Raw genomic sequence first — 115343 nt, 5'->3', positions numbered from 1 at the left:
AGCGCGCGCCGCGCCGCCGCGACCCGGGGATCGTCGGGCCCGATCACCTCGAAGAGTTCGAGCAGCCGCACGCGTACGGCGTCCCGGTCGTCACCGAACGTACGCCGCACCGTCTCGATCAACCGCCCGAACGCGTCCTCGACATGACCGCCCACCAGATCCAGGTCGGCGGCGGCGAGTTGCGCGCCGGCGTCGGCGGGCTTCTCCGCCGCGTCCCGGCGTACGGCCTGCGGGTCGAGGCCCTGGATCCGCTGGAGCAACTCGGCCTGCGCGAGCCCGAGTTTGGCCTCCTCGTTGCCCGGGTCGTCGGCCAGGACGTTCTGGTACGCCTGCACCGCGCCGCCCAGGTCACCCGCGTCCAGCGCGTCGACGGCGGCGGCGAGCAGCGCGTCGTAGGGCCCCGCCGGGGCCTCAGCCGGCGGCGGGGCGGCGCCGGGCTCCGCGTCCGGGTCGACCGTCAGGCCGGTGATGCCGAAGCGCTCCTCGGCGACCTGGACGAGCTGGTCCAGGGTCTGGCGGATCTGGGTCTCGGGGGCGGCGCCCTGGAAGAGCGGGAGCGCCTGGCCCGCGACCACGGCGAAGACGGCCGGGATGCCCTGGATGCCGAACTGCTGCATCAGCATCTGGTTGGCGTCCACGTCGATCTTGGCGAGCAGGATGCGGCCGTCGTACTCGACCGCGAGGCGCTCCAGGACCGGGCTGAGCTGCTTGCAGGGCTGACACCACTCGGCCCAGAAGTCGATGACGACCGCGACCTCGGCGGACCGCTGGATGACCTGACTCTCGAACCCGGCCTCGTCGACGTCGATCACGAGGTCGGCCGGGGAGATCGCCCCCGCGCCGCCCTGGCGGGCGGTTTCGGCGCGCGCCTGCTCCGCCTTGACCTTGGCCTCCTGGGCCGCCTTCACCGCGGCGAGGTCGACGACTCCGCTCATGGACATGTTCCGTGGCTGCATGCGTCTATCCTCCCCCGATCCCGCGCGTGTGCGAAAAGCGGTCCGTGAGCCTCGTCGCACCGAGGCCCGGGGCGGTTTGCCCCGGCGGTGGCGCGGGCAGCCGTCCACCGGTCCCGAAAACCCGAACGGTCCGCCGTACGACGCCGGGTCCCCACCCCGCGTACCGGCCGGCCTCCGGTCCCGGACCGCTCGCGTACGTCTGTCGCGGGCCGTGCCGGTTCCCTGCCGAGCTTTCGCTACGACCCGTAGCGTAATGCGCGGCGTGCGCCTCGCGGGAGTCCTTCCCGGTGATCTCCCTCACGACTCCACCATCTTCACCGCACCCGCTCACCGGGCTCCACCGAATAACGGGCGGGGCCGGATGCCCGGGTACGGCCGCTATGGTCGTCCGATGCAGAGCCGCAGCCCCGCCCCCCGTCCGGGCCGTCCGCGCAGCGCCGCCGCGGATGCCGCGATCCTGGCCGCGACGCGGGAGGCGCTGGTGGAGCTGGGCTGGTCGAAACTCACGCTCGGGGACGTGGCGAGCCGCGCCGGCGTCGCGAAGACCACCCTCTACCGCCGCTGGGCCGGCAAGAACGAACTCGTCGTCGACGCGGTGGCCGAACTCTTCGACGAACTCCGCCTCCCCGACCGGGGCAGCCTCACCGCGGACATCGAGGGGGTGGTCCTCCAGTTCGCGGCGATCCTGGCCCGGCCGGAGGCCCGCAGCGGGCTCATGGCCGTCGTCGCCGAGTCCACCCGCGACGACGCGCTGCGCGAACGCATCCGCTCGTCCATCGTGGAGCGGCAGAAGCGGCTCGTCCTCGAAGGGCGGTCCCGGGCGCAGACGCGGGGTGAGCTGCCGCCGGAGAACGACTCCGCGGAGTCCGCGCGGACCGTCGACCTCATCTTCGACGTCGTCGCGGGGGCGGTCGTCCACCGCACGCTGGTGAGCGCGGAACCGGCGGACGAGCAGTGGGTGCGGACGTTCACGCGGCTGCTGCTGGGCGGGCTGCCTGCGGCTACGGCGTGAGGTAAAGAGATCGCCAAGTGAAGGGGGTCCCGGCGCGCGGGCGGGTGAGGGCCACCGGCTACCCTCGACGGCATGAAAAAGAGCGTCTTGACCCGTTACCGCGTGATGGCCTACGTCACCGCCGTACTCCTCGTCCTGCTGACGATCGGCGTGATCGGCAAGCGGGTCCTGGACCTGGACGGGTTCGGCAGCTTCGTGACGGTGGTCGGCGTCGCTCACGGCTGGCTGTACATCGTCTACCTGGTCTTCGCGTTCGACCTCGGCACGAAGGCCAAGTTCCCCCTCCCCCGCCTCGCCTGGGTCCTCCTCGCCGGCACCATCCCCACCGCGGCCTTCTTCGTCGAACGCCGCATCACCCGCGAGATCACCCCGCTGGTCATCGACGACCAGGCGACCAAGCCGGCCGCGGTCTGACCCTCACGGCCCCCGCGCTCAGGGGGCGGTGATCCCCTCCACGCACCGCACGTCACTCCTCCTCGAAGTCGCCCGACGCCACCCGCAGGGGGCGCAGCATCGCGAAGATCTCCGCGCACTCCTCCTCGTCGTACACGCCGAGGCCGAAGTCCATCGCCATGAGGTCCCGGGTGGCCGTGTCGACGACCTCGCGGCCCTTGTCGGTGATGGACGCGAGGGTGCCGCGGCCGTCGTTGGGGTTGGGACGTTTGGCGACGAGGCCGGAGCGGACGAGGCGGTCGACCGTGTTGGTGACCGAGGTGGGGTGGACCATGAGGCGTTCGCCGATTTTCGACATGGGGAGTTCGCCGGCGCGGGAGAAGTTGAGGAGGACGAGGGCCTCGTAGCGCGCGAAGGTGAGCCCGTACGGCTTGACGACCGCGTCGACCTCGGCGAGCAGGATCTGCTGGGCCCGCATGATCGAGGTGATCGCGGCCATGGACGGCACGTTCCCCCACCGCCGCGTCCAGAGCTCGTCCGCGCGGGCGATGGGGTCGAAGGGGAGACTGAGGGGCTTCGGCACGGCATCAGACCCTACCCGCCGGTCACATTCTGGTCAGCCACGTCTCACACATCGGTCCGGAAACAGGACCGGGAACGGCTTCCTGAGCGATGTTCCCCGAACGGGCGGCGATTTGACTTTGTGCGTCCCCCTTTACGCGTTATGCAACGAGGGTCCCCCACCTCCGTTCGCAGGGAGCGGCATGTCCCGTCCAGCCCACGCACTCCTCGCTCTCGTCCTCCTCTCCCTCACCGCCGCCTGCTCCTCCTCCCCGGCGCCCGAGGAGGCATCGGTCGCCGCGCCCCCGAAGAAGCGGGCCCCCACCCGGACTTTCTGGGTCGACCCCGACAGCAACGCCGCCCGCCAGGTCCAGCTGTGGAAGCGCGAGGGCCGCAACTCCGACGCGGAGCTGCTGCGCAGGATCGCCGACCAGCCCGTGGCCCTGTGGCCGGCGGGCGAGATCGACCCCGGCCCTGCTGTGTCGGCGGCGACGTCCGCGGCGGCCCGCGAGGACCGTACGGCACTGTTCGTCGCGTACGACATCCCGCACCGCGACTGCGGCCAGCACTCGGCGGGCGGCGCGGCGGACGGCGCCGCCTACCTCGCGTGGATCGGGAGGTTCGCGTCGGCGATCGGGGACGCGAAGGCGCTGGTGGTGCTGGAGCCGGACGCGGTCGCGCACATCGTGGACGGATGTACGCCGGGTGAATATCACGGCGAGCGGGAGGAGTTGCTGGCGTCGGCGATCACCCGGCTGAAGCGGCAGCCGCACACGAAGGTGTACTTGGACGCCGGCAACCCGTCCTGGATCCGCGAGCCGTGGAAGCTGGTCGAGCCGCTGAAGCGGTCCGGCGTCGACGCGGCGGACGGCTTCGCCCTGAACGTCTCCAACTTCCAGCCGGACGACGCGGTCAAGCGCTACGGACTCGACCTCTCCGCCCAGTTGGGCGGAAAGCACTTCGTCGTCGACACCAGCCGCAACGGCAACGGCCCGCTCCCGGGGGTGTGGTGCAACCCTCCGGGGCGGGCCCTGGGCACCCGGCCGACCACCGAAACCGGGGAACCCGCTCTGGATGCCTACCTGTGGATCAAACGGCCGGGCGAGTCGGACGGCACGTGCGGGGGCGGGCCGGACGCGGGGCAGTGGTGGCCGGCGTACGCGCTGGAGCTGGCCCGCAACTCGAAGTGACCGACGCTCACTTGACCTGGATCCACTTCGCCTCCGACGGTGTGCCGGCCGCGTCCGTCGCGAACACCATGTACCAGCCGGGCGGCACCAGCGCCGGGTCGTCCGGCACGGTGAACGTGACGGCCCCCCTCCCCTTCGTCAACTCCAGCGCGATGGACCGCTGTTCGACGTCGGTGGTGTGGGTGACGGCGCTGGGCCGCATCAGCCGGGCGGAGACGATCCGCTCGGGACGGTCGGTGCGGTAGGTGATTCTGCGGTCGTCGGGCAGAACGCCGGGCCCTTCGTCGAGGACGGGCCGGTCCTGGCCGTTCTTGTGCAGCGCGGGCGGCGTGAAGACCTCCATGCGCTGCTCGAAGTGCCCGAGCTTCGTGTTCTGCTGGTCGTCGTAGAGGGGGTCGGAGCCGAAGGTGGCGACCCGCCCGTCGGGCAGCAGCAGGGCCTCGGAGTGGTAGTTGCGGCCGACGACGGGTTCGGCGGCCTCCCGGAAGACGTTGCCCTTGGGGTCGTAGAACTGCGCCTTGAGGATGTTGCTGGCGCTGCGCCCCCGGTAGTCGGAGGAGCCGTTGGAGGTGAAGACGGTGTCGTCCGGCATGATGACGCTGTTCAAGTACCGAGTGCCCTGGGGCAGGTCGGGCCCGTCCTTGAAGGAGGGGTTGTCCTCCTTCAGGTCGATCACGGCCGTCCGGGACGTCGCCTTCTTCGACTCCCCCACTCCCCCGCCGCCGAGGATCATCACCTTCTGCTCCTGCGCCGGCGGCAGCAGCACGGACGCCGAAGTCTCCGTCGCGTCCGCGTCCTTGAGCCCCGGCACCTTCTGGAACGTGTTGGTCTTCAGGTCCCAGATCCCCGGCTCACGCCCCTGGTCGGCGGGCCCGTACCCGGCGTTGGAGGCGGGGTAGAACAACTTCCCGCCCTTGGTGAGGAACAGCGCCGGATACGTCGGGAAGTACCGCTTGGGCCCCGGCGTCCACTTCTTGGTGCGCGGGTCGTAGATCTCGTTGTCCCCGGGGTCGACCACGCCGACGTCGTCGAGCCCGGAGACCGCGAGGACGCGCCCGTCGTCGAGCCCGACGAGGGTCGGGTACCAGCGGGCCTTGGCCATCGGGTCGACGGGGACGTACCGCTCGGCGACGGGGTCGAACTCGTAGGCGGCGCGGATGCCCTGGAAGTCCTGCTTGTCGAGGGTGATCTTCTCGCTGAGCCCGTACGTGTTGTCGGCGTCCTTGCCGGTGAGCCCGACGATCTCGTACTGGGCCTGCTTGTCGGTGGCGGACATCGGCCCGCTCTCGGCGGCCTCGACGAAGACGCGGACCTCGCTGGCGGTGACCCGGGTCTGCCAGGGCTGCATGACGCCGCGCCTGTTGTACGTCACCTTGAAGCCGCGCTTGGCCTTCGGGACGGTGACGTCGAACTTGCTGACGTACTCGACGCCGGCGGGTGAGCGGAAGCGGGTGCCCTTCTTGAGGACCATGGGTTTGTCGGGGTTCTCGTTCTTGACGCGCATCCCGCCGGCGGCCCGGTCGACCTCCCCGTCGAGGAGTTCGTAGCGGGCCGTGCCGCCCGCCACCAGGAGCCGCCCGTCGGGGAGTTGGGCGTGTCCGGAGCAGAAGAAGTCCTCGGGGGTGGGGATCTTCTTGAAGGTGTTCGCCTTCGGGTCCCACAGCACCGTGTCGAAGGACCCGGCGTCGAATTTCTTCTGCTCGTTGCCGGAGCCGGCGACGATGAGGACCTTCCCGGTGTGCAGCAGCGCCGCGTGGATGGCGTTGGTGCGGTACTGCTCGGGGATGTCGACCTGGGCCCAACTGCCGTACTTGGCGCGGTACTCGGGCTGGGCGATCTTGTAGGCGTGGTAGCGCTCGCCGACGAAGTCCAGCGCGGCGGGCGCGTTGAGGCTCGCGAGGATGGCGATCCCGCCGACGCCCAGGACGGTCTTCTTGGTCTTCTGGTGGACGGGCATGGCTAGTTGCCTCCTGTCGGGGTGCCGGAGACGGGGGCGAGGGCGGGTTCGACGGCGGGCGCCTCTGCTACCCGGGCGGTACGGGTACGGGGCCGGGCGAGCCGCTCCTTGACCCCCGTGCCGATCCACACCGCGACCGGCGCGAGGGAGATCGCCGTGGCGAGGACCGCCCAGGTGCGCATGGCGACGTGGGTGTGGCCGAGGACCGCGGAGGCGGCCAGCGACGCGATGAGGACGGCCGCCCAGAACAGGTGGACGCGGAAGGTCGTCAGGCGGTCGGCACTGACGCCGGCGCCCTTCGGCGTGACGACGAACCGGCTGGGGCGGCGCAGCAGGGCCGCGCCGAAGGACTTGAGGTAGATCGGCGCGGAGAGGGCCGACATGCCCATCCCGGCGAGCCCCCCGGAGCCCTCGGGCTCGTGCGGGGAGACGTTGTGGCGGCGGTTCCACAGGTACAGGCCGATCTGGAGGGCGGCGGCGTCGCTGTAGAGCATCAGCCACACGGAGGCGGCGACCTGCGTGCCGGACGCGCCGAACCACAGGAACAGCACGCAACTCACCATGCCGAGCAGCCAGTTGACGGCCGTCATCGGGTAGTAGACGAGCATCATCGTGTACGAGAACAGCCGCCCGGGAGGCATCGTGAACGGCGCCTTCCAGTACTGCTTGAACAGCGTCTCGTAGGTCCCGCGCGACCACCGCAACTGCTGCGTGAAGAAGTCCGTCCAGGAGGCGGGCCCCTCCCCGACCGCGAGCACGTCCGGCGTGTACACCGACCGCCACTTGCGCCCGGTCACCGGATTGCGCCGCCGGTGCAGTTCGAACCCGGTCGCCATGTCCTCGGTGATCGAGTCGTACAGCCCGCCGATCTGCTTCACGGCCGCGATCCGTACGACGTTGTTGGTGCCGACGAACATCGGCGCCCGGTAGCGGTTGCCCGCGCGCTGGATCAGCGCGTGGAAGAGGAACTGCTGCGACTCGGCGGCCTTCGTCACCGGATGGTGGTAGTTCCCGTACACCTGGGGTCCTACGACGAACGCGACGTCCGGGTCCCGGAAGTACCCCATCATCCGTTCGAGGTAGTCCGGGTGGGGTACGTGGTCGGTGTCGACGGAGGCGAGGAACTCGTACGCGTCGCCGTGCGCGGCGATCCAGGCGTTGTAGTTCCCGTGCTTGGTCCGCGCCTTGTGCACCCCCTTGGCCCGGTTCCACTCCGGAACACCCTTGCGCGTGAAGTGCCGCACCCCCAGCTCCGCGCAGAGCGCCTTGGCCTGCTCGTCGTCCCCCTCGTCGAGAAGCCACACGTCCAGGGGCCCCCGGTGGTGGATCCGTACGGCCCCCTCAAGGGTCGCCCGCACCATCGCGAGGGGCTCACGCCCGGGGACGTACGTCGTGAGGAACGCGACGCGCGTATCACTCTCGGGTATGACGGGTACGGGGTCCCGGGCGACCAGCGTCGCATGCGCCACCGACGCCACGTTGACGACCATGAACAGCTCGATCAGCCCGATGGCTATGAGCATCGCGATGTCGAGGTGGACCATCCACGCGTCGCCGCCCTCGCGCTCCACCCAGTGACTGGGCCACACGAGGTACACGAGCAGCAGCGCGGTCAGCACCGGCGCGAGGCTCATCAGCAGGACGGCGCGTATTCGGTGGGGCTCGCGGGAGAGCAGCGATATGTACTGCACCCGGTACGGCGCTCCGGCCGGCTCCGTGAGCGGCCCGGCCAACCTGCTGTGGGTGTCGTAGTCGTAGCCCTCAGGCCGCACAACGCCCTCCAAGAAGTGGGAGTGGTCGAGGCCCGGGGTCCGCTCTGAGCGTTTGCCGTCCGGGGTGAACCTGACGGGCCGATACCCACACGAAAATGGACATATCGGACAGTGTCGAACGGGGTGGGGCCAGGCGGGTGGGACTTTCGTCCAACGGTGGGACTTTCGCCGGACGGGGGGTTATCTGCGCGTCGCAGGCGCACACGGAAAAGCCCCGTCCGTACGCCGTGAAGAGACGTACGGACGGGGCCGCGGCCGGGGTGCGTCGATCAGGACGAGACGGTTTGCGAGTCGTCGTGGGATCGCAGCTCGGCCAGCCTCCGTTGGTACAGCGGGCCGGCGGCGTGCGCGCCGCGAGCTTCACTCGGCGTGTACTGCTCGATCAGGTGGTGCGCCACGGCCTTGAGATGCGCCGACCACGCCAGTACGTGTTGCTGAGCGGTTCGGCCGCATTCCTTCGGTTCCCCAGGGAGACACACCGGAAGACTCGGGCCGACCTTGTTCGCCGCGTGCCGGATATAGCGAGCGATCATCGCCCATTCTTCTTCGGTCCGCTGCACGGCAGTGCTCTTGCTCTCCCAGCCCCACGGCCCGAAGTCGTCTCCGTGGTCGTCCATGTACGCGCTCCTGATCATCGCGGCGAACTGAACCGGCGTGCCGAGCGTAGCCGGGTTGTCGGCCTACTGAGGGGGTGTGCAGGACTGTGCTACCTCGCCCAGGACAGCGCGAATCTCCGCCAGCACCTCTCCCATGCGAAGGCCGCCCCAGACTTCGGACAGGGGTTCTTCCCGTACATTCCCGATGGTCTGGCCGTCGACGAGGGGTCTCATGGAAGTGCCCAGCAGTACTACGTGAAGGGCCTAGAACTCGCCGGCGCAAGCGACGACCACTTGACTTACTGCCACATCCTCCGGGGGATGTCCGTCCAGTCTGTCGACTTGGGACACGGCCCAACAGCGGTGACTTGGGCCAATGCGGCCAGTGAAGCATCCCCTACAGCCGGGCCAAGGATGAAAGCTTTCATGGCCGGACAGCAGGCTCATTCCTACGCTGTCGCAGGCGATCGGCACAACGCGCTCCAAAGCATCCGGGAAACCGAAGCCGCCATGAGCAAGGCGGAAAGCAGGCATCAAACGTTCGGTGGATACAGTGCCGCCACATTGGCATATCACACCGCGCAGGTCAGGTATGCGCTAGGGGATGTGGCCGGAAGCGTTGACCATCTCCAGCTTCACTTCCGCTTGCGAGAGCCGGAGAACGAATCCACTCGAAGCGGCATGCGATTCAGTGGGATGCTGGCCGAACGTCAACTGGAGATGGGATATCTGGATGAAGCCTGTGCCGCATGGAACAAAGTGCTGAATGGCTATCCTGCGATTCGATCCGGGCAGGTCGACAAGCACGTCAAAGAAATGTTCCGGCTAATCCGACCACACCTCAAGAACAGCACCGCGCGGGAGCTTTACGAGCGGGCTCGACTGGTCGCACCTAACGCGCTGACGGCCTGGAAAACGAACCCGCACCCGCCACCTCACCGCTCCTGCCGCGAACTCCGCCGCAAATACTGCCGCACAGCCCGCTGTGAGATCGGCCCCAGCTCCTCCAACGCCCCCACCAGCAACCCCAGTTGCTCCAGCGCGGCCAACGCCGACCCAGCCCCCTCCGCATCCACTCCCTCGTACAGCTCGATCCCCACGAACGAAGCGGCGACCGCCCGCGCCAGCCCCGCGGGGTCCGTGAACTCCCCGAACGGCGTCCCCCCGAGCACCCTCCGCAGCACCTTCTCGATCTCGACGATCCACAGGTCGAGGCCGGCGGCCGTGGCCGGCCCGAGCGCGGGATGCGTCTGCGCGCCGGCGAGCAGCTGCCCCAGCCGGGCCACATGCCCGAAACCCTGCTCGGCGGCGTGGATCTCCCGTCCCAGCGCGAGGAGTTCGGACAGCGACCCCACCTCCTCGAACCGCTCCCGGTACCGGGAGACGGACTGCTCGGCCCCGTACCGGCAGGCCGCCGCGAGGAGTTCGTCGACGGAGCCGAAGTGGTAGAAGACCAGCGCCTGGTTGACCCCGGCGGCCGCGGCGACGGACCGCGCGGACGTCTTGGCGATGCCCTGCTCGGTGAGCGTCCGCAAGGCCCCTTCCAGCAACTTGACCCGGGTCTCCTGCGAAGGACTCATGCGCGCGCTTCCTCTCTCACCGGCCGCAGCCCGGCCCGTACCCCGCAGTCTCGTACGTCGCTGTACGAAGCCCGGAACCACCCCTCGTACCCGAAGAGCGGCCCGAACCACCGGTTGACGACACGGACCTGGATCCGGAAGACCCCGGCGGCGTCGTCGTACGACTCCCGCACCTCCGCGTCGGCGCCGATGAGTTCGGGCACCCGCACGTCCAACGGCCCTTCCCGGAACCGGTGTTCGCCGGAGCGGATGAGGAGGGAGCCGTCGGGTTCGGCCTGGAGGCGGAGGTCGGTGGCGAGGTGCTGGTGGGTGCCGAGGTAGTCGAGGATCGTGCCAGGGGAGCCCAGCACCATCTGTGCGTCGAACCGGAGTTGGCGGGACGGGAAGCGGAACGTCCGTACGAACGTGACCGTTTCACGGCCGTAGGAGTCGAGGTAGGGGACGTTCTCGATCACGAACGGGATGTCGCGGCCCGCGCGGGGGACGAGGATGTTGCGGGTCGTGCCGAGCGCGAGGAACGGCTTCACGAACGCGGGCCCGTGCCAGATACGGGACATGACGCCCCGCCCCGTGCACGCCTCGCCGCTCGCGAGGCCCACGGAGAAGCGGCGGCGCAGCTCGGGGTGGAGGCGGTCGAACTCCGCGTCGCCCATCGCCGTACGGAAGATGGAGGTCATCGCGGGGTCTCCAGGGCGCGCATCAGGCGGGGCGCACGCGCGCGGGCGGGGGCGCGGCGGACGCAGCGGCGGGCGGACGGGACGCAGGACAGGTGCGCCTTGAAGACGGCCATGCAGGCGGCGACCAGGAGGAGTTGGGGGAAGAGGTAGTACAGCGGCGGGGTGTAGCGGGCGAGGGGGCCGAGGCCCAGACCGGTCACGGCGGTCACCAGGACGGCCACCCTGAAGGCGAGTTCGGCGATCCAGTTCCACAGCGCCCGTTCCGGTGTGATGCCCCGCTCCAGCCAGAGCCGTAGCCGGTCGAAGGACCACGCCGTCGCCCACACCATCAGCGGGCGGAAGAGGAGCCGGTCCGCGACCCGGCCGAACCGTCCCCAGCGCGGCTGGTAGTCGTACCCCGTGATGAACCGGACGCCGTCGCCCTCCGGGACGTAACGCCAGTACCCGCTGCCCTCCTTGAGCAACGACAGGGGGTGCGGGGAGGCGAAGCGCAGCGCCGATGTCCGGGTGCCGTCCGGGCGTTCGCGTTCGCCGGCGGCGACTCCCGTGCCGGAGACCGTCACGAACGGCAGGACGCGGGTGGCGTACCGGAAGCGCTGCGGCTCGTCCTGCGCGCGCGGGAGGTAGTCGATTTCGGTGAACCGGAGGTCCCAGCGCTGATGCTCGGACGGGGTCTGCGTACGGGTCCACAGGTCGTCCATGTCGGCGCGGATGTGCGCCTCTATGTAGAGCCCCATCGGTAATCCCCCTGGTGGAGACGGTCTTTGAGCAGTCGCTCAAACTCTCTGCGCGTGACGCTACACCTGTTTGAGCAATCGCTCAACGCCGATTCGGGGGTGAACGGGCCCGCGCGCGGGCGCGGTTAGGCTCTGCCGCGTTCGACACGAGGCCGGATCAGGGGAGGGCGTCGCCGTGCTGGGGCTGCTGGGCAGGGTGGGGGCGGTGGTCGTGCTGCTGGGGTCGCTGGTGGCGAGCCGTCCGGCGGAGGGGGCCGTGGGGTACGAGAGAGAGGCGACGGAGGCAGCGGCGGAACCGGCGGCCGGCTCCGCGCGGGCCGCCTGCGCGGACACCGCGTACTCGACCGCCGGGCACAAGGAGTACGGGACGTACCTCTGGCACGTCGGGGACGGGGCCATGCCGGGCGGGCTGTCCCGGGACGCCGCGCGCAAGGTGTTCGACGAGGCGATCGGGGCCATCACCGGGGAGCGCAACGACTGCGGGCTCAGCGGTGGGGCCGGGCCCCGGGCACGGTACCTGTCCGCGACCGACCGGGAGGCCGGGATCGACCGGGCGGGGCGGTGCTCCGCGCGGGACGGGGTGAGCGTGTGGGACGCGGGGGAGCTGCCCGAGGACGTCGTCGCCGTCACGTGCTCGTGGGCCGTGACGATGCCGGACGGCGGGCCGAACGACCTGATCGAGGCGGACGTCCGCTTCAACACCCGGCACCACCGGTTCACGGACGCTCCGGGGGCGCGGTGCGCCGACGCGTACGACGTACGGGCCGTGGGGACGCACGAGGCGGGGCACGTGTTCGGGCTCGGGCATGTGGGGGCCGGGCACGAGAACCTGACGATGTACACGAACTCGTTCGCCTGCTCGACGCGGGCGCGGAGCCTGGGCAAGGGGGATGTGCTGGGGCTGCGGGCCTTGTACCGGTGAGGTGCGCACCGGATCTATAAGGTGCCCGCATGAGTCAAGACGTGCTGTCCGTCATCCCGGCCGACCCCCGCTGGCAGCCCGACAAGAAGGCCGCCGAACGCACCCACGCGCTCGTCGCCTCCTGGTTCCCCGAAGGCTCCGCGACGTACGTCGAGACGACGCGGTCCGACACCGTCACCGCCTTCAGCAGCGGGCAGAACCTCGATCGCATCGGGTGCCCGGCATGCGGCGAGGAGATCGACCTCGACTGGTGGTTCGAGCTGGAGGAGGAGCACAGCGAGACCGGGTTCACCAGCCTCGACGTCGCCGTACCCTGCTGCGGAGCCGTACTCCCCCTCGACAGCCTCGACTACGACTACCCGTGCGGGTTCGCGCGGTTCCGGATCGCCGTGTGGGATGCCGAGCGGTGGTTCGAGGACGGTGAGCTGGCCGCTCTCGCCGAGGCGCTCGGGCATCCCGTACGGCAGATCCGGGCGTACATCTAGCCGGCGAGGTGGCGTTCGACCGTTTCCACCTTGGACGTGAGGCCGTCCGTGATGCCGGGGCGGATGTCGGCCTTGAGGACCAGGGAGACGCGGGGGGCGCGTTCCTCGACGGCGGCGACGGCTCGCTTGACGACGTCCATGACCTCGTCCCACTCGCCCTCGATGGACGTGAACATGGCGTCGGTGCGATTCGGGAGGCCGGACTCGCGGACGACGCGGACCGCGTCGGCGACGTACTCGCCCACTTCCTCGCCGACGCCGAGGGGGGTGACGGAGAAGGCGACGATCATGCGCTCACGACACCTTCCTGGCGCGCGCGGGAGGCGATGACCGCGTCCTCGGCCTCGCGGCGCAGCTTGCGCTCGGCGAAGAAGCCGCCGAGGGGCAGGACGGAGAGGACGAAGTAGAGGAGGCCCGTCTTGAGGGGCCACTTCGTGCGGTTCCAGGCGTCGGCCCAGAAGATCACGTACAGGATGAACAGCACGCCGTGGACCATGCCCATGACCGGTACCGCGTTGAAGTCGGTGGTCCGCTTGAGGACGGAGCACACGAGCAGGAGCAGGAACGAGATGGCCTCGGGGGCGGAGACCAGGCGCAGGCGGCGGAGGGCGGAGGCTGTCTTCAGGTCCACGGGGTCACCTTAAAGAAGGGGGTCATCACGGTGCTGAGCTGGCGGTTTGCGTCGCACACCTGGCGCGCGCCTTGTGAACGCACGCACAAGCGTTCGTCCATTGTGGCAAACCCCCCACCTCGGGGTTCTTTCAGGGTGGGGATCCACCCGATATCCACCCGTGGGACCTGTTCTCTCCACCCCCCGAGCGGATACCTTCGGCGTCGTGGCGATGTTCCGACTGCAAGGCAGCAAGGTGCTGGCCGTAGAGATGACCGGCGACGGCGTGAAGGCCAAGAACGGCTCGATGGTCGCGTACGACGGCCAGATGGCGTTCAAGAAGCTCTCGGGGGGCGGTGAGGGTCTGCGCGGGATGGTGACCCGGCGGCTGACCGGCGAGCAGATGACGGTGATGGAGGTGAAGGGGCACGGCGTCTGCTGGTTCGCGGACCGCGCCTCGGAGATCAACCTCGTAGCTCTCCAGGGGGACAAGCTGTACGTCGAGTCGAGCAACCTGCTCGCGACGGACGCCGGGCTCAGAACGGGTACGACGTTCACGGGCCTGCGCGGCGCCTCGCAGGGCAACGGCCTGTTCACGACGACCGTCGAGGGCCACGGCCAGGCGGCGATCACGTCGGACGGCCCGGCGGTGGTCCTCCGGGTCACTCCCCAGTACCCCCTGACCGTCGACCCCGGGGCGTACGTCGCGCATCAGGGCAACCTCCGCCAGTCCTTCCAGGCGGGTGTGACGTTCCGCACGTTCATGGGCGAGGGCGGCGGCGAGGCATTCCAGATCCGCTTCGAGGGGGACGGCCTGGTGTACATCCAGCCCTCCGAGCGGAACACGATCGCGGGGGACGTGTGAGATGACCTTCCGAGAGATCAACTCCAAGATGGTCGAGGCGACGGTCGCCCCCGGCCAGCGCCTGTTCAGCCAGCGCGGCGCGATGCTCGCGTACAAGGGCGAGGTGTCGTTCACGCCGAACATGCAGGGCGGCCAGGGCGGGGTGATGTCGATGCTGGGCCGCCGCCTGGCGAACGAGGACACCCCTTTGATGACGGTCGAGGGCAGCGGCACGATCCTGTTCGGGCACGGCGGCCACCACGTCCAGGTGATCAACCTCGCCGGGGACACGCTGTACGTGGAGGCGGACCGCCTGCTCGCCTTCGAGGGGACGCTCCAGCAGGGCACGATGTTCATGGGGTCGCAGGGCGGCGTCATGGGCATGGTCCGGGGCCAGGTCAGCGGGCAGGGCCTGTTCACGACCACCCTGAAGGGCCACGGCGCGGTGGCGGTGATGGCGCACGGCGGGGTCTTCGAGGTGCCGATCACCCCGCAGCGCCCGGTCCACGTCGACCCGCAGGCGTACGTCGCGCACCACGGCGACGTACGCAACAAGCTCTCGACGGCCCTCGGCTGGCGGGACATGGTGGGCCGGGGTTCCGGTGAGGGGTTCCAGCTCGAACTGAGCGGGAACGGCGCGGTGTACGTCCAGGCATCGGAGGAGAAGCTGTGAGCCACTACGCGGGCGCGGGCCCGGTGGTCTACGACCCGATGACGTTGCCGGTGGACGACAACGTCAACTCGTACACCTTCTGCGTGGAGCTGAAGGGGAGCCAGTGGTTCCTGCAGAAGGGGAAGATGGTCGCCTACTACGGGTCGATCGACTTCAACGGCATCGGGCACGGCCGTCTGGACCGTCTGGTGCGGACGTCGTTCCATTCGCCTCTGCACGCGAGTGACTGGGTGGTGGCGGAGGGCTCGGGCAAGATGCTCCTCGCGGACCGGGCGTTCGACGTGAACTCGTTCGACCTGGAGGACGGCAATCTGACCATTCGCTCCGGCAACCTCCTCGCCTTTCAGCCAAGTTTGGCCCTCAAGCAGTCGATCGTGCCGGGGTTCCTGACGCTGATCGGGACGGGCAAGTTCGTCGCCGCGTCCAACGGGCCGGTGGTGTTCATGGAGCCGCCGATCCGGGTGGACCCGCAGGCGCTGGTGGGCTGGGCGGACTGCCCCTCGCCGTGCCACCACTACGACCACGGCTACATGACGGGCCTCATGGGCGGTCTACGTGCGATGACGGGCCTGGGCGGCGCCTCGGGCGAGGAGCACCAGTTCGAGTTCGTCGGCGCGGGGACGGTGCTGCTCCAGTCGTCGGAGGCGCTGATGGCGGAGCAGGCGACGGGGATGGTGCCGAGCGAACCGGGCGTACCGGGCGGCGGGGCACACCCCGGCCAAGGGCACGGCGGGCAGCAGCGCCTTCCCGGACAGCTCGGCGATCTCCAGCGTCGCTTCGGGCTGTGAGCGGTAACCTGCGGAGTGTGACGTCGAACGGGTGCGCGCCGTCACACTCTTCTCATTAACATTTCAACTTTTTAGGTAGACTTCTTTTATGGAGACCGAGACGGCCACGCGCTGGCTGACCGAAGCGGAGCAGTGCGCCTGGCGCACCCAGCTGGAGGTCAACAGGCTGTTGATGCACCAGCTGGAGAAGGATCTCCAGCCGTTCGGGCTGACGATGAACGACTACGAGATCCTGGTCAACCTTTCCGAGTCCCCCGACGTCCGTATGCGGATGAGCGACCTCGCCGCCGCCACCCTCCAGTCCAAGAGCCGCCTCTCCCACCAGATCACCCGCATGGAGAACTCGGACCTGGTCCGCCGGGAGAACTGCGAGTCCGACCGGCGCGGGCTGTACGCGGTCCTCACCGACCACGGCCTCGGAGTGATGCGCCAGGTCGCCCCGCACCATGTCGCCTCCGTCCGCCGCCACTTCATCGACCTCCTCGACACCGAGTCGATGCAGCAGCTCAGCAAGGCCCTCGGCCCGGTCTCGAACCACCTCCGCGAGAACCGCGGCCGGCCCTGACCCCACGCGGCCCTAGCCCCTTACGGGCAGCCTGAGTTCGAACACCGAGCCCTCCAGGACCCCGAGGGTCCCGCCATGGCGTACGGCGATGTCCCGGGCGATCGCCAGCCCCAGCCCGGCGCCTCCGTCGTCGCGGCTGCGGGCGTCGTCGAGGCGGACGAACCGTTCGAAGATCCGCTCCCGGTCCGCGTCCGGCACTCCCGGGCCGTCGTCGGCGACGGTGAGGACCGCGTCGTCGCCGTCCCGGCGGACCGTCACCTCGATCGTCGTCCGGGTGTGCCGTGCCGCGTTGTCCAGGAGGTTGGCCAGGACACGCGCCAACTGGCCGCGGGAGCCGGTGACTTCGACGCCGGGTGCCGTGTCGACGCGCACCTTCTCGCGGCCCTGCGCCCCCTCCCGCGCCAGCGCGCCCAGGTCGACCGGGGTGCGCTGCGGGGTCTCCCCCGCGTCCAGGCGGGCCAGCAGCAGGAGGTCGGCGGCGAGGTGCTGGAGGCGGACCGTGTCCTCCACCGCGCCGTCCAGGTCCAGCAACTCCGGGTGCGCGGCGGCCACTTCGAGCTGCGTGCGCAACGAGGCGATGGGGCTGCGGAGTTCGTGGGAGGCGTCGGCCACGAAACGCCGCTGGCGGTCCACCGACGCCTCCAGCGCGGCCAGCGTCTCGTTCGTCGTCCGGGCCAGCCTGCCGACCTCGTCCCACGCGTCCGGTTCCGGGACGCGGCGCGACAGGTTCTGCGAGGCCGTGATCGCCGCCAGCTCCCGGCGGATGCCCTCCACCGGGCGCAACGCACGCCGGGTGACCAGCCAGGTGACGCCCGCGACGAGCCCCAGCAGCAGCGGCAGCACGATCAGCAGGACCGTCAACGCGGTGCGTACGGCGGACTGTTCGGTGGCCAGGGGGGCGCCCGCGCGGACGGTCAGCAGGCCCTCGGCGGGGGTGGCGACGGTCAGGGACGCGAAACGGTAGTCCCCGGTGTCGCCGTCGAGCGTGGCCGAGCCGGAGGAGTGGGTGACGTCCCCGGTCTCCCCCGCGTCGAGGTCGTCCGCCTCGGCCGGGTCGCCGAACTTCGAGGTGACGTAGGTCAGTTCCTCGTTCTTCGCGACCACCGCGCCGTTCGCCGCCTCGACCACGACCGGCACGTCGTCGTCCAGGTCCAGCCGGCCGTACGGCGTCCCCGCCGCCAGGCGTGCCGCGACCGTGCGGGCCGTGCGCTCCGCGTCGTCGTCGGCCTGGCCGCGCAGGTTCGTCCACAGCGACAGGACGACGACCGCGCCCGCCGCGAGCAGGGCCAGGGCCACGACCGAGGTCGCCGCGAGGGTCGTGCGGGCGCGGACCGAGCGGGGTCTCATCGGCTCGCCTCCAGGCGGTAACCGGCGCCGCGTACCGTGCCGATGAGTGCCGGGTCCAGTTTGCGGCGCAGCGAACTGACGTACACCTCCACGATGTTGGGGTCGCCGTCGTACGCGAAGTCCCAGACGTGGTCCAGGATCTCCGCCTTGGAGACGACCTCGCCGGGGCGCCGGGCCAGGTGTTCCAGGACGGCGAACTCCTTTGCGGTCAGGGGGACTTCGGTGTCCCTGAAGTGGACTCGGCGGGTGGCCGTGTCGACTCTGAGGTCGCCGACCGTGTGGACGGGGGAGGCGCCCGGGCGGGAGCGTCTGCGCAGGAGCGCCTTCACGCGGGCGACCAGGACGACGTACGAGAACGGTTTCGTCAGGTAGTCGTCCGCGCCCGTGTCCAGGCCCTCCGCCTCGTCGTACTCCCCGTCCTTCGCCGTCAGCATCAGGATCGGGACGTCGTGGCCGGCCGCGCGCAGGGTCGCGCAGACGCGGTAGCCGTTCATGCCGGGGAGCATGATGTCGAGGATCAGCAGGTCGTAGGCGCCCTCCGTCGCGCGGTGCAGGCCCTCGCGGCCGTCGTGGACGACGTCCACGGCGTAGCCCTCGGCGGTCAGGCCCCTGGCCAGCGACAGGGCGAGGCGCTTCTCGTCCTCCACGATCAACAGACGCATGCGTACAGGGTGGCAAACCGAAGCTGAAGATCCCTTCAGGTGGCTTCAGGTTGCCTTCAGGGTCGGTCGGCGAGTGTGGACCACGTCGCAACGAACCCCAGGAGGAACCCCATGAAGCGCAGCATCGCCATCGCCGCCGTCGCCGTGAGCGCGGTCCTCGCGGGAGGCACGGCCCTCGCCCTCACGAACGACGGGTCCCGGGGCGGGGAGTCCCGCGAGGGGGCGCAGCATGTGCGGGTCGCTGCGCAGGCGGACGACACGGACGACACGGACCGGGTGAACGGCACGGACGACACCGACGACACGGACCGGACCGACACGGCCGCCCGCCCCACGGTCACCACCTCCCACCTCACCATCGCCCAGGCCATCGACGCCGCCCTCGCGGCCCGCCCCGGCACGGTCCTCTCCGCCGGCCTCGACACCGACGACGATGACGGCGACCGGGACTGGGAGGTCGAGATCCTCGGCGCGGACGCGAAGACGTACGAACTCCACCTCGACCCCGCCACCGGCAAGGTCCTCGCCACCCACACCGACCCCGACCGCGACCGCACCCCCCAGGGCCTCACCGCCCGCCAGGCCGCCGACGCCGCCGCCCCCAAGGGCACGGTCCTCTCCGTCGACTTCGACGAGGACCACAGCGGCATCTGGGAGGTCGAGACCCACGACGCCCAGGGCAAGGAGCGGGACTGGAACGTGAACGCGAAGACCGGGACGGTCACGGCGGACCGGGAGGACTGAGCTCCGGCCGGCGGATGTCAGTCCCCACCGCTAACGTTCGCCCCTCCACGGTCTTCAGGGAGGGGCGGCCCGATGGGTGCCAGCGGATGGGACTACGTCACCAGGTACGACGGCGACGTCGTGGCGGCCTTGACGGCGTTGCGGACCAGGGTGTTCGAGACGGAGTACGGCGACAGCGACCGTTACCGGAGCCTGGAGGACCTCTACGAGGACGCGGAGTTCATGGGGACCGAAGGCACGCACACGATCCTCGACATCGACAGGGTGATCATCACGGACACCCCATCGACGCGCTCCGGCACCCTGCGCCCCCTGGCTCCCGGCCGCGTGACACACCACTTCGGCACGGACCGCCCGTCGGTCGAGCAGTACGAGGAACTCGTCGCCACCGCCGACAGGGCCACGAGCCACGAGGAGTACGAGCAGAGCCTGCTGGGCGAGTGCCGGACGCCGTGGAGCGGCTGCTACGTCGTCCTGTACTCCGACGACAAGCCGACCCACCTGGGAATCTTCGGATCCTCAGGGGACTAGAGCCGCTGACGCGCGGTCAGGTCGATGTGATCCCTGCCACCAGTTCGTCGGCCGCTCCGTACGGGTCCAGTTCGCCAGAGACGACGCGTTCCGCGAGGAGGTCGACCCGGCGGTCACCCCGCAGGTCACCGATGCGTTCCCGCAGGGACGTCACCGCGATCATCTCGATCTCGTGGGCCGCGCGGGAGCGGCGGCGGGCGGCCAGTACTCCCCGCTCCTCCATCCAGGTCCGGTGTTTCTCCAGGGCCTCGATCAACTCGTCGATGCCTTCGCCCCGGGAGGCGACGGTTTTGACGATGGAGGGGCGCCAGTCGCCCGGGGCGCGGGATTCGCCGAGGCCCAGCATGTGGTTCAGTTCGCGGGCGGTCGTGTCGGCGCCGTCGCGGTCGGCCTTGTTGACGACGTAGATGTCGCCGATCTCCAGGATTCCGGCCTTGGCCGCCTGGATGCCGTCGCCCATGCCGGGGGCGAGGAGGACGACGGAGGTGTCGGCCTGGGCGGCGATCTCGACCTCGGACTGGCCGACGCCGACCGTCTCGACGAGGACGATGTCGCACCCGGCGGCGTCCAGGACCCTGATCGCCTGGGGCGCGGCCCAGGCGAGGCCGCCGAGGTGGCCTCGGGTGGCCATGGAGCGGATGTAGACGCCGGGGTCGGAGGCGTGGTCGGACATCCGGACGCGGTCCCCGAGCAGGGCCCCGCCGGAGAACGGCGAGGACGGGTCGACGGCGAGGACGCCGACCCGCTTCCCCTGTCGCCGGTACGCGCTGACCAGCGCGGACGTGGACGTGGACTTGCCGACGCCGGGCGAGCCGGTGAGGCCGACGACGTACGCGCCGCCGGTGAGCGGGGCGAGCGCCGCCATGACCTCCCGGAGCTGCGGGGACGCCCCCTCGACCAGGGAGATCAGGCGGGCCACGGCACGCGGCCGGCCTTCTCTGGCCTGGGCGATCAGGGAGGGGACGTCCTGCATCACAGCTCCGTTCGGGAGGGCCGCCGACGGTCCGACGGTCCGGCGATCAGATCATCGGACCGGCAACCTCATCAACGTACAGAAACGTACAGACCTCACGCCTTCGGCACGCGCACGATCAGCGCGTCGCCCTGCCCGCCACCGCCGCACAGCGCCGCCGCCCCGACGCCGCCCCCGCGCCGCTTCAGCTCCAGCGCCAGGTGCAGGACGAGGCGTGCGCCGGACATGCCGATCGGGTGGCCGAGGGCCATCGCGCCGCCGTTGACGTTCACCATTTCCGGCGACACCCCGAGGTCCTTCATGGACTGCACGGTGACGGCGGCGAACGCCTCGTTGATCTCGATGAGGTCCAGGTCGGACACCTCAAGACCCTCGCGGCCGAGGGCGTGCAGGATCGCGCGCGACGGCTGGGAGTGGAGGCTGTTGTCGGGCCCGGCGACGTTCCCGTGCGCCCCGATCTCGGCGATCCACTCCAGCCCGAGTTCCTGGGCCTTCGCCTTGCTCATGACGACGACGGCGGCGGCGCCGTCGGAGAGCTGGGAAGAGGTGCCGGGCGTGATCGTGCCGTCCTTGCCGAACGCGGGCCGCAGCTTGGCGAGGATCTCGACGGTGGTGTCGGCGCGGATCCCCTCGTCCTGGGTGAACAGGATCGGGTCGCCCTTGCGCTGCGGGACCTCGACGGGCGTGATCTCGGCCTCGAACAGGCCGTTCTTCTGCGCGGCGGCGGCCCGCTGGTGGGAGAGCGCGGCGACGGCGTCCTGCTCCTCGCGGCCGAGCCCGAGCCGGGTGTTGTGCTTCTCCGTGGACTCGCCCATGGCGATGCCCTCGTACGCGTCGGTGAGCCCGTCGTGGGCCATCGCGTCGAGCATCTCGACGGAGCCGTACTTGTAGCCCTCGCGGGACTTGGGCAGCAGGTGGGGCGCGTTGGTCATGGACTCCTGGCCGCCGGCGACGACGATGTCGAACTCGCCGGCGCGGATGAGCTGGTCGGCGAGGGCGATCGCGTCGAGCCCGGAGAGGCAGACCTTGTTGACGGTGAGCGCGGGGACGCTCAAGGGGATGCCGGCCTTGACGGCGGCCTGGCGGGCCGGGATCTGCCCGGCGCCGGCCTGGAGGACCTGGCCCATGATCACGTACTGGACCTGGTCGCCGGCGATACCGGCCCGGTCGAGGGCGGCCTTGATCGCGATGCCGCCGAGGTCGGCCCCGGAGAACGACTTGAGGGAGCCCAGGAGGCGCCCCATGGGAGTGCGCGCACCTGCGACGATCACTGATGTGGTCATGAGCTGCGATCCCCTTACCGGCCCCGCACGGGCCGAGGAATGTGAACGAGGGTTTACCGACAAAGTACTGAGGAGTAGGTCACCGCGTCACCCGGCCGTCGATGTGATCGCCCGCACGTTGCACAACCACCCTTTCAGCGCTCCACTGAACCCATGCTGACGCGAATCGACCACATCGGGATCGCCTGCCACGACCTCGACGCGACCGTCGAGTTCTACCGCGCGACCTACGGTTTCGAGGTCTTCCACACCGAGGTCAACGAGGAGCAGGGCGTGCGCGAGGCCATGCTCAAGATCAACGATACGTCGGACGGCGGCGCCTCCTACCTCCAGCTCCTGGAGCCGATCCGCCCGGAATCCACGGTGGCGAAGTGGCTGGACAAGAACGGTGAGGGTGTCCACCACATCGCCTTCGGGACGGCGGACGTCGACGCGGACTCGGAGGCCGTCCGGGACAAGGGCGTACGGGTCCTCTACGAAGAGCCCCGGCGCGGTTCCATGGGGTCACGGATCACCTTTCTGCACCCCAAGGATTGCCACGGTGTGCTCACAGAACTGGTCACTTCGGCCCCTGTTGAGTCCGACGAGCACTGACCCACGTACATAAGGGCCGGTAGGGTTGGGGGCGGTTGCCCGCCGCAGGGTGGGGCAACCGCTATGCCGGGGTCCGGGGTCCGCCGATGATCTGACACCATTCCCCGGGGGCCCCGTCCGGCGGATGGACGGGAGCTCGTTGGACAAGCTTGCGACCAGGGGACGGATGGGACCGCGCAGTGCGGGGCTACGAGAGCCAGGAGCGAGAGCCGGCGGCTGACGTCGACCACCTCACTCGGTTCGAAGCCGAGATGAAACGGCTGAAGACCGAGCGGGAAAAGGCGATCCAGCACGCCGAGGACCTCGGCTACCAGGTCGAGGTGCTGCGCGCCAAGCTGCACGAGGCGCGGCGCACCATCATGACCCGGCCCGCCTTCGACGGAGGCGACCTCAACTACCAGGCCGAGCAGCTGCTGCGGAACGCGCAGATGCAGGCCGACCAGTTGCGCCAGGACGCCGAGCGCGAGTTGAGCCAGGCGCGGGCGCAGACCCAGCGCATCCTCCAGGAGCACGCGGAGAACGCGGCCCGGCTCCAGGCGGAGCTGCACCAGGAGGCGGTCACCCGGCGCCAGCAGCTCGACCAGGAGCTGGCGGAGCGCCGCCAGACCGTCGAGTCGCACGTCAACGAGAACGTGGCCTGGGCGGAGCAGCTGCGCGCCCGTTCGGAGGCGCAGGCCCGCCGGCTGATGGACGAGTCGCGCGCCGAGGCCGAGCAGGCCCTCGCGACGGCCCGCGCCGAGGCGGAGCGCCTGACCAACGAGGCCCGCCAGCGCCTCACCAGCGACGCGGAGACGGCCCGTACGGAGGCCGAGCAGATCGTGCTGCGGGCCCGCGCGGACGCGGAGCGGCTGCTGAACGCGGCGGGCGCGCAGGCCCAGGAGGCCACCGACCACGCGGAGCAGCTCCGTACGTCGACGGTGTCGGAGTCGGACGCGGCGCGGCGGCAGGCCGGGGAGCTGTCGCGGGCGGCCGAGCAGCGGATGGCGGACGCCGAGGAGGCGCTGCGCAAGGCGCAGGCCGAGGCGGAGAAGCTCCTCTCCGAGGCGCAGACGGCCGCCGAGAAGGCCCTCTCCAGCGCCGAGTCGGCGAACGAGCAGCGCACGCGCACCGCGAAGGAGCAGGTGGCGCGGCTGGTCAGCGAGGCCACCAAAGAGGCCGAGGCGACGAAGTCGGACGCCGAGCAGGTCGTCGCGGACGCCCGCGCCGAGGCCGAGAAGATCGTCGCCGAGGCGTCCGAGAAGGCCCGCACGATCACCGCCGAGGAGTCGGCGACCCAGCTGTCGAAGGCCGCGAAGACCGCCGAGGACGTCCTCAACAAGGCGCAGGAAGAGGCGCGCGGGACGATCACGGCCGCCGCCGAGGAGGCCGAGCGCGTCCGTACCGAGGCCGAGGCCGAGGCGGACCGGCTGCGCGCCGAGGCGCACGACATCGCCGAGCAGCTCAAGGGCTCCGCGAAGGACGACACGAAGGAGTACCGCGCCAAGACCGTCGAGCTCCAGGAGGAGGCGCGGCGGCTGCGCGGCGAGGCCGAGCAGCTCAGGTCCGAGGCGGTCGCCGAGGGCGAGAAGATCCGCGCGGAGGCCCGCAAGGAGGCCGTCCAGCAGATCGAGGAGGCCGCGAAGAGCGCCGAGGAGCTGCTGTCCAAGGCGAAGGCCGACGCGGACGAGCTGCGCCAGAAGGCGACGACGGACAGCGAGAAGGTCCGCACCGAGGCCATCGAGCGGGCGACGTCCCTGCGCCGGCAGGCCGAGGAAACGCTTGAGCGCACCCGTGCCGAGGCCGAGCGCCAGCGCGACGAGGCGGTCGGGCTCGCCGAGACGATCACCGCGAACGCGGAGGACGCGGCCCGCGAGACCCGCGCCGAGGCCGAGCGCGCCATAGCGGCCCGGCAGACCGAGGCGGCCGAGGAGCTGACCCGGCTGCACACCGAGGCGGAGACCCGGCTCGCCTCCGCCGAGCAGGCCCTCACCGAGGCCCGCGAGGAGGCGGCGCGGATCCGCCGCGAGACCTCCGAGGAGAACGACCGGCTGCGCGCGGAGTCCGCCGAGCGGATCCGTACGCTGCAGCAGCAGGCCGCCGACGAGGCGGACCGGCTGCGGACCGAGGCCGCCGCCGACGCGTCGGCGTCCCGCGCCGAGGGCGAGTCCATCGCCGTACGGCTGCGCTCGGAGGCCGCGGCCGAGGCGGAGCGGCTCAAGCAGGAGGCGCAGGACACCGCGAACCGGGTGCGCGCCGAGGCGCAGGCCGCCGCCGAGCGGCTCGCCGAGGAGGCGTCGGACGCGCTCGCCGCCGCGCAGGACGAGGCCGTACGGCGCCGTCGTGAGGCCGAGGAGACGCTCGGTACGGCGCGTGCCGAGGCCGACCAGGAGCGGGAGCGGGCCCGCGAGCAGAGCGAGGAGCTCCTCGCGTCGGCGCGCAAGCGCGTCGAGGAGGCGCAGACCGAGGCGGTCCGGCTGGTCGAGGAGGCGGACCGGCGGGCCTCGGAGATGGTCGCCGCCGCCGAGCAGCACGCCCAGCAGGTCCGCGACTCGGTCGCGGGGCTCCACGAGCAGGCGCAGGAGGAGATCACCGGCCTGCGCTCGGCCGCCGAGCACGCGGCGGACCGTACCCGCCGGGAGGCCGAGGAGGAGGCGGACCGGGTCCGCGCCGACGCGTACGCCGAGCGGGAGCGGGCCACCGAGGACGCCTCCCGGGTGCGGCAGCAGTCGCGGGACGACTCGGAGGCCGCGCAGGCGCTCGCCGAGCGGACGGTCGGCGAGGCCATCGCGGAGGCCGAGCGGCTGCGTACGGAGACGGCGGCGCACGCCCAGCGGGTGCGCACCGAGGCGTCGGACACGATCGCGCAGGCCGACCAGGACGCGACGCGGACCCGGGCGGAGGCCCGCGAGGACGCCAACCGGATGCGGTCGGACGCGGCGACGCAGGCCGACACCCTCATCACGGAGGCGCGCAGCGAGGCGGAGCGGCTCCAGTCGGAGACCCTCGCGGAGGCCGAGCGGCTCCAGATGGAGACGGCGGCCGAGGTGGACCGGGTGCGCGGCGACGCCCACGCGGACGCCGAGCGGATGCGCGCGGAGGCCTCGGAGACGGTCGGTTCGGCCCAGCAGCACGCGGAGCGGATGCGCGCGGAGTCGGCGCGGCAGCGTGCGGAGGCGGAGGCGGAGGCCGAACGGCTCGTCAGCTCGGCGCGCGAGGAGGCCGACCGGACGCTGGACGAGGTGCGCCGGGAGGCCAACAAGCGGCGTTCCGAGGCGGCCGAGCAGGTCGACACGCTCATCACGGAGACGACCGCCGAGGTCGACAAGCTCCTCGCGGAGGCGCAGGAGCAGGCGCTGAAGACGACCGCCGACGCCGAGGAGCGCGCGGACTCGATGGTCGGGGCGGCCCGCACGGAGGCCGAGCGGCTGATCGGGGACGCGACCGTCGAGGGCAACTCCCGGGTGGAGCGGGCCCGTACGGACGCGGACGAGCTGCTGGTCGGCGCGCGCCGGGACGCGACGGCGATAAGGGAGCGCGCGGAGGAGCTGCGCGAGCGCATCACGACCGAGATCGAAGAGTTGCACGACCGTGCCCGGCGCGAGGCCGCCGAGACGATGAAGGCGACCGGCGACCGCTGCGACGCGCTCATCACGGCCGCCGAGGAACAGCTCAACAAGGCCCAGGCGAAGGCCAAGGAGCTGGTGTCCGAGGCCAACTCCGAGGCGGGCAAGGTCCGGATCGCCGCCGTCAAGAAGGCGGAGGGCCTGCTCAAGGAGGCCGAGCTGAAGAAGGCTCAGCTGGTGCGCGAGGCCGAGGAGTTGAAGGCCGAGGCGATCCGCGAGGCGATGCGCAGCGTCGAGGAGGGCAAGCGCGAGCTGGAGGTGCTGGTCCGGCGGCGCGAGGACATCCAGGCGGAGATCTCCCGTGTCCAGGACGTCCTTGAGGCGTTGGAGTCTTTCGAGGCACCGTCGTCCGCGAAGGACGGGGGCGTCAAGGCGGGAGCGGCGGTAGGGTCCCCTCGTTCGGGTGGCAAGTCGGCCGATGGGTAGCGGAGTGTGCAGGTTCCGGGGAAGTCTGGGGGCTTTGTTCTGAAGTCTTCGGGAATACGGGGACTTCGACCTGCACCGTGGCAAGCCTTCGGTCGATCAGCCACTCGAAAGGGGCGTCATTCTCCAGATCAAACACGCATCCGCTCGATGACACACCGCTTCGGCCCCTAGGATTCCACCTATCACCTCACCGGTCTCATTCGACAGGAACCCCATGAGCGACACTTCCCCCTACGGCTTCGAGCTTGTGCGGCGTGGGTACGACCGCGCTCAGGTGGACGAACGCATCTCGAAGCTCGTCTCCGACCGTGACAGCGCTCTGGCCCGGATCACCGCCCTTGAGAAGCGCATCGAGGAACTCCACCTCGAAACGCAGAACGCGCAGGCGCAGGTCTCCGACGCCGAGCCGTCGTACGCCGGTCTCGGCGCCCGCGTCGAGAAGATCCTCCGCCTCGCCGAGGAAGAGGCCAAGGACCTGCGCGAGGAGGCCCGCCGCGCGGCCGAGCAGCACCGCGAGCTGGCCGAGTCGGCGGCCCAGCAGGTCCGCAACGACGCCGAGTCGTTCGCGGCCGAGCGCAAGGCCAAGTCCGAGGACGAGGGCGTCCGGATCGTCGAGAAGGCCAAGTCCGACGCCTCTCAGCTGCGTTCCGAGGCCCAGAAGGACGCGCAGTCCAAGCGTGAGGAGGCCGACGCGCTCTTCGAGGAGACCCGCGCGAAGGCCGCACAGGCCGCCGCCGACTTCGAGACGAACCTCGCGAAGCGGCGTGAGCAGTCCGAGCGGGACCTCGCGGCGCGTCAGCAGAAGGCCGAGAAGCGCCTCGCCGAGATCGAGCACCGCGCGGAGCAGCTGCGTCTTGAGGCCGAGAAGCTGCGCACGGACGCCGAGCGCCGGGCCCGGCAGACCGTCGAGACGGCCCAGCGGCAGTCCGAGGACATCGTCGCGGACGCGAACGCCAAGGCGGACCGCATCCGTTCGGAGTCCGAGCGCGAGCTCGCTGCGCTCACGAACCGCCGCGACTCGATCAACGCGCAGCTGACGAACGTGCGCGAGATGCTGGCGACGCTGACGGGGGCCGCGGTCGCGGCCGCGAGTGCGCCGGTGACGGACGACGAGCCGATCTCCCGTGGGGTGCCGGCTCAGCAGTCGCGGTAATTCGTTGGGTGTGTGCTGAGGGGCGGTGGGACTCGTGGTCCTGCCGCCCCTTTGGCAATTCTTTGGCGATTCTTTCAAATGCTCTTCTTTACAGCCGGATACAACAAGCTCACCGCGCACGCGAACACCGTGAATCCCGTCGCCCACGCGAACGCGTACGGAAAACCGTGGGTGAGAAGAGCTGCCAGCACCGCCGTGCCGAAGGAGCCGCCGAGTTGCTGGACGATGCGGACGATCGTGCTGGCATGGGGGACGTGTTCGCCGGGTACGTCCGCGTAGGCGCCGACCATGATGGCGATGTTGACGGCGCTCATGCCGAGTCCGCGCAGGACCAGGGCCGTGGCGAGCAGGGGCGTCGAGGGGTCGGCGAGGGTGAACGGGATCGTCGTCACGGCGGTCAGCAGCAGCCCCGTGAACATCACCGGGCGAGGTCCCACGCGGTCCGTCAGCGGGCCGGAGGCCCTCGCGAGGAGACTCCCCACGCCCTGCGGCGCCAGCAGCAGCCCCGCCGCCAACACGTCCGCGCCGCGCTGCTGTTGGTAGTACAGCGGCAGCAGGAACATGCCGCCGTACAGGGTCAGCCCGTTGAGGAACATCAGCGTCGCCGAGACCGCGAGCGAGCGGTTGCGCAACAGGCGCAGGTCCACGAGGGGTCGGTCGCGGCGCAGGGCGTACCGGACGAAGACGGCGAGGAGGACGACGCCGACCGGGAGTACGGCCCTGTGCTGCGAGAGGCCGTAGATCAGCGCGGCCAGCGCCGGGGAGAGCAGCAGCAGGCCGGTGATGTCCAACGGGTGCGCGGGGGACGCGGCTTGGCGGGGCAGCGTACGCCAGGCGAGGGCCAGGGCGAGCAGGCAGACCGGCAGGTTGACGTAGAAGATCCACCGCCAGCTGAAGTGGTCGACGATCAGCGCGCCCGCGACGGGCCCCAGGATCGGCCCGATCAGCGCCGGCAGACTCACGACGGCCATCAGCCGGCCCACGTTCTTCCCGCCGGACGCGCGCAGGATCACCGTCTGGAGCACCGGCATCAACAGCCCGCCGCCGACGCCCTGTACGACCCTGAACGCCACCAACGACCAGATGTCCCAGGCCAGTCCGCACAGCATCGACCCGGCGAGGAACAGCGCGAGCGCGCCGAGCCAGACCTTCCGGGCGCCGATCCGCTCCACGGCCCAGCCGCTGACCGGTACGACGACGGCGAGGGCGAGGAGGTAGGCGGTGCTGACCCACTGGACGGCGGACGTCGATACGTCGAGGTCGTGGGCGAGGGTGTGGATGGCCACGGCGACGATCGTGCTGTCGAGGAGGGGGGCGAGGGCGCCGAGGACGAGGACGGCGGCGAGTCTGAGCAACGCCGGGTCGAGCCGTTCCTTCGTACGGGATGGGGTGGTGACCTCGGACATACGGCTCCCCCTCTTCGGTCGCCTTTAGAGACGTCCCGTCTCTTACTGTTGGTATGACGATAGGCTCACCTCATTAAGAGACGCAAGGTCTCTCAAGGAGCCCGCATGGAACCCACCCGCCGCCGGGGCGCCGCCCTCGAAGCCGACCTCCTCGACGCGGCCTGGGCCGAACTCCAGGCCGTCGGCTACACCCACCTGACGATGGAGGGGGTGGCCCTGCGCGCCCGCACCGGGAAACAGGTCCTCTACCGCCGCTGGAACAACCGCGCGGAACTGATCGTCGCCGCCCTCCGCCACCGCCGGGGCTCCCTGATCGACCAGGTCCCCGACACGGGAACCCTCCGGGGGGACGTCCTGGCCCTGATGCGCTTCACCCTCGAACGCCAGCGGGAGATCGGCCAGGACGTCTTCCGCGGGCTCCTCGCCGAGGTCGCCGACATGGACCCGCACTTCTCGGAGGCGATGCGGAACGTCCTGACGACCCTGCTGACCCGGGCCGCCGAACGCGGCGAGATCCCGACCGCCGACCTCCCCCAGCGGGTGATCAGCCTGCCGGTCGACCTGCTGCGGTACGACATGCTGGTCGGGCTGGAGGGGGTGACGGAACGGGACTTGGTGGCGATCGTGGACGACGTGTTCCTGCCGCTGGTTCTCAGGAGCGTTTGAAGAACTCCACCTCTGCTACCGCCAGTTGGCGGCCCTGGGTGAGGCCCGCCGGGGAGTTGAGGGTGAGGGTGACGGTCTTTACGTCGCTGAAGGGGGTGGTGAAGGTCTGGTCGCCCGCTTTGTCGTTGAGGGTGAGTTTCCTGGTGTGTTTCTCGCCCGAGGAGGTTGTCGTCTCCAGGGTGATCTCCAGGGCTCGGGCCTGGGTGGCGTAGTCCTTGGGGGTGCCGCCCGCACCGTTGGTGATGATCGTGTTCACCAGGCGGAACGGGGCGCGGAAGGTGTAGGTGATCGTCGCACCCGGGGTGGCGCCCCAGAAGCTGTTGCGGATGCCGTCCGAGGTGTTCGTCGGGGGGTGGTTCGGGGTTTGGGTGGATGCCTTGATCTCCACCGGGGTGATCGGTACCGACTTGCCCAGCTTGTCCCTGGTGTCCTCGAAGAGGGCCCGGCCTGCCGGGAGGAGGAAGAATCCTGCGGCGCAGAGCGCGAGGACGACGGCGAGGATCACGAGGAAGCGGGTCAGCCGGCCCGAGTTCGCGCGGACCCGCCGGTTGAACGGCCAGACCGTGCGCCACCACGGGAGGGGCGCCGGGCGTTCGGTCACGGTCAGTTCGGCGGCACAGCGCCGGCAGAAGCGGCGGCCCGGGGGGTTGGGGGTACCGCATTTCGGGCACGGGGGGCCGGTTACCTCGTCCTCGGCGGGGACGGGGCGGACTGTGGGGCGGGGGGCGGCGGCTTTGCCGGGGAGGACGGGTTGGATGGGGGCCGGGGGTTCGGAGACGGGGGTGGTGGGGGTTCGGGGGCCCACGGGGTTGGGGGCGGTGGGGCGCTGGGGTGGTGGGGCCTGCGGGGGCTGGGGTGCGGGAGCCTCGGTGGGGGTGGGTGCCGGCCGTGTTTCGGTGGGGGCGGATGCCGAACGTGAAGGCGTTTCCGTGGGGGCGGATGCCGGAGGTTCGGGAACTTCGGTGGGTGCCGACGCGGGTGTGGTCCGCGCCGTCCCTCCGGTTCGGGTGCGAGCCGTCAGGCGGGCGCGCAGTGATGAGGTACGGGGTGGGGTGGTGGAGGCGGGGGCCTCTGCGGGGGGTTCCGGGGACGGCGGTGTGGTCGAGGACGGTACGGCCGAGTCCGGCGTGCTCGGCGTTGTCGTGCTCGGGGTGGGGGTGGCCGAAGCGGGGCTGTCCGGCGTCGGGGTCTCCGGGGTCGGGGTGCTCGGCGCGGACGTGCCCGAAGCGGGCCTCTCCGAAGCGGGCGCGGCTGATGCCGACGGCCCTGAAGTCGCCGTGTTCGGAGTCGGCACGGCTGATGCCGACGGTCCCGAAGTCCCCGTACTCGAAGCGGGCGCACCTGACGCCGACCGCCCCGAAGTCCCCGTACTCGAAGGGGCCGTGGCCGAAGAGACCGGCGCTTCCTGGGCTTCCGGGCTCGGAGCCGACGTATCCGGACCGGGCGCACCCGGAACCGGCCTGCCAGGACCGGACGCGGCCTCAGCCGACCCGCTCACCCCGGACGCTGCCGAAGCCGGCCCGTCCGAGCCAGAGGTCGCCCCAGCCGGCCCGTCCGAACCGGTCACGTCCTCCGGCGGCCCGTCCGAGCCCGGCGCGTCCGGCGTCGCCGCGCTCGGCTCGGGCCCGTCCGGCGCCGGCGTGTCCGCGTCGGGCTCGCTCGAACCTCGCCGCCCCGGCCTCGCCGCATCCGTACCTTCCGACCAGCCCAAGTACGTCCCACAGTTGCCGCAGAAGTCGTCTGTCGGCCCGTTGGACGCCCCGCACGCGGGACACGCACGCACGGCGTCACCTTCCTTCGTCGGTGGGTGGGCCGGAGAGGATCTCGACCCGGCAGTGGATGTGGACCGGGCACATGGCCCGGACGACCTCGTGGACGCGGGTGGCGTCGACGGACGGTGTCCGGTCGGGCCAGACGCGGACGAGGGGGCTGGCGGCGGGCGGAAGGTCGGCGCCGGGGGTCGGCGACCAGGCCGCGCCGCCCGCCTCGGTGACCGACGCGTGGACGCCGAGGGTGAGGCGCAGGGCCTCGGTGAGTCCGCGCGCGGTGCCCCGCCAGCGGTGGAGTTCGACGGCACGGGCGACCGCCTCGCGGCGGAGGGCGACGGGCCAGCGGGGGTCGTCCTCGGCGCCGACCCAGGAGGAGAGCCAGGCGACGAAGTCGTGGGGGGCGACGCGGGGGTCGAGGTAGGAGGGGAGGTTGTCGAGGGTCGCGAAGACGGGCGCGAGGACGGTGTCGAGGCCGGCGGTGAACCGCTGGGCGAGGTCGTCGTCGGCGTAGAGGGCGGGGAGTTGCTCACCGATGGGGTAGCGGCTGGGGAGTCCGGGGACTGCGGCACGGTTACTCATGGCGAGACCTCAAGTACGGGTGTACGGCTCACCCTCCTACCTCCAACTCCGTGACAACCACCTGGTGTTGGTACGAAAACACCAACGCCCCCGGCCCCACGTCGATCCGGTCCGTCGGTGTCCCCCGCCGCCCGCTGATCGGGTCGGCCGCGAACAACCGCACATCTTCCACAAGGACGTTCCCCGTGGCCTGTTGGAGAACCCCGAAGATCTCCCCGTACTGAACGGGCCGCCCGAACGGCCAACCAGTCCCGTCAGGACCACCGTTGAGGGGGTTGAGGTACCGGAACAGCGCGTCCAGCGCGGCCTCACGAACCCGGTCGATCTCCGACGCGGGCGCGGCGAACCGAGCGACGACGGTCACGCCTTGGTACACGGGCGGCTCGACCACCAACCGCGTACCGATGAGCCGCCGTTCGTCGAGTGTGCGGGTGATGGACGTCAACACCTGCTCGGACGGGATGAGTTGCTCGAAGCGGAGCCGGTCGTCCCCTTCGTCGGCGACGGCGTCGGGCACGACCAACACCCTTACGGCGCCCGCCTCTCCGCCCACGGGAAGACACCGGACCCGGCGTACAGAAGGCGCCGCCTGCCGGGCCAGGATCTCGTAGTCCTCGGCGGTCACGGCCCGTTCCTGCATCCGCAGGGCTTGCGGCGCCCGGAGTTTCGCGTTGTCGAGGGTCTCTCCGGCGACGCCGCCGAGCGCGGCCTCACGGTTGATGACCCGGGCGACGTACGGAACGGAGCTGCGCAGGACGGAGATGGCGCCCCGGGCGACGTTCCCGGCGGGCCCGCCTCCCGTGCGGTAGCGAACCACCCTGATCTGAGCGCCTTTTGACGGTACGGCACCGCAGGGCCGCAGCGTCCCGTCCGCTTCCCGCAGCACCGGCGGAAAGCTGAACTCCCCGGTCGTGGCGTCGACTCGGACGTGCCGGTCGTCGGGCCCGGACCGCCCGAAGTGCTCGACGACGTCCCACCGCTGCCAGCCTTCGGCGGAGGACACCTCGATCTCGGGCAACGACCGGTCGAGGAGGACGGGCGGCCGGTCGAGCCGGAAGGACTGCCCGGCGACGCCTTCGGAGGTGCCGAGGGGGACGTCGAGTACGGTCTCGGCGTGCTCGACGGCGATGGTGCCGCCGACGGTGAACACCTGTGCCTCACGGACGGTCGGCGACTCGGAGTAGAACGGCTGCCCGGGTTCGGCCTCGGTCACCCGGCACCGCAGCCATCCCGCCCGGGTCCCCCCGATGACGGACGCGGTGTGCCCGGCGGGGACATGGACGACGACCTCACCGGGCCGGTTGAGCCCGCCGGTCGTGTCGGACCCGGTCTCGCACTCCTGCCAACGGGCCCCGTCCCACGCCTCCCAGACGAGCGGGGGTTGGCGGGGGTCGACGCCGATGCCCTCGACGCGGCTGTCGAGGTTGACGGCGACGATGCAGCGGGGGACGGCCGTCGGGAGCCCGAAGAGCAGCGCGTCACCGGGTTCGGGCGCGGCCTGGAAGGCGGGTACGTCGCCGCCCTCGGCGAGGGTCCGGGTCCGGTCGGTCTGCTCGCCGGTGCGCGGCGCGGTGACGAGGCGGATCAACTCGCTGGGGACGATGCGCAGTTCGTCGACGGTGGTGAAGACGACGGCGTCGTCGTGGGTGGCGCTCTCGCCGAGCGCGGTGGTGACCTCGGTGCCCGGCGGCAGGGTGACCGTGTCGGGCTGCGGGGCGGAGAGCCAGAAGTCGACGTCGGCGGAGGCGGCCGTCGGCGGGAAGAGGCGGATGTCCAACAGGTCCAGGAACGCGGTGTAGTTCTTGTCCGGGACCCGGTTGAGGCGGTAGAGGAGCTGGTCGACCAGGTAGGCGAACGTCTCGATGAGCGTGACGCCCGGGTCGGAGACGTTGTGGTCGGTCCACTCGGGCGCGCGCTGCTGGACGTACCGCTTCGCCTCGTCGACGAGTTGCTGGAAACGCCGGTCGTCCAGGTTCGGGGAGGGCAGGGCCATCAGTCGGCGACCATTTCCTCGGCCCCCTCCTCGGAGGGGATCGTGTAGAAGGGGAAGACCAGGTTGCGCCGGTCGTTGGTGGAGCGCACGGTGTAGTGCACGTCGATGTAGAGGGTGCCGGCCTCGACGGCGTCGAAGGCGACGACGACCTCGTCCACGGCGATGCGCGGCTCCCAGCGTTCGAGGGCCTCGCGGACCTGCTGGGCGACGCGTCCCGCGGTGGCGCCGTCGCCGGGGGCGAAGACGTACTCGTGGATGCCGCAGCCGAATTCGGGCCGCATGGGACGTTCGCCGGGGGCGGTGCCGAGGACGAGGCGGATCGCCTCCTCGATCTCCTGGTCCTTCTCGACCAGGGCGATGCCGCCGGTGGGGCCGGTGCGGAGGGGGAAGGCCCAACCCCGGCCTATGAAGCGCTCGTTCATCGACTTCCCCTGTTCCAGAGTGTGTTCATCACACGCCCCCGATCAGCACGTTCATCGCACCCGTCAGGATCGTCGCCCCGCACGTCGTCTTGTCCCGCGCCTTCGCGGCGGGCAGCCCCCCGATGAGGACGACCCCGGACGTGACTCCGGCCGGGTTGGGGATGATCACGTTCCCCGGTCCGAGCGCCAGGTGCGGTGGCATCGCGCAGGTGTGCACGCTGCCGACGACAGCGGCCGGGCGGCCGCCGATGAAGACGGTCGCGACCTTCGTCGCGGCGGCGGGCGGCGGCGTGGCGATCACCCCGCCGTGGTCGGTGGGGTCACCCGTACGGGCTGCGGCCGGCATGGAACTCTCCTTAAACGAACGTCAGTTGATCCGGATCAGCTTCGCCTTGAGGACGCCGAGCAGGCCGCCGTCGATAGTGACGCCGGTCTTGCCCTTGACGTTGACGTTCGTGCCGTCGACCGTCACGTTCCGCCCGCCGATCTTCACGTCGACCCGTCCCTGGATGTCGACGTTGCGCCCGGACACGCTCACGTCGCCGCGCCCGGCGTCGAGGGTGATGCCCTTCGTGTCGAGGACGACGGACGTCAACTGCCGTTTCCCGCGCGCGTAGACGGTCAGCTCGATCCGGTCGCGCCGGTCGTCGAGGAAGACTTCGAGCCGCTCGTCGGCGGTGCGCAGCCGAACCCCCGAGGGGCCGGGCGCCCGCGCGTCGAGCAGTTCGACCCGGTGCCCCGAACGGGACACCAGGGAACGCCGGTTGACCTTCCCGGTCGTCCCGTCGACCAACGGGACGTCGTGCGGGGAGGGTTGGTCGACCCCGTTGTACAACCCGCCGATGACGTACGGGCTGTCCAGCGACCCCTGTTCGAACCCGACGAGGACCTCGTCGTTGACCTCGGGACTGAAGACCCCGCCGCCGCCCTTGCCGCCCCACTGCACGGTCCGCACCCAGTCGGTGACGTAAGTGTCGTCCAGCCAGGGGAACTTGAGCCGTACGCCGCCCCGCTCGCCACCGGCCGTGTCACGGATGTCGGTCACGATGCCGATGGCGAGCCCCGGCATGCGCGGCCCGCGCGAGGGCGCGTTGGCGCCGGTGACGAGGCCGGTGAGAGAGCGGTCGGGGCTGGTGCTCATCCAGACCGTCGTCCGGTAGCCGCCGTGCGGTTCGATGACGTGCTGGACGGCCGACGCCGTGTACTTGCCGGAGAACGTCTCGCCGACGTTGCCGAGCGCGACCGGCTTGCCCGCCCGCAGCAGCGGATTGCCGACGGCGACCACCTCCAACTCCGCGAAACCGGCGCTGACCTGACCGGCGACGGCGTCGGCGACCGCCTTCGTCTCGGCCAGCGTCCGGTACGGGGTGTCGGTGACCGTCAGCTTCGACTTGCCGAACTTCGCGGCGGCCGCCGGTTTCAGGCCCGGGGTCACCGTGTCACTGACGACCGACGCCTTCGGGGACACCAGGGGTTTCTTGTTGGTGACGTCCCATCCCCGCACCTCCACCTCGGAGGCGCCGTCGGCCGTCGACAGGGCGACCCGCATCGCGAACAGGCTGTCGGGGTACGTCAGGACCAGCGGGTTGCGGGTGGCCGAGGGCGACGGCGCCCCGGACGCCTTCTTCGGCCTGGTGAACTGGAGCAACCCCTTGTCGTCCACCCGGACCTGTGCGCCGCTCTCGGCCGCGAGGAACTGGAGGAAGTCCCAGTCGGAGACGTTCGCCTGGGAGAGCTGCTTGTACGTGATCGAGCCGGCGTCGACCGTCCCGACCGGGAGGCCGGCGCCCGCGGCGACCTTCCGGACGATCGCCGCGGTCGTCATGTTCCTGAACGCGACGACCTTGCGGCCGCGTTGGAGCCGGTGCTCCTTGGAGTAGGCGCGCACGACGGTGAACGTCCCGGTGCGGTCCCGGTCGATCTCCAGCGCGGTCACCTCGCCGTTGAACAACTGCTCGCGGGCCTGACCGGCGACGGTCACGACCGACACCTTCAGCGGCGTACCGATGGTGATCCCGGTCGCCGTGAGGAACTCGTGGTCGGGGTCGCGGAAGGTGATCACGGCGGAGTCCGGCAGGCCGACGTTCTCGTCGACGACACAACTCACCACCTGCGCGACCCAGTTGGGCGGCAGCTCACCGGGGGCCTCGATGACCGGGTCGACCGCGAAGGCACGACCGCCGCGCTCAGGCACGGTGCCTCCCCGAAGCCGAAGAACACCCCTGCACTGCGCTCACCCTTCCTCCTCCGCGTCCCTGAGGCCCGGCACGATCAGTTCGGTGCCGGGTACGAGGGACATCGGGTCGTCGATCCCGTTCGCCTCGGCGATGGCCCGCCAGGCGGTCGCGTCGCCGTACTCCCGCCAGGCCAGCATGGCGAGGCTGTCCCCGGCCACAACGGTGTGCGTACTGCGGGCTGTTCGCGCGCCGGACGTCGGGTTCTGGCCCGCCGGGTCGACGGTCGCCTCCTCGATCGTGAGCGAGCAGGTCGCCCGCAGGGGCGTGCCGTCCACGTCGAAGAGGGTGTAGGACACGGAGAGGCTGGACACCACCCCGTCGAACGACGTCGTCCGCGCCGACCCCCACTCGAACCGCACCCAGGGGCTCGCGGGCTTCTTGCGGCCGAGGCTCGTCGGCGTCGGCACGCACGCCTTCAGCAGCTTCTCGACGGCCTGCTCGACCGACTTGTCGTGCTTGGCGGTCGCGTCGAGGAACACCTCAAGGCTCAGCGTGCGCGGGCCGCTTCCGACGAACTCGGGCAGCGCGGACTGCCCGGCCATCCGGGAGGGTGTGCGCCGCCACTCGGCGGACTTGCTCAGTTGCAGCGTCGAGGGGTTGAACTGGAGGTCCAGGCGCGCGATCGTCCCGCCGGGCTTGGCACCGACGGACGGTGGGGGTTCCTTCAGCGTCAACTGGGCTCTGACGCGGCTGGATCGGGAGGATGCCATGCCGAACCTCCTTTCTCTCTGGGGTGGTTGTACGGATCAGGAGGGCCGCAGCCCCTGGTGGGCGATCTCCAGCGTCTCGACGGCGGCCGAGGAGTCGGACGGGTCGAAGGACGGCCCCTGCCAGCGCACGGGCACGATCCCGAACACCTGCCAGCTGATGATCTGGCTCAAGTCGGGCCGCAAGGCGACGATTTCGCCGTCCTTCGGCTCGACCCTGCGCAGCGTCTCGTCCAGCCACCGGGCGATCTTCGCCGTGTCGGCGGTCACCGGCCGGGTCAGCGTGATGTTCGTCCACGTCACCCGCCCCGGCAACTGCCAGGTGAAGTCGTTGTTGCCGCCCTCGGCGTACGTCTCCATCTCGACCTCGGCGCCCATCCCCGAACACGTGTGGAACGCGCCGAGATCATCACCGCCGATCGCGAGCCGGAAGTACACGCTCGTCGCGAAAATGCTGTCCGTCATCCGTCCGTCATCCGTTCCGTGCCTCAGCGGCGTCCGTCGTAGGGGCGTCCCGTACGGTCCCGGCCGCGCCGCAACTCGGTACGCAGCAACCGGGAAACGGGATCGAGCAGCCGCCGCGCGAGGTCGTCGAGATCGGGATCGGCCGGGGTGTCCTCACCCCGCCCGGAAGCGGCACCGGACCCGGAAGTGGTGCCGGAAGTGGTGCCGCCCGCCTTCTTCGCCGGGTTCCGCTGTACGTCGACCTGGGGCGCCGGCGCCTTGCCCGCAGCCGTGTCCCGCTGCACGGCCGGCGCCTTGTCGACGACGGTCCGCGCGACGACGGGAACGGGCGGCACGGAAGCCGGCGCGACCGGCGCCTCCACCTGCGGCGCGACTGCGGGCAGGGGCCGCGCGGGCACGATCCGGGGCGCGGCCTCCTGCTGGGGAGGAGCGGGCCGGACCAGGGGAACGCGCTGAACGGGAGCCGGTGCACCGGGAGTTGGCGTGGTGTCGCCGGGGGCGCGTTGCCCGTACGAGGCTGAAGTCCCGGCCCCCGGCCGGGCAACCGGCGCCGGGGTGCCGGGGGCCCGCTGCACGGACGCGGGTCCGCGCTGCGGGGCGGGGGCGGCCGGGGGCGCGAGGTTGGAGCGGGTGTCGGGCTGGGAGCCGGAGTTGGCCCAGCGTGCGGCCACGACCGGACGTCGACTGGAGGCCGGGGCGGCGGAGGGGGCCATGCCTTGTGCGGTACGGGTGTTGAGGGTGAGCGGACGAGAGGGGAGCAGCGGAAGAGCGCGCGGCGTGACGTCCCCGAGGGCACGGCTGACGGTCAACGGCCCCGCAGCGCCCCGAAGTTGCCGCTGCCCGGAGCCGGTACCGGAATCGCCGCTCACGGACCGGGTCACGACGACGGGAGTGGGGGCGCCCGGCGTACGGGGCTTTCGCGCACGGGGCTCGGCGGCACGTTGGGCGCCAGTCCCCTCGTACCCCTGAGAACCGCCCTCGGCCCGAGCCGCGACGACCGGCGTGGGACCCTCCACAGCAGCGCTCGCGGCTGGAGCAGGTACGACGACGGGCCCGCGCCCGGCGGCATCCCGAGCACCGGCCGAACCCGAAGCCGACGCGCCTCCGGAAGGCTCAACGGCAGCATGGGCAGACCCAGTTGAAGCCTGCGCCCGCTGGACAGCACCCGAACCGGACCCGGCGCCCCGCCCCTTTCCGGCATCCGAACCGGACCCGGAACCCAGACCGTCCCCGGCACCCGCCGCCCGCCCGGCACCGGACGAAGACTGCGCACGCGCTGCCCCGCCCGAGTCACCCTCGGCCAAGGCCCGAGCCACGACCACCGGCCCCGGAGCCCCCGCCCCGGAATCCCCGGCACCACCGGCCGGAGCCGGAACGACAACCGGCCCCTGAGCGCGAGTTGCCGCAGTACCGGAGCCTTCTCCGGCACCGGGCGCCTCCTGACTGCCCTGCGTCCCAGCCCCTCCACGGCGTTCAGCCCCATCAACCGCACCACGAGCAGCACCACTTGAAGCTTGAGCACGCTGAACAGCACCGGAACCGCCCCCGACACCAGCGGAACGCCCGCCACCGGAGCCAGCACCCGCACCCGCACCCGCACCCGCACCCGGCGAAGTCTGTACACGCGGCGACCCACCCGAGTCACCCTCGCCCGAAGCCCGAGCACCGACAACCGGCCCCGGGACACCCGCCCCTTGAGCCCCGACCGAACCGGAACCCGAGTCGACCGGAGTCACGACGACCCCGGACTCCCCGCCCCCACGCACTGGTTGAGCACCAGACCCGTCACCCACCCGCGACGGCGCACCAGTTGAAGCCGAAGCGCGCTGCACGACACCTTCACCACCCCCGTCATCCACAACACGGGAACCCGAAGCACCCTCCGGCCGACCGCCCTTGACGACCGACGACGCCCCGGCCTCCTCAGCCACCGCCCGAGCCACAACCGGCACCACCAACGGCGCCGCATCCGCCCCCTGCCGCTCCCCCGAACCCTCCGCCCTCCCCGCAAGCCTCCGCTGAACCCCACCCTCCCCCAACAACGGCGCCCTCCCGGAACCGCCCGCCACCGCAGCACTCGCAGGCAACGACGTCATAGGCGCCCCCAACCCACCCCGAGCCCGAGCCCCCGAATCCCCACGCACCGCCCCCGAGCCGCCATCACCCTCAACTTGCCGCTGCACAACGGGCAACGCCGCCCCAGCCCCACCCTGGACCCCACCGCCACTCAAAGGCGCATCCGGCGTCAGGGGTATGGCATTGAGGGGCAGCTCCCCCAACGGCGCCCCGAGACCCCCCACTTCACGCGAGGCAGCACGCTGCACAACCCCACGACCGGACGGCACCGACGCCCCGGCCTCACCACCGGTCCGCACCACGGCAACCCGCCGCACAGGCGCGACAGCCCGCCGGGCCACAGTCAACGAGGGCCCAGCCGGACGAACTTGAACGGGAGAGGAGGCACCAGCCCCACTCTCCGTATGCCTCTCCACATCACGAGAGCCCGACCCAGTTCTAGAACCCGGCACCACAGCAACCCGCCGCACCACCGGAACCGAAACCGCACCCGCCTGCCCGCGACGAACCTCAGCCCCCACCTCCACCCCGCCTTGATGCTCACGCTCTTGAACCCGCTGCACAACCGGAGCAGCAGAGCCCCCCACAACAGAACCCTCCTCAACCTCCTCCGCCCGCTGCACAGCCCTCAACAGCAACGGCCCACCCTCGACCGGCGCGGACCGAGGCCCGCCCACCCGAGCAACCCCCTGCACCACCCCACCCGGCGCAGACCCCAACACAGCATGCCCAAGCCCGGAGTCGAAGGAAGGATCCTGCCAAGCGGCCAGCCCGGACCGGAACGTCAGCCCGTCACTGACCCCCAGCGGCGCACGGGAAACAGTGAGCGCGGGCGGCGAGGTACGCCGCCACCCCCCGTCCCAGTCCCCGGGCAGGGTGGACGCAGCCCCGACAGCAGCCTCCGAGCCCACAGCCGCAGACTCCCCAGCCACAGACTCCGCAGCCACAGACTCCCCGGCGCCGGAGACCTCCTGCGCAACGGCCCGGCGCCCCAGCCAGTCCCGCCACCCCATCTGCTCAACCGCCTTCATTCACACGCGTATTGATCCGAGCGATCTCGGCAACCCACTGCCGCCGCTCCTCGTGCGTCAGGTCGAGGATCTCCTCGCGCTGCCAGTGGAAGTGATAGGCGACGTACGCGATCTCCTCCCGAAGCCGGGGAAGCGCGTACGTCACGATTCCCCCAGGCGCCCACCCGAGAGATCGACCTCGAAGCCGCCCTCGCAGTGCGGACAGGTGACGGCCGCGCGGGTGTGCCCCTCGCTGTTGATGCGCCGGTAGAAGTCCTGGAGGAAGGCGACGTCGGTCGCGTACATGCGCTCGACGACGCCCGCGTGGACGTCGCTGATCGTGCCGAGCCGGGTGATGACCTGGCTGAGCAGGACGACGCTGAGATACGCGGGGTTCTCCTTGACCCGCAGGTCGATCTGCGGGCGCAGCTCGTCGCGGGCGGTGGCGAGCCGCATCACGCCGTGCCGATGGACGGTGCCCGTCTCATCGACGTACCCGCGCGGCAGCTCGAACTCGAACTCGGTGCGCAGACCGGTGTCCTGGGAAGACCGCGCCGGAGCCGGAGCGGCGGCGGGGGCCGCCGGCTCCGGTGTCTGGGCTGCGGCGGGCGCGGTCGCCTGGAGGATCTCCTCCAGGTTCCCGGCCGTGACCGTACGTCGCCTCATTCGACGATGATCTCCTCGAACACGATCGTCACGGACTCCGTGGCAGCGGCCGACTCGCCCGCCTTGAGGGAGGGGCCCTCCCACTTGGAGGCCCAGCCCTGCATGAGCTGGATCCGGCGGACCGTGTTGCCCTCGGTGTCCTTGATCTCGATCGTCAGGTTCTGCCGGGCGGAGTTGACGGCCCCGTTGTTCAGGGTCTCCTTGATCCACTCGGTGAACTCGCTGCTCTGGTCGAGCCCTCGGGTGATCGTGATCTCGCCGGCCTGCCGGGCACCCGGCTGCTTGCGGATGATCTGCTTGCCCTCGGCGCTGACCTGGCGGACCTCGACGACCTCCTCCTCGACGGTCAGCCCGCTGATCTCCTGGATGGACTCCACGAGATAGCCGCCGAGCTGCACACCGAAGACGTGGGTGGAAAGAGCGTCACCTGTTGCCATGACTGTCTGTCAACCTTCCTGTTCAGCCCGCGAGTTACTCGTCGATGAGGCTGGTGCTGTCGGAGAACTGGGCCAGCCGGAAGACCACGAACTCGGCGGGCTTGACCGGCGAGACGCCGATCTCGCAGACGACGCGCCCCTGGTCGATGGACTCCTGGGGGTTGTTGTCGCGGTCGCACTTCACGTAGAAGGCTTCTTCGGCGGTACGGCCGAACAGCGCGCCCCGGCGCCACTCCTCTGTGAGGAACGCGGTGACGTTGCGCCGGATCGACGACCACAGGCGGTCGTCGTTGGGCTCGAAGACGACCCACTGGGTGCCCAACAGGATGGACTCTTCGAGGTAGTTGAAGAGCCGGCGCACGTTGAGGTAGCGCCAGGCCGGGTCGGACGACAGGGTGCGCGCACCCCAGATCCGGATGCCCCGGCCGGGGAAGGCGCGGACGCAGTTGACGCCGATCGGGTTCAGCAGGTCCTGTTCGCCCTTGCTGAGCCGCAGTTCGAGGTCGACGGCGCCCCGGATCACCTCGTTGGCGGGCGCCTTGTGGACCCCGCGCTCGGCGTCGCTGCGCGCCCACACGCCGGCGACGTGACCGCTCGGCGGGACGGTGGTGTTGCGCCCGACGGCCGGGTCGAAGACCCGCACCCACGGGTAGTAGAGGGTGGCGTACCGCGAGTCGTAACCCGCTTCGTCGTTACGCCAGTTGCGCACCTGCTGCGCGTTCAGCCCGGGGGGCGTGTCGAGTACGGCGACCCGGTCGCCCATCTGCTCGCAGTGCGAGATGACGGCGAGCTGCACGGTCCGTACGCCCTCGGCGTCGATGTCGCCGCGCTGGTAGGCGCTCATCAGGTCGGGCACGGCGACCATCGTGATCTCGTCGATGGTCTCCAGGCCGCCGAACCCGGTGCGGGCGCCCGCGTCGCCGACGTACTCGGCGGGGTCGATGCGCGCGACGGCGCCGTTGGACGCGGCGGGCGCGGCCGGGGCGTCCGGGACGGCGAGGGTGCCGGTCGCGGGGCGGGTCTGGGCGGCGCCGCGCTGCTCGGTGACCTCGATCAGCTTGGAGGCGCGGGCCTGGGTGACCAGGTAGCCCTTGACGTTCTTGCGGGAGGACGCCTCGTACGTCTCCGCGACGTCGCCGCCCTTGCGGACGAGCAGCTTGAAGCGGTCCTCGGGCGGGTTCTCGCCGTCCGCGTCCGCGACCTCGACGCTCACGCCGGTGACGCCGGGCTTCGCGGCGACGAGGAAGCCGCCGACCTCGATCGGCTCAACGGCCTTGGGCTGAGCGGGAGTCGAGCCGCCGCCGTTGCTCTCGGCGGCGCCGCCGATCCGCACGATGTACGCGGCGCCGCCCCCGTTGGAGAAGTACCCGTAGACGGCGAGGGACAGATACGTCCCCTCGACGAACCCGCCGAACAGCTGGGTGTACTGGTCCCAGCTCGTCACCAGCGTCGGGGTGTGGAAGGGCCCCTGCGCGGCGAATCCGACGAACGCGGCGACGGCCGTGCCGACCCCTTCGATCGGTCGGGCACCGGACTGCACCTCCTCCACGTACACGCCCGGGGTGAGGTACGTCGGCATGCTGGCTCCTTCGCGTTCCTGACGGGGCACCTGTAACCAGGCCGAGTCTGCTGGTGGGACGGCTGGTACGACAGGGACACGGGGCCATGCCCGGGGGCAGACGGGCTGCCTTTCCGGACGCCGGATGTGCCCTCGCGGCCCTCGCCTTCCCGGCCCGCCACCGGCTGCCCCCTGACGCCCGCGCCGCCTCCCCGCCCAGCCGCCCGTCGCCAGGCGTTACGCCCCGATCGCCTCCGCCAGATACGGCCCGAACTCGCTCTCCAGCACCAACCGGCCCAGCTTCCGGTACTCCTGGGCGATTGCCGTCACCAACAGCCGCATAGTGAGCGGCCCTTCGGACTCCGCCGCGAGGTACGCCGCCGTGACCGCGCAGGCGCGGATGGAACCGCCGGCCAGCTCGAACCGGTCGGCGCAGAACGGGAGATCGAGGTCGTCGGCGCGGGGGAGGCGGTTGCCGAGGCAGCGGTCCCAGAGGTCGAGGCGGTGGGCGGCGTCCGGGACGGGGAAGTCGGCGACGACGTCCAGGCGGCGGGTGAACGCCTCGTCCAGGTTGGCGCGCAGGTTCGTCGTCAGGATCGCGATGCCGTCGAACGACTCCATCCGCTGGAGCAGGTACGCGGACTCGATGTTGGCGTGCCGGTCGTGCGCGTCCTTCACCTCGGACCGCTTGCCGAAGATCGCGTCGGCCTCGTCGAAGAGGAGCACGGCGTTCACGGCGGACGCCTCCGTGAAGATGCGTTCGAGGTTCTTCTCGGTCTCGCCGATGTACTTGTCGACGACGGTGGACAGGTCGACGACGTACAGATCCATGCCCAGGTCGGCGGCGACGACCTCGGCGGACATGGTCTTCCCGGTCCCCGACTCCCCCGCGAACAGGGCGATGACCCCCCGCCCCCGCCCCCCACCGGGCCGCATCCCCCACTGCCCGAGCACCTGATCCCGATGCCGCGCCCGTACGGCGAGCTCATGCAGCCGCCGATAGGTCCCCGGCGGCAACACCAGGTCGTCCCACCCGACCCCGGGCTCCACGCGCCGCGCGAGCCGATCGAGCCCGGCCCCGTTCTGCGCCCGCACGGCGACCCGCAGATCATCGGGCCCGACAGCCCGCCCGGCGAGAGCGGCCACCCGCACGGCCACATCGGCGGCACGGCGCATCTGCCCGGAGTCGAGCCGATGCGCGGCGACGGCACGGGCGAGGGCGTCGAAGTCGGGGATGCCGTGGGCGGGTTGGGCCGAATCCGAAACGACGGCATCCGAATCGACGGCATCCGAAGCCAGGCCGAGCCCACCGCCCGCACCCCCCACACCCCCCGCACCCAGCCCACCGGCCACACCTCCCGCCTCCACCCCAAGAACCCCCCGCGCCGCCCCCTCCAACGCCCCCCGCCACCTCTCCACCTGCCGTTCCACCGAAACCGCCCCCACCGTCAGCACCACCGGCGTCCGATCCGCCCACCCCGGATCCCAAGCCCCCCTCCCGTGCACGAAGAACGGCACCCCCCGCAGCGCCCCGCACACCTCCCGCAGCACCCTCCCCCGCTCCCCCGGCTCATCGGGCAACGCCTCCAACGGCCCCAACACCACCCCGGCCCCCCTCAACCGCGCCTCCCGGGCGACAACCCTGGCCGGCACAGCCACATCCCGCCGCCCGACCACTCCCGCGTCCACGACGAGCGCCCCGAACCCACCCTCCCGCAACGCGGCAACGGCCAGCCCCTCAGCATCCCCGCCCCGGCTGCGCAGTTGAACGAACCCCGTCCCCAACGCCTGCGCGGCAACCCGCACTTCCTCACCCTCGGCAGTCGGATCCGCCCGCCCCTCCCCCAGCACCCCGGCGAGCCGCACATCAGGAGCAGCGCTCCCCAGCAGATACCCGGTCACCCGATCCGGCACGACCAACACCCGTGACAGCGGCGGCCGTTCCCCCTCGGCGACCTCGATCAGCCCACCTTCGACGAGCGGCGCCCCCGCCCCCAGCCGGAACCGCGCAGCCGACGCCCCCGCAGCTCCGCACAACTCCAACGCCAGTCCCACAGTGGGCCGGCGTCGGGTGAGATCGTCGTTGAGGTACCCGTACAACCGCTCGAACCGCGCATCCAGATCAGGCGCGACGGCGATCAGCAGCAGGTCGAGATCGAGCGACGACAACCCGAACTGCCGGGCCATGAAACCGAGTACGGACGAGGCATCCGGCTCCCACACCTCGTACGGAGGCACGTCGAGCCCGCCGACCCCGTCGAGGATCCGCTCGACGGCGTCGGGTGTGAGGTACTGCCCCCGATAGGGATCGTCGGGGTCGGGGTCCCCCGCCTTCCGCGCCGCGACGGCTCCCCGTACCCGCTCCTCGACCAGCCCCAGCCGCTCCCACAACTCCGTGTCCGTCAAGGCTGTCGATCCCCTCGCCGGCGCCGGGCCGGCGCCGCCCCTCGTTCTCTGGGCCCGGAGAACCCCTCGGCCCCCGGATCACTGACCTCCTGATACCGCAGCCGGCGTCCGGGCGTCACCTCGCCGTCCCCGCTCAAGGCGGAGGACCGCACGACGAGCCCTTCGGTGACCGGCGGCGCGGCGGCGCGTGTCGCCCCGGCGAGCGGAGCCCGTACCCGCAGCCCGAGCGACGCCTTCAGCTCCCCGCCGAGCGCGGACCACACGTCGGACGCGGCGGGCCCGTCCAGGCCGGTCCCGGCCGTGTCGAGCCCGACGGTCAGGCCGAGTTCGGCGAGCGACCCGGTCAACAGCCGTGCGGGCAGCACGTCGGTGGCGACCAGGGTCGTCAACACCTGCGACAGCAGCCGGTGTTCGTCCTGCGGCCGGTTGGCCCAGGCGGTCACCAGGTAGGTCAGGTCGAACCACCGGGGCGGCGAGCGCCGGGCGACGAGATGCCCTTCGTCGTCGTACACCTCACCGGCCCCGCTCCCCCGCCGGGTCGCGTCCTCGCGGATGTCGTACAGGAAGACGCAGACGGTGGGCGCGCTGCGGCGGGCCGCCCATTCCCGGGTGGGTGCGTCGAGCACGACGTCCACGCCCGACGCTTCGAGCCCGGACTCGCCGAGCAGCCGCCGCAGTCCTTCGTCGACTTCGTGGATCACCGGCGGGTCACCTCGTCCGGCGGCTGGATCGTTCCGAGGACGACGAGGAAGTCGGTGGTCACCGGCGAGAAACCGGGCCCGCTGGCGGTGATGATCCGGGGCCCGGTCTGGTCCTTGGCGAGGATCAGCAGCTGCCCGATGAACGTTCCGTCGGCGAGCGGGATCGTCGGCGCGGCGGCGGCCGTGATCCCCGGCTTCCAGGTGAACTTCACCGGCGTCCCGGGCGGAAAGTCCGTCCCCCGCACGGAGGTCACGAACCCGGGCTTCCCGATCTCCGGCACGGCGACGATCTTCGGCTGGAGGATCCGCAGCCGCTGCCGGGCCGTGTTGTCCCCGCGATCGGCGTCGGTCCCGGTGGTCGTGAGCGTCCCGGTGAGCTGCGCGGTGGCCGCCTTGTCCGGACTCAGCACGACCTGGACGACGGTGCTGGCGCCCTGCGCCAGGTCGGGCAGCGCGCAGCTCCAGCTGGCGTCGCATCCGGCGGGCGGCCCGTTGTTGGGGATGTTCGCGGGGAGCCCGATCTTCAGGCGCAGTCCCGTGGCGAGGGCGTTGCGCCCGTTGCGGACGGTGTAGGTGACGACGACCCGCCCGCCGACGTACCCGGGGTTGGGCTGGGCGGTGAGGCTCAGGCCGGGGCCGGCCTGGGGCGCGGGCGCCGGGGGCGACGTGGGCGGCGGGGTGGGCCGGGGCGTCGGGGAAGCAGGAGGCGTGGGCGACGGCGTGGGCGTCGGGGTCGGGGTGGGGGTCGGCGACGGCGGCGGTTCCTCGCCGACCGGCACGACGGTCCGCCCGGTGTTGTCGGTCGGCTGCGGATCGAGCACGGTCCCGGTGACGTTCCAGCCGATGGGCGCGTCCCCGACGGTGACCCCGGTGACGGTAACCGTCACCCGTACGGTCTCGCCGGGCGGCACGACCCCCACGTCGCACTGGAGGGAGGCGGCGGTGCAGGTCCCGCCCGGGAAGGTCAGCCCGGTGATCTGCACGCCGCTCGGCGGGGTGATCGTCAGCGTCGTTCCCGGCGAGGCGGCGGGCCCGTTGTTGACGAGGTCGACGCCGATCGTCGTGGACGTCCCGACGGTGACGGTCGGCACGGTGTCGGGCGCCTTGACCGCGAGGTCCACGGACTGCTGGACGCTGGGTTCCTTCTGCCGTCCGTCCAACTGGGCGGTCAGCGCGGTGACTTCACCGGTCGCGATGTCCAGCGTACGGAGTTTCTCGGGGCTGTTGGGGGCGACGGTCTCCCGGGAGGAGAAGACGAGGGACTTGCCGTCGGCGGTCCAGGCGGCGTCGCGCGGCTGGTGCGGGCCGCTGACGGTGGTGTCCGGCAACTGGGTGGAGCACCCCGGCGCCCCGGCCGGCAGCAGGACCTTGCAGCCGGTGCCCGAAAGGGACGTCAGGAGAAGGCCGTTGCGCTCGTCGACGGCGCCGCCGCCGTTCTTGCGGTTGAAGACGATGCTGAGCCCGTCCGGCGAGAACGCCGGGCTGTCGTCGATGACCTGGCAGGTGCCCGGGCATGCCTTGAGGCTCAGGTCCTCCTGCCGGGCCAGGTCGTTCACCGGCACGGTCCAGATGTGCTTGTTGCCGCCGCTGTCGCCGATGACCTCGCTGCGGGTGAACGCGAGGGTCTTCCCGTCGGAGGACCAGGTGGGCTGCGCGTCGCGGCCGGTCAGCTCGCCCTCGGGCGGGACGATCTGCCCGGTGATGTTGCCGCTCGCCACGTCGGCGACGAGGATGCGGCTGGGCTGTCCGAGGCCACCGGGCGAAGTCCGGGTGAAGGCGAGGGACTTGCCGTCGGGGGAGAAGGTCGGGTCGGTGTCCCAGTCGGCGGACTCACGCCCGCCGAGCCGCATGGGCTGCGGGTTCGTGCCGTCGGCGTCGACGGTCCAGATCCGCTCGACGCGGCTTCCCGGGTCGCCTTCGAAGCGGGTGACGACGAGGCGGCGGCCGTCGGGCGTGTAGTTCTGGCGTTCCGTCCACGGGTCGAAGTTCGCGCCCGGCTGGAACAGCGGGTCCTTGGTGGGGTCGGTGTTGGTGTCGGCGGCCGGATCCTCGTTGAGGATCGGCACGTTCAGGTCGCGCGGGTCGACGCCGTCCGAGCGGATGTCCTGGAGCGTCACGGCGTTCGCGGTGGTGCCCGTGGTGTGTTCGAGGATGGCGTGGCCGCCGTCCAGGGGACCGAACCAGGTCGGGGTGCGCAGTTCGCGGTCCTCCTGGTTCAGCACGTCGGGTTCCGTGCCGGAGTGCGCCTCCGTGGCGAACAGGTGGTCGCGGTTGCCCTCGCAGTCGCAGGTGATCTCGGGGCTGAGGAAGATCACCCCGTTCCCGTCGGGCTTCCAGGCCACCGAATGCCCGCGCCACTGCGCGTAGTTGCCGGCGAGGAGCGTCTCGTCGCCGCCGCCGTTCCCGTTGACGACCCGTAGCCGTCCCACGCCGTCGGTGGTCGCCGTGTACGCGATCCAGTCCCGGTTCGCGTCGTCGTTCACGGGGTTCCACGCGGGCTCGCTCGCGGTCCCGTTGGCCGGGGAGGTGACCATCGTCGCGGTGCCGCCGCTCAGCTGCCGTACGTAGATCTGTTGCCCCACCAGGGGGTTGGCGTCGCTGGCGTACGCGATGCGCGTGCTGTCGGGGGAGACCGTCGGGTACGTCTCGTTCGCGGTGGAGTCGGTGAGCTGGGTGAGGCCCTTGCCGTCGGTGCCGATGCGCCACAGGTCGCGCTGGGTCGTCCCCGCGTCGAACACGACGGACTTCCCGTCGGGCGTCAGCCGGGGGTGCGCGGCGTTCATGCCGGTGGTGAGGCGGTGCACGGAGCCGTCCGCGGCCCGCAGATAGACCTGCGGGGTCTTCTCGTCGCGCAGGCTGGTGAACACCAACTGGTCGCCGAGCGCGTTGGGTTGGGTGTCGTAGTGGGTGGCGCCGGTGCCGAACACCGGGGTGCTGGTGGTGGCGCCCGTGACATCGCCGAGGCTGCGGTGCTTGGTCCCGGCGTACGCGATCCGGGTGTCCCCGGCGGCGGTCACGCCCGCGCCCGGTTCGGCGCTGCCCTGCCCCGAGGCGGCCGTCAGCGTGAGCAGCGGGATCAGCAGCAGCAACGACGCGCCGATCCTGCCCAGTCGGTACCGCCCCTCCGGGCCAGCGGTACTCGTCAAGGTCCACCTCACAGTTCGGTACGACGCGGCTCTCCCCCCGCCAGCCTGCTCCCGCCCCCACCGCCACGCCAGGGCCGGGCAGCCGTACCCGGGGGAAACTCCCCTTGCGCTTTCGGGCAGCCGGCCGCGTACCGGGCCGCCGGACCGGCCCGTCACGCGTGCGGTCAGATCAGCCCGTTGCGCAGCGCGTAGCCCACCGCGTGGGCGCGGTTGCGCAGTTGGAGCCGGGTGGTGATCTCGTGCAGGACGTTCTTGACGGTGCGTTCGGAGTACGACGTCTTGCGGGCTATCTCGGCGGTGTCGAGCCCCTCGGAGACCAGGCGCAGCATGTCCGCCTCGCGGGTGGTGAGCGTCGACAGGGAGACCCCGCGCGGATCCAGTGCGGCGCGCTGGAGACTGCCGACGTGGGTGAGGAGTTCGCCGAGCAGGTCGCCCGGCAGGACGCCCTCCCCGTTGGCGAGCGCGGTGACGAGGTGGACGAGGCGGTCCTGATCGGCTTCGGCCCGGCGCAGCACCGCCGTCACCCCGCACTCGACGACGCGTTGCAGCGCGCCCGAGCCGAGGGTGCCGACGACCAGGCCGGTCCGGGTGGCGGTGTTGTGGCGCAGCCGCTGGAGCAGGGCGGCGACGTCGTCGTCGACGGTGTCGACGACCACCAGCGAGATGTGCGCGCTGTCGGCGTCCGCGTCGTCGACGAACGCGACTTCGGGGCGTTGCCTCAACTGCTGGACGACACCGACCCGTAGCACCGGGTCGGCGGCGTACACGGCGACGGTCACCGGCCGGCGGGTGCCGGGGGTGCGCTGAGCCGGGTACTCATAGACGGCAGACATGGCAGGGCTGTTCTCCTCTGCGCGGAGCGTGTGGGAGGTGCGTGGTCACTGGTTCGTGGGGGAAGGGTGACAAGGGCATCGCGGGCGCGGAAGGCTTACGGCTAAGTAGGGGGACGGCATCGGCAGCCCCTTCCCCGGGTCACCGCGCGGGCACCGCGACTGCCCGGACACTGCCCTCGCGCCCCTCGCGGGGTGGGTGCGCGGGTCCCTAGCGTGGTCGGGTGACCCCTTCTCCAGCCTCTTCCGGTCCCGGTACGTCCGGTCTCGACATCCCGGTGGTGACGGTCGCCCCCGGCTCCGTCGCCACGACCACCCTGACCGTCCGCAACGACAGCGACATCGTCGAGGCGTACAGCCTGGAGGTCGTCGGGGACTGTGCCGCGTGGAGCACCGTCGAGCCCGCGCGGGTCTCCCTGTACCCGGGGACCTCCGAGACGGTGACGATCACGCTGTCGCCGCCGCGTTCCCCGGAGATCCGGGCGGGTGAACGGCCGTTCGCGGTACGGGTGTTGCCCGCCGAGCACCCCGAGGCGGTGCGCGTCCCCGAGGGGACCGTCCGGATCGAGGCGTTCCACGAGCTGGAGACCGAGCTGGTGCCCAGGCGCCGGCGGGGCTGGCTGCGCGGGCGCTACCGGCTGGCCGTCCGCAACCAGGGCAACACGCCGGTCCAGGTGGAGTTCACGCCCGGCCAGCCCGGCGAGGAACTGGGCTTCGCCTTCGACCCGGAGCGGCCCAGGCTGGAGCCCGGCGAGTCGGTGGAGGTCGGCCTGCGGGTCCGCACCGGCAAGCCCGTGTGGTTCGGGACGCCCGCCGTATGGCCGTTCACCCTGACGACGACGGAGGTCGTCCCCGAGCCGGCCGACGCGGGCGAGGCGGATACGCAGGAGCAGCCGCGTACGGAGGACAGCGTGCCCCCGGCGCCGCTGGACGCCGAGTTCGTGCAGATACCGATCTTCCCGAGGTGGCTGCTGGCGCTGCTGGCGCTGCTCCTCGCGCTGCTGCTGCTCTGGTTCACACTGGTGCGCCCCGCCGTGCGCAGCGCCGCCAAGGACGCGGCGAAGGAGGCCGTCCAGCCGCGCCCCGCACCCACGGCCGGCGCGACCGGGGGCCAGGACACCGGCGGCGGCACCGGCACCACGCCGGGCGGCGGACAGGGCACCACCGGGCAGGGCAGCGGGAACGGGCAGGGCACGGGGACGGGCACCGGGACGGGTACGGGGACCGGGGGTGGCACCGGTGCCGGGGAGCAGCTGTCGCAGACCATCGAGGTCAAGGCGAACGCCGGGGAGACCAAGCCGGGCGTCTACACCGTCCCCGCGAACACCGTCTTCCGCGTCACGGACGTCGTCCTCGCCAACTTCCAGGGCGACGAAGGGGTGTTGACCTTCTCGTTCGGTGGCCGGAAGATCACCACGATCGCGCTGGAGACCTTCCGCAACCAGGACTACCACTGGGTCACCCCCATCGAGATCGCCGCGAACGAGACCGTGACCGTCGAGGTGACCTGTGCGAAGCCGGGCACACCGGCCACCGGTCAGCGCGCGTCAGGGTGCAACGAGGTCCTCAACGTGAGCGGTGTCCTCGCCCGTACGACGTCGTAACTGGAGCCACACCTCCGCTCCATTCTCGATCGGTACAGACCAAATACGAAACCCTGGCCACAGGTTCAGTCCAAAAATCAACAACTCCGGTCCGAAAAGTGACGCCTGACGGCCTCTGAGACAAGTGTGGTGCCCACGAGCGTCCCCGCGGCGACCATCAGGACACCCACCATGAAGAGGCCGCTGGCGTCATCTGACCAGTCCACGAAGGCGGCCCCCGTGATCCCCGCGCTCACCCCGAGCGCGACCTCAGCCCGGTACCCGCGGCGGGCCGCCCACCCCACGACTCCGAGCAGACACACCACGAGCCCTACGACCTGCCAGGCTTCGTAGGGCCCTGTGCTGCTGCCGTCGGGGTGCAGGTCCCGCTTCTGGTCCCAGCCGAGCCATGCGGCCCACAGCGCGGCCGAGACCCCGGCGAGCAGCGAGAACGGCAGAACCTGGCGGGCGATGCCCGGAGCACGCGTATCCATGCGCCCAGCTTCCGGGACCCCGGGGAACCCGGCCAGCGCTCGGCTACTCAGTCGGGCCTGAGTACGCACCCGGGCCCGATGTGATCAAGACGTTTCAGAACAGCCGCAGCTTGTCGTCCTCGATGCCCCGCAGCGCGTCGTAGTCCAGGACCTGGCAGCCGATGCCCCGGTCCGTCGCCAGCACCCGCGCCTGCGGCTTGATCTCCTGGGCCGCGAAGACGCCGCGCACCGGGGCCAGGTGGGGGTCGCGGTTGAGGAGTTCCAGGTAGCGGGTGAGCTGCTCGACCCCGTCGATCTCGCCGCGCCGCTTGATCTCGATCGCGACGGTCTGCCCCTCGGCGTCCCGGCACAGGATGTCGACGGGCCCGATCGCGGTCATGTACTCGCGCCGGATGAGGGTGTACCCCTCGCCCAGCGTCTCGATCCGGTCCGCGAGGAGTTCCTGGAGGTGCGCTTCCACGCCGTCCTTGATCAGCCCGGGGTCGACACCGAGCTCATGGGACGAGTCGTGGAGGACCTCCTCCATCGTGATGATGAGCTTCTCGCCCGCTTTGTTGACGACGGTCCAGACACCCGCGTCGTCCCCGGCTCCCTCCTTCAACGTACAAGGCGGGGACATCCAGTTGAGAGGCTTGTACGCCCGGTCGTCCGCGTGGATCGACACGCTGCCGTCGGCCTTGACCAGGATCAGACGGGGCGCGGAGGGCAGGTGGGCGGTGAGGCGGCCCGCGTAGTCGACGGAGCAGCGGGCGATGACGAGACGCATGGGCAGCAACGCTACTCGACACTCGGGCGGCGGTGTGAATCGCCCGTCACATGCCCGCCGGAACACGGACACCTCCGGTCGGCCGGTGCCCCGGGAGCGGTCAGGGAGCGCCGGTTCCTCCCCAATCCCACAGGATTCCGGTCATTCGCGCGCTGGCTGATTGTCCCCCCGTCCGAAGGGTCCGAAGTGGCCATTCTCCTGGTGCGGCCCCCACCGGTTGCCTACGGTAGTGACGGGGAGGTCGCCGTGCGTGCACTCAGAGTGTTGCGGGAGAACGGGCACGGCGGGCTCTCCTTTTTTCTGTCCGGCAACCCCTGCGGAATCCGGGGGTGCGAGAGGAGAACCCATGTCGCTCGACGTCTCACCGGCACTGTTGGAACAGGCCGAGCGAGGCGAGGTCGACGAAGCCGAATTCGTCGACTGCGTCCGGACCTCCCTGCCTTACGCGTGGGAGATGATCAGCTCGCTGGTGGCCCAGCTGAAGGTGGACGGCGGAGAGTTCGCCGACAACCAGACGCCGCCGCCGAGCGAGCAGGCGCGCGGGCAACTGCTCCGCGCGCTCGCCAGTGACGCGATACGCGGCGCGCTGCAACGGCACTTCGGGGTACGGCTGGCCTTCCAGAACTGCCACCGGGTAGCGGTCTTCCCACTTGACCCCTCGGCGGACGACCGCCTGGCCCGCTTCACCTCGATCCGCGGCCAACTGCTGAACCAGTCCCCGGAACTCAGGGACTGCTGACGCACCACCCCGTTCGCCTGCCGCTCCGGATGCGGGAGATCCACAGAACACCCGGACCGGCAGGCGAACGGGTAACACCCACCCGCCCCCCTCACCGCAGGTTCCCCAGCACCTCCGTCCCCAGCCTGCGCACGTTCTCCTCCGTCGCCGCCAGATCCCCCGAGCCCTCGACGAGCAGGGCGAAGCGGGTGATGCCGGTCCGCTCGGAGGTGGCCGACAGCCGGTCCGCGCAGAGCCTCGGTGTCCCCACGGGATGCAGGCCGCACAGGAGCTCGGTGTAGGCGACGGGATCCCGCATCGCCCTGGCCCGCCCGTCGACGGTGACGTGTGCCCCGAGCCCCTGCCGAAACCAGCCCGGCATGGACTTGACGAGGGTCTCCACCGCGTCCGTACGCCGGTCGGCGATCTGGCAGACCCCGGCGGAGACGTGCCCGGCGGTGGCGATCTCCTCCCGGGGCCGCCCGACCGCGCGCGCGTGCCGCCGCCACAGCGCGACCATCTCCGCCTTCTCCTCGTCCCCGATGTGCATGCCGAGCAGCATGGCGAGCCCCCGCTCGGCGGCGAGCCGCACACTCGCCGGCGAGGTGCAGGCGACGACGACCTCGGGCCCCTCCGCGTCCGTGAGGGACTCGGCGGGCCGGGGCACGACGGCCACGTCCCGGAACCGGTACCGCTCCCCCGACGCCCCCACGGACGGCTCCCGCAGCCACCGCAGGAGCAGGTCGAGGGATTCCGGGAACCCGGACTCGTACGCCTCGATCCCGCCCCCGAACACCTCCAGGTCCACCCAGGGCCCGCCTCGCCCGACGCCGAGGGAGAACCGCCCGCCGCTGGTGAGGTGCAGCAGCGCGGCCTGCTCGCCGAGCGCGACGGGGTGGACGGTCGGCAGCACGCTGACCGCCGTACCGACCCTGATCCGCCGGGTGCGCCCGAGCAGCAGCGCCGCGAGGGTGACGGCCGACGGGCAGGTGCCGTACGGCACGAAGTGGTGCTCGGCCAGCCAGACCGAGTCGAGGCCCGCCTCCTCGGCGACCTCCGCGGAGCGCACCGCGCGATGCAGTGCCTCCCCCTGGCCCTGTCCGGGGAACTGGGCCGCCAACACGAAACTTCCTACGCGCATGGGACTTTCCTGCTTCCTTGGCTCCGACACGGAGCTCCCCCACCCGGCATAACCGTCTGACACGTGCCGAGGACACGGCTTCGCGAAGAGATTTGCCGATTGTCTGGAGAACGGCTCCCGGCAGCCACTCAACCCCCTGCCCCCGGGTGACTTGTTGGGGATTGGACGTTCTGCGCCTACCCCGCATTCCGCCGCGTAGGCTGGGACGGAACCCCGCTTCCCGTACAGCCCCGTGAGGTGTCCCGTGTCCCCGCGCCGCAACCGCCCCAAGGGCACCGACCCGTCAGGCCCCAGCGCCGAGGACGGCCGCGCGAACCGGTACGGCGGCTGGCAGTCCTCGACGGACTGGGACGGCGAGGAGTGGAGCGTGCGGCACGTCGCGGGTGCCAGCAGCCAGGGCAAGTCGTACCGCTGCCCCGGCTGCGACCAGCTGATCCCCGACGGCGTCCCGCACGTCGTCGCCTGGCCCCAGCACGCGGGCGTCGACGACCGCCGCCACTGGCACAAGGCATGCTGGAACGCCCGGGACCGCCGCACCCCGGGGGTACGACGGTCCCGCAACGCACCGCGCTTCTAGCCGACGGTGCCGGCTACACGTCCCGCTTCTCCAGCAGCGCGAACCCGGCGCCGAACGCCGCGCCGGTCACGACGAGGGCGATCAGCAGGGAGTCCCACGCGGACGGCCCGGAGTCGGTGAGCGTCTGCGCGTAGAACGTGCTCAGCAGGTTCGGGATCGAGTACTCGAACAGGAAGTCCCGCAGCGGCGACAGGGAGTCCGCGAACATGAACAGCGCGAGCACCAGCGGCGCCAGCACCAGCCCGATCATGATCGTGATGGCTCCGGCGGAGTGCCGGACGATCGAGCCGAAGGCCAGCGACAGCATCCCGAGCAACGCGATGAACAGCGACACCCCGAAGGTGCCCTTCACCCACTCGCCGGTCGACGGGGTCCGCGCCCCGTCGAGGAGCGCGACGTCCGCGAGCGCGACGATCAGCGTCGAGACGAAGGTGAACGCGAACGCGACGCAGAAGAACACGATGGCCTTCGCCGCGAGGATCCGCCCCCGCGAGGGGCACGCCACCGTCGTCGTCCGGATCATGCCCGTCCCGTACTCCGACGCCGTGGTCAGGACGCCCAGCGTGATCACGCACATGCTGCCGAGGAGCAGCCCGAACACGCCGTAAGACAGGGGGTTGTCCGACTCCAGGGAGGCCGGGTCGGCGTTGGCGGCGATCAGCACCGCCGTCAGCAGGCCGACGCCCACGACCAGCACCACGAACACCCCGAGCGTCCACATCGTCGAGCGCACGGACCGGATCTTCGTCCACTCGGAGGCGACGGCGTGCCCGAGGTGCGTGCGCACCACCGGGATGGGCGAGGTGTATCCCGGCGCCGCCTGCTGCCACACCTGCGGCGGGGAAGTCTGCTGGCTCATCGTGCGTCCTCGGTGTCGTTCTTCTCGACGGAGTCGTTCTTCACGCCGGCCTCGACCTTGGCCTCGACGGGCTCCGGGGCGGCCTCCACCACGACCGGCGGCTGCGGCTGCGCGTACGGGTTCTCCTGCGGCGGCGGAGGCGCGTACCAGCCCGGCTGCCCCTGCCCGGCCACCGGCAGCGGCGGCAACGCGCCCGGCGCCAGCGGCTGCTGGAGCCCCGACTTCTGGTCCGTGGTGGAGCGGTAGTCGACGACGCCCTGCGTCATCCGCATGTACGCCTCCTCCAGCGACGCCTGGTGCGGCGAGAGCTCCCACAGGCGTACGTCCGTGGCGTGCGCGATGTCGCTGATGCGCGGCAGTGCCAGCCCCGTCACCCGCAGGGCCCCGTCGGGTTCGGGCAGGACGTGCGCGCCGGCCTCGGTCAGCGCGGACGTCAGCTTCTCGCGCAGCTGCGCCTCGGTGTCCGGCGTACGCACCCGCGCGAACCCCGCCGAGTTCGCCTCGATGAAGTCGCGCACGCTCATGTCGGCGAGGAGCTGTCCGCGGCCGATGACGATGAGGTGGTCGGCGGTGAGCGCCATCTCGCTCATCAGGTGGGAGGAGACGAACACCGTACGGCCCTCGGCGGCCAGGGACTTCATCAGGTTGCGCACCCAGAGGATGCCCTCGGGGTCGAGCCCGTTGACCGGTTCGTCGAAGAGCAGCACCTGCGGGTCGCCGAGGAGGGCCGCGGCGATGCCGAGCCGCTGGCCCATGCCGAGGGAGAACCCCTTGGACCGCTTGCGGGCCACCTCGTGGAGCCCGACGACCCCGAGCACCTCGTCCACGCGCCGCGCGGGGATCCCGGAGAGCTGCGCGAGGCACAGGAGGTGGTTGCGGGCGTGCCGGCCGCCGTGCACGGCCTTCGCGTCGAGCAGCGCCCCCACGTGCCGTGCCGCGTTGGGGAGCTGCCGGTAGGGGTAGCCGCTGATCGTGACGGCGCCGGCGGTCGGGTTGTCCAGCCCGAGGATCATCCGCATCGTCGTGGACTTGCCCGACCCGTTCGGCCCGAGGAACCCGGTGACCGCCCCCGGCCGCACCCGGAAGGACAGATTGTGCACGGCGGTCTTGTCGCCGTAGCGCTTGGTCAGGCCGACTGCCTCGATCATGCTCCGCACCCATCGCAAGGTTCAGGACAGCGGGGCACGCGCCCCCCGTAAGAGTTAGGAAGCTTATCGGGGTGCTGACGGTTCCGGCCAAGGGCGGCGGCAGGGCGCTTCTGGTGGATCTCCGCGGGAGAAGGAGCGGCGTTCGGTGCGTGCTCTCGGGGTGCCGCGTGGAAGTCTTCGATGGGGGTCCCCCCGCTCAAGCGAAGTCGCGAGTGGGGGAGGAGCTACGGGGGCTTCTGCGCGGTGCCGCGAGTGGGGGTCCCCCCTGCTCGGAGAGCTTGGGGGAGCGTGCCGGGCGTCGCGACGCCGCGGAGATCCGCCAGGAGCGCCCTAGGCGTCCCGCCGCTTCAGCAGCAGGTATCCGCCGAGGAGCGCGGCCACCACCCACACGGCCATGATCGTGAACCCGCCCCAGGGCCCGTACGGGGTGTCGTTGTCGACCGGCGTCACGACCTGCATGATCTTGCTGCCCGCCTGGTCCGGCAGGTACTGCCCGACCTTCTTCGTCGCGGAGACGTTCCCGAGGATGTTGGAGACGAGGAAGAAGAACGGCATCAGGATGCCGAGGGAGAGCATCGGCGAGCGCAGCATCGTCGCGACGCCGATCGAGAACAGGGCGATCAGCGTCATGTACAGCCCGCCGCCGATGACGGCCCGCAGCACCCCGGGCTCCCCGATGTCCGTGCGCAGCGAGCCCAGCATGGCCTGCCCGACGAAGAAGGTGACGAAGCTGGTGACGATCCCGACGGCCAGCGTCAGCCCGGCGGCGACGGCGAGCTTGCTGAGGTAGAAGGTGGCGCGCTGCGGTACGGCCGCCAGCGACGTACGGATCATGCCGGTGCTGTACTCGTTCGACACGACCAGCACCCCGAACACGATCATCGCGAGCTGGCCGAGGGACATCCCGGCGAAGCTGATCAGGGTCGGGTCGAAGGAGAGCTGATCCTTGCGGTCCATGTCGTCGAACGTGTTCTTCGAGACCACGGCGATCAGCATCCCCACGCCGACCGTGACGACGAACGCGAGGGACAGCGTCCACACCGTCGACGCGACCGACCGGACCTTCGTCCACTCCGACCGCACGACCTGCGAAACCTCGGTGACGGCCATCTCAGTCCTTCCTCCAGCCGTCGCCCCACGCCTGCGGCGGGGCCTCGTCCGTGTGCGCGTGATACTCCACCGACTCCGCGGTGAGCTGCATGAACGCCTCCTCCAGCGACGCCTGCTGCGGAGACAGCTCGTGCAGCACCAGGTGGTGCTGGGCCGCCAGCTCGCCGAGCTGCTCGGCCTTCTCCCCGTCCACCTCCAGGACCCCGCTGCCCGTCTCCACGACCGTGACGCCCGCCTGGTGCAGCACGTCGAGCATCCGCTCGCGCTGCGGGGTGCGGATACGGACGTACGAGCGGGAGTTGCGGGCGATGAAGTCCGCCATCGAGGTGTCCGCGAGGAGCCTGCCCTGGCCGATCACCACCAGGTGGTCCGCCGTCAACGCCATCTCGCTCATCAGGTGCGACGACACGAAGACCGTCCGGCCCTGCGCCGCGAGCGACTTCATCAGGTTGCGGATCCAGTGGATGCCCTCGGGGTCGAGGCCGTTCACCGGCTCGTCGAACATCAGGATCCTGGGGTCGCCCAGCAGCGCCGCCGCGATGCCGAGGCGCTGGCCCATGCCCAGCGAGAACCCCTTCGCCTTCTTCTTCGCCACGGCCGTCAGCCCGACCGTGTCCAGCACCTCGTCCACCCGGGCGCGGGGAATCCCATTACTCTGCGCGAGGCACAGCAGATGGTTGAAGGCGCTCCGGCCCCCGTGCATCGCCTTCGCGTCCAGCAGCGCGCCGATGTACTTCAACGGCTCCTTGAGATCGGCATAGTGCTGCCCGTCGATCCGCACATCACCGGCCGTCGGCCGGTCCAGCCCCAGCATCATCCGCATCGTGGTCGACTTCCCGGCCCCGTTCGGCCCCAGAAACCCGGTCACGATCCCCGGCCGCACGGCGAAACTCAGATTGTTCACCGCCACTTTCTCGCCGTACCGCTTGGTCAGCCCCTCAAGCTCGATCATGCGGCCACGCTAGGGGCTCGGACAGGCCGATGCCACCGGGGAAGGCGAACGTTGGGGGAAGGATCTGGCGCGTCTTTTCCACTGCCGGATCAGGTGTCGTCTTTTAGGGGCGCGGGGAACTGCGCGACCAGCCACATCGAACCCGCACCTGCCAGACAACCTGACCCGGCACTCCAGAAGGCGCTCCTCTACATCACCTCGGCCGAAGCAGAACCGGACGTGCTCGGGGCGGGCCCACTCGCCGAGGCCGGCGTGGACGGCGTCTCCTCCGACGACGGCGTCGGACTGGGCGACGTCCCCGTGGGACTCGGCGAAGCGGAGTCGGACGGCTTCGGCGTCACCGTGGGCTTCGGCGAAGGACTCGGAGAGGCAGGCGCGGTAGGCGTAGGAGACGTACCTCCCGTAGTACCCCCCGTAGACCCTGTACTCCCCCCTGACGTACCCCCCGTGGTCCCATCGGCGGAAGCCGACGGCGTCGGATCGTCCGGCGTCCCCATCTCCCCGTCCGGCCCGGGATCCGTCGGACTGGGCCGACTCGTGGGCACCCCGACACCCCCACCCGTGGCCCCCGCCCCACCGGAACCGGCGGAGGTACCCCCGGAGTCCCCGGCACCGGGGTTCCCGTCGTCGAGCCCCGTACTCGCGGACGGCTCAACCTGCCGCGACGGCTCGTCGGCCCCCTTGTCGGACGTGGCCCCGAGCCCCACAACGGTCCCGAGCACGGCGACGAGCAACGCCCCCGCACCGGCCGCGACAAGATTCCGCCGAGCAATACCCCGCAGGCTACGACGATGCTGGGCGGGCGGCGTCACCCCGGCCGACACCACGGTCGGCGGCACGGTAGGCGGCACCACGACGCGCTGCTTCTGGGTGACCACCGTCTCGGGATACCGCGGCGCCTCACTCTGGACGACGGTCCCCGAGGCCACCGTCACCAGCCCCGGCACCTCCCCCGACCGGTCCGCGACCAGCGCCAGCGCACGCCGCCCCGCGAGCGTGCCCCGCTTGTCGGCGAGCGCCCCCCGCAGCCCGATGGACGTCTCCAGCTCCGACCGCGCCCGGTCGAGCTGCCCCGCGAGGATCGCGTACACGCCCAGCTCATGGTGGAAGTACGCCTGATCGGCGACCTCCCCGGACAGCCGAGCCGCCTCGGCCCCGGCCCGCAGCGCTCGTTCCCACGCGTCGAAGGCCAGCCCCGCGGCGAACGCGGGCACAGCGGTACGGGCGAGCTGGACGGCCGTCGACTGCTCCCCGTCGGCGGGCGGCCCCGTCAGCGGCGCGACGACGGCGAGCGCGGCGAGCATCGCATCGGCCTCGGCACACACCCGCTCCGGCGTGACGGAGGGATGCCCGGCCCACCAGGCGTAGTGCGCGGCGGCGGCCTGAGCGAGGGCGACGGACTCCCCGGCGTACCCGGCACCACCCTGGGCCGCACCGCCGTAACCGGCACCACCCCGGGCCTCGGCCCCGTACCCGCCACCCCCCTGGGCCTCGCCCGCGTACCCCGCCGCCTCCAGCTGCGTCTGGATCCCCGCCGCGAGGCGGTAGCGGGCCCCGACCGGTGTCACCAGCCCGCAGGAGACCAGTTCGCCGAGGGCCGCGTCCGCGTGCGTGTCGCCGACCAGTGCCGGCAGGTGGGCCTGATGCGGCACCTCTCCGCCGAGGGCGATCGCGAAGCGCAGCGTCGCGCGGGCGGACGGGCTGAGGCGGGCGGCGAGCAGGGGCGCGGGACCGGCGGCCTCGCCGAGGGAGGGGAGCGGTATCTCCTCCTCCGGCTCGCCGTCCTGGGGGCCGGCGGGCCGCGCGTCCTCGAAGACGCCGTACTCGTCGACCGCGTCGGCGGTGGCCCGTACCTGGTCGCGCTGCTGGAGCAGGGCGCCGGCCTGCACGAACCGCAGCGGCAGCCCCTCCGACTCGAACCACAGGTCACCGGCCCAGTTGGCCTCCTCCTCCGTGAGGACCCGGCCGACCGCGCGCTCGATGACATCGATGCCCCCGGCCCGGTCGAGCCCGCCGAGGGTGACCTCCTCCACGGCGGAGCCCGCCGACGGCAGCGGCGTCTCCCCCGTCGCGCCGAACACGAACGCGCACTCGGGGGTCGCCGCGAGCAGCGCGTCCAGCTCGGCGCCGCCGAACTCCAGGTCGTCCACGACGACGACCGCGCCGATCTCCCGCACCAGCACGAGGAGTTCGCCGTGCAGCGGCCGGTGCAGGGGCGCGTCGTACACCGCGTGGAACAGCTCGTGCAGCAGCTCGGGCCCGCCGCGCCCGAAACCGCTGAGGCGTACGACGCCGTCGGGGGCGAGGTCCGCGCAGTCCTCGGCGACCAGGTCGAGGAGGCGGGTGCGGCCGGAGCCGGCGGGCCCGGTGAGGCGTACGGAACGCCCGCGGGCGATGAGGCGGACGAGCTGCTCGCGCTCCTCCTGGCGGCCGAGCAGCGGCGGCGGCGCGGGCACGTGCCCGGCGGGCACCGGGGGTCTCGCCGCGCGCCCGGCCTCCGCGCGGGCCTCGGCGGTGCGGCGTACGGGGGTGTCGGGGCGCTCGGTCGGCGGGCACAGCTCTATCTCGCTGCCGTCGACCGGGTTGACGGTGAGGAGGTGTTCCCCGGCGACGACGTCGACCGTGCGGACCGGGGTCGGCGCGTGCTGGCCGAAGTCGGGTGCGAGGGGGTCCCTGGAGGAACGCGGGCGCTGCGCGCGGCCGTCCTGGCCGGTCTCCTCGGGCTCCCGGGTGTTCGGGTCCATCGGTCAAGCCCCCCAAAAGCGTCGTGTGGTGGTGGCCCTTCCCGGCCGCGGTGCACACTGCGCTGTCGCTTCAGGTCCGGTGCCCGCCAGAGGGCTGAGGACGGCGGGCAGACGAACCGTAAACCTTCGCACAGTATCTCCGACAGCCCGGGGTACCGCGCCGCCCGAGACGTCACGGTCCGGTGAGGATTGCGTGGGTGACCTGGTGTTGTCAGACCCGGGGCAGTGATTCGGCCGCGAGTCCGCCCTCGATGGCGAGGATGCGGTGCAGGCGCGTGGCGACCAGCAGACGTTGCAGCTGCGGGGGTACGCCGCGCAGCACCAGGCGTCGGCCCGCGCGGCCCGCCCTGCGGTGCACGCCCATGATCACGCCGAGGCCCGTCGCGTCCCAGAAGTCCAGCTCGGACAGGTCGAGCGTGAGGTCGCCGGCCCCGGCGTCGACGGCCGAATGCAGGACCGTACGGGCGTCCGCCGCGCTGTGCACGTCCAGCCGACCCCCGACGACCACCTCGGCGTGGTCGCCCCTGATGTGCATATGCGCTCCCCTGGCGTCGCGTTCCGTGCTCCGCGTGTGCTGTGCCTGCTGTGTGCGTGTGTACTCGTCCGGTATCGCATCGTCTGACTGCCCCGGACGGCTGGAGGTTGCCGTCTGTGAGCGAACCGATACCGAATTCACTCGCAGGGGTGAGGCTCGTGGGGTCTGTGCGGTTCGCGTGCCCTAGTGATCCGCCCCCGGCACGCCGTCCCTTGGCCCGGACCTTAGCGGCCCCGAGCCTCTCTGTGACGGCTTAGTAACGCGCGTCACGTCACCTCCGACGGACATCACACCTACGCCCCCCAGCACCCTCACAACTACCCTGATCCCATGGTCAATCTGACGCGCATCTACACCCGCACCGGCGACCAGGGCACCACCAACCTCGGCGACCTGAGCCGCGTCCCCAAAACGGACCTCCGCATCGCGGCGTACGCCGACACGAACGAGGCGAACGCGGCGCTCGGCACGGCGATCGCGCTGGGCGCGCTGCCGGCGGACGTGGTGAAGGTCCTGGTCCGCATCCAGAACGATTTGTTCGACGTGGGCGCCGACCTGTCGGCCCCGGTGGTGGAGAACCCCGACTTCCCTCCCCTGCGCGTCGAGCAGTTCTACATCGACCGCCTGGAGACGGACTGCGACCACTACAACGCCACCCTCGAAAAACTCCGCTCCTTCATCCTCCCCGGCGGCACCCCGGGCGCCGCCCTCCTCCACCAGGCATGCACGATCGTCCGCCGCGCGGAACGCTCCACCTGGGCGGCCCTGGAGGTCCACGGCGACACGATGAACCCCCTGACCGCGACCTACCTGAACCGCCTGTCCGACCTCCTCTTCATCCTGGCGAGGACGGCGAACAAGGAGACGGGGGACGTGCTGTGGGTGCCGGGCGGGGAGAGGTAGGGGACGAACAGACGCAGGAGCACAGGCGCACCCGGGCAAGTCAGCCACAACGCCGAACGCTCCCGCACCGCCCGGCCCGCACGGGGTGCGGTCGGGCCGGCCGCCCCCGCCGCCCCCTCTGCCGCCCTCCTCGACCGCCCCTCCCGGGCCGGAGAACCCGCCCTGACGGGCCCCCTCAATCCCTACCCGCCTCCCCCGCCTCGGCCTTCGCGATCAGGTGCGGGAGGCCGGCGCGGGCCTGGCTCGCGGATACGACGTCATCCACGCCCGTCAGTATCACCGCCCCACCTCTTCGCTCTCCTTCTCCGCAACCACCGGCGCCCGTTTCGGGAACACCGTGTACGCCCCCGCGATGATCACGTTGATGCCGATCACGAACAGCATCCGGGACTGCCAGCTCCGCAGGGAACCCGTCTCGCCGGTGTCGCCGACGTACCAGATCGCCGCCTGGAGGAGGCCCGCGGCGACGAGGGCCGCGAGGATCCAGCGGGCGGCGACCTTCCACTCGTGCAGGGCGCGGGGCATGCCGTACTTGGGGGGCTTGACCGGCGGGGGCCCGTCGAAGAAGCGGTGGGACACCCACGCGTCGGCCCATCTGATCGTGGAGTGGCCGAGACCGACCGTGAAGCCGATGTAGACCGCGGCGACGCCATGGTGCCAGCTGGGTTCCGCACCGTCCCGCAGGTCCATGGCCGTGATGACGAGGAGGGCGATTTCGAGGAGCGGCTCGCACAGCAGGAGCGCGAGGCCGGTGCGCGGCATCTTGAGGACGTACCGGAAGGTGAGGCCCAGCGCGAGCAGCACCCAGAACGCCACCTCACAGGCGATGATCAGTCCGACGATCACACGGATCACTCCTTCGGTCAGGGGACGTGTCTCCAGCCTCCCGGCCCGCCGGCCCCCTCACCTCGTCGCCCGTGACGAGATCCCGGTACATCGAAAGATGCAGTCCAGGACCCGCCCCGGGCAGCAGGCGCCGCGCGGGCGACCCGTGTTGGATAGGAGCCATGGCCCCCCACCGCGACGACCTCCGTATCGCCGCCGCAGGACTGACCGGCGGCGTCCTCCTGTGGGCGGTCGGCCTGTTCGCCCGCCCCGGCGGCGACAACGAACTGGTGCTGTGGGACGGCGCCTGGCCCCCGCTGCTCCCGCTGGCGGTGATGTCGGCCTGCGAGCTGCTGCGCAGGACGCACCCGAACACCGCCACCCTGCTCGGCACGGCGACCCTGGCCCTGGACACGGTGACGCGCGGCAGCGTGGTCACGGTCCTGATGTACACGGACCTGGTCTACGCGGCGGTCCTGTACGGCACCCCGGCGACCGCCCGCCTCCTGCCCCGCGTCTCGGCGCTGCTGACCCTGCTCGGCACGATCGTCCCGTTCGCGGTCTGGCACCAGCCGGACGCGCTCCTGATCGGCCTGGTGATCGGCCTGCTGACCCTGACCCCGGCCACGACGGGAGCCCTGGTCCGCAACCACCGGTCGGCGGCGGAGGCGGCCCAGCTGAGGGCCGAACAGACCGCGCTGCTCGCGGAGTTCGACAGAACGCAGGCGGTCACCGCCGAACGCGCCCGCATGGCACGGGAGTTGCACGACCTCGTCGCGGGCCACCTCTCGGCCATCGCGATCCACTCGACGGCCGCCCTGTCGATAGACGACCCGGACACCTCGAAGAAGGCCCTCTCGGTGATCCGGGAGAACAGCGTCGAGGGCCTCACGGAGATGCGCCGCCTGATCGGCATCCTGCGGCAGCCCGGCGACACGGTCGAACCGGCCCCCACCCTGGACGCCCTCCCCACCCTGATCGAGGGCGCCCGCGCGAACGGCCTGGACGTCACCCTGACCACGGACCCGGCCCCGGACACCCCGGCCCCGGTCGCTCTGGCCGCCTACCGCATCGTCCAGGAATCCCTGACGAACGCCCTGAAACACGCCGCCCCCGGCCCGGTCACGGTCACCCTCGGCCACGACACGACCCGCCTGAAGGTCACGGTCACCAGCCCGTACGCCGCCCCCGAACCCCCGCGCGCCCCGGGCTCCGGCGCCGGTCTGGTCGGCATGCGCGAACGGGCCGCGCTGATCGGCGGAACCTTCGACGCGGGCCCCGGGCAAGGCCGTTGGACGGTCCACGCCACCTTCCCCCTGACCGAAGGAGCCCCCGCATGATCCGCGTCCTGGTCGCCGAGGACCAGTCGGCCGTCCGCTCGGGCCTGGTCCTGATCCTGGGCAGCGCCCCGGACATCGAGGTGGTCGGCGAGGCGGCCGACGGCGAGCAAGCGGTGGCCCTGGCCAGGGAGTTGAGGCCGGACCTGGTCCTGATGGACATTCAGATGCCGCGCCTGGACGGCGTGTCGGCGACCCGGCGGGTCACCGAGGAGTCCCTCGCGGACGTCCTCGTCCTCACCACCTTCGACCTGGACGAGTACGTCTTCGGCGCCCTGCGCGCGGGCGCCGCCGGCTTCCTCCTGAAGAACGCCGAAGCCTCCCAACTCCTGGACGCGGTGAGGACGGTGGCACGCGGCGAGGGTCTGATCGCCCCCGCGGTCACCCGGCGCCTGATCGCCGAGTTCGCGACGGCGGCGCCCCGCGGCCCACGGGCCGACCCCACCGTCCTGGACACCCTCACCCGGCGCGAGCGCGAGGTCCTGGCCTGCCTCGGCGAGGGCCTGTCCAACGCGGCCATCGCCACCCGCCTCGACATGGCGGAGGCCACGGTGAAGACGCACGTCAGCCGGCTGCTGGCGAAGCTGGAACTCCGCAGCCGGGTCCAAGCGGCGGTCCTGGCGCAGGAGTTGGGGATCTAGGCTGACCTCGGAGCGATCAACTCTCCATTGGTACGGACCTATTGACTACTGGTCCAGACCACTCCTACGCTCCGGCACGGTACGTCATCCACGATCCCCCACGACGAGGAGGCGCCCCCATGCGCTTCGCACTCGGCAGACACTCCCTCCACAAGCTGGCGTCCCTACTCGCCGCCGCCGTCCTGCTCCCCCTGGCCGCCCTCACGACCCCGGCCGCAGCGCACGCCCCACGCGCCGAATCCCCGGTGAAACTCGGCTACTTCACCGAGTGGGGCATCTACGGCCGGAACTACAACGTCAAGAACCTCGTCACCTCCGGCTCCGCCGCGAAGATCACCCACATCAACTACGCCTTCGGCAACGTCACCGGCGGCAAGTGCGCGATCGGCGACGCCTGGGCCGACTACGACAAGGCGTTCACCGCCGACCAGTCCGTCAGCGGCGTCGCCGACACCTGGGACCAGCCCCTGCGCGGCAACTTCAACCAGCTCCGCCAGCTGAAGGCCAAGTACCCGCACATCAAGATCCTCTGGTCGTTCGGCGGCTGGACCTGGTCCGGGGGCTTCGGTGAGGCCGCCCGCAACCCGGCCGCGTTCGCCCAGTCCTGCTACGACCTCGTCGAGGACCCGCGCTGGGCCGACGTCTTCGACGGCGTCGACATGGACTGGGAGTACCCGAACGCCTGCGGCAACTCCTGCGACAGCTCCGGCCCGGCGGCGTTCAAGAACCTCATGTCCGCCCTGCGCGCCAAGTTCGGCGCGAACTACCTGGTCACCGCCGCGACCACGGCCGACGCCTCCAGCGGCGGCAAGATCGACGCGACGGACTACGCGGGCGCGGCCCGGTACGTCGACTGGTACAACGTCATGACGTACGACTTCTTCGGCGCCTTCACCCCCCAGGGCCCCACGGCCCCCCACTCCCCCCTCACCTCCTACCCCGGCATCCCCCAGCAGGGCTTCACCACGGCCGACGCGATCGCCAAGTACAAGGCGAAGGGCGTCCCCGCGAACAAACTCCTGACCGGCATCGGCTTCTACGGCCGGGGCTGGACCGGAGTCACCCAGTCCACACCGGGCGGCACCGCGACGGGCGCCGCACCGGGGACGTACGAAGCAGGCATCGAGGACTACAAGGTCCTGAAGACGACCTGCCCGGCGACCGGCCTGGTCGGCGGCACCGCCTACGCCCGCTGCGGCAGCGACTGGTGGTCCTACGACACCCCCCAGACCATCGCCGGAAAGATGGCGTGGACCAAGTCCCAGGGCCTGAAGGGCGCGTTCTTCTGGGAGTTCAGCGGTGACACGGCGAACGGCGAACTGGTGACGGCCATCAACAACGGGCTGGCATAGGGAAAAGCGGGCCGTTCGGCCCACCCCGGTGGACCGAACGGCCCGTGAGGAACAGGGGGCGCAGGGAAGAAAGTAGGTCTCTGCACACCAAGCGGAACAAGCACAGCAAGCGGAACGGAAAGTCCGGGGGGACTCATGAAGCGCCGACCCAGCACCAAGCGACGTCTCACACCGACGGCGGCCCGGCTCGCCGCCCTCGGCTCGGTCACCTCGGCGGCCCTGCTGGCCGTACTCTCCCAGGTCACCGTGTCGGTGACCCTCTCGCAGGGGCAGAGTCCGGCCACGGCGGAGCAGCCGGTCCGGCCGGTGTGCCCGCTGCGGATCTGAGGGGGGTCAGGCCACGTTGACGCGCTGACCGGGCGGAGCCGCCTCCAGCCAGGCGAGGAAACCGGTCAGCGCGTCCTCGCTCATCGCCAGTTCCAGCCGTGTCCCGCGATGTGTGCAGGCGAGGACCACCGCGTCCGACAGGAGCGCCAACTCCTCCTCGCCCTCCGGGAGTCGGCGGCCGGAGACCTCGATCGCCGAGCGCTCCAGGACCCGGCGGGGCCGGTAGGCGTAGGAGAAGACGCGGTACCACTCGACGCTGTCGCCGCTGTAGCGGGCCACGCCGTAGGACCAGCCTTTTCCGCTGGGGTCGGGTTTCTCGGGGACGTCCCAGCGCAGCGAACAGTCGAACGTGCCGCCCGAGCGCTGGATCAGTCTGCGGCGCAGGCCGAAGACGAACAGGCCCAGCACCACGAGGGCCACGACGATTCCGGACACAGTCAGAGCGAGGACCATCGGCACCGACCTCCTCGTCTCCTACGTACCGAAATGCGGTTCGGCGATTGGTAACGGAACGGAAAAACCATCCAGATCTGCCACAGCCGCGACCGGCACCGGATCTCTCCGGGCCGGCCGCGGCTGAGTGACTGGCATCACATGGGTGCTGCGATCAATGCGTGGCCGCCGCGCGCAGTCGGACCTCCGCGCGCCGCTCGGCGGCGGCGTCGCCCTCGGCCTTCGCGCGCTCCAGCTCACGCTCGACGCGCTGGACATCGATCTCGTCCGACAGCTCGGCGACCTCGGCCAGCAGCGACAGCTTGTTGTCGGCGAACGAGATGAATCCGCCGTGCACGGCGGCGACGACGGTGCCGCCACCACTCGTACGGATGGTCACCGGGCCCGACTCCAGCACACCGAGCAGCGGCTGGTGACCGGGCATGACGCCGATGTCGCCGGACGTGGTGCGCGCGACGACGAGAGTCGCGTCGCCCGACCAGACCTCTCGGTCGGCCGCGACCAGCGCGACGTGCAGCTCAGCAGCCAAGGTTGGCTCCTCGGGTCACCACCCGGCGGTCCTGCCGGGTGTTGGTTACAAGTCTAATGGGCCCTACAGCACCAATGTGTCGGGGCCCCGCCCCAGCTTCGGCCGGGGGTCCGGGGGTTGTCCCCCGGGCAATGCAGCATGGGCGTGAAAGAGGGGACGGGACGCACCCGCCCCCTCAGAACTCACAGGAGTTCAGGAGACGCCCAGCTCCTTGGCGTTGGCCTTCAGGTCCTCGATGCCACCGCAGAGGAAGAACGCCTGCTCCGGGAAGTGGTCGTAGTCGCCGTCGATGATCGCGTTGAACGCGGCGATCGACTCGTCCAGCGGCACGTCCGACCCGTCGACGCCGGTGAACTGCTTGGCGACGTGGGTGTTCTGGGACAGGAAGCGCTCCACGCGACGGGCGCGGTGGACGGTGAGCTTGTCCTCCTCACCCAGCTCGTCGATACCGAGGATCGCGATGATGTCCTGGAGGTCCTTGTACTTCTGGAGGACCGTCTTGACGCGCATCGCGGTGTTGTAGTGGTCCGCCGCGATGTAGCGGGGGTCCAGGATCCGGGACGTGGAGTCCAGCGGGTCCACGGCCGGGTAGATGCCCTTCTCGGAGATCGGACGGGAGAGAACCGTCGTCGCGTCGAGGTGGGCGAAGGTGGTGGCCGGGGCCGGGTCGGTCAGGTCGTCCGCGGGGACGTAGATCGCCTGCATCGAGGTGATCGAGTGACCGCGGGTCGAGGTGATGCGCTCCTGGAGGAGACCCATCTCGTCGGCCAGGTTCGGCTGGTAGCCCACCGCGGAGGGCATACGGCCGAGCAGGGTCGACACCTCGGAACCGGCCTGGGTGAAGCGGAAGATGTTGTCGATGAAGAACAGCACGTCCTGCTTCTGCACATCGCGGAAGTACTCCGCCATGGTCAGACCGGCGAGGGCCACGCGCAGACGGGTGCCCGGGGGCTCGTCCATCTGGCCGAAGACGAGGGCCGTCTTGTCGATGACGCCCGAGTCGGCCATCTCCTCGATGAGGTCGTTGCCCTCACGGGTGCGCTCACCGACACCGGCGAACACGGAGACACCGTCGTGGTTGTTGGCGACGCGGTAGATCATCTCCTGGATGAGCACCGTCTTGCCGACGCCGGCACCGCCGAACAGACCGATCTTGCCGCCCTTGACGTACGGGGTCAGCAGGTCGATGACCTTGACGCCGGTCTCGAACATCTCGGTCTTCGACTCGAGCTCGTCGAAGTTGGGGGCCTTGCGGTGGATGGACCAGCGCTCGCCCTCGTACTGCTCGTCGACGTTCAGGACCTCGCCGAGGGTGTTGAACACCTTGCCCTTGGTGAAGTCACCGACGGGGACGGTGATGCCCGTGCCCGTGTCGGTCACCGGGGCCTGGCGGACCAGACCGTCGGTGGGCTGCATCGAGATGGTGCGGACCAGGCCGTCACCCAGGTGCTGGGCGACCTCCAGGGTCAGCGTCTTCTTCGCGCCGTCCTCGGCGGGGTCGGCGACCTCGACGTGCAGCGCGTTGTAGATGTCGGGCATGGCGTCGACGGGGAACTCCACGTCGACGACCGGGCCGATGACCCGGGCGATACGGCCCGTGGCCGTCGCGGTCTCAACAGTGGTGGTCATTAGCGGTCACTCCCCGCGGTCGCGTCGGCCAGGGCTGCGGAGCCACCGACGATCTCGCTGATTTCCTGGGTGATTTCGGCCTGGCGGGCCGCGTTGGCAAGGCGGGAGAGCGTCTCGATCAGCTCACCCGCGTTGTCGGTGGCCGACTTCATCGCACGCCGCGTCGCCGCGTGCTTCGAAGCCGCCGACTGGAGCAGCGCGTTGTAGACGCGGCTCTCCACATAGCGCGGCAGCAGGGCGTCGAGGACGTCCTCCGCCGAGGGCTCGAAGTCGTACAGGGGAAGGATCTCGCCCTGCTTGGCCTCGGCCGAGCCCGCGCCCGCCGCCTCGTCGAGGCTGAGCGGCAGCAGACGGTCGTCGAGCGCGGTCTGCGTCATCATCGAGACGAACTCGGTGAACACGATGTGGATCTCGTCCACCCCGCCGTCCGCCGTCTCCTTCTCGATCGCCTCGATCAGCGGCGCCGCGACCTGCTTGGCGTCCGCGTACGTCGGCTCGTCGGTGAAGCCCGACCACGAGTCCGCGATCTTCCGCTCACGGAAGTTGTAGTGCGCGACACCCCGGCGGCCGACGATGTACGTGTCGACCTCCTTGCCCTCGGCCTGGAGCTGCGCCGTGAGCTTCTCCGCCGCCTTGATGGCGTTGGAGTTGAAGGCGCCGGCCAGACCGCGATCGCTGGTCAGCAGCAGGACCGCGGACCGTACGACGGTCTCGGCCTGCGTGGTCAGCGGGTGCTTCGTGTTCGAACCGGTCCCGACCGCCGTGACCGCGCGCGTCAGCTCGGTCGCGTACGGCGTGGAGGCCGCCACCTTGCGCTGCGCCTTGACGACGCGCGAGGCGGCGATCATCTCCATCGCCTTGGTGATCTTCTTGGTCGCGGTGACGGATCGGATGCGACGCTTGTAGACCCGGAGCTGGGCTCCCATGAGTCAGGTCCCTTCCTTACGTCACTTGGCGGCGGAGTCTTCGCCGAGCAGCTTGCCGTCCGCGGTCTCGAACTGCTTCTTGAACTCCGCGATGGCGTCGTCGATCGCCTGGATGGTGTCGTCCGACATCTTGGCGCCCTCCTTGATGGAGGTCATGAGGCCCTGCTCCTTGCGGTGCAGGTACTCAAGCAGCTCCTTCTCGAAGCGGCGGATGTCGACGACCGGAACCTCGTCCATCTTGCCGTTGGTGCCGGCCCAGATGGAGACGACCTGGTCCTCGGTGGCCATCGGCTGGTACTGAGCCTGCTTGAGCAGCTCCACCAGACGCGAACCACGCTCCAGCTGGGCCTTCGACGCGGCGTCCAGGTCGGAACCGAAGGCGGCGAACGCCTCCAGCTCGCGGTACTGGGCGAGGTCGAGACGCAGTCGGCCGGAGACCTGGCGCATCGCCTTGTGCTGCGCGGAACCACCGACTCGGGAGACGGAGATACCGACGTTCAGCGCGGGGCGCTGACCGGCGTTGAACAGGTCCGACTCCAGGAAGCACTGGCCGTCGGTGATGGAGATGACGTTGGTCGGGATGAACGCCGACACGTCGTTCGCCTTGGTCTCGACGATCGGCAGACCGGTCATCGAGCCGGCGCCCAGCTCGTCGGAGAGCTTCGCGCAGCGCTCCAGGAGACGGGAGTGCAGGTAGAAGACGTCGCCCGGGTACGCCTCGCGGCCCGGCGGGCGGCGCAGCAGGAGGGAGACGGCGCGGTAGGCGTCGGCCTGCTTCGACAGGTCGTCGAAGATGATGAGGACGTGCTTGCCCTCGTACATCCACTGCTGGCCGATGGCGGAACCGGTGTACGGCGCCAGGTACTTGAAGCCGGCCGGGTCGGACGCGGGGGCGGCGACGATGGTCGTGTACTCCAGCGCGCCGGCCTCTTCGAGGGCGCCACGCACGGAGGCGATGGTCGAGCCCTTCTGGCCGATGGCGACGTAGACGCAGCGGACCTGCTTCTTCGGGTCGCCGGAGCGCCAGTTGTCGCGCTGGTTGATGATCGTGTCGACGGCCAGGGCGGTCTTGCCGGTCTGGCGGTCGCCGATGATCAGCTGACGCTGGCCACGGCCGATCGGGGTCATCGCGTCGACGGCCTTGTAGCCGGTCTCCATCGGCTCGTGGACCGACTTACGGGCCATGACGCCGGGAGCCTGGAGCTCCAGGGCGCGGCGACCGCTGGTCTCGATCTCGCCGAGGCCGTCGATCGGGTTGCCGAGCGGGTCGACGACGCGGCCGAGGTAGCCCTCGCCGACCGCGACGGAGAGGACCTCACCGGTGCGGTGCACCGGCTGACCCTCCTCGACGCCGCTGAACTCGCCGAGGACGATGGCGCCGATCTCGCGCTCTTCCAGGTTCAGCGCGAGGCCGAGGGTGCCGTCCTCGAACTTCAGCAGTTCGTTGGCCATGGCCGAGGGAAGGCCCTCGACCTTCGCGATGCCGTCGCCGGCGAGGGTGACCGTCCCGACCTCCTCGCGCGAGGCCGCGTCCGGCTGGTACGACTGGACGAAGGTCTCCAGCGCGTCCCGGATCTCCTCCGGCCGGATCGTGAGCTCCGACATCTGAGTTCCTGCTCTCCTTGTTGGGCCCGAAGTTTCACTTGGGGGGATTGGGGACTCCCCCCATGTAAAGAGGTGAATCCTCTGCACGGCCCAACGCGGGCCGTATTTCTACGTCTGTCTTGCTAGCTCGCCATGCGGCGGGCGGCGTCCTCGATGCGGTCGGCGACCGAGCCGTTGATGACCTCGTCACCCACCTGCACCCGGATCCCGCCGACGACCTCGGGGTCGACGTCGAGGTTGAGGTGCATCGAGCGGCCGTAGAGCTTGGCGAGGGCGGCGCCGAGGCGCTGCTTCTGGCCGTCGCTCAGCGGGACCGCCGAGGTGACCACGGCGACGATCCGGTCCCGGCGCTCGGCGGCGAGCTTGGAGAGGGCCTCCAGGCCCGATTCCAGGCTACGGCCACGCGGCGCGGTCACCAGGCGGGTCACCAGCCGTTCGGTGGCCGCGTCCGCACGGCGCGCGAGCAGGCTGCGCAGCAGCTCGCCCTTGGCCGCGGCGGTGGCCTTCCGATCGGTCAGCGCGGCGCGCAGCTCGGTCGAGGAGGAGACGATCCGCCCGAAGCGGAAGAGTTCGTCCTCGACGTCGTCGAGCGTGCCCGCCTTCTGGGCGGCGGTGAGGTCGGCGATGTTCGCCAGTTCCTCCAGCGCGTCCACCAGGTCGCGGGACTGCGACCAGCGGCTGCGGACCAGGCCGGCCACCAGGTCGGCGGCGGGGCCGCTGATCCGGTCGCCGAGCAGGCGCGCGGCGAGCGCGGCCTTGGCCTCGCCGGACTGCGCCGGGTCGGTGAGGACCCGACGCAAGCTGACCTCGCGGTCGAGCAGTGCGGTCACGGACGCCAGCTCACCGGCGAGCGCGCTCGCGTCGACCGACGTGGCGTCGGTCAGCGCGTCGAGGCGCTCCCGTGCGGCGGCCAGGGCCTCGCGGCTGGCTCCGTTCATCGCGACGCCTCGGCCTTCTCCTCAAGGTCATCGAGGAAACGGTCGATGACGCGGCTCTGCCGGGCGTGGTCCTCAAGGGACTCGCCGACGAGCTTGCCGGCCAGTTCGGTGGCGAGCTTGCCGACGTCCTGGCGCAGCGCGGAGGAGGCTGCCTTGCGGTCGGCGGCGATCTGCGCGTGACCGGCGGCGACGATCTCCTCGCGCTGGCGCTGGCCTTCGGCGCGCATGTCCGCGATCAGCGTGGCGCCCTGCTCCTGCGCCTCCTGGCGCAGTCGGGCGGCCTCGTGGCGGGCCTCGGCGAGCTGGGCCTTGTACTGCTCCAGGACGCTCTGGGCCTCCTGCTGCATGGCCTGCGCGTCTTCGATACCGCCCTCGATGGCCTCGCGACGCTCTTCCAGAACCTTGTTGATGTTCGGGAGGAGCTTCTTGGCGAGGAAGCCGAAGACGATGACGAAGGCGATGAGGCCGATGACGAGCTCGGGGACCGGCGGGATGAGGGGGTTTTCCGCCTCCTCAGCCGCCATGAGAACCAGAGGGCTCATATCAGTGCCTTTCGTCGAAAGGGGCGGTCCGACGGATCAGGTCAGGCGCTCGGGTAAACGAACGGCATGACCAGACCGATCAGCGCGAGCGCCTCACAGAAGGCGAAGCCGAGGATCTGGTTGGCGCGGATCAGGCCGGCAGCTTCGGGCTGGCGGGCGAGCGCCTGGGTGCCGTTACCGAAGATGATGCCGACGCCGACGCCCGGGCCGATGGCGGCGAGGCCGTAACCGATGGAGCCGAGGTTGCCCTTGATCTCGACGCCGGCGGCAAGGGTCTGGAGAGCGGACATGTCCGGTTCTTCCTTCTCTTTCAAGGTCCGGTGGGGGTTGGCCACCGGGTGCTTTGGGGGGTGCGGGAGCGGGCTGTGCTCAGTGGTGCTCGGCGAGCGCGCCCTGGATGAAGGTGCAGGTCAGCAGCACGAAGACGTACGCCTGAACTGCCTGGATGAAGAGCTCGAAGGCCGTCATCACGATGACCATCACGAAGGACACGCCGGAGTAGGCGATACCGATGCCGTTGAGCATGTACCAGCTGGCGATGGTGAAGAGCAGCAGCAGCGTGTGGCCGGCGAACATGTTCGCGAAGAGCCGGACCGCGTGCGTGAAGGGGCGCACGATCAGGTTCGAGAGCAGTTCGAGGGTCATGACCATCGGCAGGACCGCGCCGAGGGACTTGTCGTAGCCGCTGAAGTTCTTGAAGGCGCCGACGAAGCCGTGCCGCTTGAAGGTCAGGGAGACCCACAGGATGTACACCAGGGCCGCGAGGCCCGCCGGGTACGCGATGATCGAGGTGACCGGGAACTGGGCGAGCGGGATGATCGACCAGAGGTTCATCACCCAGATGAAGAAGAAGAGGGAGACGATGAGAGGTACGTACTTCTCGCCCTCCTTCTTGCCGATCGTCTCGTAGACGACGCCGCGCCGGATGAAGTCGTAGCCGGCTTCGGCGACCATCTGCAGCTTGCCCGGGACGACCTTCGGCCTGGCGAAGGCGGCCCAGAAGAAGCCGACGATGATGATCGAGCCGAGCAGCGCCAGCAGCATCGTCTTGTTGAAGTACAGGTTGCTGTCCGCGTCGCCGAAGAGCGGCTTGAACAGGAACGAGTGAAGGCCCGGAGCGACCGTGTCGAAACCACACCCGTCGAACAGGTGACAGCTCGTGTCGAAAGCGAGCGTCTGCGTCGGGTCAGCACTCACCGCGGGCTCCTTCGTCGTGGCGCATAGGTACGGCAACCTCGTTGTGTCGGCGCGGCACGGGGCCGCCGTTCGGCACGGGACTGGTGTTACGGATGTGAGGGCGGCTCAGGGGCATCTCGCCTCGCGATTGGACAGGCGTCAGCTCGAATGCCCGCGCCCGCGATGCCGCAGTTGGCACCGGACGATAGCAGGATCTCTCGTACGTCCTTATCCCGCCCCTACCTCTCACGACGAGTGCCCCGATTTTTCGGGCTCGACGTAGAGGATCTTGGCCTTCATGTGGGCACGCGTCTGAGCCGCGATCCACGCGAGGGTGGCGACGACGAGCGTGATGGCGAAGGCCCGGGGGTTGAACAGGGTGGTGTTCTTGAACACGGCCATGAAGACGAAGAGCAGCAGGATCTGCGCCGCGTAGAGCATCAGGCCCATGGACTGGAAGAGATGCGGAAGCGTTTTGGCCGTGCGCTGGAGCACGTAGAACCCGATCCCCATGAAGAGGGTCACCACGACCGTCGCGACGACCGCCCCGATGGCGCCCTTGCCGCCCGCGACCACACCGCTGACGACAGCGGCGATAGCGCCGGCGGCGGCTGTGGGCACAGCGGCCTGGGCCAGGATCCGGACGTCGTTGGACGGCATGGCGGCAACTCCGCGTTCAAGGGAGGGGGAAGGGCTGTCGTCATGGACGAGCGTAGACCCGGTTCGAGGGGGTGAGACCTCAGACCTTTGGACCGTCGTACTGCGGTCCGTCGGCTCTGTCCGGGGTTCTCGTGAACCGTATCACAAACTATTTGATGAGGTCTTTACCTCGAAGGGGTGCCAGGTGTCACACATGAGAGTGAACGTGCACGCGTGAGCGAGAACCGGGGGAGCTTGTCTGGTATTGCCCCCTTCGCACCCTCTAGCTTCCCCCACGACTTGGCAATGCTCTAGTCAGATTCTTACTTTGAGCGGGACCCCGCTCGGAACGTTCTCACCTTCGGGGGAACCGGGTACGACCCCCCACGGCGGTCGCCCCGTTGACGCCGGCCCCCGCACCCACCGGCGTCCGCTCCTCGGCCTCCTCCGGTGCCACCGGGAGGAGGGCCGGCACGGCCCTGCGGCGCCGGTAGCGCGGCGGCAGGAACGCCTGCGCCCACCGCGGGGCGCGCGGGGTGAAGCGGGGCAGCAGCAACAGGACCAGGCCGACCGCGCTCAGCGCCGCGACGCCCAGGACGATCCACATCGACGCCGAGTTGACGGAGTAGGCCAGCGCCCCGAACGCGATCAGCGCCGACCAGAAGTACATGATCAGGACGGCCCGGCTGTGCGAGTGGCCGACCTCCAGGAGGCGGTGGTGCAGGTGACCCCGGTCCGCCGCGAACGGGGACTGGCCGCGCCAGGTGCGGCGGACGATCGCGAGGATCAGGTCGGCCGCCGGGATCGCGATGATGGTCAGCGGCATCAGCAGCGGGATGTACACCGGCACCATCTGGTGGACGGCGTCGCGCTCGGAGCCGACGTACAGCTTCATCGCGTCCGGGTCGACCTGGCCGGTGATGGAGATCGCGCCCGCCGCGAGGATCAGGCCGATCAGCATCGACCCCGAGTCGCCCATGAAGATCCGCGCCGGGTGCATGTTGTGCGGCAGGAAGCCCAGGCACATGCCCATCAGGATCGCCGAGAACAGCGTCGCGGGGGCGGCGGCCTCGATGCCGTACGAGTACCAGATCCGGTAGGCGTACATGAAGAACGCGGCGGCGGCGATGCACACCATGCCGGCCGCGAGGCCGTCGAGGCCGTCCACGAAGTTGACGGCGTTGATCGTGATGACGACCAGGGCGACCGTCAGCAGGGTGCCCTGCCACTGCGTCAACGCGACGGTTCCCACGAACGGGATCGGCAGCCACAGGATCGTGAGCCCCTGGACGACCATGACACCGGCGGCGATCATCTGCGCGCCCAGCTTGATCAGCGCGTCGATCTCGAACTTGTCGTCGAGCACACCGATCAGCCAGATCAGCGCGGCCCCCGACAACAACGCCCGAGGCTCGTTCGACTTCTCGAACACCTCGTTCAGGTTGGTCAGATGATCCGCGACCAGCAGCCCCGCGCACAGCCCGAAGAACATCGCGATCCCACCGAGCCGCGGAGTCGGTTCCCGGTGCACGTCACGCGCCCGGATCTCCGGCATCGCCCCGGCCACGATCGCGAACTTCCGCACCGGCCCGGTCAGCAGATACGTCACCGCGGCCGTGATGCAGAGCGTCAGCAGGTATTCACGCACGGGCTTCCCCACAGGTCTCGCTGGCCATCTCAGCCCCACACCCTAGCGACGAGCGCATACGGGTAAGGACATCCGGGTAGCCACGATGGTTGCACGTCCGGCTGTGTGCCCCTCTGTACGTGTGCCCCGGACCGCCCGTTCAGTCCGGATACGGCGGCCGTTCCCGGACCAGCTCCGCCACTTCCTCACACCCTCTCCGCGCGGTCACCTCACCTCGTACGACCCCCGCGAGCAGCACGGCGACGCGGGCCATCTCGGCCTCCCCCATCCCCTGCGTGGTCACGGCGGCGGTCCCCAGCCGCAGCCCGCGCCCGCCGCCGCCCGGCAGACCGCAGCAGTCCAGAATCACCCGGGCGGCCGCCAGCCGCCCCCGCGCGGCCTTCGCCTCGACCCCGAGCGGCGCCGGATCGACGACGATCAGATGGGTGTCGGTCCCCCCGGTGATCACCCGCATCCCCTCGGCCGCGAGCCCCGCCGCGAGCACCCGGGCGTTGGCGACGACCTGCCGCGCGTACCCCGCGAACGCCGGCGCGGCGGCCTCCCCGAACGCCACCGCCTTGGCGGCCACCGTGTGCATCTGCGCCCCGCCCTGCGTGAACGGGAAAACAGCCCGGTCGACCCGTTCCGCGAGCTCCTCCCCGCACAGCAGCATCCCGCCCCGGGGCCCGCGCAGCACCTTGTGCGTGGTCGCGCACACCACATCGGCGTACGGCACGGGACTGGGCGCGACGCCCCCGGCGACCAGGCCGACGGTGTGGGCGGCGTCGGCGATCAGATAGGCGCCCACCTCGTCGGCCACCTCGCGGAAGAAGCCGTGATCGAGATGGCGCGGGTACGCGATCGACCCGCACACGATCGCCTTCGGCCGATGCTCACGGGCCAGCCTGCGCACGGCGTCGTGGTCGACCAGCCCGCTGTCCGGATCGACGCCGTAGGACACGAAAGAGAACCAGCGGCCCGAGAAGTTGACGGGCGACCCGTGCGTCAGATGGCCCCCGTCCCGCAGGCCCAGCGCGAGCACGGTGTCACCGGGCCGCAGCAGCGCGGCGTACGCGGCCAGCACGGCGGACGAGCCCGAGTGCGGCTGCACGTTCGCGTGGCCCGCCCCGAACAGGGCCTTCGCCCGCTCCACGGCGATCCGCTCGGCGACGTCGACGATCTCGCAGCCGCCGTGGTGCCGGGCCCCCGGATACCCCTCGGCGTACTTGTTGGCGAGCACGGAGCCCAGCGCGGCCAGCACGGCGGGCGAGCAGAAGTTCTCGGCGGCGACGAGTTGCAGCCCGGAAGCCTGCCGCCGCCGCTCCCCGAGCAGCACCTCGGCCAGCTCGGGATCCTGCCGCAGCAGGACATCGGCTGCATCGGCTTGCGGCACAGGCGGGGAGACGGTCATGACAGGCTCCCGGGCTTCGAAGCGGGCGTACCCCCAATGTAGGCCCGGCGCCCCCGGCCCGCCCGTCTACATCCGCGCGGGCACCCCGGTGAGCGCGGTCACGACGGGATCCAGCGCCTGGTGTATCTCGTCCCCGATGGACCGGAAGAACGGCAGCGGGGCCCCGTACGGATCGTGCACCTCGTCCGCCTCGGGGGTGGGGGCCAGGAGCCAGCCGCGCAGGGCCGCGGCGGCCCGTACGAGGGCGCGGGCGCGCATGACGACCCCTTCGTCCAGGGACGGCAGGGTGGCCGGGTCTATGGCCTTCACGAGCCGGGTGAACTCCTTGAGCGTGAAGGTCCGCAGGCCCGCGGAGTGCCCCATGGAGATGACCTGCGCCCGGTGGTCGCGGGTGGCGGTCAGCACCAGGTCGGCCCGGATGACGTGCTCGTCGAGCAGCTCACGCCCGGTGAACCCGGACGCGTCCGCCCCGAACTCCGCGAGCACGGCCTCTGCGTTGGCCTCCATGGGAGCGCCCTCGTGCCCCCAGGTCCCGGCGCTCTCGACGATGAGCCCGCCCCCGAGGATGCCGAGCCGCTCGGCGACGAAGTGCCGGGTGAGCCGCTCGGTGATGGGCGAGCGGCACACGTTCCCGGTGCTGACGTGCAGGATCCGGAAGCTGTCCCGGGGGAACCCGAAGGTCGTCGTGATCTCGGCGGCCGACTCCCCACCGCCTATGCCCGGCATGGGGAAACCCCCCGCCCGCACAGGTCAGCGCAGCGCACGGGCCCCGTCAATTCGCCACCTCAAGATCGGGTACGACCTTCCGCAGCTCCTCCGCGGTGATGGCCCCCTCGCGCAGCAGGACGGGCACCTCGCGGGTGACGTCGACGATGGAGGAGGGCACGTTCCCGGGCGTGGGCCCGCCGTCGAGGTAGACGGAGACGGAGTCCCCCAGCATGCCCTGGGCCTCGTCGCAGTTCTCCGGCGCCGGGTGCCCGGTGAGGTTGGCGGAGGACACGGCCATCGGCCCGACCTCGGTGAGCAGCTCGATCGCGACGGGGTGCAGCGGCATCCGCACGGCGACGGTCCCCCGCGTGTCCCCCAGGTCCCACTGGAGGGACGGCTGGTGCCGGGCGACCAGCGTCAGGGCGCCCGGCCAGAACGCGTCGACCAGCTCCCAGGCCAGCTCGGAGAAGTCGGTGACGAGCCCGTGCAGCGTGTTGGGCGAGCCGATGAGCACGGGCGTGGGCATGTTGCGGCCCCGCCCCTTCGCGTCGAGGAGTTCCGCCACGGCCTCGGAGGAGAACGCGTCCGCGCCGATCCCGTACACCGTGTCGGTGGGCAGCACGACCAGCTCGCCCCGCCGGACGGCGGACGCGGCCTCACGCAGACCGGTCGTACGGTCGGTCGCGTCGTTGGTGTCGTATCGCCGTGCCATGTCTAGCAAGCCTCCAGCTCGAATACGTACGGAACAGTCACCGAAGCAGTCATCACGGCATCGCCCGGCGGGCGGTCGCGAAGCGGGGGCGGTTGTTGAGGTCGGGGTGGTCGGCGGCGTCGGCCCAGCCGAGTTCCTCGGTGAAGATCCACGGCACCTGCCCGCCCTGCGTGTCCGCGTGCTCGACGACGACGACGCCGCCGGGCCGCAGCAGCCGGTGCGCGGTGCGCTCCAGGCCCCGGATGAGCGTGAGGCCGTCCTCGCCGGAGAACAGCGCCAGCTCGGGGTCGTAGTCGCGGGCCTCGGGGGCGACGTACTCCCACTCGGTGAGCGGGATGTACGGCGGGTTGGTGATGACCAGGTCGACCTGGCCGTCGAGGTCGGGGAACGCGTCGAGGGCGTTGCCCTGGCGCAGGTCGACGCGGGAGCCGGCCATGTTCTTGCGGGTCCACACGAGCGCGTCCTCGGACAGCTCCACGGCGTGCACCTTGGAGCGCGGCACCTCCTGGGCGAGGGCGAGGGCGATCGCGCCGGAGCCGGTGCACAGGTCGACGATGGTCGGCTCGACCACGTCCATCGCGCGCACCGCGTCTATGGCCCACCCGACGACCGACTCGGTCTCCGGGCGGGGCACGAACACCCCGGGCCCGACCTGGAGTTCCAGGTATCGGAAGTAGGCCCGCCCGGTGATGTGCTGGAGCGGCTCGCGCTGCTCGCGCCGGGCGATGGCCTCCCAGTAGCGGGCGTCGAAGTCGGAGTCCTTCACGGAGTGCAGTTCGCCGCGCTTCACCGCGTGCACGAACGCGGCCAGCTCCTCCGCGTCGGTACGCGGCGAGGGCACGCCGGCGGCGGCCAGCCGCTGGGTGGCCTGGGCCACCTCGGCGAGCAGCAGGTTCACGCGAGTCCTCCGGTCTTCGTCACTGGGGTGCTTACGCGGCCGCGAGCTTCGCCGCCGAGTCCGCGTCGACGCACGCCTGGATGACCGCGTCGAGGTCGCCGTCCAGGACCTGGTCCAGGTTGTACGACTTGAAGCCGACACGGTGGTCGGAGATGCGGTTCTCCGGGAAGTTGTACGTACGGATCTTCTCGGAGCGGTCGACGGTCCGCACCTGGCTGCGCCGGGCGTCCGCGGCCTCCCGCTCCGCCTCCTCCTGAGCGGCGGCGAGCAGCCTGGAGCGCAGGATACGCATCGCCTGCTCCTTGTTCTGCAACTGGCTCTTCTCGTTCTGACAGGAGGCTACGACGCCGGTGGGCAGGTGCGTGATGCGTACGGCGGAGTCCGTGGTGTTGACGGACTGCCCGCCGGGGCCCGAGGAGCGGTAGACGTCGATGCGCAGGTCGTTCGGGTTGATCTCCACGTCGACCTCCTCGGCCTCGGGCGTCACCAGGACACCGGCGGCGGAGGTGTGGATACGGCCCTGCGACTCGGTGGCCGGCACGCGCTGCACGCGGTGCACGCCGCCCTCGTACTTCAGCCGCGCCCAGACGCCCTGGCCGGGCTCGGTGGCGCCGTTGCCGCCCTTGGTCTTCACGGCGACCTGGACGTCCTTGTAGCCGCCCAGCTCCGATTCCGTGGCGTCGATGATCTCGGTCTTCCAGCCGACGCGCTCCGCGTACCGCAGGTACATCCGCAGCAGGTCGCCGGCGAACAGGGCGGACTCGTCGCCGCCCGCGCCCGCCTTGATCTCCAGGATCACGTCCTTGTCGTCCGAGGGGTCGCGCGGGACGAGCAGCAGGCGCAGCTTCTCCGTCAGCTCCTCGCGCTGCTTCTCCAGCTCCTTGACCTCCGCCGCGAAGTCCGGGTCGTCGGCGGCGAACTCCTTCGCCGTCACGATGTCCTCGCCGGTCTGCTTCCAGGAGCGGTACGTCCCGACGATGGGGGTCAGCTCGGCGTAGCGCTTGTTCAGCTTGCGCGCGTTCGCCTGGTCGGCGAAGACCGCCGGGTCGGCGAGCTGCTTCTCCAGGTCGGCGTGTTCCGTGACCAGTTCCTCGACGGCCTCGAACATCTCGGTGCTCCTGCTTTCGCTTACGGATGTGAAGTGGGCGGCGACCAAAAACGCCGGTCCCGGGAGCACTCCCTCGCGGGGGCGCTGCCGTGGACCGGCGAAGAGGGGCTCGCTACTTCTTGGAGCCGGCGGCGGCCTTGCCGAAGCGGGCCTCGAAGCGGGCCACGCGGCCACCGGTGTCGAGGATCTTCTGCTTGCCCGTGTAGAACGGGTGGCACTCGGAGCACACGTCCGCGCGGATGGTGCCGGACTGGATCGTGCTGCGAGTCGTGAACGACGCGCCACAGGTGCAGCTGACCTGCGTCTCGACGTACTCGGGGTGGATGTCGCGCTTCAAGGGATTCTCCTAGATTTACGGGAGGGCACCGGGTCGCTTCCGCGGTCGCGGGGCGTGAACCGGGGCCGACGTACCAGTCTGCCAGGACTGGAGCCATACGCCCAAACCGGGGGGTGGGGGGTTGTATTCCCGGGGGGCGGGTGCGGGCTCGTCATGACTGGTCCCGCGCCTCTTCGAGATGAAAAGCAAGGCGCTTGCGCCTGCTTTTCAGGGGCGCGGGGAACTGCGCGAACGGCCACGACGCACCCGCACCCGGCCTTCACGACGCAGCCACCACCCCATTGGCCTCCCCCGTCGCCGTTCCCTCCGTGGCCGTCTTCGGGATCGGCTGGTCCGTCTTCAGGGCCGTCCAGACCTGGGCCGCCTTGGTCTCGGCGATGATCACCCGGTTCGGGTTCGCCGGGTCGTACTGGACGGGCATCGTGACCATCGTCATGTTGGACGAGCTGATGCCCTTCAAACCGTTGGCGAAGGACATCAGGGAGTTGACCGAGCCCAGGTCGGAGTCGGTCGTGACCGCCTTCGTGGCCGTGTTCGCGAGGTCGTACAGCTTGGTGGGGCTCGTGAAGAGGCCGATGGACCCGACCTGGTTGACGAGGGCCTTGATGAACGCCTGCTGGAGCTGGATGCGGCCGAGGTCGGAGCCGTCGCCGACGCCATGACGGGTGCGGACGAGACCGAGCGCCTGTTGCCCGTTGAGGGTGTGGGTGCCGGCCGCCAGGTCGAGGTGGCTGTCCTTGTCGCTGATCGCCTTGGTCGTCGTGACCCGCACACCACCGAGCTCGTCGATGAGCTTCTCGAACCCGGAGAAGTCGACTTCGAGGTAGTGGTCCATCCGCAGGTTCGTGATGGACTCGACGGTCTTGACGGCGCAGGCGGCCCCACCGGTGGTGTACGCGGAGTTGAACATCACCCCGTTCGCGGCATCGTGGGTGACACCGCGCGCGTCGGTGCAGGCGGGCCGGTCGACGAGGGTGTCCCGGGGTATGGAGACGACGCCGGCCTTCTTGTGCCCCTCGTAGACGTGGACGATCATCGCCGTGTCCGAGCGGGCGCTCCCGTCGTCGGTCCCCCCGCCGAGCTTCTTGTTGGACCCGGACCGCGAGTCGGACCCGAGGACGAGGATGTTCTCGGAGCCGTTGTCGACCTTGGCGGGCCGGTCCGTGCCGAGGGCCTGGTCGATGTCGACGCTCTTGATGTTGCCGTTGAGCTTGAAGTAGAGGTACCCCGCCCCGGTCCCGCCGAGGACGAGGATCCCCCCGGCGACCCACGCCGCGACCATCAGCCCCCGCCGCCTCCTGGGCTTGCGGTGGCTGTTCCCCGGTATGTCAGGCGTGCTCTCGGCGGACATGGCTCCTCGGCTCTCTTCTGCCTCGTCTCATCATCACTCCGCCAGATCAGACGGGGAAACTCCGGACAGGGTTGCACAAGTCGCCAGAGCCGATCAAAAACACAGGAAAAAGACAGAAAAACGGTCACCCCCCGTGCATGAGGGGTGACCGTTCTCAGAGACCGCCTACAGACGTCAGTCGCTGCCGTTGCCCGGCGTCGTCTTCTGGATCTGCATCAGGAACTCGGCGTTCGACTTCGTCTGCTTCATCTTGTCGAGGAGCAGCTCGATCGCCTGCTGCTGGTCGAGCGCGTGCAGCACCCGGCGCAGCTTCCAGACGACCGCCAGCTCCTCGTTGCCGAGCAGGATCTCTTCCTTGCGGGTACCGGACGCGTCGACGTCGACGGCCGGGAAGATCCGCTTGTCGGCGAGCTTCCGGTCGAGCTTGAGCTCCATGTTGCCGGTGCCCTTGAACTCCTCGAAGATCACCTCGTCCATGCGGGACCCGGTGTCGACGAGCGCGGTCGCGAGGATGGTCAGCGAGCCGCCGTCCTCGATGTTGCGCGCGGCACCGAAGAAGCGCTTCGGCGGGTAGAGGGCCGTCGAGTCGACACCACCGGACAGGATGCGGCCGGAGGCGGGCGCGGCGAGGTTGTACGCACGGCCCAGACGCGTGATCGAGTCGAGCAGGACGACGACGTCGTGGCCCAGCTCCACCAGCCGCTTGGCGCGCTCGATGGCGAGCTCGGCGACCGTGGTGTGGTCCTCGGCGGGACGGTCGAAGGTCGAGGAGATGACCTCGCCCTTCACCGACCGCTGCATGTCGGTGACCTCTTCCGGACGCTCGTCGACGAGGACGACCATCAGGTGGCACTCGGGGTTGTTGTGCGTGATCGCGTTGGCGATGGCCTGCATGATCATGGTCTTGCCGGTCTTCGGCGGGGCCACGATCAGACCGCGCTGGCCCTTGCCGATCGGCGACACGAGGTCGATGATCCGCGTGGTCAGCACACCCGGGTCGGTCTCCAGACGGAGCCGGTCCTGCGGGTACAGCGGCGTCAGCTTGTTGAACTCCGGGCGGCCACGGCCGTGTTCGGGCGCCATGCCGTTGGTGGAGTCGAGCCGCACGAGCGCGTTGAACTTCTCGCGCCGCTCGCCGTCCTTGGGCTGGCGGACCGCGCCCGTGACGTGGTCACCCTTGCGCAGGCCGTTCTTGCGGACCTGGGCGAGGGAGACGTACACGTCGTTGGGGCCCGGCAGGTAGCCCGACGTACGGATGAAGGCGTAGTTGTCGAGGATGTCGAGGATGCCCGCGACGGGGATCAGGACGTCGTCGTCGGCGAGCTGCGGCTCGGCGGCGCCGAGTTCGTCACGGCCACGGCGGCCGCGGCGGTCGCGGTAGCGGCCCCGGCGGCCGCGGCGGCCGTCGCCGAACTCGTCGTCCTCGTCGAGGCGCGGGCCGTTGTCGCGCTGCTGGCGGTCCTGACGGCCACCCTGCTCCTGACGGTCCTGGCGCTCCTGACGGTCCTGGCGCGGCTGGCGCTCCTGACGGCCCTGGCCCTGCTGGTCGTCGCTGCGGCCCCGGCGCTCGCCCCGCTCACTGCGGTCACCGCGTTCGCGGCCACGCTCGCGGCGGCCCTGGCGGCGGCCCTCGCCGTCACCGGCGTCGGCCTGCGGCTGCGCGGCGACGGGCGCCTCGGCCTTGGGCTCGGTCTTCACCTCGGCGACGGCCGTCTCGACGGCGGCGGCCACGGGGGCACCGGCCTCGGCGGTGGCGCGGCGGCGGCCACGACGCTCGACGGGCGCGTCACCGGCCGGCTGGCCGGGGATGTCGATCTGCTGCTGGGCCTGCTCGGCGGCGGGCGCCTCGGCCTTGGCGGCGGGCGCCTCCTCGGCCGTACGGGCGCGGGAGGTGGCGCGGCGCTTGGGCTTCTCGGCGGGCGCCTCGGCCTGCGCGGCGGCGGCGCCGCCCCCGGCCTGCGCCTCCTTGATGACGTCGATCAGCTGGCTCTTGCGCATCCGCGCGGTGCCCTTGATCCCGAGGCCGGATGCGACCTGCTGAAGCTCTGCCAGCACCATGCCCTCAAGGCCGGTACCGCGGCGCCGCCGGGAGCCGGCACCGGCGGCAGGCGCGGAGGCGTCCGTGGCGGGCGCGGCAGCTGTCTCCTCGACACGTGCGCCCATCAGATCGGTGGTGTCGCTCACGAAGGGTCCTTCCCTGGAGCGGACGTCGGCCTGTCTGGCTCGGCGACCGGTTGTGCTGTCCGGCTCCTGTCCCTGTGTGTGGACGGAGGCCGGGGCGGTAATCCGCCGGAGCGGCGGATGAGGTTTCTGGTGATGGCGCTCCCCCGACAGATCAGGGGTCGCACCTGTTCCGGAGCGTGCCCTGCGGGCCACTCAGCGTCGGTATACAGCGCACTGCCCAGGTGCGTCGTACGGAACGCAATGCGGCTTGGGGAGCTCCCGGAAGAATGTCTGTCCCGGACGGGGACGTGAAGCACCTCGCCATGGTGGGGTCGGGTGCAGACTTGAGGTTAACACTACCGGATCCAACAAACATTCCCCCTCTCGAAATCCGGCGACGATTCACGCGATGCCTTATGCGTGGAGGTCGCCGGCGGGTGCGAGCGGCAATACGCTCGCCCCCTGAAGGTCCAGGCCCAGCCGGTTGGCGGCCCAGTCCGCACCCGCCGACGCCTCGACCTTGTCGGCCGATTCCGCGTCGGCCAGCGCCATCACGGTGGGTCCCGCGCCGGAGATCACCGCGGGGATCCCGTCGGCGCGCAGCCGCTCGACGAGCGCCGCGCTCTGCGGCATCGCGGGGGCGCGGTACTCCTGGTGGAGCCGGTCCTCGGTGGCGGGCAGCAGCAGTTCGGGACGCCGGGTCAGGGCCTCGACGAGCAGCGCGGCACGGCCCGCGTTGGCGGCGGCGTCGACGTGCGGGACGGTGCGCGGGAGCAGTCCGCGCGCGGTCTCGGTGAGGACCGGTTTCCCGGGCACGAAAACCACCGGAACGATGGAATCGGCGGGCTCGGTACGGATCGCGCGGGCGGCGCCGCCGTCCATCCAGGAAATGGTGAATCCGCCGAACAGACAGGCCGCGACGTTGTCGGGGTGGCCCTCGATCTCGGTGGCGAGTTCGAGGAGCGCGGCGCTGTCGAGCCGGGATTCGCCGCCTATGGTGACGGCGCGCGCGGCGACGATGCCGGCGCAGATCGCGGCGGACGAGGAGCCGAGGCCGCGGCCGTGCGGGATGCGGTTGGCGCAGACGATCTCCAGGCCGCGCGGCTGTCCGCCGAGGGCGTCGAAGGCGGTGCGCATGGACCGGACGAGGAGGTGGCTCTCGTCGCGCGGGAGGGTCTCGCTGCCCTCTCCGGCGATGTCGATGTGCAGCCCGGAGTCGGCGACCCGGACGACGACGTCGTCGTAGAGCCCCAGCGCGAGGCCGAGGGCGTCGAAGCCGGGCCCGAGGTTGGCGCTGGTGGCGGGGACGCGCACCCGGACGGCGGCGGCGCGGAAGGCTGGACCGGCCATCGCTCGATGAACTCCTTGAGCTGCGGAACTGTCGATTGTCATGCGGCGTCGACGTTCGGTGACTGACGTGCGGTGAGACCCCCCGGGGCTGCGGCGACGGCGCGGCAGCCCGGCATCCGCGGTGCATATGCAGCGGGCGGGTTCGCTACAGCCTATCGAAGGAAGGTTCTGTGGCGACATAGGGCGCACAGGAGGCGCACGATGCGTGTCGTAAGCCCCCTGTGCACCCCTGGCGGGGAAACCCCTAGACGAGACCGAGGTTCTGGGCCGCGGCCGCCGCGTCGACGGGGACGGTGAGCGGCTGCGGGGCGCCCGCGACCGCCCAGTCGGGGTCCTTGAGGCCGTTGCCGGTGACCGTGCAGACGATGCGCTGGCCGGGGTCGACCTTGCCCTGCTCGGCGGCCTTCAGCAGGCCGGCGACCGACGCGGCCGAGGCGGGCTCGACGAAGACGCCCTCCTGGGCGGCCAACAGCCGGTAGGCGCGCAGGATCTCACGGTCCGTCACCTCGTCGATGAGCCCGCCGGACTCGTCGCGGGCGGCGAGCGCGTAGTCCCAGGAGGCCGGGTTGCCGATGCGGATCGCCGTCGCGATCGTGGACGGGTCCTTGACGACCTCGCCGCGCACGATCGGCGCGGAGCCGGACGCCTGGAACCCCCACATGCGGGGCGTCCTCGCGGCGACGCCGTCGGCGGCGTACTCCTTGTAGCCCTTCCAGTACGCGGTGATGTTGCCCGCGTTGCCGACCGGCAGGACGTGGATGTCGGGGGCGTCGCCGAGCATGTCGACGATCTCGAAGGCGGCGGTCTTCTGGCCCTCGATGCGTACCGGGTTCACCGAATTGACCAGCGCGACGGGGTAGTTGTCGCTCAGGTCGCGGGCGAGGGTGAGGCAGTCGTCGAAGTTGCCGTCGACCTGGAGGATCTTCGCGCCGTGCACGAGGGCCTGGCCCATCTTGCCGAGCGCGATCTTGCCGCGCGGCACGAGGACGGCGGAGACCATGCCCGCGCGGACGCCGTACGCGGCGGCGGAGGCGGACGTGTTGCCGGTGGAGGCGCAGATGACGGCCTGCGCGCCCTCCTCCTTGGCCTTCGAGATGGCCATGGTCATGCCGCGGTCCTTGAAGGACCCCGTCGGGTTCGCGCCCTCGACCTTGAGGTGGACCTCGCAGCCGGTGCGCTCGGAGAGCACCTGCGCGGGCACGAGCGGCGTGCCGCCCTCGCGGAGCGTCACGACCGGCGTGCTGGCGGAGACGGGCAGCCGGTCCCGGTACTCCTCGATGATTCCGCGCCACTGGTGGGTCATTGCTGGTTACTCTCCTTCAACCCGCATGATGCTGGCGACACCGCGGACAGTGTCGAGCTTGCGCAGCGCCTCGACGGTCCCGCTGAGGGCGGCGTCGGAAGCGCGGTGGGTGACGACGACGAGAGACGCCTCGCCGTCCTTGCCCTGCTGACGAACGGTATCGATCGACACCCCGTGCTCGGCGAACACGGTCGCGACCTGGGCGAGAACACCCGGTTTGTCCGCGACGTCGAGGCTGATGTGGTACCGCGTCACGACATCGCCCATGGGCGACACCGGCAGGGCCGCGTACGCCGACTCGCCGGGCCCCGTCGCCCCGCTGAGCCGGTTGCGGCACACGGCGACGAGGTCGCCGAGCACGGCCGAGGCGGTGGGCGCCCCGCCCGCGCCGGGGCCGTAGAACATGAGCTGGCCGGCCGCGTCGGACTCGACGAAGACGGCGTTGTAGGCGCCGCGCACGGAGGCGAGCGGGTGGGTGAGCGGGATCATCGCGGGGTGGACGCGCGCGGTGACCGAACCGCCGTCGGCGGCGCGCTCGCAGATCGCCAGCAGCTTGATCGTGCAGTTCATGTTCTTCGCCGAGGCGAAGTCCGCGGCCGTCACCTCGGACATGCCCTCGCGGTAGACGTCGTCGAGGCGCACGCGGGTGTGGAAGGCGATCCCGGCGAGGATCGCGGCCTTGGCGGCGGCGTCGAAGCCCTCGACGTCGGCGGTCGGGTCGGCCTCCGCGTACCCGAGGGCGGTGGCCTCGTCGAGCGCTTCCTGGTAGCCGGCGCCGGTCGAGTCCATCTTGTCGAGGATGAAGTTCGTCGTGCCGTTGACGATGCCGAGCACGCGGTTGACCTTGTCGCCGGCCAGCGACTCGCGCAGCGGGCGGATCAGGGGGATCGCGCCGGCGACGGCCGCCTCGTAGTACAGGTCCCGGCCGTGCTCCTGCGCCGCCGCGTGCAGCGCCGCGCCGTCCTGCGCGAGGAGCGCCTTGTTCGCCGAGACGACCGAGGCGCCGTGCTCGAAGGCGGTCGTGATGAGGGTGCGGGCCGGTTCGATGCCGCCGATGACCTCGACGACGACGTCGATGTCCCCGCGCTTGACCAGCGCGGTCGCGTCCGTCGTGACGAGGGCCGGGTCGATGCCGTCACGGACCTTGGACGGGCGGCGTACGGCCACACCCGCGAGTTCCACGGGGGCGCCGATCCTCGCGGCGAGGTCCTCGGCGTGCGTCGTCATGATGCGGGCCACCTCTGAGCCGACGACTCCACAGCCCAGCAGCGCCACCTTCAGCGGACGCGTACGCATCATGCGACCTCGTTTCCTCATACGGTCTACGGTTCGACCAGTCTCACCCACCGGACCGCGGTTTCTGCCCCGGGTCCGGATCGTGAGACGTCGATTTCATTTCCATCAGCCCTGCTGACAGGAGATTCTTCCGTGGCGGTCCGTGGATGTCACCCCACGTCGAGCCTGAGCAGATCCTCCTCGGTCTCCCGCCGCACGATCACCCGCGCCTCGCCGTCTCTGACCGCCACCACCGGGGGCCTCGGCACGTGGTTGTAGTTGCTCGCCATCGACCGGCAGTACGCGCCCGTCGCCGGTACGGCGAGCAGGTCGCCCGGCGCCAGGTCGGCCGGCAGGAACGCGTCCTTCACGACGATGTCCCCGCTCTCGCAGTGCTTGCCGACGACGCGCGACAGCATCGGCTCGGCGTCGCTGGTGCGCGAGACGAGGGCGACGCTGTACTCGGCGTCGTACAGCGCGGTGCGGATGTTGTCCGACATGCCGCCGTCGACGGAGACGTACGTCCGCAGGCCGTCCAGGGGCTTGAGCGTGCCGACCTCGTACAGCGTGAACGCCGTCGGGCCGACGATCGCGCGGCCCGGCTCGACCGAGATGCGCGGGGTGGCGAGGGCCGCCGCCTCGCACTCGCGGGTGACGATCTCGTTCAGCGCCTTCGCGATCTCGTGCGGCTCGCGGGGGTCGTCGGCGCTGGTGTACGCGATGCCGAGGCCGCCGCCGAGGTCGATCTCCGGGAGCTCGACGCCGTGCTCGTCGCGGATCTCCTTCAGCAGGCCGACGACCCGTCGCGCCGCGACCTCGAAGCCCGACATGTCGAAGATCTGCGAGCCGATGTGGCTGTGCACACCGATCAGCTCCAGGCCGTCGAGCTGGAGCGCGCGCCGTACGGCCTCCGCGGCCTGGCCGCCGGCCAGGGGGATGCCGAACTTCTGGTCCTCGTGGGCCGTCGCGATGAACTCGTGCGTGTGTGCCTCGACGCCGACCGTGATCCTGATCTGCACCTTCTGGCGCTTGCCGAGGTCGCGGGCGATGTGCGCGACGCGGACGATCTCCTGGAAGGAGTCGAGCACGATCCGGCCCACCCCGGCCTCGATCGCCCGGCGGATCTCCTGTACGGACTTGTTGTTGCCGTGCAGCGCGATGCGCTCCGCGGGCATCCCCGCGGACAGGGCCGTCGCGAGTTCGCCGCCCGAGCAGACGTCCAGGTTCAGGCCCTCCTCGTGCAGCCAGCGCACGACCGCCCTCGACAGGAACGCCTTGCCCGCGTAGAAGACGTCCGCGTCGGGGCCGAACGCCGTGCGCCAGGCCCTCGCCCGCGCGCGGAAGTCCGTCTCGTCCAGGACGTAGACGGGGGTGCCGAACTCCTCGGCGATACGCGTCGCGGGGATGCCGCCGACGGTCAGCTCACCGTGCTCGTCCCGGCCGACGGTCTGCGCCCAGACCTTCTTGTCCAGCGTGTTCAGGTCGGCGGGCGGGGCGCTGTAGTGCCCCTCCGGCAGCACATCGGCGTGACGGGGCCCGGCGGGGTGTGCGGAACGGCTCATCTTCGTTCAGGGCGCTTTCTATCGGTGCGTTCTACAGATGCTCTGGAGCGTCGATGCCGAGCAGGGACAGGCCACCGGCCAGCACCGCCCCGGCGGCTTCGGCGAGCGCGAGCCGGGTGCGGTGGGCGGCCTCGGGTTTCTCCTCGCCCTTCGGGAGGACGCCGGGGAGGAGGGGGAGGAGGGTGTCCGCGATCGCCACGAGGTGGTGGGTGAGGCGGTGGGGGGTGTGGTGGGTGGCTGTGGTGGTGAGGACGCGGGGGTGGTCGGCGAGGAGGAGGTGGAGGGGGGGGAGGGGGGAGGTGCGGGCGGGAGTGCCGCAGGTGTGCGCGATGTGCGCCTGCACGCCGGGTTCCGGTGCGGTCGGCGGTGCGGGCGGCTCCTGCGACGTGAAGCCCAGCGCCGCCGCGTTGCGGGTCAGGGCGCGGGTGCGGGCGTACGCGTAACGGACCCGGAAGAGGGGGTTCGTCTCGCGTTGGACCAGGTGGGAGGGGGTGAGGTGGGGGTGGTCGTGCGGTGCCGGGTGGAGGAGGGCCCAGCGGGTGGCGTCCTTGCCGAGGGGGAGGTGGGGGGGTGTTGCGGGGACGGGGGTGATGCGTACGAGGTGGGGGGCGCCGGGTGTCTCCGCGGGGCCGGGTGCCTCTGGGGGGCCGGGTGCCTCCGCAGTGCCGGGTGCCTCTGGGGGGCCGTACGCGTCGATCTCGATGTCCAGGGGCGAGGTCCACTCCGGGGTGGGGCGGGTGTCGCAGGACGTGTGGACCGGGGTGCCCTGGGAGCGGAGGACTCGGGCGAGCGTGTCCATCGTGACCAGCGCGCGGAGTTCGTTCGGGGCGTGGAGGTGCGTGCGGGGGGTGGTGGGGGTGTCCGTGTGGCCGTACCGGGGGCCCCTGGTCAGGATCTCCGTGATCAGGGTCCGGGGGGGTTCCTGGAGGGTGATGTTCAGGAAGCCGGGGGGTGTGACCACTACCTCCCCGATGCCCTCCGCCGCCGACAGGTGCGTACGGAGGATCTCCGCGACCTTCAGCGGGGGGTGGCCGGCCGGGCGGGCCAGCTTCAGGGCGATCGGCGTCGCGTAGTCGCCGCGGCCGCCGGGGCCCGGGGGTGTCACGGATGCCCGGGCGGGGACCTCGACCCGCAGCTCACCGGCGTCGACTGCGTGCCGGACGGCACGCAGGACGGTGTGGGAGAGCTCTGTGGGGGTCACGGGGCAAGCGTAGGGGAGGAGGGGGGTGGGGAGGCGAGTCGGTTTGGCCAGGTTCCGGGATGTGGACAGGGGTGGGGGGTTGGGGGGGTGGGGTTTTCGGTGCCGGGGTCGTTCAGGGGGTGCGTGGGTGGTTTCCGTGGGGGTGGGGTGGTTCGGGGGCGCTCTGCCTTCTTCGCCGGGTGCGTTCCGGAGGTGGGGGTCAGCTTCCGCTTTGTGCGGGGCGTTTTTCGTCGCCGTGGTGGGGGGTGGCGGGCTCGCTCGGATCGTCGGGGGTGGGTGGGGCGGTGAGGGGGGTCTGTGGGGTGTTGGGGGTGGGTGGGGTAGCTGGGGTGGAGGGGGTGCCGGGAGGGGGCGGGGTGGAGGGGGTGCCGGGAAGGGACGGGGTGGAGGGGGTGCCGGGAGGGGACGGGGTGCCGGGGGCCGTCCCGTTGCCGGGGGTGCCGTAGTCGTCCGGTTCGCCGGGGTCGGTCGGTGGGCGGGGCCCGGTCAGCTCGGCGGGGGCGCCGGGAGCGCCGGGGGCGCTGGGGCCGCTGGGGCCGCTGGGGCCGCTGGGGACAGGGGGTGCCCCGGAGTCGTCGTACTCCCTCCCCTGTCCCTGCCGGACGAGTTTGCGTACGACGTCGACGAGCGCGGCGGGCTCGAACGGCTTCGGCAGGAACACGTCGACCCCGGCGTCGAGGCCGGCGTCGACCTCGTCCGGAGTGCACGCGCTGACGATCGCCAGCGGGAGATCACGGGTACGGGGGTCCGCGCGGAGCTGTGCGGCGGTGCGCAGGCCGTCCAGTCGGGGCATGACGACGTCGAGGGTGACGGCGTCCGGCCGTACCTCGTGCACGACTTCCAGACACTCGGCACCGTCGCACGCGGTCACGACCTCGAAACCCTCCAGTTCGAGATTGACCCTGATCAGCTGCCGGATGACCTTGTTGTCGTCCACAACAAGCACCCGCCCCGACGCGCCTGGCACCCCTTGAGAGTAGGTCCGCACCGGCCACCGCGTCCGGCTTTTCCCCACTTCCGCCCCCTACGTGCGGCCCCCGCCCCAAACCCGTTCGGGATCACCCCACCCGAGCTGGTAGTGTTCTGTCCGTCGCCGCGAGCAACACCTCGCCGATGAAGCCCCCGTAGCTCAGGGGATAGAGCAACGGCCTCCGGAGCCGTGTGCGCAGGTTCGAATCCTGCCGGGGGCACCTTGTATGAGGTGCCTGATGAAGACCCCGTCACCAGCGGAGACGCTGAGGCCGGGGTCTTCGTGTATGTGTAGCGGCCCAGGGGTGGGGTCTGTGGGCTGGTGGGTACTGGCCTGGGCCGGGTCCGGGATTTTTGAGGGGTCGTCAGCCGGCGTCCGGCCACTGCTCGGTGGGGGGAGGCGGCTCCGGTTCGTTTCGTTCCGTCTGGCGTGCGTTCTCCCCTCTTAGGGCGGTCAGCCATGGCCATAGGTCCGGCAGCGACTGTGCCGGGCAGGCCAGGCGATGTTCGATGCGGCAGCGCTGGGACGGGTCCGGTGGGCAGACCCCGTAGACCGTCACCCGCCCGTCGGACAGCTCGATCCACCGGTGCTCCGCCGGGACCGTGTGGGCAAGTGGAGCCATGTCCGGTTCCAGCATCACCCAGTCGTATTCGAGCGTCGGCACCCGATCCTGCGGCAAACCGCAGTACGGGCAACGCGACCGCGCGCTGCCGAACCGACTCGGCGTCTTCTCGAAAGCCCCCATAGAGCGAGGGTCGACATGTCGACGGCCTCTGCGTAGGGCACGAACCGGACGGGACGCATGGGGTGGTCGAGCGCTGATGGATCGCGAGGCGACGCGGCAGGTGCATCCGGCAACCACTGGCCGGGGAGGCACGGCCGAGACACGGCAAGGCTGGTGGTACCGGATCGGGAACGGATCGGAATCGGGGGTTTCTAGGGTGCGGGGGAATCGTTCGGGCTGAGAGGGAGGGTGAAGTGACCGAGATTGTGCTTATGTCGGGGAGTGTTCGGGGTGGGTCGTACAACTCGGCTGTGGTGGCGACGGTGCGGCGGATGGTGGTGGAGCGGTTTGGCGGGGTAGGGGTCGTGGTGGTGCGGCCGGGAGAACTGCCGTTCTATGACGAGGACTTGGATGCTGTGGACGGGTCCGAGGCGGTGGTGCGGATGCGGGAGCAAGTAGCGGCCGCGGATGTGGTGTTGATGAGTACGCCGTCCTACAACGGGGCCGCTTCCGGGGTGTTGAAGAACGCTGTGGACTGGTTGTCGCGGCCTTATGGGGAGAGCTGCCTCGACGAGCGGGTCGTGGCGGTCGTCAGTGCTTCGCCGGGACCTCGGGGGGCCGTCGACGCCCAGGCGGGGCTGGTCGAGGTGCTCGGGCATGCGGGGGCGCTCGTCGTGGAGCATCCGCCGGTGGCCGTCGCCCATGCCGAAGAACTGCTCACCGTCGAGGGGGAGTTCGAGGACCCCGGGGTGCTGGCCGAGCTGGAGAGCCTGGTGCGGGCCGCGTTGGAGGCGGCCGGGCACGGTGCGGCTCCGCTCGCGGTCTGACGTACCTCATCGCTCGATCCCCTCACCGGTCTGCGGCCGGGCACGGACGGCAAGTCGGCGTCCGGGCCCGGCTTTTGCCGTCGTTGTGCGTCCCCCTTCCCTTCCTGAGAGTCGTCGTCATGAGTGAACCGTCCCGGCAGCCCCGGATCCTGCTCGTCGGACCGTCCGTGAAGGTCGTGCGGGCGGCCGACGCGGCGGGGTTCCGGGTGTGGTCGTTGTGCGATGCGGGGGGTTGCCCTTCGGGTGGGCAACTCGGGGATCTCTCCGAGCGGTTGATGGTCGTCGACTTCCGGGACGAGGGCGCGTTGGCGGAGGCGGTCGGGGTGGCCGAGGGGGCCGGGTTGTGCGTCAACCCGGCTGCTGCGGTGCGGTTGTTGGGGGACGTGGAGGCGGTGCGGGGGGTGGCCGGCGTCAACGGGCTTGCCCGGGCGGAGGGTTCGGGGGGCGGGGAGCGGTTCCGGGTCGACACGTTGAGTGTGCACGGGATGCATCACGTGGTCGGGATCAGTGTCGAGACGCCGTACGGGCCGATGTTCCCGGCGCCGGTCGGTGGGGGTGTCGCGGCGACGTTGCGGTCCGCGGTGGTCTCGTTGCTCGATCTCGCCGGGTATCGGTACGGGCCGGCGCACACGTTCGTCGTTCTCTCGCCGCGGGGGCCGGTCACGGTCGGGTGCCGGACCGTCGTCGCGGAGGAGGTGGTGGCGGAGCTGGTGCGGGTGGCGGCGGGGCGGGATGTGGTGCGGGACGCGTTCGAGGTGCTGGCCGGGCGGGACGTGGGGCCGGTGCGGGCGGGGCGGTTCGCGGTGGCGGTCGCGGTGTCCGGGTGGAGACGGATGGTGCTGGGGGCGGAGTCGGTGGGCGAGGTGCTCGAACTCGCGGGGACCGTGCGGGAGTTGGCGGGCTGATCGGGGTGGGGTGAGGCCGGGGCGGCTCCGCGGGTGGGCGGGGGCCGCCTCGTTGTCGTACCGGGGATCCTCGTACGGCGGGCTGTCATACCCGGGGCTGTCATACCGGGGGCTGTCGTACCCAGGTCGTAGCCCTCAGGTCGTCGTACCCGTACGGGAGGGCTACGCCCGTTCGCAGGTATCCGGCGTCACCCCGGCGGGGAACGCATCGGGACCCGTTCGGGAAGGGCGGGCGGCATCTTTTGGGTGTCGCCGGGTGACGGCGGTGAGAACGAGTGGTGGGAGGAGGTACTGCCATGATCCGCAAGCCGGTTCGCCGGGGCGTCAGCTCCCGCAAGTCCGCGGCCTGAGTGCCGTTCCTCGTCTCTTCGAGGTCAGGGAAGGAGGTACTGCCATGATCCGCAAGCCGGTTCGCCGTGGTGTGAGCTCCCGCAAGTCCGCGGCCTGAGCGTCGTTCCTCGTCCCTTCGACATCCGAGAAGGAGGTACTGCCATGATCCGCAAGCCCGTTCGCCGGGGCGTCAGCTCCCGCAAGGCCGTCGCCGCGTAAGGCGAGGCCCCTTCTCCGTGGCGGGCACGGCGCTTCGCGCGGTGCCCGCCACCGGTGTATCCGAGTCCGGCTCGGTGCCGTGTCCAACTCGGCGCCGGGCGTGGGCCGTTGACGTACGGCGCCGACGGCACGCAGCACCCCGAGAAGTCTCAGCACCCCGAGAACCTCCCAGAAACAGCCTGAAGGAGCCTGAAATGGAGTTGACCGACCGCGTCGTACGGATCGTGCACGTACCGGGAGCCGGGCTGCTGGCCGCCGATGTCACGGGCCGTATCCACCTGTTGGACGACGATCTGCGCATCCTGCGTTCCTCGCCGGCGCCGACGGGCAGTGTCGTGGCGGGCCACGCGCCCGTGTACACGGTGACCGCCGCCGACGGCTGGGTGGTGGGCCGGGACAAGCGGGGGACCTTGCTGCGGTGGCGACTTGACACGTTGGAGCTCACCGACGTGCTCGATGCCGACCGGACCGCCAATCGTGGGGAGTTGCTGGACGGCGAGGAGCCGTCGCCGGTGATGAGCCGGGGCATCACCGTGCACAAGGGCAAGGTGTACATGAACAACGGGTACCGGCAGATGGCGGTGCTGGACCTGGAGACGTTCGCGGTCGAGCGCATCGAGCCGAACTTCGCGGGCCATGTGCCGCTGGAGTGGTTCTGCCAGGACCACCCGAGCGTCGACGCCGCCTCCGACAAGGCCGGGCGCGTGTTCCTCGGCGACCTGGAGACCCTGGACTTCCCGACCGTCGTCCAGGCGGACGGCGGGAACATCCACCGCATCCTGTACGACCCGCTGCACGACCGCTTCTGGGCGACGCAGGACGACGGCGTCGACGAGAACGACAACATCGCGAACGGCGTGCTGACGCTGGACGCGCAGGGCAACGTCACCGGTCAACTCCTGCTGGCCCGCGACGATGTGGAGTTCCTGGCGTTCTCGCCGGACCACCGCACGGTGTACGTCGGCGGCTTCGACGGCGTCCTGCACCTGCTGGACAACAGCACGCCGGAGCTGAAGGTCGGCTCGACGGTCACCGGATTCGCGCACCAGCTCACGGACTTCGCGGTGCACGACGACGGCTCGATCTACACGCTGACCCAGGACGGCGACCTGCGCCGCCTCACTGCGGACGGCACGACGACGCTGGCCCGCGCGCCCTTCCGCCGCCAGTGCGTGTGGGACATCCAACCGGCCCTGGACTCGGACGAGTTGTACGCCGCGACGGACGACGGGGTCGCCGTGCTGTCGGTCCTCGCCGACAACCTGGGCGAGCCCTACCTCGCGACCCGCGCGCACCACGTGCACGGCATGGGCTTCACCCGCCGCGTCGTCCCGCTCCCCGGCGGGTACGCCGGCGTCACCCGCGACCAGTGGGTGTTCCGCAACGACCAGGACGGCACCCAGCTCTGGCGCCACCGGGTCGCCGCGCTCGCGCACACCGTGTCGGGCTCGCCGGACCACACCCGCCTGCTGGCCTGCCACAACGACGGGGTCGACGAACTCGACGCGAACACCGGCGACTTGATCGCCCGCATCGACATCGGCCGGGCCTCCGCGTGGGCGGGCTGCTATCTGCCGACCGGCGAGCGGGTGATCGCCTCCAGCACCGGCCTCGTGTCGGTGTACGCGGCCGAAGGGGACGCGGTGCTGCGGGAGTTCGCCACCGAGGAGTACCCCAAGCGGATGTGGGCCGAGGACGCCGACCACCTGATCATCACCGGCGAGAACGGCGTGAAGCGCCTCTCGCTGCTGACGGGTGAAGTGACGCACCGCTGGACGGAGTTGCTGGACAACACCGTCGAGAACGGCGCGTTCCAGGGCGACATGGTGTACGCGGTGTCGTACGGCGCCCAACTCTCCGTGTACGACCGGGAGTCGACGGAGATCGTGGCCCTGGTGGAGGACCTGCCGGACTTCGCGAAGGCGCTCGCGGCGGTGCCGTTCGGGGACGACGGACAGCAGGTGCTGCTGGCCGGCGGCCGCGGCGGCTGGATCCGGGTCTTCCTGACGGCCACCGAGGACCGCAAGGCCCCGCTGACCCGCGTACGCGACCTGATCGTGCCCCGGCAGAAGACGATGCCGTGAGCGAACCGCACCCACAGGAGGCGAGGCCGTGAGCAAGAGCGATGCGGGAAGGGGTGAGGACGTGACCAGGACCGGCGGACCCGTGAACGCCTCCGACCCCGAACTCCCCCAGGCACCGGGCCCGTTGCCCGCTCCCGATCTCGACGAGGCGAAGCCCTCCCCCTGGCGGGACCGGCGGTTCCAGATCTTCGCGACCGGAAACGTCGTCAACAACATCGGCGAGGCCGTCTACACCGTCGCCCTTCCCCTGTTCGTGTACGAGCGCACCGGCTCCCTCGCGATCATGTCGCTGCTGGCGGTGCTGACGCCGGCGACGCTGCTGCTCGCGCCGGTGCTCGGTGCGGTCGTGGACCGTTACGGGGCACGGGTGTTGGTGGTGCCGGGCCTGCTCGTGCAGGCCGCCGCGGCAATCGCCCTGAATCTGACGGGACTTGCCGAACACGCCCCCGTCTGGCCGCTGTTCGTGTTCGGGGCGCTGGTGCAGATCGGCGGCGCCGGGTACCGGATGGGCTGGATGACCGGCGTCGCGCACATGTTCCCGGAGAATCCGGTGCGTTCACGGGCCAGCCTCGGCAGCCTGTACACGGTGACCAACGTGGTGGGTCCGCTGCTGGTCAGCGCCGCGCTGCTGGTCGTCGGGTACAAGGGGCTGCTCTGGTTCAACGTCCTGACGTTCCTCGCGCCGATCGTGGTGTGGCTGATCGGCGTGCACCCGCCCCGGGTGAGTCCCGCCAAGGAGCAACACGGCCTCGTCAAGGGCCTGTTGGACGGCGTGCAGGTCATGCGGCGGGCGCCCGTCCTGCTGCACGCGATCCTCGTCTTCGTCCCCATGCTGCTGGTCGGCACCACCGGCACCATGACGCTGTCGCTGTTCCGGCTCCAGCACGACTGGGACCTGTCGCCGCGCGCGGTGGGCCTGGTGCTGGTCGGGGTGCGGATCGCCGGGGTGCTCGGGACGATCCTCGTGTCCGAGCGCAAGACGTTCCCGTTCCGGGCGATCACGCTGGTCGGCACGGTCGGCATGGGCGCGGCGCTGCTGCTGATGGCGTCCGGGTCGGTGCACGTGTTCGTCGCGGCGATGGTCGTGATGTTCGGTTTCCAGGCAGCGTTGAGCGTGGCGAGCGACCTGATGGTGTTCAAGTTCGTGCCGGCGGACGCGCTGGGCCGGGTCGGCGGGATCGTCGACCTGGTCCTGGGGCTGCCGATCCTCGCGGGCCCGCTCGTGGTGCCTGCGCTGGCTCAACTCCTCGGCTCCTCCGCCGTGTTCCTCTCCTTCGGCGTCGTACAGCTCGCCGGTCTGCTCTGGCTGTGGCGGACCTGGCGGCAGTGGGCGCCTTCCCCGCACACCTCGTCCCGAGAGGAGGCCGTCCCGGCATGAGCGACGGCAACAACAAGGGCTCCGGCGACAGTTCCGCCACCGACATCTCGCCGGGCGTCCGTGCCCGGGTCCCCGTCACCCTCAACAGGGCAGGCACGACTGCCGAGTTGGTGACCTTCACCGAACTCGCCGACCACCAGGAGCACGTGGCCGTGGTCGTCCCGGCGCCGCGCCGTACGGTCCCTCTGGTCCGGCTGCACAGCGAGTGCCTGACCGGCGACGTCTTCGGCTCGGCGCGCTGCGACTGCGGCCCGCAGCTGGAGGAGTCGCTCCACCTCGTCGCCCGGGACGGCGGAGCGGTGCTGTACCTGCGCCAGGAGGGGCGCGGGATCGGCCTGTACAACAAGCTGGACGCGTACGTCCTCCAGGACCGCGGCAGCGACACCTTCGAGGCGAACCGGCTGCTCGGCCGGGGCGAGGACGAGCGCGACTACACGGCGGCGGCCGAGATGCTGCGCGCCCTGGGCCTGACGCGGATCCGGCTGCTCTCCAACAACCCCGACAAGGCCGAGCAGTTGACGGCGCTGGGCATCGAGGTCGTCGAACGGGTGCCCACCGGCGTCTACTTGACCGGCGAGAACGGCCGCTACCTCGACGCGAAGGCCCGGCACGCCGGCCACACCCTGCCCGTACCGAACCCCAACTCCCTGGAGGTGTCTGTCCTGTGATCCGCCACCACGGCCCGATCAGCGGAATCGCGGCCCACGACGGCAGGTTCGTGGCGACCGCCGGTTACGACAACCAGCTCGTCCTGTGGGACGTGGCGACCCGGCGGGCGGTGGCCCGCGCGGTCCATGACCACCTCGCCAACCAGGTGTCGTTCAGCCCCGACGGCAAGCACCTGGTCTCCTCCTCCAGCGACTACACGGCCCGCCTGTGGTCGGTGCCGGACCTGAAGCTGCTCGCGGTCCTGGCCGAGCAGGAGGACGACGTCGAGATGTCGGCGTTCCACCCGGCCAAGCCGCTGATCGCGACGGCGTCGCGGGACCACCGGGTGCGCGTGTACGACTTCTCGGGCGCGCTCCTGCACACGTTCGCCGGGCACACGGCGGACGTCATCTCGGTCGAATGGGCGTACGGCAGCGACGAGTTGGTGTCGTCGAGCGACGACGGCACGATCAAGCGCTGGTCGATCGAGACGGGCGGGCTGGTCTCCGACACGGACCTCGGCGAGGTCGAGACGGACACGCTCGCGGTGACGCCGGACGGCACGGTGTTCGCGGGCAACGACGAGGGCGAGATCGTCGAGCTGCGCGCCGAGGGCACGGTCACGCACCACGCGCACGAGGCCGGCATCAAGCGGCTGGTCCTGGACGCCGCGCACGGCCGTATGGTGAGCCTGAGTTACGACCGGACGATGCGGGTGTGGGACGTGACGGACGGGCTGCGGCCGGTCGCCGCGTCCACGTTCCCGGCGGACGTGTGGCCGCGTTCCTGCGCCTTCCTCGACGAAGACACCCTGGTCTTCGCGACGTTCGGGTCGTCGTACGCCATCCACCACATCGGCAGCGGGAGTTGGGACCTCGACCACGTCGAGCCCACGCACGGCGTGAACGCGGTCGCGGTGCACGAGGGGGCCCGGCTCACCATCGGGGACGCGGGCATCCTGCGCCGGGACGGAGTGCCGGTCGCCGAGACCGGCAGCCTGTGCAACTTCCTCACACCGGTCGCCGGCCGGGTGTTCAGCGGCGGCCAAATGGGCACCGTCTTCGACGCGTTGACGGGTGAGGTCCTCCACCAGCACCGCTCCCCGCTCAACTGCGGCGCGGCCTTCGAGCGCGACGGCGTACCGCACGTGGTCCTCGGGGCGTACACCGGCGAGGGCCTGGTGTTCTCGGTACGGCCGGACGGCGCCGTGAAGCACGAGGCGACGCTGCCGCTGCACACCGGCGCGGTCAAGGGCATCGCCGTCTCCGACGGGCGGATCTTCTCCGTGTGCGCCGACGCCGCCGCGTCCTGGTTCGCCACCGCCGACTTCTCCGAGATCGCGCGGGCGGACGCCGCCCACGACCGGATCGCCAACGGCTGCGCCGCGCTGCCCGGTGGCCGATTCGCCAGCGTCAGCCGGGACTTGGTGCTGCGCCTGTGGGACGGCTCCACGGCGACCGCGCACGCCACACCGCACGACCACTCCATCAAGTGCGTGACGGCCTCGCCGGACGGACGGTACGTGGCGACGGGTTCGTACAACGGCCTGGTCGCGGTCCTCGACACGACCTCGGCCTCGTGGTCGGCCGTCCGCCGCCCCACGACGTCGGGCATCTCGTCCCTCACGTGGGACGCCAACTCGGCTGTCTTCCTTGCCGGTTCGTACGACGGGCAGGTGTACGAAGTCCCGGGGACCGAGGCGTGAACCCCAACGAGGTCGGGGACCGCGCCGCGATGGGGCTCCCGGAGTCCTTCGTACGGCGCGGCCCCGAGCCGGAGTTCGACGGCGAGCTGCTGGCGGCCTCACCCCAGGCACTCGCCGTCGTCGCGGGGTCCGCGGCGGAGCCGTACGCCCGCCGGTATGCCGCCGGGACGCTGCTCGCGCTCCTCGGTGACCCCCGGATCCGGGTGTTCGAGCCGGAGTTGGTGGACGTGCCGGCCGCGAAGGTGACCATCGGGCTCGCGGAGGAGAAGGTCGCCGGGGTGGCCCGGCGGTGGTCGCATGTGGGCGTGCTGGAGGAGTGGATCGCGAAGGAGGCGCCCGAACACGACGTCGACATCGCGGAGTTCAGGATCGGCCGCTATCCGGTGACGAACGCCGAGTACCAGGTGTTCCTGGCGGAGACACGGGTGACCTGGCTGCCGAGTTCCTGGCAGTTCGGGGTGTTTCCCCGGGAGTTGGCCAACCACCCCGTGTGGGGGGTGCCCGCCGAGGCCGGGGACGCGTACGCGGCGTGGCTGTCACGGCGTACCGGGCGGCGGTTCAGGCTGCCGTCGGAGGCCGAGTGGGAGTACGCGGCGTCCGGCGGGGACGGGCGGGAGTATCCGTGGGGCGAGGGGTTCCGGGCGGAGTGCGCCAACACCGTGGAGGCGGGGCCGCTGCGGACGACGCCGGTGGGGATCTATCCGGCGGGGCGCAGTCCGTTCGGGATCGACGATCTCGCCGGGAACGTCGAGGAGTTCGTCGCGGACGACTACGCGGGCTATCCCGGCGGTGTGGCGGAGCCGGACGACCTGTTGCTGACGCGCGGGTCGTACCGGGTGGCGCGGGGCGGGAGTTTCACCCGGTACGGGGATCTCACGCGGTGCACCCGGCGGCACGGGTGGTACGACAAGCCCATCTACGCGATCGGCTTCCGGTTGGCCGAAACTCCCTGATCGCGCCGGGGGTCGTCCGGCCGGCGCCCCGGCCGCCGGCCGACGCGCGCCCGAACCTCCCAAAGTATCCGCCCAGTTGAACCACACCCACCTCCCCCTGCCCGACAATCGCACGAGACACCGGTGCGAGACCGAGATGAATCCGTTCCTCTCCGCTCGGACGCGGAGCGGAACACGGGGGCTGGGAGAGGGTACGTGGCGTATGGGAAACCGGAGAACGTCCGCTTCAACATCCTTGGTTCGCTTGAGGGTTGGCACGACGCCCGAAGGCTGAAACTCGGCGGTCCCACCCAGGAACGCGTACTCGTCACCCTGCTGCTCGAACCGGACCGGATGGTCCCGGTCCCCCGGCTGGTGGCCGCCGCCTGGGACGACGAACCACCGCAGACCGCATCTCACCAGGTCCGCAAGGCGGTTGCGGCGCTACGCACCCGGATCCCGGGCGGCGCGGACCTGATCGTCACCGACGGCACCGGCTACCGGGCCGTCCTCGCCGACGGCCAACTGGACCTCCACGAGTTCAACCGCCGCTCCCGCCGGGCCCGCGAGGCGTCGGCCGCCGGGCAACTCCACGAGGCGGTCGGGGAGTTGCGGGCGGCCGTCGAGCTGTGGCGCGGGCCGGTGCTCGCGGGGGCGGGCGGGCCGCTGCTCTCCGCGGCCTCCGCCGCCCTGGAGGAGCGGCACATGGCGATCGCCGAGCAGTACCACGGACTGCGCCTGGAACTCGGCGAGGCGGGCGAACTCGTGGGCCCTCTACGCGAGTTGATCTCCTCGCATCCGCTGCGGGAGGCGCTGCGCGGCCAGTTGATGCTGGCCCTGTACCGGTCGGGACGGCAGGCCGAGGCGCTGGAGGAGTTCGCCCGGGTGCGTGAACTCCTCGTCGAGGAGCTGGGAATCGATCCGGGGGCCGAGCTGACGCGGCTGTACGAGGCGATCCTGCGGGACAGTCCCGAGGTGGCTCCGCGCTCCCCCGTGGTCCGGGGAGTGCGGGTCGGTGTGACACCAGGGGCGGCAGCAGGGGCGACATCGGGACCGGCTTCGGGACCGGCTATAGAGGCGGCTTCAGAGGCGGCTCCAGGTGTGACGGCGTTCGCCCCGGCACCGGAAGGCACAGGCCCTGATCGTGCCGTACCGGATCGTGAGGTCCCGGATCGTGCGGTTCCGGATCGTGCGGTTCCGGATCGTGCGGCTCCGAAGGCCGAACCCGCCGATCCGCCCCGGACGTTGCCCTACGACCTGCCCGACTTCACCGGCAGGCAGGGCGAGTTGGAGCGGATCGTCGCCGCCGGCCGGACGCCGGGCCGGGGAGCGGCCCGGATCGTCGGCGTGGACGGCATGGGCGGCAGCGGCAAGACCGCGCTGGCCGTGCACACCGCGCACCGGCTCGCCGAGGAGTACCCGGACGGCCAACTCTTCGTGGACCTGCGGGGGTTCAGCCCCGGCGAGAAGCCACAGGAGGCCGGCCCGGTCGTCGACTCGCTGCTGCGCAGCCTGGGTGTGCCGGACGACCGGATGCCCGAGGGGATCGAGCGCCGGCTCGCTCTGTGGCAGCAACTCTCCACCCGGCGACGGCTGTTGCTGGTCCTGGACAACGCGGTGGACGCCGCGCAGATCCGCCCGCTGCTGCCCGCGTCCGAAGGGTGCCTGGTGCTGCTCACGAGCCGGATGCGGATGCTCGACCTGGACGGCGCCGAGTGGCTCTCCCTCGAACTCCTCTCCCCCGCCGACAGTGCCGCCCTCCTGGCACGCACGCTCGGCCCGGACCGGATCGCCGCCGAACCCGCGGCCGCCGAGCAACTGGTCAAGCTGTGCGGGGGGTTGCCGCTGGCGCTGCGGATCACCGCCGCCCGGCTGCGCAACCGGCCCCGCTGGACCCTCCAGTACCTCGTCGACCGGCTCGCCGACGAGACGCGCCGGCTCTCCGAACTCAGCGCTGGCGAGCGGAGTGTGGAGGCCACGCTGAGGCTGTCGTACCAGGCGATGGAGGAGCCCCGGCGGGCCGCGTTCCGGCTGCTCGCCCTGCATCCGGGGACCACGCTCGACGTGCACTCCGTCGCCGCGCTGCTCGACGGCGACGTCCGGACGGCCGAGGACACCTTGGAGCACCTCCTCGACATCCACCTCCTGGACCAGCCCGAGATGGGGCTCTACTGCTTCCACGACCTGGTGCGCACCTACGCGTTGGGGCTGCGCGGCGACGCGGACGACAGGGCCGGGGCCGTACGGCGGCTGGTGTCGTACTACGTCGACGCGACCGAGGCGGCCTGCGACGCGCTGTTCCCGGGGCGGACGCGGTACGAGGTGGGTACGGGTCAACGGGCCTGGGACGTACCGGAGTTCGGTGATGGCGAGCAGGCGTTGGCGTGGTTCCGGCGGGAACACGACGCGCTGCGGGCGGTGGTGGAGCAAGCGGGTCCCTCGGGGCTGCACCGCGAGAGCGTCGTCCTCGGCCGGAATCTCATGTTCTGCCTCAACCTTCTTGGCCGGCATGAGGAGTTCAGGGCCGCCGCGCGGGTCGCGGTGGCGTCGGCGCGGGTGCTCGGGGACGCGTTGCTGCTGCGGGTGAGCCTCGGGAATCTGGGGATCGCGCACTGGTGGCTCGGGGCGTTCCAGGACGGGATCGAGGCCGCCGGAGAGGCACTTGGGCTGGAGTCCGGGGACCGGGCGACGGAGGCGTTCTGTCTCGACGTGCTCGGGCTGCTGCACAGCGCGCTCGGCAACTTCGAGCGGGCCCGCGCCTATCTGGAGCAGGGGATCGCGCTGCACCGGGAGTTGGGCTCCGCACGGATGGAGGCGGAGGCGCTGGCCAACCTGAGTTCCGTGCTGACCTGGAGCGGGCGGTACGCGGAGGCCGCCGAACTCGCCGCGCGGGCCACGGAGTTGAACCGGCGGCTCGGTGAACGGGGCAACGAGATCACCTCGTTGACCTGGCTGGCGCTGGCCCATCTCGGGCTCGCGGAGGACGAGCGGGGGCGGGTGTACCTCGCGCAGGCCCTCGAACTGTGCGACGAGAGCCTCCAGCCGGGCAACGTCGCACTGGTGCACGCGCATTGGGCGTTGCTGTGCCAGCGGCGGGGGCGGGAGCGGGAGGCACGTGTATTCGGCGACCGGGCCCTGGAGTTGGTGTCGGTGCGGGGAACGTCCTTGCGGCGGGCCGCTGTTGCCAACGTGGTGGGGGTGGTGCGGCGGCTCCAGGGGGAGCCCGAGCGGGCGGCGGCGCTGCACCGGCGGGCGCATCGGCTCGCTTCGGCGCTGGGGTACCGGATCGAGGTGGCGCGGGCCTCGGCGGGGCTGGGCGAGGTGCTGGCGATGACGGGCGACCAGGAGGCGGCGAGCGAACACCGGGCTGCGGCACGGGAGTTGTTCGACGCGATGGGGGTGTCGGAGGCGGGCCAGGAGATGTGAGGCGGCCGGGTACGACGAAGGCGGGCCGTCATCCGGTGACAGCCCGCCCCCTCTGTGCTACCGGTCCGTGCGGTCCCCGACCGGAGTGGTCAGTACCGCACGTTGCCGGGGCCCCTGTCGTCGGCGAGGACGATCGAGGCGGCGAAGCCCGGCCCCCTGTCGTCCGCGCGGACGGCCGGCTTGCTGCGCGGAGTGCTCGTACGCATCACTGTCCCCCTGTGTCATCGGCGTTCGTCCTGTCACCGATGGTCCCGGGAGACGTTCCCCGTAGCTTCCCGAGTCGTTCCCCGTACGGGAGTTCAGAGAGTGGTCCAGGTGAACGCCACCGTGTCCTTGGCGTTCAGCTTGAACTGGCAGCCGCCGACAGGGATCGAGGTGCCGTTGACCGAGATGTTCCAGTAGGCGGTGGCGTCGCTCTTGACGCCCTTGACGGACTCCACGAGGTAGTCGTCGAACGAGGCGTACCAAGTGCCGTCCCAGGTGAAGCCGTTGACGCGGGCCGCGTCGTCCAGCGCCGCCGTCGGGGTGGGCACCGGGGAGGGGTTGGCGCCCGCGTTCGTGCCGTCGCAGGTGTGGGTGCCGCCCGTGGCGGGGGTGACGTCGTGGCCCTTCGTCCTGACCTTGCCCTTGAACAGCAGGCCGTCTGGGCCCTGCACGGTCAGGGTGACCTTGATCGGCGCGTTCGTGCCGGTGTACTGGGTCTGGGCCTGCGCGGTCGCGGGGACGGCGAGGAAGGTGAGAGCGAGGACGGTCGTGCTGATCGCGGTGCGGCGCATGTCGGTGCCTTCCGGTGCGGAGTACGGATCAACGGCCGTAAGGAGTCTAGGGGCCTTTCGGGAGCTACGGGTCGTACCCGGTTAACCCGCGAGTACTAGGCGCCCGAACCGTGCTCTCCTCCCTCCTCACGCCCGGTACGGTGCCGTGCTCTCCCGGACGATCAGGTCGACCGGTACTACGGACGGGGGTCCCTCTGGAGTGGGGCCCGTCTCGATGCGGTGCAGGAGCGCGTGCAGGGAGCGGGTGCCGATCTCCTGGAAGTCCGTACGGATCGTGGTGAGCGGCGGGAGGTAGTGCGCGGCCTCGGGGACGTCGTCGTACCCCACGATGCTGACGTCCTCGGGGACGCGGCGGCCCGCCTCGTGCAGGGCGCGCAGGATGCCGAGCGCCATCTGGTCGTTGGACGCGAAGACGGCCGTGACCTCGGGGTTCTTGGCGAGCTGGCGGCCGAGGTCGTATCCGGAGTCCGCGCTCCAGTCGCCGACCAGGGGTTCGGGGACGGGGGCGCCGGCCGCCTTCAGGGTGGCTTCCCAGCTCTCCGCGCGGCGGCTCGCGGAGGTCCATCCGGTGGGGCCGGCGACGTGGTGGACGGTGGGGTGGCCGAGGGCGAGGAGGTACTCGGTGGCCTTGCGGGCGCCGGTGTGCGCGTCGGCGGTGATCATGGGGGTGCCGTCGCCGAGGTCGTTGTCCATCATGACGAGCGGCAGGTCGAGGTGGGCCTCCGCGAGGGCGGCGGCCATCCACAGCTGGGGGGCGATCGCGATGATGCCGTCCGCGCCCTCGGCCGAGAGCCGCTCGACCGCCTCGACGACGGTGTCCGGGTCGGCGGTGTCGAGGGCGATCGAGCTGACGAGGTAACCGGCTTCCTGCGCCGCGGTGTTGACGGCGGTGAGGGTGGAGGCGGGGCCGTAGCGGGCGGCGTCGAAGGAGATCACGCCGAGCATGCGGGTGCGGCCGCTGGCGAGCGAGCGGGCGCTGCGGCTGGGCCGGTAGCCGAGGGTCCGCATCGCCGCGCGCACCGCCTCGCGGGTCTCCGCCCTGACCGCCGGGTTCTCGTTCAGCACCCGTGACACGGTCTGCTTGCTGACCCCGGCGAGCCGCGCGACGTCCTCCATCACCGGCCGGTTCCCGGCGAAGTTCCGCCGGCTGCGCCCGCCTCCCTTCGTCCCCGGGTTCCCGGCAGCGCCTCTCGTCATGGTGGGTGCTTCTTCCCTCGGCCGTCCCCCGGCCCGCTCGTCTCCGGGGCCTCGGGCCGCCGGCGCTGGGGTGGCCGACGGATTCACAGGATAGGACGGGGGCGGGAGGAGGGGTGGCTCCGGAGTACTACGGGTTGCAGGGGGTGTACGGCCCGTAGCTCCGAAGTACTACGGGCCGTACGGGTCTGGCGGGGTAGCTCTGAAGTAGTACACGGGTACGCCGCCCCCGGGGCGCCCGGCGACGGGGGCAGCCCCTCAGCCCGCCGTCTCTCAGCCTGCCGTCTCTCAGCCCACCGTCCAGACCCGCGCGGCGACGATCTCCGCGCCCCGGATCCCCGCGCCCTCCTCCCGCTCCACCGGCAGGTACACCCGCGCGGACGGGTCCGACGCCAGGACCCGTACCGTCAGCTCCTCCCCCTCGGGTATCAGCCCCAGACCGATGTCCCAGGGCCGCCCGGAGAAGAACTGGTCGGCGACGAGCCGCTCCCCCACGTACGCCCGGGCCACGTCGCCGTGCCAGTGGAGCCGCAGGACACCGGGCCCGTCGTACACGGGGACGCGTACGCGGTACTCGGCGGCCGACCGCGCGTACCACTCGTCGGCGGGGGCGCTGGCCCGCTGGAGCACGCCGGTCGCGGGCGGGGGCGGGTCACCCGCGGGGCGTACGAGGTCGACGGCCGGTACGGGAGCCGGGCCCCCGGTCCCTCTCAGGGTGTACCGCGTGAGTACCCCGTCCCTGGTCTCGCTCAGCCCCTCCCCCTTCGGCAGCCGCTCCGGCGCGGGGAGGACGGCGAAGGAGACGGTGTCCGTGCTGTCCGGGGTACGGCCGTGCAACCGGACCTCGGCGCGGTGCTGGTCGAAGACGACGCCCTCGGCGGAGAGGACCAGCCGCTCGGCGCCCCACGCGTGGCCCTTGTAGGCGGTGCGGGCGGTGGCGGCGTCCAGGACGAGGAGGTCGGTCCCGGTGCCGGTCTCGATGCGGGCGGCGGTGCCGGGACGGATGCCGGTGATCAGTACGCCGCTCCCGTCCTCGAACGCCGATCCGACCGCGGCTCCTTCCGGCAGCGCGTTCGCCACGACGCCCCCGCCGAGCGCGACTTCGACCGGCACCCCCTCGGTCGCGGCCAGCACGAGGACCGTACGGTCTCCGTCCCGGACCGTGCACACGGGCTGAGCCGTGGCCCACTCGACGCGCAGTTCCCCGAACTCCATCCTGAACGGCCAGCAGAAATACGCGCCTTGGGGAACTGTGAAGGGCTCGCTGGGGAAGCTGAGCCCGCCGACGACGAACGTCGTGCCGGGATGCTCGGCCAACTCCCCGTGCGGTTGATGGTTGTTGACGAAGAGGAACCCGGACTCCCCGTCGGTCCGGACGGCCCAGCGCAGTGTCTCCATGTCCTGCTGACCGGTCGGCACCGCCAGGGGAAGCACCGACTCCATCGGCGCGAGGCGCTCCCCGAACTCCGCCAACATCAGGTGCTGGAGCCGGAGTTCGTCGTACGAGGCGCGGTACTGGCCGTACTCCCCCAGCGGCGCCTGGAAGTCGTAGGTCAGGACGGGGAGGTCGTTGGGGTAGCCGGTGGCGTGGGACTCCTGGAGGCCGGGGGCCGGGTTGGTCCCGCCGTGGAACATGTAGTAGCCCTGCCACACGGACCCGCAGCCGATCTTCGTGAGCCCGAGCGCCCCGATGTCGGCGGCGTCGACCCGCGGGCGGCGGTGGTAGGCGACGGCCATCCCGCCGCCCAACTCGCAGGTGGCCCACGGGAATCGCTCGGCGTACACGGCCGAGTCGACGCCCTGCACGGTGGTCGGGCGGAGGTCCGCGCCGATGCCTTCGTCGTCGCGCTGGTGCGTGAAGAAGAAGTGCTTGCGGCAGGTGTCGGGCCAGCCGCCGTCCGCCTCGGTCCAGAAGGTCTCGGGGTAACCGCCGTACAGCGGCATCAGCTCGTCGCCGGGGAGCTGGACGCCGCCCCAGGCGGTGGACGTCCACAACGGCGCGCTCATCCCCGCCCGTTGGGCCATCCGCTTGAGGGTGAGCAGGTGGCCCGGCTGGTCGTACAGCTCGTTCTCGATCTGGATCGCGACGATCGGGCCGCCCGACGCCCGGTCCAGGCCGGTGAGTTGTTCGGCGATTGCCTCGAACCAGGGTTCCACGAGGGCGAGATACACGGGGTCGTCCGTGCGGGGCGCGTCCGTGCGGGACAGGACCCGGTCGGGCAGGCCGCCGTTGCGTACCTCCGCGTGGGACCAGGGGCCGATGCGCGGGATGAAGTCGAGGCCGTGGCGGGCGCAGAGTTCGGCGAAGCGGCGGAGGTCGAGGTCGCCGTCGAACCTGGGTGCGGCTTCCGTCGGTTGGTGGTGGATCCAGATGACGTACGAGGCGACGGCGGTGACTCCAGCCGCCTTCATCTTGAGGAGTTCCTCCTCCCAACTCTCGTTCGGGTAGCGGGAGTAGTGGAACTCGCCGGAGACCGGGAACCAGGGTTTCCCGCCCCGGGTGAGCCAGCGGCCGGTGACCGCGATGGGGTCCGGGACGCCCGGGGCGTCGGAGAAGGGGAGGTGGCCGGTGCGGGGTGGGGCGGACGGGGTGGGGATGCGCAGGTGGTACATGGCTGAACTCACTTGCCTCGCTGGGTTTTCGGGCCGCACGGGCTTCACTGGCCCTTCGGGCCGAGGTCGGGAGTGTCGACGAGGCGTGCGTGACGTGTCGTGTTCGCCTGGAGTTCCAGGACGATCAGCGTGTTGGCGCCGGGGCGCAGGACGGGGGCCGGGACGTAGAGGGTCTGCTGAGGGCCCCGGTTCCAGTACCGGCCGAGCGAGAAGCCGTTGATCCACGCCTGGCCCTTCGTCCACCCCGGCAGGGAGAGGAAGGTGTCGGCGGGGTCGGTGACCTCGAACGTCCCCCGGTGGAAGGCGGGTTCGGCGCACGCCTCGGTCTCCGCGTCGGCGTACAGCGCGGCGCCGAGGGGCGCGTCCATCGGCAGCGGCCGGCACTCCCAGCCGGTGACCGGCATGCCGTCGAACGTGACCGGGCCGAGCAGACCCTTGGGCGTACCGATCTTCGGCCCGTAGTTGACGCGGCCCATGTTCTCGACGAGCACCTCCAACACGGCGCCCCTGCGGTGCACTTGGACCGGGAGGCTGGTCTCGCGGCGCTCGTTCTCCAGCACACCGACCGGTGCGCCGTCGATGTACACCTGGGCCCGGTCCCCGACTCCGCCCTCGAAGCTCAGCACCCCGAGGCCGTTCTTCGGCAGGCTGCTGCGGTACAGCACGTACCCGGCCCGCGCCCCCAACTCGTCGGCTGTGATGGGCATTTCGGTGCGCACGGTCCGTCCCGACAGTTCCGAAAGGTACGGCAGCAGCGGCGCCCGCTCGGTCAACTCGACCTCGGTCAGCGGAAGTTTCACCGACGGTGCGGGCAACTCCTCGGGCACGGGGGCGTACTTGGCGATCACCTCGCGGAACGCGTGGTACTTCGGGCCCGGGTCGCCGTTCTCCGTGAGGGGTGCGTCGTAGTCGTACGACGTCACCGTGGGGGCGTACGTGTGGTGGTGGTTCGCGCCGTTCGTGAGGCCGAAGTTGGTGCCGCCGTGGAACATGTAGATGTTCACCGAGGCGCCCGCCGCGAGGAGCCTGTCCAGGTCGGCCGCCACGTCCGCCGTGTCCCGGGTGTGGTGCGGGCCGCCCCAGTGGTCGAACCAGCCGATCCAGAACTCGGCGCACATCAGGGGGCCTTCGGGCTGGTGCTCCCGCAGGGTCGCCAGTGCCGTGTCGATCTTTCCGCCGAACGTGCCGGTGGACAGGACGCCCGGGATGCTGCCGGCCCGCTGGTGTTCGGAGTTCACCTGGTCGCAGGTGAACAGGAGTTCCTCGATACCGCGCGAACGGAACGCCTCCATCAGGTGCTTGAGGTACGCGGTGTCGTTGCCGTACGCGCCGTACTCGTTCTCCACCTGCACCGCGATGACCGGGCCGCCGGACGCGGCCATGTGCGGGAGCAGTGGGGGCAGGAGCAGGTCGAGGTAGCGGTCGATGATCGCCGTGAACTTGGGGTCGCTGGTCCTGAGGCGGACGTCCGTGTCCGACATCAGCCAGTGCGGGAGGCCGCCGCCGTCCCATTCCGCGCAGATGTAGGGGCCTGGGCGGAGCAGCACCTTCAGCCCTTCGGCCTGCGCGAGCCGCAGGAACCTCGGCAGGTCCAGCAGCCCGTCCAGCACCAGCGTTCCCGGTTCCGGCTGGTGCAGGTTCCAAGGCACGTACGTCTCAACGGTGTTGAGGCCCATCAGCCGCGCCTTGCGCAGGCGGTCCGCCCACTGGTCCGGGTGCACACGGAAGTAGTGCAGCGCCCCGGAGATGATCCGGAAGGGCTCGCCGTTGAGCTCGAAGGATGTAGGGGTAGTGGTCAGGGCGGACATGGGGGTCCTTCCGGAGAGGGGGGTACGGGACGGAGAGCAGGCAGAACCTTGCAGGTGCGGATCGGGCACACAGCCTCCAGGGGTCGACCCACGTCATCGTGAGCGGCTCTCGAAACCTCCGACGGGCGATGATGTTACCGGTAACATCGACGGCGTCAACAGGGTTTGTACGAGGGTTTGCGAAAGGGCTGGACAGAAGGGGTGGGGTGGCGGGGGTGGGCCTCACTCCGCCGGGGAGAAGGTGCCGGTGCGGCGTTCCGGCCGGCCGATGTTCAGGCGGTCGGTCTACGGGGGGAGGGTCGACCCCGGTAGGTGTACCCGGCGTGAGTACACCGGGGGCGTGTCGGCGGTGGGGGTCTCGTAGCACTCAAGTAGTAGTTCGCCACGGAGGTCGTCGAGTTCGTCCGGCGCCTCTGCCAGCAGCGCCGCCGCCCACGCTTCGAGCGTCGTGGTCGCCAGTGCGGTGTTCGGGACCTGGCCGAGGGGCCCGGAGTCCATCGGGCTCCACTGCGCGCCGCCGTCCTCCCGGAACGACAGCCGCCACCAATACCGTTGCCAGTAAGGCTTGTTCAACTCGGCCCAGCTTTCGATCGGCAGCGGTGCGGTCTCGTCGTACTTGCCGTGGACGACGCTCCGGTACTC

General features: G+C 70.9%; 102 protein-coding genes, 1 tRNA gene and 2 pseudogenes (2 of these 105 running past the window's edge). 32 read left to right on the top strand and 73 right to left on the bottom strand.

Translation table 11 applies throughout. From position 1 onward, the window contains the following. A protein-coding gene (locus ACLZOT_RS10945; protein WP_416968594.1) for a tetratricopeptide repeat protein crosses the window boundary here: on the bottom strand, positions 1–956 show its 5' portion. It extends 19 nt beyond the left edge of the window; 956 of the gene's 975 nt are visible here — the first part of the coding sequence; it begins with the start codon at positions 954–956; the stop codon falls past the left edge of the window. Positions 957–1347: 391 nt separating this feature from the next. Between ACLZOT_RS10945 and ACLZOT_RS10940 the strand changes: the two genes are divergently transcribed. Together ACLZOT_RS10940 and ACLZOT_RS10935 are read left to right on the top strand one after the other, a co-directional pair. Further along, positions 1348–1968, top strand: coding sequence for a TetR/AcrR family transcriptional regulator (locus tag ACLZOT_RS10940; RefSeq protein ID WP_416968593.1), 621 nt, complete (start codon positions 1348–1350; stop codon positions 1966–1968). 72 nt (positions 1969–2040) lie between these two features. Continuing rightward, positions 2041–2382: a DUF3817 domain-containing protein gene (locus ACLZOT_RS10935; RefSeq protein ID WP_416968592.1), complete on the top strand. Its 342-nt coding sequence runs from the start codon at positions 2041–2043 to the stop codon at positions 2380–2382. Between the two features lie 52 nt (positions 2383–2434). Here the strand turns inward: ACLZOT_RS10935 and ACLZOT_RS10930 are convergent, their stop codons facing one another. After that, positions 2435–2944, bottom strand: a complete 510-nt coding sequence (locus tag ACLZOT_RS10930; RefSeq protein WP_416968591.1) for a MarR family winged helix-turn-helix transcriptional regulator — start codon at positions 2942–2944, stop codon at positions 2435–2437. Between the two features lie 181 nt (positions 2945–3125). Here ACLZOT_RS10930 and ACLZOT_RS10925 point away from each other — a divergent pair, with 181 nt between their 5' ends. Continuing rightward, positions 3126–4112 carry a glycoside hydrolase family 6 protein gene (locus tag ACLZOT_RS10925; protein ID WP_416968590.1) on the top strand — a complete coding sequence of 329 codons (987 nt, stop codon included), beginning with the start codon at positions 3126–3128 and terminating at the stop codon, positions 4110–4112. Positions 4113–4119: 7 nt separating this feature from the next. Here the strand turns inward: ACLZOT_RS10925 and ACLZOT_RS10920 are convergent, their stop codons facing one another. The 6 genes from ACLZOT_RS10920 to ACLZOT_RS10895 all read right to left on the bottom strand — a co-directional run bounded on the left by ACLZOT_RS10920 (position 4120) and on the right by ACLZOT_RS10895 (position 11431). Then, positions 4120–6069: a galactose oxidase-like domain-containing protein gene (locus ACLZOT_RS10920; protein WP_416968589.1), complete on the bottom strand. Its 1950-nt coding sequence runs from the start codon at positions 6067–6069 to the stop codon at positions 4120–4122. Between the two features lie 2 nt (positions 6070–6071). Beyond that, the gene (locus ACLZOT_RS10915) at positions 6072–7841 is read right to left on the bottom strand and encodes a glycosyltransferase family 2 protein (protein ID WP_416968588.1); all 1770 of its coding nucleotides are present in this window, start codon (positions 7839–7841) and stop codon (positions 6072–6074) included. A gap of 269 nt (positions 7842–8110) precedes the next feature. Next, entirely contained in the window at positions 8111–8458 is a 348-nt protein-coding gene (locus ACLZOT_RS10910) for a hypothetical protein (RefSeq protein ID WP_416968587.1), read from the bottom strand. A gap of 914 nt (positions 8459–9372) precedes the next feature. Continuing rightward, positions 9373–10017, bottom strand: a complete 645-nt coding sequence (locus ACLZOT_RS10905) for a TetR/AcrR family transcriptional regulator (RefSeq protein ID WP_416968586.1) — start codon at positions 10015–10017, stop codon at positions 9373–9375. Beyond that, on the bottom strand, positions 10014–10694 hold the full coding sequence (locus ACLZOT_RS10900) for a DUF4166 domain-containing protein (RefSeq protein WP_416968585.1): 681 nt from the start codon (positions 10692–10694) through the stop codon (positions 10014–10016). Before ACLZOT_RS10900 ends, ACLZOT_RS10905 begins: the two co-directional genes overlap by 4 nt. Then, entirely contained in the window at positions 10691–11431 is a 741-nt protein-coding gene (locus ACLZOT_RS10895; protein WP_416968584.1) for a hypothetical protein, read from the bottom strand. The genes ACLZOT_RS10900 and ACLZOT_RS10895 overlap by 4 nt, the downstream gene beginning before the upstream one ends. A 175-nt stretch (positions 11432–11606) precedes the next feature. Between ACLZOT_RS10895 and ACLZOT_RS10890 the strand changes: the two genes are divergently transcribed. Together ACLZOT_RS10890 and ACLZOT_RS10885 are read left to right on the top strand one after the other, a co-directional pair. Then, the gene (locus ACLZOT_RS10890) at positions 11607–12353 is read left to right on the top strand and encodes a matrixin family metalloprotease (RefSeq protein ID WP_416968583.1); all 747 of its coding nucleotides are present in this window, start codon (positions 11607–11609) and stop codon (positions 12351–12353) included. 29 nt (positions 12354–12382) lie between these two features. Then, positions 12383–12838: a hypothetical protein gene (locus ACLZOT_RS10885; RefSeq protein WP_416968582.1), complete on the top strand. Its 456-nt coding sequence runs from the start codon at positions 12383–12385 to the stop codon at positions 12836–12838. On the opposite strand, the gene ACLZOT_RS10880 is transcribed toward ACLZOT_RS10885, so the two are convergent. Further along, positions 12835–13128, bottom strand: a complete 294-nt coding sequence (locus tag ACLZOT_RS10880; RefSeq protein WP_416968581.1) for an MTH1187 family thiamine-binding protein — start codon at positions 13126–13128, stop codon at positions 12835–12837. The two genes, ACLZOT_RS10885 and ACLZOT_RS10880, sit on opposite strands and share 4 nt — an antisense overlap. Further along, the gene (locus ACLZOT_RS10875; protein WP_416968580.1) at positions 13125–13469 is read right to left on the bottom strand and encodes a DUF3817 domain-containing protein; all 345 of its coding nucleotides are present in this window, start codon (positions 13467–13469) and stop codon (positions 13125–13127) included. The genes ACLZOT_RS10880 and ACLZOT_RS10875 overlap by 4 nt, the downstream gene beginning before the upstream one ends. 211 nt (positions 13470–13680) lie before the next feature. Here ACLZOT_RS10875 and ACLZOT_RS10870 point away from each other — a divergent pair, with 211 nt between their 5' ends. The 4 genes from ACLZOT_RS10870 to ACLZOT_RS10855 all read left to right on the top strand — a co-directional run bounded on the left by ACLZOT_RS10870 (position 13681) and on the right by ACLZOT_RS10855 (position 16318). Continuing rightward, complete coding sequence (locus ACLZOT_RS10870; RefSeq protein ID WP_416968680.1) at positions 13681–14313, top strand: AIM24 family protein; 633 nt, start codon at positions 13681–13683, stop codon at positions 14311–14313. Position 14314: 1 nt separating this feature from the next. Further along, the gene (locus ACLZOT_RS10865) at positions 14315–14965 is read left to right on the top strand and encodes an AIM24 family protein (RefSeq protein WP_416968579.1); all 651 of its coding nucleotides are present in this window, start codon (positions 14315–14317) and stop codon (positions 14963–14965) included. Beyond that, positions 14962–15753, top strand: coding sequence for an AIM24 family protein (locus tag ACLZOT_RS10860; RefSeq protein ID WP_416968578.1), 792 nt, complete (start codon positions 14962–14964; stop codon positions 15751–15753). The genes ACLZOT_RS10865 and ACLZOT_RS10860 overlap by 4 nt, the downstream gene beginning before the upstream one ends. An 88-nt stretch (positions 15754–15841) precedes the next feature. Further along, positions 15842–16318, top strand: coding sequence for a MarR family winged helix-turn-helix transcriptional regulator (locus ACLZOT_RS10855; protein WP_416968577.1), 477 nt, complete (start codon positions 15842–15844; stop codon positions 16316–16318). A gap of 12 nt (positions 16319–16330) precedes the next feature. Here the strand turns inward: ACLZOT_RS10855 and ACLZOT_RS10850 are convergent, their stop codons facing one another. Both ACLZOT_RS10850 and ACLZOT_RS10845 read right to left on the bottom strand, forming a co-directional pair. Then, entirely contained in the window at positions 16331–17665 is a 1335-nt protein-coding gene (locus ACLZOT_RS10850; RefSeq protein ID WP_416968576.1) for a sensor histidine kinase, read from the bottom strand. Further along, positions 17662–18327 carry a response regulator transcription factor gene (locus ACLZOT_RS10845; RefSeq protein WP_416968575.1) on the bottom strand — a complete coding sequence of 222 codons (666 nt, stop codon included), beginning with the start codon at positions 18325–18327 and terminating at the stop codon, positions 17662–17664. Before ACLZOT_RS10845 ends, ACLZOT_RS10850 begins: the two co-directional genes overlap by 4 nt. 111 nt (positions 18328–18438) lie before the next feature. On the opposite strand from ACLZOT_RS10845, the gene ACLZOT_RS10840 reads away from it, so the two are divergent. Both ACLZOT_RS10840 and ACLZOT_RS10835 read left to right on the top strand, forming a co-directional pair. Further along, on the top strand, positions 18439–19071 hold the full coding sequence (locus ACLZOT_RS10840; RefSeq protein WP_416968574.1) for a PepSY domain-containing protein: 633 nt from the start codon (positions 18439–18441) through the stop codon (positions 19069–19071). 72 nt (positions 19072–19143) lie between these two features. Next, positions 19144–19602: a hypothetical protein gene (locus tag ACLZOT_RS10835; protein ID WP_416968573.1), complete on the top strand. Its 459-nt coding sequence runs from the start codon at positions 19144–19146 to the stop codon at positions 19600–19602. Between the two features lie 16 nt (positions 19603–19618). On the opposite strand, the gene meaB is transcribed toward ACLZOT_RS10835, so the two are convergent. Next, positions 19619–20575: a methylmalonyl Co-A mutase-associated GTPase MeaB gene (gene meaB / locus ACLZOT_RS10830; protein WP_416968572.1), complete on the bottom strand. Its 957-nt coding sequence runs from the start codon at positions 20573–20575 to the stop codon at positions 19619–19621. 95 nt (positions 20576–20670) lie between these two features. Then, a complete protein-coding gene (locus ACLZOT_RS10825; RefSeq protein ID WP_416968571.1) occupies positions 20671–21858 on the bottom strand; it encodes an acetyl-CoA C-acetyltransferase in 1188 nt (395 codons plus the stop codon). Positions 21859–22011: 153 nt separating this feature from the next. Here ACLZOT_RS10825 and mce point away from each other — a divergent pair, with 153 nt between their 5' ends. From mce to ACLZOT_RS10810, 3 genes are all read left to right on the top strand, one after another. After that, the gene (gene mce, locus ACLZOT_RS10820) at positions 22012–22452 is read left to right on the top strand and encodes a methylmalonyl-CoA epimerase (protein WP_416968570.1); all 441 of its coding nucleotides are present in this window, start codon (positions 22012–22014) and stop codon (positions 22450–22452) included. Positions 22453–22631: 179 nt separating this feature from the next. Continuing rightward, complete coding sequence (gene scy / locus ACLZOT_RS10815) at positions 22632–26480, top strand: polarized growth protein Scy (RefSeq protein ID WP_416968569.1); 3849 nt, start codon at positions 22632–22634, stop codon at positions 26478–26480. A 214-nt stretch (positions 26481–26694) separates the two neighbouring features. After that, positions 26695–27633 carry a hypothetical protein gene (locus ACLZOT_RS10810; protein ID WP_055720167.1) on the top strand — a complete coding sequence of 313 codons (939 nt, stop codon included), beginning with the start codon at positions 26695–26697 and terminating at the stop codon, positions 27631–27633. 74 nt (positions 27634–27707) lie between these two features. On the opposite strand, the gene ACLZOT_RS10805 is transcribed toward ACLZOT_RS10810, so the two are convergent. Beyond that, the gene (locus tag ACLZOT_RS10805) at positions 27708–29039 is read right to left on the bottom strand and encodes an MDR family MFS transporter (RefSeq protein WP_416968568.1); all 1332 of its coding nucleotides are present in this window, start codon (positions 29037–29039) and stop codon (positions 27708–27710) included. A 105-nt stretch (positions 29040–29144) separates the two neighbouring features. On the opposite strand from ACLZOT_RS10805, the gene ACLZOT_RS10800 reads away from it, so the two are divergent. Further along, the gene (locus tag ACLZOT_RS10800; protein ID WP_416968567.1) at positions 29145–29705 is read left to right on the top strand and encodes a TetR/AcrR family transcriptional regulator; all 561 of its coding nucleotides are present in this window, start codon (positions 29145–29147) and stop codon (positions 29703–29705) included. On the opposite strand, the gene ACLZOT_RS10795 is transcribed toward ACLZOT_RS10800, so the two are convergent. From ACLZOT_RS10795 to ACLZOT_RS10715, 17 genes are all read right to left on the bottom strand, one after another. Then, a complete protein-coding gene (locus ACLZOT_RS10795) occupies positions 29692–30462 on the bottom strand; it encodes an NADase-type glycan-binding domain-containing protein (protein WP_416968679.1) in 771 nt (256 codons plus the stop codon). The two genes, ACLZOT_RS10800 and ACLZOT_RS10795, sit on opposite strands and share 14 nt — an antisense overlap. A 1030-nt stretch (positions 30463–31492) precedes the next feature. Then, positions 31493–32053: a phage tail protein gene (locus ACLZOT_RS10790; protein ID WP_416968566.1), complete on the bottom strand. Its 561-nt coding sequence runs from the start codon at positions 32051–32053 to the stop codon at positions 31493–31495. A gap of 28 nt (positions 32054–32081) precedes the next feature. Continuing rightward, on the bottom strand, positions 32082–34046 hold the full coding sequence (locus ACLZOT_RS10785; protein ID WP_416968565.1) for a putative baseplate assembly protein: 1965 nt from the start codon (positions 34044–34046) through the stop codon (positions 32082–32084). Then, entirely contained in the window at positions 34046–34468 is a 423-nt protein-coding gene (locus ACLZOT_RS10780; RefSeq protein ID WP_416968564.1) for a GPW/gp25 family protein, read from the bottom strand. The genes ACLZOT_RS10785 and ACLZOT_RS10780 overlap by 1 nt, the downstream gene beginning before the upstream one ends. 28 nt (positions 34469–34496) lie before the next feature. Continuing rightward, entirely contained in the window at positions 34497–34814 is a 318-nt protein-coding gene (locus tag ACLZOT_RS10775; protein WP_319735969.1) for a PAAR domain-containing protein, read from the bottom strand. 21 nt (positions 34815–34835) lie between these two features. Then, the gene (locus ACLZOT_RS10770; RefSeq protein WP_416968563.1) at positions 34836–36662 is read right to left on the bottom strand and encodes a VgrG-related protein; all 1827 of its coding nucleotides are present in this window, start codon (positions 36660–36662) and stop codon (positions 34836–34838) included. A 39-nt stretch (positions 36663–36701) separates the two neighbouring features. Further along, positions 36702–37415, bottom strand: a complete 714-nt coding sequence (locus ACLZOT_RS10765) for a LysM peptidoglycan-binding domain-containing protein (protein ID WP_416968562.1) — start codon at positions 37413–37415, stop codon at positions 36702–36704. A 36-nt stretch (positions 37416–37451) separates the two neighbouring features. After that, positions 37452–37877 (bottom strand): phage tail protein, encoded by a 426-nt coding sequence (locus tag ACLZOT_RS10760; RefSeq protein WP_416968561.1) that lies wholly within the window; start codon positions 37875–37877, stop codon positions 37452–37454. 23 nt (positions 37878–37900) lie between these two features. Continuing rightward, positions 37901–38590, bottom strand: coding sequence for a hypothetical protein (locus tag ACLZOT_RS10755; protein ID WP_416968560.1), 690 nt, complete (start codon positions 38588–38590; stop codon positions 37901–37903). Positions 38591–40970: 2380 nt separating this feature from the next. Next, complete coding sequence (locus ACLZOT_RS10750) at positions 40971–41129, bottom strand: DUF6760 family protein (RefSeq protein WP_319203576.1); 159 nt, start codon at positions 41127–41129, stop codon at positions 40971–40973. Continuing rightward, on the bottom strand, positions 41126–41629 hold the full coding sequence (locus ACLZOT_RS10745) for a hypothetical protein (protein WP_416968559.1): 504 nt from the start codon (positions 41627–41629) through the stop codon (positions 41126–41128). The genes ACLZOT_RS10750 and ACLZOT_RS10745 overlap by 4 nt, the downstream gene beginning before the upstream one ends. Then, positions 41626–42066, bottom strand: coding sequence for a phage tail protein (locus tag ACLZOT_RS10740; protein WP_055722142.1), 441 nt, complete (start codon positions 42064–42066; stop codon positions 41626–41628). Before ACLZOT_RS10740 ends, ACLZOT_RS10745 begins: the two co-directional genes overlap by 4 nt. A gap of 34 nt (positions 42067–42100) precedes the next feature. Continuing rightward, complete coding sequence (locus ACLZOT_RS10735) at positions 42101–43645, bottom strand: phage tail sheath family protein (protein WP_416968558.1); 1545 nt, start codon at positions 43643–43645, stop codon at positions 42101–42103. A gap of 216 nt (positions 43646–43861) precedes the next feature. Beyond that, positions 43862–46030, bottom strand: coding sequence for an ATP-binding protein (locus tag ACLZOT_RS10730; protein WP_416968557.1), 2169 nt, complete (start codon positions 46028–46030; stop codon positions 43862–43864). Beyond that, positions 46027–46731, bottom strand: a complete 705-nt coding sequence (locus ACLZOT_RS10725; RefSeq protein ID WP_416968556.1) for a DUF4255 domain-containing protein — start codon at positions 46729–46731, stop codon at positions 46027–46029. Before ACLZOT_RS10725 ends, ACLZOT_RS10730 begins: the two co-directional genes overlap by 4 nt. Further along, a complete protein-coding gene (locus ACLZOT_RS10720) occupies positions 46728–49877 on the bottom strand; it encodes a hypothetical protein (protein ID WP_416968555.1) in 3150 nt (1049 codons plus the stop codon). The genes ACLZOT_RS10725 and ACLZOT_RS10720 overlap by 4 nt, the downstream gene beginning before the upstream one ends. Positions 49878–50041: 164 nt before the next feature. Further along, on the bottom strand, positions 50042–50710 hold the full coding sequence (locus ACLZOT_RS10715; RefSeq protein ID WP_416968554.1) for a LuxR C-terminal-related transcriptional regulator: 669 nt from the start codon (positions 50708–50710) through the stop codon (positions 50042–50044). 221 nt (positions 50711–50931) lie between these two features. Here ACLZOT_RS10715 and ACLZOT_RS10710 point away from each other — a divergent pair, with 221 nt between their 5' ends. Next, a complete protein-coding gene (locus ACLZOT_RS10710; RefSeq protein WP_416968553.1) occupies positions 50932–52311 on the top strand; it encodes a hydrolytic protein in 1380 nt (459 codons plus the stop codon). Between the two features lie 77 nt (positions 52312–52388). Here ACLZOT_RS10710 and ACLZOT_RS10705 read toward each other — a convergent pair whose 3' ends face one another. Then, positions 52389–52784: a hypothetical protein gene (locus tag ACLZOT_RS10705; RefSeq protein ID WP_416968552.1), complete on the bottom strand. Its 396-nt coding sequence runs from the start codon at positions 52782–52784 to the stop codon at positions 52389–52391. Positions 52785–52878: 94 nt separating this feature from the next. Beyond that, on the bottom strand, positions 52879–53550 hold the full coding sequence (nucS, locus tag ACLZOT_RS10700) for an endonuclease NucS (RefSeq protein WP_416968551.1): 672 nt from the start codon (positions 53548–53550) through the stop codon (positions 52879–52881). A 346-nt stretch (positions 53551–53896) separates the two neighbouring features. Here nucS and ACLZOT_RS10695 point away from each other — a divergent pair, with 346 nt between their 5' ends. Next, complete coding sequence (locus ACLZOT_RS10695; RefSeq protein ID WP_416968550.1) at positions 53897–54289, top strand: SCO5389 family protein; 393 nt, start codon at positions 53897–53899, stop codon at positions 54287–54289. A gap of 91 nt (positions 54290–54380) precedes the next feature. Here ACLZOT_RS10695 and ACLZOT_RS10690 read toward each other — a convergent pair whose 3' ends face one another. After that, positions 54381–55409, bottom strand: coding sequence for an LLM class flavin-dependent oxidoreductase (locus tag ACLZOT_RS10690; RefSeq protein WP_416968549.1), 1029 nt, complete (start codon positions 55407–55409; stop codon positions 54381–54383). Positions 55410–55653: 244 nt separating this feature from the next. On the opposite strand from ACLZOT_RS10690, the gene ACLZOT_RS10685 reads away from it, so the two are divergent. Beyond that, the gene (locus tag ACLZOT_RS10685) at positions 55654–55986 is read left to right on the top strand and encodes an ATP/GTP-binding protein (RefSeq protein WP_416968548.1); all 333 of its coding nucleotides are present in this window, start codon (positions 55654–55656) and stop codon (positions 55984–55986) included. Positions 55987–55999: 13 nt separating this feature from the next. On the opposite strand, the gene ACLZOT_RS10680 is transcribed toward ACLZOT_RS10685, so the two are convergent. The 6 genes from ACLZOT_RS10680 to ACLZOT_RS10655 all read right to left on the bottom strand — a co-directional run bounded on the left by ACLZOT_RS10680 (position 56000) and on the right by ACLZOT_RS10655 (position 63334). Then, positions 56000–56845 (bottom strand): ABC transporter permease, encoded by an 846-nt coding sequence (locus ACLZOT_RS10680; RefSeq protein WP_416968547.1) that lies wholly within the window; start codon positions 56843–56845, stop codon positions 56000–56002. After that, positions 56842–57993, bottom strand: a complete 1152-nt coding sequence (locus ACLZOT_RS10675) for an ATP-binding cassette domain-containing protein (RefSeq protein WP_416968546.1) — start codon at positions 57991–57993, stop codon at positions 56842–56844. The genes ACLZOT_RS10680 and ACLZOT_RS10675 overlap by 4 nt, the downstream gene beginning before the upstream one ends. A 330-nt stretch (positions 57994–58323) precedes the next feature. Beyond that, complete coding sequence (locus ACLZOT_RS10670; RefSeq protein ID WP_416968545.1) at positions 58324–59103, bottom strand: ABC transporter permease; 780 nt, start codon at positions 59101–59103, stop codon at positions 58324–58326. Between the two features lies 1 nt (position 59104). After that, positions 59105–60055 (bottom strand): ABC transporter ATP-binding protein, encoded by a 951-nt coding sequence (locus ACLZOT_RS10665; protein ID WP_416968544.1) that lies wholly within the window; start codon positions 60053–60055, stop codon positions 59105–59107. Between the two features lie 188 nt (positions 60056–60243). Beyond that, on the bottom strand, positions 60244–62799 hold the full coding sequence (locus ACLZOT_RS10660) for an ATP-binding protein (protein ID WP_416968543.1): 2556 nt from the start codon (positions 62797–62799) through the stop codon (positions 60244–60246). 211 nt (positions 62800–63010) lie between these two features. Continuing rightward, entirely contained in the window at positions 63011–63334 is a 324-nt protein-coding gene (locus tag ACLZOT_RS10655; protein WP_416968542.1) for an STAS domain-containing protein, read from the bottom strand. A gap of 330 nt (positions 63335–63664) precedes the next feature. Between ACLZOT_RS10655 and ACLZOT_RS10650 the strand changes: the two genes are divergently transcribed. Continuing rightward, a complete protein-coding gene (locus tag ACLZOT_RS10650) occupies positions 63665–64237 on the top strand; it encodes a cob(I)yrinic acid a,c-diamide adenosyltransferase (RefSeq protein ID WP_416968541.1) in 573 nt (190 codons plus the stop codon). A 276-nt stretch (positions 64238–64513) separates the two neighbouring features. On the opposite strand, the gene ACLZOT_RS10645 is transcribed toward ACLZOT_RS10650, so the two are convergent. Next, entirely contained in the window at positions 64514–65083 is a 570-nt protein-coding gene (locus tag ACLZOT_RS10645) for a hypothetical protein (RefSeq protein ID WP_416968540.1), read from the bottom strand. A gap of 161 nt (positions 65084–65244) precedes the next feature. On the opposite strand from ACLZOT_RS10645, the gene ACLZOT_RS10640 reads away from it, so the two are divergent. From ACLZOT_RS10640 to ACLZOT_RS10625, 4 genes and pseudogenes are all read left to right on the top strand, one after another. After that, entirely contained in the window at positions 65245–66402 is a 1158-nt protein-coding gene (locus ACLZOT_RS10640; protein ID WP_416968539.1) for a sensor histidine kinase, read from the top strand. Next, positions 66399–67040 (top strand): response regulator, encoded by a 642-nt coding sequence (locus ACLZOT_RS10635; RefSeq protein WP_416968538.1) that lies wholly within the window; start codon positions 66399–66401, stop codon positions 67038–67040. Before ACLZOT_RS10640 ends, ACLZOT_RS10635 begins: the two co-directional genes overlap by 4 nt. A 242-nt stretch (positions 67041–67282) precedes the next feature. Next, a pseudogene (locus ACLZOT_RS10630) lies at positions 67283–68392 on the top strand (glycoside hydrolase family 18 protein); the annotation flags it as partial. A gap of 135 nt (positions 68393–68527) precedes the next feature. Beyond that, on the top strand, positions 68528–68719 hold the full coding sequence (locus ACLZOT_RS10625; protein ID WP_416968537.1) for a hypothetical protein: 192 nt from the start codon (positions 68528–68530) through the stop codon (positions 68717–68719). Positions 68720–68725: 6 nt separating this feature from the next. On the opposite strand, the gene ACLZOT_RS10620 is transcribed toward ACLZOT_RS10625, so the two are convergent. The 25 genes and pseudogenes from ACLZOT_RS10620 to ACLZOT_RS10500 form a co-directional block, all read right to left on the bottom strand. Beyond that, positions 68726–69172 carry a DUF2550 domain-containing protein gene (locus ACLZOT_RS10620; RefSeq protein WP_416968536.1) on the bottom strand — a complete coding sequence of 149 codons (447 nt, stop codon included), beginning with the start codon at positions 69170–69172 and terminating at the stop codon, positions 68726–68728. A gap of 154 nt (positions 69173–69326) precedes the next feature. Beyond that, positions 69327–69701, bottom strand: a complete 375-nt coding sequence (locus ACLZOT_RS10615; RefSeq protein ID WP_416968535.1) for a F0F1 ATP synthase subunit epsilon — start codon at positions 69699–69701, stop codon at positions 69327–69329. 192 nt (positions 69702–69893) lie between these two features. Beyond that, positions 69894–71330, bottom strand: a complete 1437-nt coding sequence (gene atpD, locus ACLZOT_RS10610) for a F0F1 ATP synthase subunit beta (protein ID WP_416968534.1) — start codon at positions 71328–71330, stop codon at positions 69894–69896. Next, complete coding sequence (locus ACLZOT_RS10605) at positions 71330–72256, bottom strand: F0F1 ATP synthase subunit gamma (RefSeq protein ID WP_416968533.1); 927 nt, start codon at positions 72254–72256, stop codon at positions 71330–71332. The genes atpD and ACLZOT_RS10605 overlap by 1 nt, the downstream gene beginning before the upstream one ends. Positions 72257–72277: 21 nt before the next feature. After that, on the bottom strand, positions 72278–73861 hold the full coding sequence (gene atpA, locus ACLZOT_RS10600) for a F0F1 ATP synthase subunit alpha (protein WP_416968532.1): 1584 nt from the start codon (positions 73859–73861) through the stop codon (positions 72278–72280). Positions 73862–73983: 122 nt separating this feature from the next. After that, entirely contained in the window at positions 73984–74799 is an 816-nt protein-coding gene (locus tag ACLZOT_RS10595; RefSeq protein WP_416968531.1) for a F0F1 ATP synthase subunit delta, read from the bottom strand. Next, positions 74796–75341, bottom strand: coding sequence for a F0F1 ATP synthase subunit B (locus tag ACLZOT_RS10590; RefSeq protein ID WP_416968530.1), 546 nt, complete (start codon positions 75339–75341; stop codon positions 74796–74798). Before ACLZOT_RS10590 ends, ACLZOT_RS10595 begins: the two co-directional genes overlap by 4 nt. A gap of 41 nt (positions 75342–75382) precedes the next feature. Further along, positions 75383–75631 (bottom strand): ATP synthase subunit C, encoded by a 249-nt coding sequence (locus ACLZOT_RS10585; RefSeq protein ID WP_010357477.1) that lies wholly within the window; start codon positions 75629–75631, stop codon positions 75383–75385. 79 nt (positions 75632–75710) lie between these two features. Further along, positions 75711–76538: a F0F1 ATP synthase subunit A gene (atpB, locus tag ACLZOT_RS10580; RefSeq protein WP_416968529.1), complete on the bottom strand. Its 828-nt coding sequence runs from the start codon at positions 76536–76538 to the stop codon at positions 75711–75713. A 225-nt stretch (positions 76539–76763) separates the two neighbouring features. Continuing rightward, the gene (locus ACLZOT_RS10575) at positions 76764–77177 is read right to left on the bottom strand and encodes a hypothetical protein (RefSeq protein ID WP_355861563.1); all 414 of its coding nucleotides are present in this window, start codon (positions 77175–77177) and stop codon (positions 76764–76766) included. A gap of 334 nt (positions 77178–77511) precedes the next feature. Continuing rightward, positions 77512–78804: an MraY family glycosyltransferase gene (locus tag ACLZOT_RS10570; protein ID WP_416968528.1), complete on the bottom strand. Its 1293-nt coding sequence runs from the start codon at positions 78802–78804 to the stop codon at positions 77512–77514. A gap of 139 nt (positions 78805–78943) precedes the next feature. Beyond that, positions 78944–80194: a serine hydroxymethyltransferase gene (gene glyA / locus ACLZOT_RS10565; RefSeq protein ID WP_416968527.1), complete on the bottom strand. Its 1251-nt coding sequence runs from the start codon at positions 80192–80194 to the stop codon at positions 78944–78946. Between the two features lie 66 nt (positions 80195–80260). Continuing rightward, entirely contained in the window at positions 80261–80920 is a 660-nt protein-coding gene (locus tag ACLZOT_RS10560) for a protein-tyrosine-phosphatase (protein WP_416968526.1), read from the bottom strand. Between the two features lie 46 nt (positions 80921–80966). Continuing rightward, positions 80967–81614 carry an L-threonylcarbamoyladenylate synthase gene (locus tag ACLZOT_RS10555; RefSeq protein WP_319735859.1) on the bottom strand — a complete coding sequence of 216 codons (648 nt, stop codon included), beginning with the start codon at positions 81612–81614 and terminating at the stop codon, positions 80967–80969. A 52-nt stretch (positions 81615–81666) separates the two neighbouring features. Next, a complete protein-coding gene (gene prmC, locus ACLZOT_RS10550) occupies positions 81667–82512 on the bottom strand; it encodes a peptide chain release factor N(5)-glutamine methyltransferase (RefSeq protein ID WP_416968525.1) in 846 nt (281 codons plus the stop codon). Positions 82513–82543: 31 nt separating this feature from the next. Then, the gene (gene prfA / locus ACLZOT_RS10545; protein WP_416968524.1) at positions 82544–83620 is read right to left on the bottom strand and encodes a peptide chain release factor 1; all 1077 of its coding nucleotides are present in this window, start codon (positions 83618–83620) and stop codon (positions 82544–82546) included. A 112-nt stretch (positions 83621–83732) separates the two neighbouring features. Further along, complete coding sequence (rpmE, locus tag ACLZOT_RS10540; RefSeq protein WP_416968523.1) at positions 83733–83957, bottom strand: 50S ribosomal protein L31; 225 nt, start codon at positions 83955–83957, stop codon at positions 83733–83735. 259 nt (positions 83958–84216) lie between these two features. Beyond that, the gene (locus tag ACLZOT_RS10535; RefSeq protein ID WP_416968522.1) at positions 84217–85308 is read right to left on the bottom strand and encodes an LCP family protein; all 1092 of its coding nucleotides are present in this window, start codon (positions 85306–85308) and stop codon (positions 84217–84219) included. 174 nt (positions 85309–85482) lie between these two features. Beyond that, the gene (rho, locus tag ACLZOT_RS10530; protein WP_416968521.1) at positions 85483–87492 is read right to left on the bottom strand and encodes a transcription termination factor Rho; all 2010 of its coding nucleotides are present in this window, start codon (positions 87490–87492) and stop codon (positions 85483–85485) included. A 393-nt stretch (positions 87493–87885) separates the two neighbouring features. Then, positions 87886–88821, bottom strand: coding sequence for a homoserine kinase (gene thrB, locus ACLZOT_RS10525; protein ID WP_416968520.1), 936 nt, complete (start codon positions 88819–88821; stop codon positions 87886–87888). A gap of 244 nt (positions 88822–89065) precedes the next feature. After that, positions 89066–90124: a threonine synthase gene (gene thrC, locus ACLZOT_RS10520; protein WP_416968519.1), complete on the bottom strand. Its 1059-nt coding sequence runs from the start codon at positions 90122–90124 to the stop codon at positions 89066–89068. A 6-nt stretch (positions 90125–90130) separates the two neighbouring features. After that, a complete protein-coding gene (locus tag ACLZOT_RS10515) occupies positions 90131–91423 on the bottom strand; it encodes a homoserine dehydrogenase (protein ID WP_416968518.1) in 1293 nt (430 codons plus the stop codon). 146 nt (positions 91424–91569) lie between these two features. Further along, complete coding sequence (gene lysA / locus ACLZOT_RS10510; RefSeq protein ID WP_416968517.1) at positions 91570–92961, bottom strand: diaminopimelate decarboxylase; 1392 nt, start codon at positions 92959–92961, stop codon at positions 91570–91572. A 31-nt stretch (positions 92962–92992) separates the two neighbouring features. Next, complete coding sequence (gene nrtL, locus ACLZOT_RS10505; protein ID WP_416968516.1) at positions 92993–94162, bottom strand: ArgS-related anticodon-binding protein NrtL; 1170 nt, start codon at positions 94160–94162, stop codon at positions 92993–92995. Positions 94163–94762: 600 nt separating this feature from the next. Further along, a pseudogene (locus ACLZOT_RS10500) lies at positions 94763–95129 on the bottom strand (response regulator); the annotation flags it as partial. Between the two features lie 151 nt (positions 95130–95280). Here ACLZOT_RS10500 and ACLZOT_RS10495 point away from each other — a divergent pair. Beyond that, positions 95281–95352, top strand: a tRNA-Arg gene (locus ACLZOT_RS10495). Positions 95353–95496: 144 nt separating this feature from the next. On the opposite strand, the gene ACLZOT_RS10490 is transcribed toward ACLZOT_RS10495, so the two are convergent. After that, positions 95497–95877, bottom strand: coding sequence for a DUF6083 domain-containing protein (locus ACLZOT_RS10490; protein WP_416968515.1), 381 nt, complete (start codon positions 95875–95877; stop codon positions 95497–95499). A gap of 251 nt (positions 95878–96128) precedes the next feature. Between ACLZOT_RS10490 and ACLZOT_RS10485 the strand changes: the two genes are divergently transcribed. The 8 genes from ACLZOT_RS10485 to ACLZOT_RS10450 all read left to right on the top strand — a co-directional run bounded on the left by ACLZOT_RS10485 (position 96129) and on the right by ACLZOT_RS10450 (position 108310). Then, entirely contained in the window at positions 96129–96683 is a 555-nt protein-coding gene (locus ACLZOT_RS10485; RefSeq protein ID WP_416968514.1) for an NADPH-dependent FMN reductase, read from the top strand. A gap of 119 nt (positions 96684–96802) precedes the next feature. Continuing rightward, positions 96803–97588 (top strand): hypothetical protein, encoded by a 786-nt coding sequence (locus ACLZOT_RS10480; RefSeq protein WP_416968513.1) that lies wholly within the window; start codon positions 96803–96805, stop codon positions 97586–97588. Positions 97589–98331: 743 nt separating this feature from the next. Then, the gene (locus ACLZOT_RS10475; protein WP_416968512.1) at positions 98332–100221 is read left to right on the top strand and encodes a WD40 repeat domain-containing protein; all 1890 of its coding nucleotides are present in this window, start codon (positions 98332–98334) and stop codon (positions 100219–100221) included. Between the two features lie 28 nt (positions 100222–100249). Continuing rightward, positions 100250–101599, top strand: coding sequence for an MFS transporter (locus ACLZOT_RS10470; protein ID WP_416968511.1), 1350 nt, complete (start codon positions 100250–100252; stop codon positions 101597–101599). Next, entirely contained in the window at positions 101596–102267 is a 672-nt protein-coding gene (locus ACLZOT_RS10465) for a GTP cyclohydrolase II (RefSeq protein WP_416968510.1), read from the top strand. Before ACLZOT_RS10470 ends, ACLZOT_RS10465 begins: the two co-directional genes overlap by 4 nt. Next, complete coding sequence (locus ACLZOT_RS10460; RefSeq protein ID WP_416968509.1) at positions 102264–103952, top strand: WD40 repeat domain-containing protein; 1689 nt, start codon at positions 102264–102266, stop codon at positions 103950–103952. Before ACLZOT_RS10465 ends, ACLZOT_RS10460 begins: the two co-directional genes overlap by 4 nt. After that, complete coding sequence (locus ACLZOT_RS10455) at positions 103949–104905, top strand: formylglycine-generating enzyme family protein (RefSeq protein ID WP_416968508.1); 957 nt, start codon at positions 103949–103951, stop codon at positions 104903–104905. Before ACLZOT_RS10460 ends, ACLZOT_RS10455 begins: the two co-directional genes overlap by 4 nt. A 195-nt stretch (positions 104906–105100) precedes the next feature. Further along, positions 105101–108310: an AfsR/SARP family transcriptional regulator gene (locus tag ACLZOT_RS10450; protein ID WP_416968507.1), complete on the top strand. Its 3210-nt coding sequence runs from the start codon at positions 105101–105103 to the stop codon at positions 108308–108310. A gap of 299 nt (positions 108311–108609) precedes the next feature. Here the strand turns inward: ACLZOT_RS10450 and ACLZOT_RS10445 are convergent, their stop codons facing one another. From ACLZOT_RS10445 to ACLZOT_RS10425, 5 genes are all read right to left on the bottom strand, one after another. Beyond that, positions 108610–109086, bottom strand: a complete 477-nt coding sequence (locus tag ACLZOT_RS10445; protein WP_416968506.1) for a DUF4430 domain-containing protein — start codon at positions 109084–109086, stop codon at positions 108610–108612. Between the two features lie 126 nt (positions 109087–109212). Then, entirely contained in the window at positions 109213–110283 is a 1071-nt protein-coding gene (locus tag ACLZOT_RS10440) for a LacI family DNA-binding transcriptional regulator (protein ID WP_416968505.1), read from the bottom strand. Positions 110284–110568: 285 nt separating this feature from the next. Then, on the bottom strand, positions 110569–112893 hold the full coding sequence (locus ACLZOT_RS10435; RefSeq protein WP_416968504.1) for a beta-galactosidase: 2325 nt from the start codon (positions 112891–112893) through the stop codon (positions 110569–110571). 44 nt (positions 112894–112937) lie between these two features. Then, positions 112938–114701, bottom strand: coding sequence for a beta-galactosidase (locus ACLZOT_RS10430; protein WP_416968503.1), 1764 nt, complete (start codon positions 114699–114701; stop codon positions 112938–112940). Between the two features lie 285 nt (positions 114702–114986). Then, positions 114987–115343: the 3' portion of a hypothetical protein gene (locus ACLZOT_RS10425; protein WP_416968502.1), read on the bottom strand. The gene runs 57 nt beyond the window's last position; 357 of the gene's 414 nt are visible here — the last part of the coding sequence; its start codon lies beyond the right edge, outside the window; its stop codon occupies positions 114987–114989.

The organism is Streptomyces sp. 4F14, from assembly GCF_048159485.1.
Classification (GTDB): Bacteria; Actinomycetota; Actinomycetes; order Streptomycetales; family Streptomycetaceae; genus Streptomyces.
Note: the sequence above shows the minus strand (reverse complement) of the source record. Positions and strands in the feature narration are given on the sequence as shown.

Coding starts and splice junctions, on each gene's coding strand:
- ACLZOT_RS10940 (WP_416968593.1), top strand. CDS start 1,348: ATGCAGAGCCGCAGCCCCGCCCCCCGTCCGGGCCGTCCGCGCAGCGCC.
- ACLZOT_RS10935 (WP_416968592.1), top strand. CDS start 2,041: ATGAAAAAGAGCGTCTTGACCCGTTACCGCGTGATGGCCTACGTCACC.
- ACLZOT_RS10925 (WP_416968590.1), top strand. CDS start 3,126: ATGTCCCGTCCAGCCCACGCACTCCTCGCTCTCGTCCTCCTCTCCCTC.
- ACLZOT_RS10920 (WP_416968589.1), bottom strand. CDS start 6,069: ATGCCCGTCCACCAGAAGACCAAGAAGACCGTCCTGGGCGTCGGCGGG.
- ACLZOT_RS10910 (WP_416968587.1), bottom strand. CDS start 8,458: ATGGACGACCACGGAGACGACTTCGGGCCGTGGGGCTGGGAGAGCAAG.
- ACLZOT_RS10905 (WP_416968586.1), bottom strand. CDS start 10,017: ATGAGTCCTTCGCAGGAGACCCGGGTCAAGTTGCTGGAAGGGGCCTTG.
- ACLZOT_RS10900 (WP_416968585.1), bottom strand. CDS start 10,694: ATGACCTCCATCTTCCGTACGGCGATGGGCGACGCGGAGTTCGACCGC.
- ACLZOT_RS10895 (WP_416968584.1), bottom strand. CDS start 11,431: ATGGGGCTCTACATAGAGGCGCACATCCGCGCCGACATGGACGACCTG.
- ACLZOT_RS10885 (WP_416968582.1), top strand. CDS start 12,383: ATGAGTCAAGACGTGCTGTCCGTCATCCCGGCCGACCCCCGCTGGCAG.
- ACLZOT_RS10880 (WP_416968581.1), bottom strand. CDS start 13,128: ATGATCGTCGCCTTCTCCGTCACCCCCCTCGGCGTCGGCGAGGAAGTG.
- ACLZOT_RS10870 (WP_416968680.1), top strand. CDS start 13,681: ATGTTCCGACTGCAAGGCAGCAAGGTGCTGGCCGTAGAGATGACCGGC.
- ACLZOT_RS10865 (WP_416968579.1), top strand. CDS start 14,315: ATGACCTTCCGAGAGATCAACTCCAAGATGGTCGAGGCGACGGTCGCC.
- ACLZOT_RS10855 (WP_416968577.1), top strand. CDS start 15,842: ATGGAGACCGAGACGGCCACGCGCTGGCTGACCGAAGCGGAGCAGTGC.
- ACLZOT_RS10850 (WP_416968576.1), bottom strand. CDS start 17,665: ATGAGACCCCGCTCGGTCCGCGCCCGCACGACCCTCGCGGCGACCTCG.
- ACLZOT_RS10845 (WP_416968575.1), bottom strand. CDS start 18,327: ATGCGTCTGTTGATCGTGGAGGACGAGAAGCGCCTCGCCCTGTCGCTG.
- ACLZOT_RS10840 (WP_416968574.1), top strand. CDS start 18,439: ATGAAGCGCAGCATCGCCATCGCCGCCGTCGCCGTGAGCGCGGTCCTC.
- ACLZOT_RS10835 (WP_416968573.1), top strand. CDS start 19,144: ATGGGTGCCAGCGGATGGGACTACGTCACCAGGTACGACGGCGACGTC.
- meaB (WP_416968572.1), bottom strand. CDS start 20,575: ATGCAGGACGTCCCCTCCCTGATCGCCCAGGCCAGAGAAGGCCGGCCG.
- ACLZOT_RS10825 (WP_416968571.1), bottom strand. CDS start 21,858: ATGACCACATCAGTGATCGTCGCAGGTGCGCGCACTCCCATGGGGCGC.
- mce (WP_416968570.1), top strand. CDS start 22,012: ATGCTGACGCGAATCGACCACATCGGGATCGCCTGCCACGACCTCGAC.
- ACLZOT_RS10810 (WP_055720167.1), top strand. CDS start 26,695: ATGAGCGACACTTCCCCCTACGGCTTCGAGCTTGTGCGGCGTGGGTAC.
- ACLZOT_RS10805 (WP_416968568.1), bottom strand. CDS start 29,039: ATGTCCGAGGTCACCACCCCATCCCGTACGAAGGAACGGCTCGACCCG.
- ACLZOT_RS10800 (WP_416968567.1), top strand. CDS start 29,145: ATGGAACCCACCCGCCGCCGGGGCGCCGCCCTCGAAGCCGACCTCCTC.
- ACLZOT_RS10790 (WP_416968566.1), bottom strand. CDS start 32,053: ATGAGTAACCGTGCCGCAGTCCCCGGACTCCCCAGCCGCTACCCCATC.
- ACLZOT_RS10785 (WP_416968565.1), bottom strand. CDS start 34,046: ATGGCCCTGCCCTCCCCGAACCTGGACGACCGGCGTTTCCAGCAACTC.
- ACLZOT_RS10780 (WP_416968564.1), bottom strand. CDS start 34,468: ATGAACGAGCGCTTCATAGGCCGGGGTTGGGCCTTCCCCCTCCGCACC.
- ACLZOT_RS10775 (WP_319735969.1), bottom strand. CDS start 34,814: ATGCCGGCCGCAGCCCGTACGGGTGACCCCACCGACCACGGCGGGGTG.
- ACLZOT_RS10765 (WP_416968562.1), bottom strand. CDS start 37,415: ATGGCATCCTCCCGATCCAGCCGCGTCAGAGCCCAGTTGACGCTGAAG.
- ACLZOT_RS10760 (WP_416968561.1), bottom strand. CDS start 37,877: ATGACGGACAGCATTTTCGCGACGAGCGTGTACTTCCGGCTCGCGATC.
- ACLZOT_RS10755 (WP_416968560.1), bottom strand. CDS start 38,590: ATGGCCCCCTCCGCCGCCCCGGCCTCCAGTCGACGTCCGGTCGTGGCC.
- ACLZOT_RS10745 (WP_416968559.1), bottom strand. CDS start 41,629: ATGAGGCGACGTACGGTCACGGCCGGGAACCTGGAGGAGATCCTCCAG.
- ACLZOT_RS10740 (WP_055722142.1), bottom strand. CDS start 42,066: ATGGCAACAGGTGACGCTCTTTCCACCCACGTCTTCGGTGTGCAGCTC.
- ACLZOT_RS10735 (WP_416968558.1), bottom strand. CDS start 43,645: ATGCCGACGTACCTCACCCCGGGCGTGTACGTGGAGGAGGTGCAGTCC.
- ACLZOT_RS10715 (WP_416968554.1), bottom strand. CDS start 50,710: ATGTCTGCCGTCTATGAGTACCCGGCTCAGCGCACCCCCGGCACCCGC.
- ACLZOT_RS10705 (WP_416968552.1), bottom strand. CDS start 52,784: ATGGATACGCGTGCTCCGGGCATCGCCCGCCAGGTTCTGCCGTTCTCG.
- nucS (WP_416968551.1), bottom strand. CDS start 53,550: ATGCGTCTCGTCATCGCCCGCTGCTCCGTCGACTACGCGGGCCGCCTC.
- ACLZOT_RS10695 (WP_416968550.1), top strand. CDS start 53,897: ATGTCGCTCGACGTCTCACCGGCACTGTTGGAACAGGCCGAGCGAGGC.
- ACLZOT_RS10690 (WP_416968549.1), bottom strand. CDS start 55,409: ATGCGCGTAGGAAGTTTCGTGTTGGCGGCCCAGTTCCCCGGACAGGGC.
- ACLZOT_RS10680 (WP_416968547.1), bottom strand. CDS start 56,845: ATGAGCCAGCAGACTTCCCCGCCGCAGGTGTGGCAGCAGGCGGCGCCG.
- ACLZOT_RS10675 (WP_416968546.1), bottom strand. CDS start 57,993: ATGATCGAGGCAGTCGGCCTGACCAAGCGCTACGGCGACAAGACCGCC.
- ACLZOT_RS10670 (WP_416968545.1), bottom strand. CDS start 59,103: ATGGCCGTCACCGAGGTTTCGCAGGTCGTGCGGTCGGAGTGGACGAAG.
- ACLZOT_RS10665 (WP_416968544.1), bottom strand. CDS start 60,055: ATGATCGAGCTTGAGGGGCTGACCAAGCGGTACGGCGAGAAAGTGGCG.
- ACLZOT_RS10660 (WP_416968543.1), bottom strand. CDS start 62,799: ATGGACCCGAACACCCGGGAGCCCGAGGAGACCGGCCAGGACGGCCGC.
- ACLZOT_RS10655 (WP_416968542.1), bottom strand. CDS start 63,334: ATGCACATCAGGGGCGACCACGCCGAGGTGGTCGTCGGGGGTCGGCTG.
- ACLZOT_RS10650 (WP_416968541.1), top strand. CDS start 63,665: ATGGTCAATCTGACGCGCATCTACACCCGCACCGGCGACCAGGGCACC.
- ACLZOT_RS10640 (WP_416968539.1), top strand. CDS start 65,245: ATGGCCCCCCACCGCGACGACCTCCGTATCGCCGCCGCAGGACTGACC.
- ACLZOT_RS10635 (WP_416968538.1), top strand. CDS start 66,399: ATGATCCGCGTCCTGGTCGCCGAGGACCAGTCGGCCGTCCGCTCGGGC.
- ACLZOT_RS10625 (WP_416968537.1), top strand. CDS start 68,528: ATGAAGCGCCGACCCAGCACCAAGCGACGTCTCACACCGACGGCGGCC.
- ACLZOT_RS10620 (WP_416968536.1), bottom strand. CDS start 69,172: ATGGTCCTCGCTCTGACTGTGTCCGGAATCGTCGTGGCCCTCGTGGTG.
- atpD (WP_416968534.1), bottom strand. CDS start 71,330: ATGACCACCACTGTTGAGACCGCGACGGCCACGGGCCGTATCGCCCGG.
- ACLZOT_RS10605 (WP_416968533.1), bottom strand. CDS start 72,256: ATGGGAGCCCAGCTCCGGGTCTACAAGCGTCGCATCCGATCCGTCACC.
- atpA (WP_416968532.1), bottom strand. CDS start 73,861: ATGTCGGAGCTCACGATCCGGCCGGAGGAGATCCGGGACGCGCTGGAG.
- ACLZOT_RS10595 (WP_416968531.1), bottom strand. CDS start 74,799: ATGAACGGAGCCAGCCGCGAGGCCCTGGCCGCCGCACGGGAGCGCCTC.
- ACLZOT_RS10590 (WP_416968530.1), bottom strand. CDS start 75,341: ATGAGCCCTCTGGTTCTCATGGCGGCTGAGGAGGCGGAAAACCCCCTC.
- ACLZOT_RS10585 (WP_010357477.1), bottom strand. CDS start 75,631: ATGTCCGCTCTCCAGACCCTTGCCGCCGGCGTCGAGATCAAGGGCAAC.
- ACLZOT_RS10575 (WP_355861563.1), bottom strand. CDS start 77,177: ATGCCGTCCAACGACGTCCGGATCCTGGCCCAGGCCGCTGTGCCCACA.
- glyA (WP_416968527.1), bottom strand. CDS start 80,194: ATGACCGTCTCCCCGCCTGTGCCGCAAGCCGATGCAGCCGATGTCCTG.
- ACLZOT_RS10560 (WP_416968526.1), bottom strand. CDS start 80,920: ATGCCGGGCATAGGCGGTGGGGAGTCGGCCGCCGAGATCACGACGACC.
- ACLZOT_RS10555 (WP_319735859.1), bottom strand. CDS start 81,614: ATGGCACGGCGATACGACACCAACGACGCGACCGACCGTACGACCGGT.
- prfA (WP_416968524.1), bottom strand. CDS start 83,620: ATGTTCGAGGCCGTCGAGGAACTGGTCACGGAACACGCCGACCTGGAG.
- ACLZOT_RS10535 (WP_416968522.1), bottom strand. CDS start 85,308: ATGTCCGCCGAGAGCACGCCTGACATACCGGGGAACAGCCACCGCAAG.
- thrB (WP_416968520.1), bottom strand. CDS start 88,821: ATGGCCGGTCCAGCCTTCCGCGCCGCCGCCGTCCGGGTGCGCGTCCCC.
- thrC (WP_416968519.1), bottom strand. CDS start 90,124: ATGACCCACCAGTGGCGCGGAATCATCGAGGAGTACCGGGACCGGCTG.
- ACLZOT_RS10515 (WP_416968518.1), bottom strand. CDS start 91,423: ATGATGCGTACGCGTCCGCTGAAGGTGGCGCTGCTGGGCTGTGGAGTC.
- lysA (WP_416968517.1), bottom strand. CDS start 92,961: ATGAGCCGTTCCGCACACCCCGCCGGGCCCCGTCACGCCGATGTGCTG.
- ACLZOT_RS10490 (WP_416968515.1), bottom strand. CDS start 95,877: ATGGGGGCTTTCGAGAAGACGCCGAGTCGGTTCGGCAGCGCGCGGTCG.
- ACLZOT_RS10485 (WP_416968514.1), top strand. CDS start 96,129: ATGTCGGGGAGTGTTCGGGGTGGGTCGTACAACTCGGCTGTGGTGGCG.
- ACLZOT_RS10480 (WP_416968513.1), top strand. CDS start 96,803: ATGAGTGAACCGTCCCGGCAGCCCCGGATCCTGCTCGTCGGACCGTCC.
- ACLZOT_RS10475 (WP_416968512.1), top strand. CDS start 98,332: ATGGAGTTGACCGACCGCGTCGTACGGATCGTGCACGTACCGGGAGCC.
- ACLZOT_RS10465 (WP_416968510.1), top strand. CDS start 101,596: ATGAGCGACGGCAACAACAAGGGCTCCGGCGACAGTTCCGCCACCGAC.
- ACLZOT_RS10445 (WP_416968506.1), bottom strand. CDS start 109,086: ATGCGCCGCACCGCGATCAGCACGACCGTCCTCGCTCTCACCTTCCTC.
- ACLZOT_RS10440 (WP_416968505.1), bottom strand. CDS start 110,283: ATGACGAGAGGCGCTGCCGGGAACCCGGGGACGAAGGGAGGCGGGCGC.
- ACLZOT_RS10435 (WP_416968504.1), bottom strand. CDS start 112,893: ATGTACCACCTGCGCATCCCCACCCCGTCCGCCCCACCCCGCACCGGC.
- ACLZOT_RS10430 (WP_416968503.1), bottom strand. CDS start 114,701: ATGTCCGCCCTGACCACTACCCCTACATCCTTCGAGCTCAACGGCGAG.